At 71.0% G+C, this 115,343-nt stretch carries 99 protein-coding genes, 2 pseudogenes and 1 riboswitch (2 of these 102 cut by a window edge); of the genes and pseudogenes, 32 read left to right on the top strand and 69 right to left on the bottom strand.

Translation table 11 applies throughout. The annotated features are described in order from the left end of the window. From OG395_RS41445 to OG395_RS41405, 9 genes are all read right to left on the bottom strand, one after another. On the bottom strand, positions 1-3,125 hold the 5' portion of the coding sequence (locus OG395_RS41445; RefSeq protein ID WP_327247500.1) for a hypothetical protein. 1,768 nt of this gene lie to the left of the window's left edge; 3,125 of the gene's 4,893 nt are visible here — the first part of the coding sequence; the start codon lies at positions 3,123-3,125; its stop codon lies off the left edge, out of view. Positions 3,126-3,178: 53 nt separating this feature from the next. Continuing rightward, entirely contained in the window at positions 3,179-4,114 is a 936-nt protein-coding gene (locus OG395_RS41440) for a hypothetical protein (RefSeq protein ID WP_327247499.1), read from the bottom strand. A 160-nt stretch (positions 4,115-4,274) separates the two neighbouring features. Next, complete coding sequence (locus OG395_RS41435) at positions 4,275-5,801, bottom strand: hypothetical protein (protein WP_327247498.1); 1,527 nt, start codon at positions 5,799-5,801, stop codon at positions 4,275-4,277. An 18-nt stretch (positions 5,802-5,819) separates the two neighbouring features. Then, positions 5,820-9,473, bottom strand: coding sequence for a hydantoinase B/oxoprolinase family protein (locus OG395_RS41430; protein WP_327247497.1), 3,654 nt, complete (start codon positions 9,471-9,473; stop codon positions 5,820-5,822). After that, complete coding sequence (locus tag OG395_RS41425) at positions 9,470-10,510, bottom strand: SGNH/GDSL hydrolase family protein (RefSeq protein WP_327247496.1); 1,041 nt, start codon at positions 10,508-10,510, stop codon at positions 9,470-9,472. Before OG395_RS41425 ends, OG395_RS41430 begins: the two co-directional genes overlap by 4 nt. Further along, positions 10,507-11,670: a glycosyltransferase gene (locus OG395_RS41420; RefSeq protein ID WP_327247495.1), complete on the bottom strand. Its 1,164-nt coding sequence runs from the start codon at positions 11,668-11,670 to the stop codon at positions 10,507-10,509. The genes OG395_RS41425 and OG395_RS41420 overlap by 4 nt, the downstream gene beginning before the upstream one ends. Continuing rightward, positions 11,667-12,845: a glycosyltransferase family 4 protein gene (locus tag OG395_RS41415; RefSeq protein ID WP_327247494.1), complete on the bottom strand. Its 1,179-nt coding sequence runs from the start codon at positions 12,843-12,845 to the stop codon at positions 11,667-11,669. The genes OG395_RS41420 and OG395_RS41415 overlap by 4 nt, the downstream gene beginning before the upstream one ends. A 140-nt stretch (positions 12,846-12,985) precedes the next feature. Then, the gene (locus OG395_RS41410) at positions 12,986-14,404 is read right to left on the bottom strand and encodes a HEAT repeat domain-containing protein (protein ID WP_327247493.1); all 1,419 of its coding nucleotides are present in this window, start codon (positions 14,402-14,404) and stop codon (positions 12,986-12,988) included. A gap of 218 nt (positions 14,405-14,622) precedes the next feature. Next, positions 14,623-15,015 carry an ankyrin repeat domain-containing protein gene (locus tag OG395_RS41405; RefSeq protein ID WP_327247492.1) on the bottom strand — a complete coding sequence of 131 codons (393 nt, stop codon included), beginning with the start codon at positions 15,013-15,015 and terminating at the stop codon, positions 14,623-14,625. A 314-nt stretch (positions 15,016-15,329) separates the two neighbouring features. Between OG395_RS41405 and OG395_RS41400 the strand changes: the two genes are divergently transcribed. Continuing rightward, positions 15,330-15,524, top strand: coding sequence for a hypothetical protein (locus tag OG395_RS41400; protein ID WP_266988092.1), 195 nt, complete (start codon positions 15,330-15,332; stop codon positions 15,522-15,524). A gap of 38 nt (positions 15,525-15,562) precedes the next feature. Further along, entirely contained in the window at positions 15,563-17,188 is a 1,626-nt protein-coding gene (locus tag OG395_RS41395) for a hypothetical protein (protein WP_327247491.1), read from the top strand. Positions 17,189-17,253: 65 nt separating this feature from the next. Here OG395_RS41395 and OG395_RS41390 read toward each other — a convergent pair whose 3' ends face one another. Continuing rightward, positions 17,254-18,753 (bottom strand): SCO1417 family MocR-like transcription factor, encoded by a 1,500-nt coding sequence (locus tag OG395_RS41390; RefSeq protein WP_327247490.1) that lies wholly within the window; start codon positions 18,751-18,753, stop codon positions 17,254-17,256. Positions 18,754-18,855: 102 nt separating this feature from the next. Between OG395_RS41390 and yczE the strand changes: the two genes are divergently transcribed. The 4 genes from yczE to OG395_RS41370 all read left to right on the top strand — a co-directional run bounded on the left by yczE (position 18,856) and on the right by OG395_RS41370 (position 22,381). Beyond that, a complete protein-coding gene (gene yczE, locus OG395_RS41385) occupies positions 18,856-19,557 on the top strand; it encodes a membrane protein YczE (RefSeq protein ID WP_327247489.1) in 702 nt (233 codons plus the stop codon). Then, the gene (locus tag OG395_RS41380; protein WP_327247488.1) at positions 19,554-20,318 is read left to right on the top strand and encodes a glycerophosphodiester phosphodiesterase; all 765 of its coding nucleotides are present in this window, start codon (positions 19,554-19,556) and stop codon (positions 20,316-20,318) included. Before yczE ends, OG395_RS41380 begins: the two co-directional genes overlap by 4 nt. A gap of 80 nt (positions 20,319-20,398) precedes the next feature. Next, a complete protein-coding gene (locus OG395_RS41375; protein ID WP_327249623.1) occupies positions 20,399-21,742 on the top strand; it encodes an MFS transporter in 1,344 nt (447 codons plus the stop codon). A 264-nt stretch (positions 21,743-22,006) separates the two neighbouring features. Continuing rightward, a complete protein-coding gene (locus OG395_RS41370) occupies positions 22,007-22,381 on the top strand; it encodes an RNA polymerase-binding protein RbpA (protein ID WP_007262928.1) in 375 nt (124 codons plus the stop codon). Between the two features lie 274 nt (positions 22,382-22,655). On the opposite strand, the gene fxsA is transcribed toward OG395_RS41370, so the two are convergent. The 4 genes from fxsA to OG395_RS41350 form a co-directional block, all read right to left on the bottom strand. After that, on the bottom strand, positions 22,656-23,246 hold the full coding sequence (gene fxsA / locus OG395_RS41365; RefSeq protein WP_327247487.1) for an FxsA family membrane protein: 591 nt from the start codon (positions 23,244-23,246) through the stop codon (positions 22,656-22,658). A 47-nt stretch (positions 23,247-23,293) separates the two neighbouring features. Beyond that, positions 23,294-24,061, bottom strand: a complete 768-nt coding sequence (locus tag OG395_RS41360; protein WP_327247486.1) for a polyprenol monophosphomannose synthase — start codon at positions 24,059-24,061, stop codon at positions 23,294-23,296. Between the two features lie 527 nt (positions 24,062-24,588). After that, positions 24,589-26,235, bottom strand: a complete 1,647-nt coding sequence (locus tag OG395_RS41355; RefSeq protein ID WP_327247485.1) for an amidohydrolase — start codon at positions 26,233-26,235, stop codon at positions 24,589-24,591. A 46-nt stretch (positions 26,236-26,281) separates the two neighbouring features. Then, positions 26,282-26,722, bottom strand: a complete 441-nt coding sequence (locus tag OG395_RS41350) for an Lrp/AsnC family transcriptional regulator (RefSeq protein WP_024493538.1) — start codon at positions 26,720-26,722, stop codon at positions 26,282-26,284. A 204-nt stretch (positions 26,723-26,926) separates the two neighbouring features. Here OG395_RS41350 and OG395_RS41345 point away from each other — a divergent pair, with 204 nt between their 5' ends. Then, entirely contained in the window at positions 26,927-27,328 is a 402-nt protein-coding gene (locus tag OG395_RS41345; RefSeq protein ID WP_327247484.1) for a hypothetical protein, read from the top strand. A gap of 499 nt (positions 27,329-27,827) precedes the next feature. Here the strand turns inward: OG395_RS41345 and OG395_RS41340 are convergent, their stop codons facing one another. Beyond that, positions 27,828-29,000, bottom strand: a complete 1,173-nt coding sequence (locus OG395_RS41340; protein WP_327247483.1) for an acyl-CoA dehydrogenase family protein — start codon at positions 28,998-29,000, stop codon at positions 27,828-27,830. Between the two features lie 382 nt (positions 29,001-29,382). Between OG395_RS41340 and OG395_RS41335 the strand changes: the two genes are divergently transcribed. Then, a complete protein-coding gene (locus OG395_RS41335) occupies positions 29,383-29,580 on the top strand; it encodes a hypothetical protein (protein ID WP_327247482.1) in 198 nt (65 codons plus the stop codon). On the opposite strand, the gene OG395_RS41330 is transcribed toward OG395_RS41335, so the two are convergent. Both OG395_RS41330 and OG395_RS41325 read right to left on the bottom strand, forming a co-directional pair. Next, positions 29,573-29,725, bottom strand: coding sequence for an SCO1431 family membrane protein (locus OG395_RS41330; protein WP_327247481.1), 153 nt, complete (start codon positions 29,723-29,725; stop codon positions 29,573-29,575). The genes OG395_RS41335 and OG395_RS41330 overlap by 8 nt on opposite strands. Positions 29,726-29,842: 117 nt before the next feature. Further along, positions 29,843-31,201 carry a peptidase C39 family protein gene (locus OG395_RS41325; RefSeq protein WP_327247480.1) on the bottom strand — a complete coding sequence of 453 codons (1,359 nt, stop codon included), beginning with the start codon at positions 31,199-31,201 and terminating at the stop codon, positions 29,843-29,845. 175 nt (positions 31,202-31,376) lie between these two features. Between OG395_RS41325 and OG395_RS41320 the strand changes: the two genes are divergently transcribed. Both OG395_RS41320 and OG395_RS41315 read left to right on the top strand, forming a co-directional pair. Then, positions 31,377-32,006 carry a uridine kinase family protein gene (locus tag OG395_RS41320; RefSeq protein WP_327247479.1) on the top strand — a complete coding sequence of 210 codons (630 nt, stop codon included), beginning with the start codon at positions 31,377-31,379 and terminating at the stop codon, positions 32,004-32,006. 359 nt (positions 32,007-32,365) lie between these two features. Beyond that, the gene (locus OG395_RS41315; RefSeq protein WP_327247478.1) at positions 32,366-34,279 is read left to right on the top strand and encodes an AAA family ATPase; all 1,914 of its coding nucleotides are present in this window, start codon (positions 32,366-32,368) and stop codon (positions 34,277-34,279) included. A gap of 121 nt (positions 34,280-34,400) precedes the next feature. Here the strand turns inward: OG395_RS41315 and OG395_RS41310 are convergent, their stop codons facing one another. The 10 genes from OG395_RS41310 to ribD all read right to left on the bottom strand — a co-directional run bounded on the left by OG395_RS41310 (position 34,401) and on the right by ribD (position 42,989). After that, a complete protein-coding gene (locus OG395_RS41310; protein ID WP_327247477.1) occupies positions 34,401-35,546 on the bottom strand; it encodes a hemolysin family protein in 1,146 nt (381 codons plus the stop codon). After that, positions 35,543-36,913 carry a hemolysin family protein gene (locus OG395_RS41305; protein ID WP_327247476.1) on the bottom strand — a complete coding sequence of 457 codons (1,371 nt, stop codon included), beginning with the start codon at positions 36,911-36,913 and terminating at the stop codon, positions 35,543-35,545. Before OG395_RS41305 ends, OG395_RS41310 begins: the two co-directional genes overlap by 4 nt. A gap of 183 nt (positions 36,914-37,096) precedes the next feature. Beyond that, a complete protein-coding gene (locus tag OG395_RS41300) occupies positions 37,097-37,561 on the bottom strand; it encodes a PH domain-containing protein (protein ID WP_266988062.1) in 465 nt (154 codons plus the stop codon). 44 nt (positions 37,562-37,605) lie between these two features. After that, positions 37,606-38,454 (bottom strand): ATP phosphoribosyltransferase, encoded by an 849-nt coding sequence (hisG, locus tag OG395_RS41295; RefSeq protein ID WP_327247475.1) that lies wholly within the window; start codon positions 38,452-38,454, stop codon positions 37,606-37,608. Positions 38,455-38,520: 66 nt separating this feature from the next. Then, on the bottom strand, positions 38,521-38,793 hold the full coding sequence (locus tag OG395_RS41290; protein WP_018524273.1) for a phosphoribosyl-ATP diphosphatase: 273 nt from the start codon (positions 38,791-38,793) through the stop codon (positions 38,521-38,523). 35 nt (positions 38,794-38,828) lie between these two features. Then, positions 38,829-39,314 carry a 6,7-dimethyl-8-ribityllumazine synthase gene (gene ribH / locus OG395_RS41285; protein ID WP_266988058.1) on the bottom strand — a complete coding sequence of 162 codons (486 nt, stop codon included), beginning with the start codon at positions 39,312-39,314 and terminating at the stop codon, positions 38,829-38,831. 29 nt (positions 39,315-39,343) lie between these two features. Further along, positions 39,344-40,642, bottom strand: coding sequence for a bifunctional 3,4-dihydroxy-2-butanone-4-phosphate synthase/GTP cyclohydrolase II (locus tag OG395_RS41280; protein ID WP_327247474.1), 1,299 nt, complete (start codon positions 40,640-40,642; stop codon positions 39,344-39,346). Beyond that, the gene (locus tag OG395_RS41275; protein ID WP_327247473.1) at positions 40,639-41,283 is read right to left on the bottom strand and encodes a nicotinamide mononucleotide transporter family protein; all 645 of its coding nucleotides are present in this window, start codon (positions 41,281-41,283) and stop codon (positions 40,639-40,641) included. Before OG395_RS41275 ends, OG395_RS41280 begins: the two co-directional genes overlap by 4 nt. Further along, positions 41,280-41,888, bottom strand: coding sequence for a riboflavin synthase (locus OG395_RS41270; RefSeq protein WP_327247472.1), 609 nt, complete (start codon positions 41,886-41,888; stop codon positions 41,280-41,282). Before OG395_RS41270 ends, OG395_RS41275 begins: the two co-directional genes overlap by 4 nt. Beyond that, positions 41,889-42,989 carry a bifunctional diaminohydroxyphosphoribosylaminopyrimidine deaminase/5-amino-6-(5-phosphoribosylamino)uracil reductase RibD gene (gene ribD, locus OG395_RS41265; protein ID WP_327247471.1) on the bottom strand — a complete coding sequence of 367 codons (1,101 nt, stop codon included), beginning with the start codon at positions 42,987-42,989 and terminating at the stop codon, positions 41,889-41,891. A 159-nt stretch (positions 42,990-43,148) separates the two neighbouring features. Then, positions 43,149-43,279, bottom strand: a riboswitch (FMN riboswitch). A gap of 276 nt (positions 43,280-43,555) precedes the next feature. Here ribD and OG395_RS41260 point away from each other — a divergent pair. Continuing rightward, positions 43,556-43,870: pseudogene (locus tag OG395_RS41260) on the top strand (chitinase); the annotation flags it as partial. Between the two features lie 73 nt (positions 43,871-43,943). Here the strand turns inward: OG395_RS41260 and OG395_RS41255 are convergent. Then, positions 43,944-45,116: an RNA-guided endonuclease InsQ/TnpB family protein gene (locus tag OG395_RS41255; RefSeq protein WP_327247470.1), complete on the bottom strand. Its 1,173-nt coding sequence runs from the start codon at positions 45,114-45,116 to the stop codon at positions 43,944-43,946. A 220-nt stretch (positions 45,117-45,336) separates the two neighbouring features. On the opposite strand from OG395_RS41255, the pseudogene OG395_RS41250 reads away from it, so the two are divergent. After that, positions 45,337-45,767, top strand: a pseudogene (locus OG395_RS41250) (chitinase C-terminal domain-containing protein); the annotation flags it as partial. A gap of 90 nt (positions 45,768-45,857) precedes the next feature. Continuing rightward, positions 45,858-46,613: an SDR family oxidoreductase gene (locus OG395_RS41245; RefSeq protein WP_327247469.1), complete on the top strand. Its 756-nt coding sequence runs from the start codon at positions 45,858-45,860 to the stop codon at positions 46,611-46,613. A 125-nt stretch (positions 46,614-46,738) separates the two neighbouring features. On the opposite strand, the gene OG395_RS41240 is transcribed toward OG395_RS41245, so the two are convergent. Further along, the gene (locus OG395_RS41240) at positions 46,739-47,929 is read right to left on the bottom strand and encodes an ROK family transcriptional regulator (RefSeq protein ID WP_327247468.1); all 1,191 of its coding nucleotides are present in this window, start codon (positions 47,927-47,929) and stop codon (positions 46,739-46,741) included. A 148-nt stretch (positions 47,930-48,077) separates the two neighbouring features. On the opposite strand from OG395_RS41240, the gene OG395_RS41235 reads away from it, so the two are divergent. Then, the gene (locus OG395_RS41235) at positions 48,078-49,307 is read left to right on the top strand and encodes an MFS transporter (protein ID WP_266988042.1); all 1,230 of its coding nucleotides are present in this window, start codon (positions 48,078-48,080) and stop codon (positions 49,305-49,307) included. Positions 49,308-49,468: 161 nt separating this feature from the next. On the opposite strand, the gene OG395_RS41230 is transcribed toward OG395_RS41235, so the two are convergent. Beyond that, the gene (locus tag OG395_RS41230; protein WP_327247467.1) at positions 49,469-49,771 is read right to left on the bottom strand and encodes a hypothetical protein; all 303 of its coding nucleotides are present in this window, start codon (positions 49,769-49,771) and stop codon (positions 49,469-49,471) included. A gap of 234 nt (positions 49,772-50,005) precedes the next feature. Between OG395_RS41230 and OG395_RS41225 the strand changes: the two genes are divergently transcribed. The 3 genes from OG395_RS41225 (at position 50,006) to OG395_RS41215 (ending at position 53,488) form a co-directional block, all read left to right on the top strand. After that, positions 50,006-51,430 carry a uracil-xanthine permease family protein gene (locus OG395_RS41225; protein WP_327247466.1) on the top strand — a complete coding sequence of 475 codons (1,425 nt, stop codon included), beginning with the start codon at positions 50,006-50,008 and terminating at the stop codon, positions 51,428-51,430. Positions 51,431-51,718: 288 nt separating this feature from the next. Next, the gene (locus OG395_RS41220; protein WP_327247465.1) at positions 51,719-52,627 is read left to right on the top strand and encodes a UTP--glucose-1-phosphate uridylyltransferase; all 909 of its coding nucleotides are present in this window, start codon (positions 51,719-51,721) and stop codon (positions 52,625-52,627) included. Positions 52,628-52,786: 159 nt separating this feature from the next. Continuing rightward, entirely contained in the window at positions 52,787-53,488 is a 702-nt protein-coding gene (locus tag OG395_RS41215) for a DUF5995 family protein (protein WP_327249622.1), read from the top strand. An 18-nt stretch (positions 53,489-53,506) separates the two neighbouring features. On the opposite strand, the gene OG395_RS41210 is transcribed toward OG395_RS41215, so the two are convergent. The 6 genes from OG395_RS41210 to OG395_RS41185 form a co-directional block, all read right to left on the bottom strand. Continuing rightward, complete coding sequence (locus tag OG395_RS41210) at positions 53,507-54,448, bottom strand: GNAT family N-acetyltransferase (protein ID WP_327247464.1); 942 nt, start codon at positions 54,446-54,448, stop codon at positions 53,507-53,509. Continuing rightward, complete coding sequence (locus tag OG395_RS41205; RefSeq protein WP_327247463.1) at positions 54,445-56,580, bottom strand: peptidase C14; 2,136 nt, start codon at positions 56,578-56,580, stop codon at positions 54,445-54,447. Before OG395_RS41205 ends, OG395_RS41210 begins: the two co-directional genes overlap by 4 nt. 76 nt (positions 56,581-56,656) lie before the next feature. Further along, a complete protein-coding gene (locus tag OG395_RS41200; protein ID WP_327247462.1) occupies positions 56,657-57,496 on the bottom strand; it encodes an SDR family NAD(P)-dependent oxidoreductase in 840 nt (279 codons plus the stop codon). 190 nt (positions 57,497-57,686) lie between these two features. Next, positions 57,687-58,532 carry an amidohydrolase family protein gene (locus OG395_RS41195; protein WP_327247461.1) on the bottom strand — a complete coding sequence of 282 codons (846 nt, stop codon included), beginning with the start codon at positions 58,530-58,532 and terminating at the stop codon, positions 57,687-57,689. Then, positions 58,529-59,716 (bottom strand): mandelate racemase/muconate lactonizing enzyme family protein, encoded by a 1,188-nt coding sequence (locus OG395_RS41190; RefSeq protein ID WP_327247460.1) that lies wholly within the window; start codon positions 59,714-59,716, stop codon positions 58,529-58,531. The genes OG395_RS41195 and OG395_RS41190 overlap by 4 nt, the downstream gene beginning before the upstream one ends. After that, on the bottom strand, positions 59,716-61,083 hold the full coding sequence (locus tag OG395_RS41185; protein ID WP_327247459.1) for an aspartate aminotransferase family protein: 1,368 nt from the start codon (positions 61,081-61,083) through the stop codon (positions 59,716-59,718). Before OG395_RS41185 ends, OG395_RS41190 begins: the two co-directional genes overlap by 1 nt. A gap of 292 nt (positions 61,084-61,375) precedes the next feature. On the opposite strand from OG395_RS41185, the gene OG395_RS41180 reads away from it, so the two are divergent. The 10 genes from OG395_RS41180 to OG395_RS41135 all read left to right on the top strand — a co-directional run bounded on the left by OG395_RS41180 (position 61,376) and on the right by OG395_RS41135 (position 73,345). Beyond that, on the top strand, positions 61,376-62,224 hold the full coding sequence (locus OG395_RS41180) for an IclR family transcriptional regulator (RefSeq protein ID WP_327247458.1): 849 nt from the start codon (positions 61,376-61,378) through the stop codon (positions 62,222-62,224). Positions 62,225-62,432: 208 nt separating this feature from the next. Beyond that, complete coding sequence (locus OG395_RS41175; protein WP_327247457.1) at positions 62,433-64,583, top strand: peptidase C14; 2,151 nt, start codon at positions 62,433-62,435, stop codon at positions 64,581-64,583. Positions 64,584-64,624: 41 nt separating this feature from the next. Continuing rightward, positions 64,625-65,881 (top strand): Gfo/Idh/MocA family protein, encoded by a 1,257-nt coding sequence (locus OG395_RS41170; RefSeq protein WP_327247456.1) that lies wholly within the window; start codon positions 64,625-64,627, stop codon positions 65,879-65,881. A 47-nt stretch (positions 65,882-65,928) separates the two neighbouring features. After that, positions 65,929-67,185, top strand: coding sequence for an ABC transporter substrate-binding protein (locus OG395_RS41165; RefSeq protein WP_327247455.1), 1,257 nt, complete (start codon positions 65,929-65,931; stop codon positions 67,183-67,185). 308 nt (positions 67,186-67,493) lie between these two features. Then, entirely contained in the window at positions 67,494-68,399 is a 906-nt protein-coding gene (locus OG395_RS41160; protein WP_266988015.1) for a carbohydrate ABC transporter permease, read from the top strand. Between the two features lie 2 nt (positions 68,400-68,401). Next, positions 68,402-69,352, top strand: a complete 951-nt coding sequence (locus OG395_RS41155; RefSeq protein WP_442818645.1) for a carbohydrate ABC transporter permease — start codon at positions 68,402-68,404, stop codon at positions 69,350-69,352. A 6-nt stretch (positions 69,353-69,358) separates the two neighbouring features. Continuing rightward, entirely contained in the window at positions 69,359-70,387 is a 1,029-nt protein-coding gene (locus OG395_RS41150) for an NAD-dependent epimerase/dehydratase family protein (RefSeq protein WP_327247454.1), read from the top strand. Between the two features lie 8 nt (positions 70,388-70,395). Next, positions 70,396-71,457 (top strand): dihydrodipicolinate synthase family protein, encoded by a 1,062-nt coding sequence (locus OG395_RS41145; protein WP_327247453.1) that lies wholly within the window; start codon positions 70,396-70,398, stop codon positions 71,455-71,457. Further along, positions 71,441-72,454, top strand: coding sequence for a hydroxyacid dehydrogenase (locus OG395_RS41140; RefSeq protein WP_327247452.1), 1,014 nt, complete (start codon positions 71,441-71,443; stop codon positions 72,452-72,454). The genes OG395_RS41145 and OG395_RS41140 overlap by 17 nt, the downstream gene beginning before the upstream one ends. Positions 72,455-72,496: 42 nt before the next feature. Continuing rightward, positions 72,497-73,345, top strand: a complete 849-nt coding sequence (locus OG395_RS41135) for a fumarylacetoacetate hydrolase family protein (RefSeq protein WP_327247451.1) — start codon at positions 72,497-72,499, stop codon at positions 73,343-73,345. A gap of 6 nt (positions 73,346-73,351) precedes the next feature. On the opposite strand, the gene OG395_RS41130 is transcribed toward OG395_RS41135, so the two are convergent. Both OG395_RS41130 and OG395_RS41125 read right to left on the bottom strand, forming a co-directional pair. After that, on the bottom strand, positions 73,352-75,058 hold the full coding sequence (locus OG395_RS41130; RefSeq protein WP_327247450.1) for a flavin monoamine oxidase family protein: 1,707 nt from the start codon (positions 75,056-75,058) through the stop codon (positions 73,352-73,354). A 54-nt stretch (positions 75,059-75,112) separates the two neighbouring features. Next, positions 75,113-75,910, bottom strand: a complete 798-nt coding sequence (locus OG395_RS41125; RefSeq protein ID WP_327247449.1) for a carbon-nitrogen hydrolase family protein — start codon at positions 75,908-75,910, stop codon at positions 75,113-75,115. Between the two features lie 306 nt (positions 75,911-76,216). Between OG395_RS41125 and OG395_RS41120 the strand changes: the two genes are divergently transcribed. Continuing rightward, positions 76,217-76,423 carry a hypothetical protein gene (locus OG395_RS41120; RefSeq protein ID WP_327247448.1) on the top strand — a complete coding sequence of 69 codons (207 nt, stop codon included), beginning with the start codon at positions 76,217-76,219 and terminating at the stop codon, positions 76,421-76,423. Between the two features lie 15 nt (positions 76,424-76,438). On the opposite strand, the gene OG395_RS41115 is transcribed toward OG395_RS41120, so the two are convergent. Beyond that, positions 76,439-76,894, bottom strand: a complete 456-nt coding sequence (locus OG395_RS41115) for an Lrp/AsnC family transcriptional regulator (protein ID WP_266987999.1) — start codon at positions 76,892-76,894, stop codon at positions 76,439-76,441. A 155-nt stretch (positions 76,895-77,049) separates the two neighbouring features. Here OG395_RS41115 and OG395_RS41110 point away from each other — a divergent pair, with 155 nt between their 5' ends. Next, complete coding sequence (locus OG395_RS41110; protein ID WP_327247447.1) at positions 77,050-78,024, top strand: GDSL-type esterase/lipase family protein; 975 nt, start codon at positions 77,050-77,052, stop codon at positions 78,022-78,024. A 297-nt stretch (positions 78,025-78,321) separates the two neighbouring features. On the opposite strand, the gene OG395_RS41105 is transcribed toward OG395_RS41110, so the two are convergent. Further along, the gene (locus tag OG395_RS41105; RefSeq protein WP_327247446.1) at positions 78,322-79,788 is read right to left on the bottom strand and encodes a GuaB1 family IMP dehydrogenase-related protein; all 1,467 of its coding nucleotides are present in this window, start codon (positions 79,786-79,788) and stop codon (positions 78,322-78,324) included. 306 nt (positions 79,789-80,094) lie between these two features. Between OG395_RS41105 and OG395_RS41100 the strand changes: the two genes are divergently transcribed. Continuing rightward, entirely contained in the window at positions 80,095-81,150 is a 1,056-nt protein-coding gene (locus OG395_RS41100; protein ID WP_327247445.1) for a terpene synthase family protein, read from the top strand. 147 nt (positions 81,151-81,297) lie between these two features. Here OG395_RS41100 and OG395_RS41095 read toward each other — a convergent pair whose 3' ends face one another. From OG395_RS41095 to fmt, 4 genes are all read right to left on the bottom strand, one after another. Beyond that, entirely contained in the window at positions 81,298-82,314 is a 1,017-nt protein-coding gene (locus tag OG395_RS41095) for a sugar-binding transcriptional regulator (protein ID WP_037695464.1), read from the bottom strand. Between the two features lie 176 nt (positions 82,315-82,490). After that, positions 82,491-83,174: a ribulose-phosphate 3-epimerase gene (rpe, locus tag OG395_RS41090; protein ID WP_327247444.1), complete on the bottom strand. Its 684-nt coding sequence runs from the start codon at positions 83,172-83,174 to the stop codon at positions 82,491-82,493. A gap of 123 nt (positions 83,175-83,297) precedes the next feature. Continuing rightward, positions 83,298-84,731 carry an RsmB/NOP family class I SAM-dependent RNA methyltransferase gene (locus OG395_RS41085; RefSeq protein WP_327247443.1) on the bottom strand — a complete coding sequence of 478 codons (1,434 nt, stop codon included), beginning with the start codon at positions 84,729-84,731 and terminating at the stop codon, positions 83,298-83,300. Positions 84,732-84,951: 220 nt separating this feature from the next. Beyond that, the gene (gene fmt, locus OG395_RS41080) at positions 84,952-85,884 is read right to left on the bottom strand and encodes a methionyl-tRNA formyltransferase (RefSeq protein ID WP_327247442.1); all 933 of its coding nucleotides are present in this window, start codon (positions 85,882-85,884) and stop codon (positions 84,952-84,954) included. Between the two features lie 230 nt (positions 85,885-86,114). Here fmt and OG395_RS41075 point away from each other — a divergent pair, with 230 nt between their 5' ends. Then, positions 86,115-86,663, top strand: a complete 549-nt coding sequence (locus OG395_RS41075; protein WP_327247441.1) for a hypothetical protein — start codon at positions 86,115-86,117, stop codon at positions 86,661-86,663. A gap of 87 nt (positions 86,664-86,750) precedes the next feature. Here OG395_RS41075 and OG395_RS41070 read toward each other — a convergent pair whose 3' ends face one another. From OG395_RS41070 to pyrR, 14 genes are all read right to left on the bottom strand, one after another. Beyond that, complete coding sequence (locus tag OG395_RS41070) at positions 86,751-88,895, bottom strand: primosomal protein N' (protein WP_327247440.1); 2,145 nt, start codon at positions 88,893-88,895, stop codon at positions 86,751-86,753. Positions 88,896-89,018: 123 nt separating this feature from the next. Next, entirely contained in the window at positions 89,019-90,242 is a 1,224-nt protein-coding gene (gene metK, locus OG395_RS41065; RefSeq protein ID WP_266987981.1) for a methionine adenosyltransferase, read from the bottom strand. 231 nt (positions 90,243-90,473) lie between these two features. Next, positions 90,474-91,685: a bifunctional phosphopantothenoylcysteine decarboxylase/phosphopantothenate--cysteine ligase CoaBC gene (coaBC, locus tag OG395_RS41060; protein WP_327247439.1), complete on the bottom strand. Its 1,212-nt coding sequence runs from the start codon at positions 91,683-91,685 to the stop codon at positions 90,474-90,476. 147 nt (positions 91,686-91,832) lie between these two features. After that, positions 91,833-92,105, bottom strand: coding sequence for a DNA-directed RNA polymerase subunit omega (rpoZ, locus tag OG395_RS41055; protein WP_037695306.1), 273 nt, complete (start codon positions 92,103-92,105; stop codon positions 91,833-91,835). A gap of 83 nt (positions 92,106-92,188) precedes the next feature. Further along, positions 92,189-92,806, bottom strand: coding sequence for a guanylate kinase (gene gmk, locus OG395_RS41050; RefSeq protein WP_327247438.1), 618 nt, complete (start codon positions 92,804-92,806; stop codon positions 92,189-92,191). A gap of 38 nt (positions 92,807-92,844) precedes the next feature. Continuing rightward, complete coding sequence (locus tag OG395_RS41045) at positions 92,845-93,168, bottom strand: integration host factor (protein WP_014157387.1); 324 nt, start codon at positions 93,166-93,168, stop codon at positions 92,845-92,847. 244 nt (positions 93,169-93,412) lie between these two features. Continuing rightward, positions 93,413-94,252, bottom strand: a complete 840-nt coding sequence (pyrF, locus tag OG395_RS41040) for an orotidine-5'-phosphate decarboxylase (RefSeq protein ID WP_327247437.1) — start codon at positions 94,250-94,252, stop codon at positions 93,413-93,415. Next, positions 94,249-95,358 (bottom strand): quinone-dependent dihydroorotate dehydrogenase, encoded by a 1,110-nt coding sequence (locus tag OG395_RS41035; protein WP_327247436.1) that lies wholly within the window; start codon positions 95,356-95,358, stop codon positions 94,249-94,251. The genes pyrF and OG395_RS41035 overlap by 4 nt, the downstream gene beginning before the upstream one ends. Before the next feature lie 56 nt (positions 95,359-95,414). After that, complete coding sequence (carB, locus tag OG395_RS41030; RefSeq protein WP_327247435.1) at positions 95,415-98,723, bottom strand: carbamoyl-phosphate synthase large subunit; 3,309 nt, start codon at positions 98,721-98,723, stop codon at positions 95,415-95,417. Continuing rightward, positions 98,716-99,858, bottom strand: a complete 1,143-nt coding sequence (gene carA, locus OG395_RS41025) for a glutamine-hydrolyzing carbamoyl-phosphate synthase small subunit (protein WP_327247434.1) — start codon at positions 99,856-99,858, stop codon at positions 98,716-98,718. Before carA ends, carB begins: the two co-directional genes overlap by 8 nt. Further along, entirely contained in the window at positions 99,855-100,433 is a 579-nt protein-coding gene (locus OG395_RS41020) for a PH-like domain-containing protein (protein WP_266987967.1), read from the bottom strand. The genes carA and OG395_RS41020 overlap by 4 nt, the downstream gene beginning before the upstream one ends. Beyond that, complete coding sequence (locus tag OG395_RS41015; protein WP_327247433.1) at positions 100,430-101,716, bottom strand: dihydroorotase; 1,287 nt, start codon at positions 101,714-101,716, stop codon at positions 100,430-100,432. The genes OG395_RS41020 and OG395_RS41015 overlap by 4 nt, the downstream gene beginning before the upstream one ends. A gap of 2 nt (positions 101,717-101,718) precedes the next feature. Next, positions 101,719-102,726: an aspartate carbamoyltransferase catalytic subunit gene (locus tag OG395_RS41010; protein ID WP_327247432.1), complete on the bottom strand. Its 1,008-nt coding sequence runs from the start codon at positions 102,724-102,726 to the stop codon at positions 101,719-101,721. 82 nt (positions 102,727-102,808) lie between these two features. Then, on the bottom strand, positions 102,809-103,393 hold the full coding sequence (pyrR, locus tag OG395_RS41005; protein WP_327247430.1) for a bifunctional pyr operon transcriptional regulator/uracil phosphoribosyltransferase PyrR: 585 nt from the start codon (positions 103,391-103,393) through the stop codon (positions 102,809-102,811). 196 nt (positions 103,394-103,589) lie between these two features. Here pyrR and bldD point away from each other — a divergent pair, with 196 nt between their 5' ends. After that, positions 103,590-104,090 (top strand): transcriptional regulator BldD, encoded by a 501-nt coding sequence (bldD, locus tag OG395_RS41000; RefSeq protein WP_014044812.1) that lies wholly within the window; start codon positions 103,590-103,592, stop codon positions 104,088-104,090. Between the two features lie 734 nt (positions 104,091-104,824). Here the strand turns inward: bldD and nusB are convergent. From nusB to alaS, 11 genes are all read right to left on the bottom strand, one after another. Continuing rightward, positions 104,825-105,256, bottom strand: a complete 432-nt coding sequence (gene nusB, locus OG395_RS40995; RefSeq protein WP_327247428.1) for a transcription antitermination factor NusB — start codon at positions 105,254-105,256, stop codon at positions 104,825-104,827. Between the two features lie 2 nt (positions 105,257-105,258). After that, a complete protein-coding gene (efp, locus tag OG395_RS40990) occupies positions 105,259-105,825 on the bottom strand; it encodes an elongation factor P (protein WP_030918902.1) in 567 nt (188 codons plus the stop codon). 49 nt (positions 105,826-105,874) lie between these two features. After that, the gene (locus OG395_RS40985; RefSeq protein WP_327247427.1) at positions 105,875-106,984 is read right to left on the bottom strand and encodes an aminopeptidase P family protein; all 1,110 of its coding nucleotides are present in this window, start codon (positions 106,982-106,984) and stop codon (positions 105,875-105,877) included. Between the two features lie 68 nt (positions 106,985-107,052). Next, positions 107,053-107,880, bottom strand: coding sequence for a Pro-rich N-terminal domain-containing protein (locus tag OG395_RS40980; RefSeq protein WP_327247426.1), 828 nt, complete (start codon positions 107,878-107,880; stop codon positions 107,053-107,055). Between the two features lie 164 nt (positions 107,881-108,044). Beyond that, positions 108,045-108,485 carry a type II 3-dehydroquinate dehydratase gene (aroQ, locus tag OG395_RS40975; RefSeq protein ID WP_037695342.1) on the bottom strand — a complete coding sequence of 147 codons (441 nt, stop codon included), beginning with the start codon at positions 108,483-108,485 and terminating at the stop codon, positions 108,045-108,047. Continuing rightward, positions 108,482-110,128 carry a 3-dehydroquinate synthase gene (gene aroB, locus OG395_RS40970; protein ID WP_327247425.1) on the bottom strand — a complete coding sequence of 549 codons (1,647 nt, stop codon included), beginning with the start codon at positions 110,126-110,128 and terminating at the stop codon, positions 108,482-108,484. Before aroB ends, aroQ begins: the two co-directional genes overlap by 4 nt. Further along, a complete protein-coding gene (aroC, locus tag OG395_RS40965; RefSeq protein ID WP_037695345.1) occupies positions 110,125-111,309 on the bottom strand; it encodes a chorismate synthase in 1,185 nt (394 codons plus the stop codon). Before aroC ends, aroB begins: the two co-directional genes overlap by 4 nt. Before the next feature lie 147 nt (positions 111,310-111,456). After that, a complete protein-coding gene (locus OG395_RS40960) occupies positions 111,457-112,284 on the bottom strand; it encodes a shikimate dehydrogenase (RefSeq protein ID WP_327247424.1) in 828 nt (275 codons plus the stop codon). Further along, the gene (gene mltG, locus OG395_RS40955; protein WP_327247423.1) at positions 112,281-114,152 is read right to left on the bottom strand and encodes an endolytic transglycosylase MltG; all 1,872 of its coding nucleotides are present in this window, start codon (positions 114,150-114,152) and stop codon (positions 112,281-112,283) included. Before mltG ends, OG395_RS40960 begins: the two co-directional genes overlap by 4 nt. 95 nt (positions 114,153-114,247) lie before the next feature. After that, positions 114,248-114,733, bottom strand: a complete 486-nt coding sequence (gene ruvX, locus OG395_RS40950) for a Holliday junction resolvase RuvX (RefSeq protein WP_327247422.1) — start codon at positions 114,731-114,733, stop codon at positions 114,248-114,250. Next, positions 114,730-115,343: the end of an alanine--tRNA ligase gene (gene alaS / locus OG395_RS40945; RefSeq protein ID WP_327247421.1), read on the bottom strand. It continues 2,056 nt past the right edge of the window; only the last 614 of its 2,670 coding nucleotides appear in the window; its start codon lies beyond the right edge, outside the window; the stop codon is at positions 114,730-114,732. Before alaS ends, ruvX begins: the two co-directional genes overlap by 4 nt.

The raw sequence follows: 115,343 nt of genomic DNA, 5'->3' as shown, positions 1-115,343 counted from the left end.
GGGGCGCCTGCGATCTCCGCACGTTCGGCGCGCAGGGCTCGGGCGGTGCGGCGGGCGTCGTCGGCCGCGCGCTGGGCGGCCCTGCGGTCCTCGTCGGCGGCGCGGGCACGCTCCAGGCAGACGGTGGCGCGGGCCTCGGACTCGGCCGCCTCCTCGACCAGTTCACGCAGCCGTGCCTGCCAGCGCGATCGTTCGCGGAGCCGGTGGGCCAGGCCCGCAAGGACGTCGGCGACGCGGCGGGCACGCTGGGCGGCCTCCTGGCGCTCGTCGCGGACGCGGGCGGTGTCCGCGGCGGCTTCGTCGGCCTCGGCGCGCGCCGAACGGGCCTCGGCCAGCACGGCCCGGGCCGTCTCGGCAGCCGTGCGGGCGGTACGGGCGGCCTCGGCGAGCTCGGCGAGCATGCCGGGCGGGCAGTCGGCGCGCCAGGAGCCGATGCGGGCGGTCAGGGACCGGTCCCCGGAAAGGCGGGCAGCGAGCGTGCGGATGTCCTCGTCGCGGTCGGCGGCCCGGCTCCGCAGCGCCTGGCGTTCCTCGTCGGCGGCATGCTCGTCGTGCATCGCCGGGTTCGGCGGGACGAGGAACACCCCGTCGGTGTTCCGGGCGGAGCCGGTGCCGGGGGCGGGCACGGGGGCGAGCAGTGCGGCAGTCGTGCCGACGGCCACGGCGGAGCGCGGCAGCAGGGCGGCGCCGCCCAGGACTTCGCGGGCGCGGGCGTGCGAGTCGGCGTCGGTGATGATCACGCCGTCGACGAGCTCGGGGCGAGCGGCGAGCACCGCCGCGTGGTCGGCGGGGTCGACGGCCTGGGCGAGGTAGCGCCAGCCCGGCAGGGCCGGGATGCCGTGCTCACCGAGGTATTCGACGGTGGCGAGCACGTCGGGTCCCGGCGGCAGCAGTCCGCCGTCGCCGAGTGCGCCGAGGATGCGGGAGTCGTCGGCCGCGGCGGTGCGCAGTTCGAAGAGGCGGCGCTCGGCGGCGGCGATGCCCTCGTCGAGCAGCCCCCTCAGCTCGTCGGCGCTCCGGTCGAACTCCTCCGCGGTGAGTGGTCCTTCGGCAGTCAGGGAGTGCTCGGCCGCGGCGGTGCGTCCGGTGACAAGTGCCTGGCCGGCGACGCCCTGCCGGTCGGAACCGGCCGCGGCGGTGCCGGAGCCGGTGCCTGCTCCTGCCCCGTCCTCGCGCCCGTCCTGGGACGCCACGCCGTGCGGTGCCGCGGTACCCGGCGCGGTGCCCGGTTCGCCACCGGTGGCTCCGCGACGGGGCCGGGGCACGCCCGCACCGTGCACCGAGGGGAGGCCCAGCAGGTCGGCGAGGCGGTGGTCGGCGGCGATCGACTCGGCGGCCCTGAACTCGGCCTCGTACGACTGTTCCGCCGCCTGCGCACCGTCAGCGGCGCGCGCCGCGGCGAGTTCGGCGCGGCTCTCGGCGGCCGCCGCGTCCCTGGCCCGGTCGGCCGCGGCTCCGGCCGCTTCCCGTGCGGCGTTCCAGGCGGCGACGGTGGACTGCTCGGCGTCGCTCGCGGCGAGGGCGGCCCGCGCCGGGTCGGCGTCCGGTGCGGTGTTGTCGAGCCAGCCCGCCCGCACGGCCTCGGCGGTCTCCTGCTCGACCTCGGCGAGGCGCTGGCGCAGATGTCCGGCCTCGCTGCGGGCACGCTGGGCCTCGGTGGCGGCGGTGGTGGCGTCCCGGTGGGCGGTCTCGCCCGCGGCCTGGAGGGTGTCGGAGCGCTCCTCCTCCTCGTTGGCCAGCTGCTCTCCGGCTTCCGCGGCGGTGTGCAGAGCGCGTACGAGGTCGGCGGCGGCGGTGGCGCGGGCGGCGAGCGCGGGTGCGGCGTCGCGTTCGGCCTCGCGGATGGCGACGGCGACGCGCGCGGACCGGTCGGCGGCGGCGCGGTGGCGCAGCACGGCTTCGGCGGCCTGCCAGGCGGAGTGCAGGGTGCGGGCGTCGACCAGCTCGCGACGCTGGGCGGCCGCGCCCTTCTCCGCTCCGGCCAGGGCCAGGGAGGCGTGCCGGTAGGCCAGTTCGGCGGCGATGAGGGCGCTGCGGCTGCGGGCCTCCTCGGCAGCGGTGACCGTGTGGGCGGCGCCCGTCACCTGTTGGGCGAGGTCGGCGGTGCGGCCGCGCTCCTGGGCGGCCCGGGCGGAGAGCCTGCGGGCGAGGGTGCGGGTGCGGCGTTCGGCGCCCGCGTGGATGTCGCGGGTACGGGAGCGGGTGCCGGTGGCCTCGACGATCCGGCCGAGCAGGTCGACGGAGCCGGCGGTGAAGTCGCGTTCCGCGGTGAGTTCGGCCCGGCGGCCCAGCTTGTTACCGAAGCCGCTGACCAGGTCGGCGAGACCGTCCGTGTCGCGGGTGTCCGTGACGGCGCGGAGCAGCAGGTCGGTGAAGTCGGAGTCCTTCTTGACCGCGAAGAGCCCGGCCGCCTCACCCTCGTCGGCGTTCATCTCGCGCTGGTAGCGGAAGAGTTCCGGGTCGAGGCCCAGGTCGCCGAGGTGCTCGTTCCACCGGTCGTGGATCTCTTCCCAGTGCACATCGAGGTGCTGGTAGAACTTTCCCGCGTCCGTGAGGGCGTCCCGGAAGCCCTTCATGGTGCGGCGCCTGCCCTGGGCGCCGGACGCGCCTTCGACGGGCCGGCCGACAGCGGTGGCCTCGGCGACCGGCAGCGAGTCGAGGCTGAGACCGGGTCCGGGGCGGAAGGAGTACCAGGCCTCGGCGAACTTCCGCGGGTCGTTGGAGACCTGTCGTCCGCGCCACTCGCTGACCTTGCCGACGACGACGCACTCGCCCGTGAGGGTGTGCTGCCACTCCAGGGCGACATGACCGCAGTCGTCGGCGAGCAGGAACTTGCGCAGTACACCGGAGCTGGCGCCGCCGAGGGTGTTGCGGTGGCCGGGCAGCATCACGGAGAAGATCAGCTTCAGCAGGACGGACTTGCCGCCGCCGTTCTCCAGGAAGAGCACCCCGGCGGGTGCCGGGCGGCGCGGCGGGCCGACCGGCTCCTCCTCGAAGAACTCCGCCTGGGCCGGCGCGGGGTTGGGCACGGGTTCGCCCACTCCGCGCAGGTCAAGCACGGTGTCGGCGTAGCGCGCACCGGCAGGCCCGATGGAGTAGAGGCGGACCCGGGACAGCTCGTACATGGCGGCGGACTCTCGTCGTTCGGAAAGCAGGAGTGGGGCGGCGGTGGGGGTGCTCAGGCGTGGAAGGGCAGACCGGCGTCGGCCGCCAGCTCCAGGTCGTCGCCGTCGGGCGGCGGCAACAGTGTCGCCGTTCCGTCGGTGACGGGGACGACGCCGAGTTCGAGGAGTTCGGCCATGGCTGAGGTGCCCGCCATGTCGCGTACCTGCAGCTGGTAGCGGGCGGTGGTGCGGAAGGCTCCTCCAGCGTCGTCCCCGGTGCGCTGGAGGAAGCCGGAGTCCGTGAGGAAGGCGACGGCCTTGCCGACGATGCCGGTGGTGGATCCGGCCAGCCGCCGGGCGTCCTTCGTCGCGCCGGTGGAGCTGCGCCGGGCATAGATCCGCCAGGCCGCTTCCAGCCCAGGTGCGTCGGTGGCCGGGTCGGTGTTGTCGCCGCGTTCCTCGGCCCGCTCCTCCAGGCGGTGGCAGGCCTGGCGTACGAACGCGTCGATGCCGTTGACCGTGATACGGCCGATGTACGCGTCGTCGGCGAGGTCCTCGGGGCGCGGGAAGGCCATGGCGGCGACGGCGAGATGGGCCAGCCCGTGCAGGAAGCGATCGGCGGAGTCGGAGGAGGCGCGGCGGGCGTAGTCGCCCATGCGGACGGCGAAGACGGAGTCCTCGCCCGCCGTCACGGCCATGCCGGCGCGGGTGGAGACCTCCAGGACGACGAGACCGAGTCCGGTGGCCACCGCATCGGCGAGCCGGGCGAAGGGGGTCTCCTCCCGGTAGCGCCGGAGGAGCTCGGCGTATTCGGCGTCGCGGGCGGGCATCAGCTTGGGCTGCAGCCCGAAGGCGACGAGCCGGGCGGCGTCGGCCGCGTCGGCCGGGGTGACCGCGGTGGGTGCAGCAGTCTCGTGGGCGGCGACGCCCTCGGTCGCGGGCCGGGCGGTCGCGTACCCGGCGGTCGGCTCGCTCCACGCGTCGGTGTGCTCTGCGCGGTGGTCGCTCACGACGGTCGCTCCTCGGTGCGGGATCTCGGTGGTACGGGGTGGGCGGCGCCGGCTCTCACGGCGTCCGTACGGAAGGGTGCGGGCGAAACCGCGCATCCGGAGGTGGCGGCCCGGGGCCGGCGGTGATCAGGGCCCCGTCGGGTCCGGCGCCCCTGCCCGCTCATGAGGCCTCCGAGCGGTCCGCGGCCATGCCCGCCGCGTCCAGCAGGGCCATGCCCACGATCAGGTCCGCCCCGCCGAACTCCGGGTCGTCCAGCCGGGTCCCGTCGTCGACGGCGAACAGCAGGCGCCGCTCGCCCTGCCGGTACGCGGTGCCGACCGGCGGGGATGCGGCGTGCACCGCAAGCAGGGCGACCAGATAGGGCAGGTCCGGATCGCTCCGCCGGGCCTCGGCGAGGAGCCCGGAGAGCCGGCGCGGTGCGTCGTGCTCCAGATCGAGGAGGTTCATGGCGCTCGCCAGCTGCTCCTCGCTGAACCTGCTGTCGTCCGGGGTGGCGATCAGATCCGGCTCGGGCATCTCGGCCCCCAGATGCTCCCGCTCCAGGGGCGGGGTGAGCAGCATGTCGACCAGGTCACCCACCCGCACCGAGGTGGGCGTGCGCAGCCCCGTGCCGTGGGCGAAGAACGCGTCGGTGACGCGGATGGCCTGTTCGACCGGGAGCGGCAGCAGCGGGGCGACCAGCTGGCCGTACAGGTCGAGGCCGGTCCTGGCCGTGGGGGTGGCGAACGCCTGCCGGTCCTGCTCGGCACGGAACAGCGGTCCTGCCTCCAGCAGGCGGGACTGCAGCTGGGTGTGGCGGCGGATGCAGTCCTTGACTATGTCGACGAGCTCGGCGGCGCGGCGCTTGTGCTCGGGGTCCTCCGCCTCGTCCCGGGCCTTGCGGATGTTGGTGAGGATCGCGTTCTCGTGGCGGTAGCGGTCGGCCACGTGGTCCAGTGCCTCGGCGATCATGTCGGGCACGGCGTTGAGCCAGTCGACGGCTCTGACGTTGCGCCGCGTCGCCTCCAATGTCTTGCGGAGCGTCTCCGCGTACTGCACGGTGCGGTATCGGGCCTGTTCGGCGGCGAGCTGCGCATCGGCGAGGCGGCCCCGGCTGATCAGGACCTCCAGTTTCACCTCGGCGGCGATCTGGGCGCTGGTGACGTCCGTGTCGAGGGCGCCGACCAGGACGTTGACCGCTTCGTCGGTGGCCCTCAGATAGACGCTGCCGCCGTAACCGGGGACCTCTTCGATCAGCTTGAAGTCGTAGTCCCTGCGGACATACACCCCGTCGGGGCCGAACGTGCCGTACACCGCGCGGAAGCCGCGGTCCACGCTTCCGACGTTGATCAGATTCTCGAGCACCCAGCGGGCGACCCGCTCGTGCTCCGCGGCGGGGCGACGCGGGGCCTGGGCAGCGACGCGCGGGAGCAGCTTGGCCACTATCTGCTCGTGGTCGGCGCCCGTGTCGAAGTCCATGTGCAGTGTGACCTGGTCGATCGCGGCGAGCGCGACCTCCGCCATCGCGTAGACCGTGTACTCGCCGGCCAGATTCGCCTTGCGCACGTCGAGGTCGTGCAGCGGCGCCGTGCAGGCGAGCGCGCGCAGCCGCCGGGAGAGCCCCTCGTCGGCGGCCGGGCCCGGGGCGGGCCGCGGCCCCGCGCTGAGCTGGGGCGCAGCGTTGTCCGTGTAGGCAGGCGAAGTCACGCTGCACAGATTAGGTCCTCACACCGACAACGGTCGAAACGGCGCAGAAGCGACCGGTTGCCGCACTCCGTATCCTCCGCCGCCGGGTGTGCACAGCACCAGCATATCGCCGGGCGCCAGTTCGGCCGTGTCGCACCCCTCCAGCGAGGTGACCGTGTTCTTCCCGTCGGCTCGCTCGATGTGCTGACTGCCCAGCGCGCCCGGTTCGCCGCCCGCCATGCCGTACGGAGGGACGCGGCGATGTCCGGTGAGCAGCGCCACTGTGACGGGTTCGAGGAACCGGAGTCTGCGCTCGACCCCGCAGCCGCCGTGCCACCGGCCCGCTCCCCCGCTGCCGTCCCGTACCCGGAAGCTCTCGACCAGGACCGGGTAGCGCCATTCGAGCACTTCGGGGTCGGTGAGCCGGGAATTGGTCATATGGGTCTGCACGGCGTCGGTGCCGTCGAAGCCGTCGCCCGCGCCCGAGCCGCTGGCCACCGTCTCGTAGTACTGGACGCGGTCGTTGCCGAACGTCAGGTTGTTCATGGTGCCGGAGCCCTCGGCCTGGATGCCGAGCGCCCCGTACAGCGCGCCCGTGACGGCCTGGGAGGTCTCCACATTGCCCGCGACGGTGGCCGCGGGATGGACGGGCGCCAGCATCGAACCGGCCGGGACTCTGACCTCCAAAGGTTTGAGGCAGCCGCTGTTGAGCGGGATGTCGTCGGCGACCAGGGTCCGGAAGACGTACAGAACCGCGGCCATGACGACGGACTTCGGCGCGTTGAAGTTCCCGGGCTGCTGAGGTGAGGTCCCGGTGAAGTCGACGATCGCGCTGCGGGCGGTACGGTCCACGGTCAGCGCGACCTCGATCACGGCGCCGTTGTCGGTCTCGTAGCGGTACGAACCGTCGTGCAGCCGCCCGATGATCCGGCGTACGGACTCCTCGGCGTTGTCCTGCACGTGGCCCATGTACGCGTCGACGGCCTCCGCGCCGAACTGGTCCACCGTGCGGCGCAGTTCCGCGATGCCCTTCTCGTTGGCGGCGATCTGGGCCCGCAGATCGGCGAGATTGGTGTCGGGGTCGCGGGACGGGAACGCGGCGGTGGTGAGCAGCTCGCGGGTCTCGGCCTCGCGGAACCTGCCGTCCCTCACCAGCAGCCAATTGTCGAACAGCACCCCTTCCTCGTCGATGGTGCGGCTGAAGGCGGGCATGGAGCCCGGGGTGATGCCGCCGATCTCGGCATGGTGGCCACGTGACGCCACCAGGAATCTCAGCCCCGACCCGTTCTCGCCGCGTTCGTCGAACACCGGGGTCACCACCGTCACATCGGGCAGATGGGTGCCCCCGTGGTACGGGTCGTTGATGGCGTACACATCGCCGGGGCGCATCGTGGAGCCGTTGCGCCGCAGCACTTCCTTGATGGACTCCCCCATCGATCCGAGGTGCACCGGGATGTGCGGGGCGTTGGCGATCAGGTTGCCGTCCGCGTCGAAGAGCGCGCAGGAGAAGTCGAGCCGCTCCTTGATGTTGACGGAGTGGGCGGTGTTCTCCAGGCGCACGCCCATCTGCTCGGCGATCGACATGAAGAGATTGTTGAACACCTCCAGCATGACCGGGTCCACCCGCGTGCCGACGGCGGTCCGGTCGGGGCGCGGTCGGACCCGGGTGAGCAGCAGATGGCCGGTGTCGCCGAGGGTGACCTGCCAGCCGGGGTCGACGACGGTGGTGGCGTCGGCCTCGGCGATCACGGCTGGACCGGTCACGGTGTCCGACGGCTGCAGGGCCTCGCGCCGGTGGAGCGGGGTGTCCTGCCATCGGCCCTCGGCGAACATCCTTACCGTGTCGTGGGGTTGTGGTGTGCCCTCGCGGACCGTCCGGTCCACCGGCTGCGGCACGTGCCGGCCCGCCGCGCCGGTCGCCTCGACCGACACCGCCTCGACGAGCAGTGGTCTGTCCATGGTGAAGCCGTAGCGGGCGCGGTGCTCGTCCGTGAACGCCCGTGTCATCGCGGGCGCGGTGTCCAGGTCGACGGGCAGGCTCGCGTCCGTGCCTGCGTAGCGCAGGAGGACCCGGGCGTGGGTGCTGATGGCGCTGTCCTCGAGGCCGTCGGCGCGCAGTTCGGCGCGGGTGCGGGCGGCCAGTTCCGCGCAGAGCGCGTCGACCGTGGTCCCGGTGCCTTCGGCGTCCAGCTCCGCTTCGACGGACTGTTCGCGCATGGCGGTGGCGTCGGCGAGCCCGATGCCGTACGCGGACAGCACCCCGGCCAGCGGTGGCACGAGGACGGTGTCGACGCCGAGTGCGTCGGCGACGGCGCAGGCGTGCTGACCGCCGGCGCCGCCGAAGCAGGTGAGGGCGTAGCGGGTGATGTCGTGGCCGCGCTCCACAGAGATCTTCTTGACCGCGTTCGCCATGTTGAGCACGGCGATCTCCAGGAATCCGGCCGCGGCCTCGGCTGCGGTACGTCGCGTGCCGGTGACCTGTGCCACCTCGTCGGCGAGTGCCCCGAACCGCCGGCGCACGACGTCGGCGTCGAGCGGCAGGTTTCCCTCCGGCCCGAAGACTGCCGGGAAGTGCGCGGGCTGTACCCGGCCGAGCATCACATTGGCGTCGGTGACGGTGAGCGGCCCGCCCCTGCGGTAGCAGGCCGGGCCGGGGTCCGCGCCCGCGGAGTCGGGTCCGACCCGGTAGCGCCGGCCGTCGAAGTGCAGGACGGAGCCGCCACCGGCCGCAACGGTATGGATGTTCATCATCGGGGCGCGCATCCGGACCCCGGCCACCTGGGTTCCGAGCTCGCGCTCGAACTCGCCCGCGTAGTGCGAGACATCGGTGGAGGTGCCGCCCATGTCGAAGCCGATGACCCGGTCGAATCCGGCCTGTCCGGACGTACGGGCCATGCCGACGACCCCACCGGCGGGACCGGACAGCACCGCGTCCTTGCCACGAAAGTGCGCGGCTTCCCGCAGTCCGCCGTTGGACTGCATGAACATCAGCCGGACGGACTCCAGTTCGCCCGCGACCTCCTCGACGTACCGGCGCAGGATCGGCGAGAGGTACGCGTCGACGACGGTGGTGTCGCCGCGCGGTACCAGTTTGATCAGCGGGCTGACCTCGTGCGAGCAGCTGACCTGGGTGAAGCCTGCCTCACGGGCCGCGGCGGCGACGGCGGCCTCGTGGGCGGGGTGACGGTAGCCGTGCATCAGGACGACCGCCGCGCTGCGGAAGCCGGCCGCCCTCGCGGCTCTCAACTGCGCCGCCGTCGCAGGCAGATCGAGGGGGGTGAGGGTCCGGCCGTGCGCATCGATCCGTTCCGGGACCTCGATCACCCGGTCGTACACGGCCTCCGGCAGCAGGATGCGGCGGTCGAAGAGGCGCGGGCGGTTCTGGTACGCGATGCGCAGGGCGTCCCGGAACCCTTCGGTGGTGACCAGGACGGTCGGCTCCCCACGCCGCTCGAGCAGGGCGTTGGTGGCGACGGTCGTGCCCATCTTCACACTGCCGACCCGGTCGGCGGGGACCGGGTCGGTGGGACCGAGGCCGAGCATGAGGCGGATCCCGGCGACGGCGGCGTCGCGGTAGCGGTCCGGGTCGTCCGAGAGGAGCTTGCGGGTGACCAGGTGCCCGTCGGGATCGCGGCCCACCACGTCGGTGAACGTGCCGCCACGGTCGATCCAGAACTCCCAGCGTCCCGTCATCCCTCCATACTGACGCGCGGCGCGGACAACGCGGACGCGACGTGCCGCCCCTCGGGCGTGACGGCGGCAAGCGCGCCCTGCAACGCCTGGTCGGCCCGCCGGTCCAGCTGCCCGCTCGTGCCGCGCGCCCAGTGCCGTACCTCCGCTCCCGCCAGGCACAGCAGCTGAGGCAGCAGATCGGTGCTCCGCCTCACCAGCCACCCGGTGCCCGCCGTGGCCAGCCAGAACAACGAGTCGGCACGGCTGGGCGGCGGCTGCTCCGGCTCGCGTCCGGGCGGGGCGCCGAGGACAAGACCGCGGGCGGCGAGCAGGGCGTGGAATCCGGCCGCGACCGATCGATGGCCGCGCTCGGCCGGATGGAGCCGGTCGACGCTCCACTGCGAACGGTCGGAGACCCATGCCCCGTCCGAGACGTGCAGATGGACGGCGTCGTAGCGGGCGGACAGGGCATGCACCACGGCATTCACCGCACCCTGGCGCCGGGCCAACGGGCGCGCCAGGGGTGCGGGCAGCCCGAGGACGGAACCGGGATCGGGCAGACATGCCGTCAGGAGTACGGCTCCGCCGCCGGTCAGGAGCGCACAGACCTCGTCCAGCCGCCGGGCGATGAGCCGGATGTCGAAGGAGCGGCGGAGGGTGTCGTTGACGCCGACGACCACGGAGGCGAGGTCGGGCCGGAAGGCGGCGGCGGCCGGAGCCTGCCGGTCACGGACGTCGCCGGAGAGCGAACCGCTGACGGCGAAGTTACGGAACTCGACGCCCCGGTGGCAGTCGCCGATGCCCTCGGCAAGCAACGCGGCCCAGCCGCGCAGGCCACCGGGGACGGGATCACCGACTCCTTCGGTGAACGAGTCCCCGAGCGCGGCGAACCGGATCGGGGAGTGGGGTCTCCCGGGCGGGGCGGACCGTTCCGGCAGAGCCTCCGTCACCGGTGCCGGAACCGGCCCGCGGACCGGCGCGGCCACGGGCACCCCTGGCACGAGCGGCACCGCCACGGCGGCCTCTGCGCCGTCCGCCCGCGCCCGCACCCCCGTCATGTCCGCGCCTCCCGGATCCCGCCCCGCTCCGGCACCTCGTGCGCCGCCAGGAACGCGGCCACCGAGCGGTCCCAGCCGAAGAGTTCGGCACGTTGTCGCGCCGCCGTGCGCCGCTCCTTCTCCGGGCGCGCCAGCAGTTCCCGTACCGCCGCGGCGAATGCGTCGCCGGTGTTCGCCGCAGCCGCTCCCGCACCGCCGATCACCTCCGGCAGCGCTGAACTCGCGCTCGCCACCACCGGGGTGCCGCAGGCCAGTGCCTCCAGGGCCGAGAGGCCGAACGTCTCGGCGGGGCCCGGCGCCAGGCAGATGTCGGCCGCGGCCTGCAGATCCGCCATCCGCTCCCGGTCGTGCACATGGCCCAGGAACTCGACCGGCAGCCGCTCCGCCCGTACCCGGCTCTCCAGCCCCGCGCGCAACGGCCCGTCCCCCGCGACGAGCAGCGTCGCAGGTACGCCCAGGCCGTTCAGGACGGCGAGGGCGTCCAGGGCGCGGCCGGGACGTTTCTCCACCGAGAGGCGGGAGCAGAGCAGAAGCAGTACGGACCGGCCGTGCGCATGGCGGGCGCGCAGGACCGTGTTGCGGCGGCCGGGGCGGCAGCGCCGCAGGTCCACGCCGAGCGGGGCGCGGACCACGTTGCGGGCGCCGATCCGTATGAACTCGCGCTCCGCCCACTCCGTGGTGCAGACGATCCTCGCGTAGGCGTGAGCGCTGAGGATGTTGAGGCGGTCGGCGGCGCGTCCGGCCGCGGCCGGCGGTACGCCCCAGGTGCGCAGCACCCCGTCCGCCGTCTCGTGGGAGACCATCACGGCGGGCACCCTGGCGCGGCGCGCCCACTCGCCCGTCCAGCGCAGGGTGGTGCGGTCGGAGACCTCCAGACGGTCGGGACGCAGCGTTCCGAGGAGGTCGCGGAGCCTGCGGCGACCGGCCAGCACGCGGTAGCCGCCGCTGCCCGGCAGGACCGGACCGGGCAGGGTGATCACCCTGCCCTGCTCGGTGTACACATCGCCGGCGCTGTCGCCGGGGACGACGAGCACCGGTTCGTGCCCGGCAGCGAGGTAGCCGCGGCCGAGTTCGTCCAGGGCGGTGCGCAGTCCGCCGGAGGACGGGGTGACGAAGTTCGCCAGGCGGACGATGGTCGTTCCCCGCTCGCGCCCGGTCATGCGGCCACCGCCGGCCGGTCGCGCAGGACCTCGTCGTAGTGGCCGAGCAGCTGATCGCCGACGGCTTCCCAGGTGCGGCCCTCGACCATGGCCCGCCCGGTCCGCCCGTACGCCGCCGCGAGGGCCGGGTCCGCAACGAGTGCGCCGACGGCCGCCCGTACCGCATCGGTGTCGTGCGGCGGGACCAGCAGCCCGGTCCGCCCGTGGTCGACGAGGTCGAGCGGTCCGCCCGCCGCCGGGGCGACCACGGGCACACCGGAGGCCATCGCCTCCTGCACGGTCTGGCAGAACGTCTCGTACGGGCCGGTGTGCACGAACATGTCCAGCGACGCGACGATCCGGGCGAGGTCGTCCCCGGTCCTGCGGCCGAGGAAGACGGCGCCGGGCAGAGCCGCGCGCAGAGAGGGGCCGCTCGGGCCGTCACCGACGACCACGACCCGCACCCCGGGCAGTCCGCAGGCCCCGGCGAGAAGTTCCACGTGCTTCTCCGGGGCGAGCCGGCCGACGTATCCGACGAGCTTCTCCCCGCCGGGGGCGAGGCGCCGGCGCAGCGCCTCGTCGCGCAGCTCGGGCCGGAACCGTACGGTGTCGACGCCACGCGGCCACAGCCGCACCCGCTCCACCCCGTGGTCGGTGAGGTCGCGGACGGCGGCGGTCGACGGAGCGAGCGTGCGGTCGGCGGCGCTGTGCACGGCGCGCATCCGGCGCCAGGCGGTGTTCTCGCCGGCGCCGAGGTAGGTACGGGCGTAGCTGGCCAGGTCGGTCTGGTAGACGGCCACGGTCGGCAGCCCCAGCCGGGCGGCGGCCGCCATGCCGCGGACGCCGAGCACGAACGGTCCGGCGAGATGGACGAGTTCGGCCCGGTGGGCGATGAGGGCCGCGGTCAGCCGACGGCTGGGAAGCGCCACCCGCACCTGGGAGTAGCCGGGCAGCGGCAGGGACGGGACGCGCACCACGGGGCAGGGCGCGGCCGACGCGAAGAGGTCGGTGCCGCCCGGGGTGCCCGGGTACGGGGGTGAGGAGGAGCGGGACGTGGTCGTCGCGCCGGCGGTGGCCGGGGCGATGACGAGCGGTTCATGGCCGCGCGCGGCAAGATGCCGAGCGGTCTGCAGGGTGCAGTGGGCCACGCCGTTGACATCGGGCGGGAAGGATTCGGTGACGATGACGACACGCATACCCGTGTTGTCGTCGCACCGGACGTGACTGGGCCGACTTGGATCTTTCCCCCCGGGGAACGTCCCATGAGCGTTGGACGTCCGTGGGCGGGTACGCCGCGCTCCCCCGAAGCGCTGCGTCCTGCTGTGCGTGGAGCGGGTCAGACAGCGGGGGCGTCGGGCCCGATCCTGCTGCGTACCGCGGTCTGCACCTCGGCCTCCTCGGCCGGGTCGGCGGCCAGTCGGCGCAGCCGTTCGGCGACCCTGATGTCGCCGGTCTCCGCATGGAGTGCGGCGACCTCGCGGGTGGACTCCTCGCAGTCCCACAGGCATTCGACGGCGAAGCCGGTGGCGAAGGAGGGGTCGGTGGCGGCGAGCGCGCGGGCCGCGCGGCCGCGCAGGTGGGAGGAGGACGTCTCCCGGTAGACATGGCGCAGGACGGGTGCGGCGCAGGCGATGCCCAGCCGGCCTGTGCCGTCGACCAGGGTCCACAGGCGCGGTGCGTCCGGTCCTTCACCGCGTACGGCGTCGCGCAGGGCGGCGAGGACGAGGGAGGCGTCCTCGGCTCCACCCCGGCAGGCGAGCACACCGGCGGCGGAGGCGCCGAGCGCGTCGGGCCGTCGGGCCCAGTTCCTGGCCCGGTCCACCGCCGCGTCGCCGCACATCCGCTCGAAGGCGGCGACGGCCGCGTCGGCGACGGTGCTCGACGGGCTGACCGCCGCGGCCTCGATGAGGTCGAGGACAGCGGGGTCCCTGGCCTCGGAGAGGTAGTGCAGGGCAGCGCAGCGGGCGCCGTCCGGACCGCTGCGGGCGGTCTCGACGATCAACGGCCGGTCCTCGGGACCGGCGACGGCAGTCAGGCAGCGGGCGGCCGGTACGTGGAGGACGCTGCCGCGGTCCAGTCCTTGCTGGGCCCAGTCGAACACGGCCTGGACGCTCCAGCCTGGTCGTGGGCCTCCGGGCCGCATCTGCCGCTGCCAGCGGTCGAACGAGCCCTGTTCGGAGGCGGCCCTGACCCGGGCGCCGACCGCTTCACGCGGGTCTTCGGCCCACAGCCGCCAGGGCCGGGGTTCGAAGGCGTCCCGTACGGCGGCCGCGAGTTCGGCGGTGCCCTCCTCGGTGGCGGGGAACCGGCCGAGGACGGGCACGGCGAGGGAGCGGAGCCCGGCGTCGTCGTCACGCAGGGCCAGCTCGTCGAGGGCCCACGCCCAGTTGGCGCCCGTCGCCGCGTACCGCCGCAGCAGGGCCAGGGCGTCGCCGCGTCCGTACGAGGCGAGGTGGCCGAGGACCGCGAGGGCCAGGCCGGTCCGCGAGTCGTCGGTGTCGATGTGGTCGTCGGGATCGCAGAGGTGCCGCTCGATCTCTTCGATGCCGCCGTCGAGGTCGAGATACAGGCGTGCGTAGTAGAGGGAGCGGTTCTCGACCTGCCAGTCGTGACGCGGGTCGCTCAGGACACAGTGGTTGAGCGCCGCGAGGGCCTCGGGGCGCGGTGCGGCAAGCGCGTGGAGCGTGCCGTCGCCGCGGCCCCTCTGCAGCAGGCCGAGCAGGGTGCCGCTCGGCGCTATGAACGGATCGAACATGGGAGAAGCCTCACATCAAGCTGTCGACGCAACCGGGACTGTGCAGTTCCAAGTGCCGGGTGGGCACTACGCCGCGCAGCAACATGATCGGCCGACCGCCGTCTTCTGCTCGCTGTAGACCATCTTCCTCTGCCTCTCGTCGGTGGCCCGAATCGGGCCCGCGACGTCATGATGACCCACCCATTTCGCCACCGCGACCACATTTACGGCGAACCCGTTCAGCGGGAGCCGAAGAGTTCCAGCAGGTCGGCCTTGCCGAACATGCGTGCGGTGTCCGTTGCGGACGGTGTACCGGCGTCCGGGTCGGCGCCCGCGGCGAGGAGCGCCTCGATCACCGCAGCCTCGCCCTTGAAGACGGCTCCGGCGAGCGGCGTCTGCCCGCGGTCGTTGGCCCGGTCCGGGTCGGCTCCCCGGCTCACGAGGGCCGCGACCGCGGGGGCGTGCCCGTGGTACGCGGCGAGCATGAGCAGCGTGTCGCCCCGGTCGTTGGTGAGGTTTGCGGGCACACCGGCGTCCACGTACGCGGCGAGCGCCTCGGTCTCCCCGCGGCGCGCCAGGTCGAAGACCTTGGTCGCCAGCTCGACGACCTCGGGTTCGGGGGCTTCGCTCATCGGACGGACCGCCTTCCATCAACGGGTTTCGCTGGTGCCTGCCAGGGGGGTGGTACGCCGTGGGGGCCGTACGAGTGAATCGACAGGGTACTGCTCCGCAGCGCACATGCCGCGCCCCGGCCGCGGCAAAGCATCACGTCGCGTGAGGCCGGAACGGTGCGCGGCACCGGAAGTTCCGTCCGCACCGCGTTCTCCTGTCGGCCAGTCCAGTGAAAAAATCGGGTTTTCACCCAATTACAGCTTTTATCCTATAGATACTTTTTGTGAGCCTGGAAGGACTCATGGTGACTGTCCCCCAAACAGGAGAACCACTCATGAACCTTTCCATGTCTGGCGTCGTCATCCTCGGCATCATCGTCTTCCTGTTCTTCAGGAAGGACGGTCTGAAGGGCTCGCACGCCTTCGTCACCGCCCTGTTCGGCTTCTATCTGGCAGGCACCGCCATCGCACCGAGCATCACGGCGGGCGGCGCGAGCCTGGCCAGCCTCCTGGGCGGGATCAAGTTCTGACCCGCCGCGACCGCTCCCACCCCTTCAGGAGAACCGACGTGGCCCGGCGACCCCTTCCCCGCATTCTGAGCAGCGGCAGCGCTTCGATCACTCGCAGTCGCGAGTTCGCGCGCACGGCCGCCGCCAACGCCACCGACGTCCTCCATCCGCTGATCAGGGTCGTTCGTGGTCTGCGGCTGCTGGCCGGTGCAGGACGGCAGAAGTGGGCGGCGACGCCCAAGGAGCGGCGTAATCCCATTCTGTTCCTCGTCGCGGCCTGCGTACTCGTGGTGGTGCTCATCCCGTACGGGCCGCTGCTCGCCCTGGTCACGGTGATGGGCGCCGCCGCATGGAAAGGGCGGGAACGCACGCCCGCGAAGACCGGTCCCGGCAAGGCCGAGACGGCGCGGCTGCAGGCGCTGTACGAGGCGCTCGTGCCGCACTTCTCCGTCGCCGATGACCCCAGTCCGCTGTTCGCCCACGGTGGCGACTGGGCCAAGGCGTTCAGCGGCTACACGTTCGACGGCGACGGTCGCGTCACCCGCCTCCAGGTCTCGTACCCCGCATACTTCACCGACAGCGAGACCGCCTCCCGTACCCGGATCGAACAGCTGCTGCACGCCAAGTCGGGCCGTGGCCGCGAGTACCGCTTCGCCTGGAACGAGGAGGGCAACCAGCTCGTCATGAGCGTGCTCGACGCACTGCCCACCTCGATCGCCGCACAGCACTTCGTCACCGCGCCGGGCGAGACGGTGCTGGGGTTCACCGACGACGACGCGGTGCAGCGCACCGTGCCGGTGACCGACGGGGACACGACCCGGGACGCTCCCCCGGTCGTCTGGCGGACCGGCGCCCGCTCCACCGAGCCGCATCTGCTGATCGTCGGACAGCCCGGCGGCGGCACCACCACGCTGATGCGCTCCATCGCCATCCAGGCGCTCCAGCACGGCGACATCCTCATCATCGAAGGCAGCGGAACCGGTGAGTACGCCTGCCTGACCGGGCGCGCCGGTGTGCTGGCCGTCGAGTGCGGACTGGCCGGCGCACTGACCAGCCTGGAGTGGGCGGCCCATGAGACGGAGCGACGGCTGATCGCCGCCAACCGGGCCCGGCAGGCGGGGCACTCCGCGCCCGAGGACACCAGGCGCCCGCTCTGGATCCTGCTGGACCGGCCCAGCGTCCTCGGTCATCTGGCGGCCGCCGACGGCAGACCCGACCCGCAGGAGCTGCTGCAGGTGCCGCTGCGGCACGGCCGCGCGGCCAATGTCACCGTGGTACTGGCCGATCAGTTCGACAGCCTGGACACGCTCAGCGAGACGGTACGGACCCACACCAGGGCACGCGTCGTGCTCGGCCACAGCTCCCGCGACCAGATCGAGACGGTGCTCGGCCTGGAGCCGCACACCACACCGACCCCGGACGTCCCGCCCGGCCGAGGGTACGTGCGGCTCGGTACCGGTCCGGTGCTGCGGCTCCAGGTTCCGGCCACGCCTGATCCGTACGACGACGCGACGAGCGAGGTGCACCGCCAGGCGGTGCTCGATCTCCTGCCCACGGGGCAGACGCCGATCGAGGCGACCGTTCCGGATCCGGCGACTCCGGCGACTGCGACCCCCTTGACCCCGCAGAACGCACTGACCGCGGAGATCGCCCTGACCCCCGAGCAGATGTCGCTCAGCGAGTAGGAGCGCGGAAGGGGCGGGGAAGGATCGCACGATCCTTCCCCGCCCCTTCCGCTGCACCTCGGCCGTCAGGCGACGAACGTGCGAGGCGCCTCCGCTCCCGCGCTCGCCCCCGACCCCACAAGCTCCGCCGCCGCCGCGAGCCGTACCGCCGCCTCTGCCGCCACCGGACCGCCGACCGTGAACGGCAGCCGTACGTACCCCTCGAAGGCGCCGTCGACGCCGAATCGTGGACCGGACGGCACCCGCACCCCCACCCGCTCGCCCGCCACGGCCAGCCGTGACCCCGAGAGTCCGCCGGTGCGCACCCAGAGCGTCAGCCCCCCGCGCGGCACCTGGAACTCCCACTCCGGCAGCTCCCGCCGCACCGCCGCGACCAGCGCGTCCCGGTTCTCCCGCGCCTGACCGCGGCGGAGCTCCACGGCCTCTTCCCACCCCCCCGTCCGCATCAGCCAGTTGATGGCGAGCTGTTCCAGCACGGGTGTGCCCATGTCGGCGTAGGCGCGGGCGGACACCAGGCTGCGGATCACGTCCGGCGCGGCCCTCACCCAGCCGATCCGCATGCCTGCCCAGAACGCCTTGCTGGCCGAGCCGACGGTGAGCACGGTGCTGCCCGCCGGGTCGAAGGCACAGACCCGGCGCGGCATCTCGACGTCGGCGTCGAGGTACAGCTCGTTCATGGTCTCGTCGACGACCAGGACCGTCCCGGCGGAGCGGGCCGCGTCCACCAGGGCCCGCCGCTGGCTCTCGTCGGCGAGCGCGCCGGTGGGGTTGTGGAAGTCCGCCACGACGTACGCGAGCCGGGGCGCCGCGTCGCGCAGCACCTGCCGCCAGCGGTTCATGTCCCAGCCGCCGATCCCCTCCTCCATCGCCACCGGCACCAGCCGGGCGCCCGCCTCCCGCATCAGCTGAAGGATGTTGGCGTACGAGGGGGACTCCACCGCGATCCGCTCGCCGCGCCCGGCGAAGAGGTGGCAGATGGCGTCGATCGCGCCCATCGCACCGGTGGTGACCATGATCTGTTCGGGCATCGTCGGGATGCCGCGCTCGGTGTAGCGGTCGGCGATCATCTGCCGCAGCGCCGGCAGCCCGGCCGGATAGTCGCCGTGGGTGTGCGCGTACGGCGGCAGCTCCTCCAGGGCGCCCTGAACGGCGCGGGTCAGCCAGGGTTCGGGCGCGGGCAGCGAGGCACAGCCCAGGTCGATCATCGAACCGAGCGACTCCGGGGGCAGCGGTTCCAGGCCTCGCGCGGGCAGGGGGTTGCCTGCCGGGACCGCGGTCCAGCTGCCCGCGCCGCGCCGGGACTCCAGGAATCCCTCGGCCCGCAGCGCCTCGTAGGCGGCGGCGACGGTGGTGCGGCTGACGGACAGGGCGAGCGCCAGCTCGCGTTCGGCGGGGAGCCGGGCGGCGACCGGCACCCGGCCTTCGAGGACGAGCAGCCGGACTCCGTCGGCGAGCGCGCGATAGGCGGGGGGCCTGCGGGCGCCGGGGCCCATCGGCTTCTGCTGCTGGGCCTGGAGCTGCCGGGCGAGCTGCGCGGCACCGACGGCCGAAGTCCACTGCGCCATGTAAATCAGTCCACCTTCCTCGGATTGGCCATAGTTGGCAGCCAATCCCCTGCCACAGAGTGTCATGCGGCAGTCCACCACCACCACACGAGGGAGCACATCTTGTCCGTCACCGCCGTCCCCCGCCGGGCGCACCTCACACGGCGGCTGATGCAGCTGTACGTCGGTCTGGCGCTGTACGGGGCGAGCTCGGCGCTCATGGTCCGCGCCGGGCTCGGACTCGAACCCTGGGGGGTGCTGCACCAGGGCCTCGCGGAGCGCACCGGGCTGTCCATCGGTGTCGTCGCGATCATCGTCGGCGCGGCGGTCCTCCTCCTGTGGATACCGATGAGGCAGCGTCCCGGGCTCGGCACGGTCTCCAATGTCTTCGCCATCGGCCTCGCCATGGACGGCACGCTCGCCCTGGTCCCGGAGTTGCACGGCCTGGTGGCCCGGATCGTCATCATGGTTGCGGGGATCGCGCTCAACGGCGTCGCGACGGGGCTGTACATCGCGGCACGGTTCGGCCCCGGGCCGCGCGACGGCCTGATGACCGGACTGCACCGGCGCACCGGCCGCTCCGTCCGCCTGGTCCGTACGGCGATCGAGGTGGCCGTGGTGGCGACCGGCTTCCTGCTCGGCGGCTCCCTGGGCGTGGGCACGGTCCTGTACGCGCTGTCCATCGGCCCGCTCGCCCAGCTGTTCCTGCGCTTCTTCGCGGTCCCCGAGGCGAAGCCGGCCGACGAGATCGTCGCTCCCACGCCGGGGTCCGGCACCACCGCGGTCACCGTCCCGCCATCGGAGGAGGCCATACTGCCGCAGTGACCTCTGCACGCCACCCTTATCTGGACCATCCCGCGACGATCCCGTTCGCCCACCGAGGCGGAGCGGCGGACGGGATCGAGAACACCACGGCCGCGTTCCGCCGGGCCGCCGATGCCGGCTACCGCTACTTCGAGACCGATGTGCACACGACGTCGGACGGACGTCTGGTCGCCTTCCACGACGCCACCCTGGACCGGGTGACGGACGCCCGTGGCCGGATAGCCGACCTGCCGTGGAGCGAGGTGCGGCGGGCCCGGGTGGCAGGCCGTGAACCGCTGCCGCTGTTCGAGGAGTTGCTGGAGTCGTTTCCCGACGCCCGCTGGAACGTGGACATCAAGGCCGAGCCGGCCCTTGTCCCGCTGATCGACCTGATCCGCCGGACCGACGCCTGGGACCGGGTGTGCGTCGGCTCGTTCTCGGAGACACGGGTGGCCAGGGCGCACCGCCTCGCGGGCCCCCGGCTGGCCACCTCGTACGGCGTCCGCGGCGTCCTGGGTCTGCGGCTGCGCTCGTACGGCATACCGGCCGCACTGCGCGCCGGAGCGGTGTGCGCGCAGGTCCCGGAGAGCCAGAACGGAGTCCGGGTGGTCGACCGGCGCTTCGTCCGGGAGGCCCATGCGCGCGGGCTCCAGGTCCATGTCTGGACGGTGAACGAACCGGAGCGGATGGCAGCTCTCCTCGATCTCGGTGTGGATGGCATCATGACCGATCACATCGAGACGCTGCGCACGGTGCTGAGCGAGCGGGGGGCCTGGGCCTGATGCCGGCCCGGCAGCGTCCCCACGGGGAGATACGAGGGGGGTGCGGGTTGAGCGCCGAGACCGCCGACACCGCTGAACCGATGCCGGAACGCACCGACGACGGTGCCGACGCCGCGGACCGCAGACGCGAACAACGCGGCTGGTACTTCTACGACTTCGCGTGTTCGGTCTACTCGACCAGCGTTCTCACCGTGTTCCTCGGCCCCTATCTGACGTCGATCGCGAAGGCCGCCGCCGACGCCGACGGTTTCGTCCACCCGCTCGGCATCCCGGTGCGCGCGGGTTCACTCTTCGCCTACGCGGTCTCGATGTCCGTCGTGGTGGCGGTGGTGGTGATGCCGATCGCGGGCGCCGCCGCCGACCGCACGGGCCGCAAGAAGCCCCTGCTGGCGGCCGCCGCGTACGTGGGGGCGGCCGCGACGACCGGGATGTTCTTCCTGGACGGTCACCGCTACCTGCTGGGCGCGTTCCTGCTGATCGTGGCGAACGCGTCGATCTCGGTGTCGATGGTGCTCTACAACGCGTATCTCCCGCAGATCGCCGAGCCCGCAGAACGCGACGCCGTCTCGTCCCGGGGCTGGGCCTTCGGCTACACGTCGGGGGCGCTCGTCCTCGTCCTCAATCTGGTCCTCTACACGGGCCACGATTCATTCGGTCTCTCCGAGTCCGACGCGGTACGGATCTGCCTCGCGTCGGCGGGGGTCTGGTGGGGAGCCTTCACGGTCGTACCGCTGCGACGGCTGCGTGACCGGCGGGTGGCACCGGGCGGTGAGGGCGCGGTCGGCTCCGGCTGGCGGCAGCTGCTCGCGACCCTGCGCGACATGCGCCGCCATCCGCTCACGCTCTCGTTCCTGCTCGCCTATCTCGTCTACAACGACGGCATCCAGACGGTGATCTCTCAGGCGTCGGTGTACGGCTCCGAGGAGCTGGGCCTCGACCAGACGTCCTTGATCACGGCCGTGCTGCTGGTGCAGGTGCTGGCGGTGGCCGGGGCCCTGGGCATGGGCCGGCTGGCACGGGTGTACGGCGCGAAGCGCACGATCCTGGCCTCGCTCGTCGTCTGGACCCTGATCCTCGTCGCCGGATACTTCCTGCCCTCGGACGCCCCGGTCTTCTTCTATCTGCTGGCCTCGGCGATCGGCCTGGTCCTCGGCGGCAGCCAGGCACTGTCCCGCTCGCTGTTCTCGCATCTGGTGCCCCGCGGCAAGGAGGCGGAGTACTTCTCCGCGTACGAGATGAGCGACCGCGGACTGAGCTGGCTGGGGCCACTGGTGTTCGGTCTCGCGTATCAGCTGACCGGCAGCTACCGGGATGCGATCATCTCTTTGGTGATCTTCTTCGCGGTCGGTTCCGTACTGCTCGCGAGGGTGCCCGTACGGCAGGCCGTTGCGGCTGCGGGGAATCCCGTTCCTGAACGGATTTAGACGTTGAAGTGAAAGGCCGGTAGTGTACGCCTTTGGCCTGCCCGGAGGACCGTTACTGCGAGTGGAAGAAGCCAAACCGTTGGGTGACAACTTCTGCCGAATGTGACAAACCGGGCAATGTTGGGTACCCAACCCTGAAAAAGCAGCGGCACGACGGGCGACGCATGACCGGCAACGGGAATCTTTACCGCCGACCGGACGTTGACCGGATGACGACGACAGCGACACCTGTCCTGTGGGCGACAAGCCCGGGAGGCACGATTCATGAGTGAGCGAGCTCTCCGCGGCACGCGACTCGTGGTTACCAGCTACGAGACGGACCGCGGCATCGATCTGGCCCCGCGCCAGGCGGTGGAGTACGCATGCCAGAACGGACATCGATTTGAGATGCCGTTCTCGGTAGAGGCGGAAATTCCGCCGGAGTGGGAGTGCAAGGCGTGCGGCGCCATGGCACTCCTGGTGGACGGGGATGGCCCCGAGGAGAAGAAGGGCAAGCCTGCGCGTACGCACTGGGACATGCTCATGGAGCGGCGCACACGCGAGGAGCTTGAGGAGGTGCTGGCCGAAAGGCTGGCGGTTCTGCGCTCCGGAGCCATGAACATTGCCGTGCACCCGCGGGACAGCAGGAAGTCTGCCTGACCGCGCGACACCGCAGAGAGACAGAGCCGCGGGCCGTGACACACCAGTGTGTGTCACGGCCCGCGGCTCTGTCGCGTCCTGCTGGGTGCCGTGGGCGTCCTGCGGCCTGCTCTTCCCTCGCCGAGCGGCGTTCGGGTTTGATTTCTCCGTCCCGGGCGTGCATGCCGGACAGGGGCACTGGAGCCCGTCCGGCGACTGAGGACAGCCGTTCGGACGGGGACCGTTCAGGTGCGGTTTCGGACGAGGACCCGCTCAGAGGTCACCCGACAGGCTCTCAGGGGGTGAGCGGGGGGCGCGGGCCGCTGTCGGGGCGCGGGCCCGGCCGAGTCTCCGCGTCGCGGATGACCTCGCCCTGGACGACCTTTCCGTCCGGGCGGTGGATCCGGGCCTGCTGGAACGCATCGGAGAGACTGCCGGGGGTCGCGGTGCGCATACGGCGGTCCAGGGACCGCTCCGCGTACCGGCCGAGCGTCGCGCGGACCGGCGGCACCAGCAGCAGGAGTCCCGCCACGTCGGAGATCATCCCCGGGATGATGAGCAGCAGCCCGCCGAGCATCAGGAAGCCATTGCCCTTGCTGCCCGACGGGGCGGTGGACGGCGCCGCGGCCTCGCCGGGCCGGCCCGGCATCTGCTGGAGCGTCTCGGTGAGGTTGCGGAAGGCCCGGCGGCCGGCCGCCTTCATCACCACGGCCCCGAGCACGACGCCCCCGATCAGGAGCAGCAGCACGGTGAACCCGCCCGCCACGTCCGCCACCAGGGTCAGCAGCCAGATCTCCAGCACTGCCCAGGCGGCGATGGCGAGGGGGAGGAAGGTACGGGCGCGCGAGCGCCTCGGTGCGGTCGGGGGCGGGGTGCCGGTCGTCATGGTCCCCAGTGTGCCTGGACGGACGTCCGAGCGGTATAAGGGGTTGATCAGGAGGACTTGCGGCCCAGGACCCGGTTCGTACGGGCGGTGACGCCCCAGGCCGTGACCCGCCACAGCGCCTCGACGAGGATGTCGCGGCTCATCTTGGAGTCACCGATCTCGCGGTCCACGAAGGTGATCGGGACCTCGACGACGTGGTATCCCGCGTCGATGGTGCGACGGGCCAGGTCGACCTGGAAGCAGTACCCCTGGGAGGCGACCTCGTCGAGGCCGATCCCCTTCAGGGTCTCCGCCCGGAAGGCCCGGTAGCCGCCGGTGACGTCCCTGGTCTGCAATCCGAGGAGCAACCGGGAGTAGGTGCTGCCGCCGCGGGAGATCATCTCGCGGGACTTGGGCCAGTTGACCACGCGCCCGCCCGGCACCCAGCGGGAGCCGAGCACCAGGTCGGCACCCTTGAGGGCGGTGAGCAGCCGGGGCAGTTCCTCGGGCTGGTGGGAGCCGTCGGCGTCCATCTCCACGAGAACGCCGTAACCGTGGTCGATGCCCCAGCGGAAGCCGGCGAGGTAGGCGGCGCCGAGCCCTTCCTTGCCCTTGCGGTGCAGGACCTGGACGTGGCTGTCGGCGGCGGCGAGCTCGTCGGCGATCTTCCCTGTGCCGTCGGGGCTGTTGTCGTCGGCGACCAGGACGTCCGCGTCCGGTACCGCGGCACGCACCCGGGTGACGATCGGCTTGATGTTCTCGGCCTCGTTGTAGGTCGGGATGATCACCAAGGCTCTGCCGAGCGGGCCGTATCGCCTCTGACCGCCGTCGTTCACTTACTGCCCCTCACGTCCGTACACAGGTGCACACCATATCGATCGCATCAGGGCCGGAGGCCGACGCGGTAGGCACCTGTCGGGCGCCCGCCCGGACAGAAGGAGGAAAGTACGGACAGAATTACGGATCGGGGCCCGGCGCCCTTCGGGCCGACCTGGGGCCCGCTGGCTGCGGGTCGACCGAGAGCCGTTGTCTACTGAACGTCCGGGCCCCACCCGGGTCACACCCGCCGTCCGGTTCACACCTTCCCTCGCCCCCGAGGCGCGGGCGCTGAACCTGGCTGTCAGTGGTGGTGCGCCGGTGCGGCACACCACCCCATGACCCAGCGGCGTTCGACGACTGCGTGGAGGTTTAACCGGTCGGACGTCCTGTGGTGGACTCGGCCGAACCTACCGGCCTGTAGGCGCCTCCTGTCAATACCCGTCTGACCTGCGATGTTTACCGAAGTTGCCTGGTCAGTACCGGAGATACGCAGGTCGTGGGGAAGCGGGGGCACCTTCGATCGGCGGTACGAAATGTCGGGACGTCACTCGTTCGGCCGCACGTAGACAGTTTGTCCGAAGACCACGGTCCGCAGACAGACGGGGAGGTCGCCGCCCGGGGTGAGATCCGGCAGGCCGGGCGTCCCGGACCTCGGGTCGGTCGACCAGCGGGCGACCCGGTCGTCCGGGGCCTGGACCACGAGCTCCTCGGTGCGCCAGACCGCGTAGTCGGCGGGGGCGCCGGGAACGAGGGTGCCCGCGTCGTCGCGGCCGACGGCCCGCCAGCCGCCCCTGGTGTGCGCGGTGAAGCCGGCCCGTACGGAGATCCGGTGCTCCGGCGTCCGGTGGAACGCAGCGGCCCGTACGGTCCCCCACGGGTCCAGCGGGGTTACCGGGCTGTCCGAGCCGAAGGCAAGGGGTACACCGGCCCGCAGGAGGCCCGCGTACGGGTTCAGGGTGCGGGCCCGGTCGGCGCCGAGCCGCTGGGCGTACATGCCGTCCTCGCCGCCCCAGGCGGCGTCGAAGGCGGGCTGGACCGAGGCGGTCAGACCCAGCTCCGCGAAGCCGGCGATCGTCTCGGGGGTGAGCATCTCGGCGTGCTCGACGCGATGGCGTGCGGCCCGGATCCGGGGCAGCCCGAGCGCCTCGGATGCGGCCCGGACCCCTGCCACGACGGCGGAGACCGCCGCGTCGCCGATGGCGTGGAAACCGGCCTGCAGACCGGCCTCGGTGCAGGCGGTGACATGGGCGGCGATCTGCGCGGCGTCCAGGTGGGCAGCGCCCCTGCCGCCGGCCGGTCCGTCGGCGTAGGGCTCGTGCAGGCACGCGGTGTGCGAGCCGAGGGAACCGTCGACGAACAGGTCACCGGCCGCACCGATCGCGCCGAGTTCACGGATCCTGAGGGCATCCTTCTCGTCCGCGACCTGCTCGGCCCAGTAGCCGAAGACCCGCGGTCCCGGCCGCCCGGCGGCGAGCTTCAGCAGGGCGGTGAAGTCCTCCTCGTCGGAGATGTCGGGTCCGCCGCACTCGTGAAGGGTGCCGATGCCGAGCGAGACGGCGTGGTCCAGGGCGGCACGCTGCGCCTCGGCACGCTGCTGCGGCGAGACCGCGCCATGGGCGGCGGAGCGCACGGCGTGGTGGGCGGCGCCGGTCAGCGGGGCGTCGGGGCGGTAGCCGGCCAGTGCGGTGACACCGGGAACCAGATCGAGGAGGGCGGTCGTGACGACGGCGGAATGCACATCGATCCGGGGCAGATAGAGCGGCCGGCCGCCGGCCGCGGCGTCGAGCTCGGCGCGCGACGGAGGCCGCTGCTCCGGCCAGCGCGTGGCATCCCAGCCGTGTCCGAGGACGACCCGGTCCGTGGGGTGCGCGGCCGTGTACGCGCGTACGAGGTCGAGGGCCTCGGCGAGGGTGCGGGCGCCCGCGAGGTCCAGGCCGGTGAGGGCGAGGCCGGTCGAGGTGGTGTGGACGTGGGCGTCGGTGAACGCGGGAGTGACCAGGGCCCCTTCGAGGTCGATCACTTCGTCGACGCCGCTCGCGAAGGCGTCGGCGGCCCCTTCCGACCCCACCCAGGCGACATGGCCGCGTTCGACGACCATGGCGGTGGCGAAGGGATCGGCGGGGCTGTGGACGTCTCCACCGCGCAGCAGCACGGTGCGGTGTTCGCTCTGGGGGGCGGTGCTCTCGGTCATGGCACCAGTCTCGCCCTTGTGTGGAGCGGCGCCGTCCGCGCCCCCCTCAGATCTGCGGGGGGCGTGCCTCGTACGGGGTGGAGAGGACGACGGTGGTGCGGGTGGAGACCCCGGCCAGCGAGCGGATCCGGGTCAGTAGATGCTCCAGCTCGAGCGGGGTCGCGACGCGCACCTTGAGGATGTAGTTCTCGTCGCCCGCGACGCTGTGGCACGCCTCCAGTTCCGGTACACCGGCGAGCCGCTCGGCGATGTCGTCCGGCGCGCTCGGGTCGAACGGTTTCACCGAGATGAACGCGGTGAGGGGCAGCCCGACGGCCTCGGGGTCGACGACCGCGGCATAGCCCCGGATCACCCCGCGCTGCTCCAGCCGACGGACTCGCTGATGAACGGCCGAGGTGGACAGGCCCGTGGCCTTGCCCAGGTCGGTGTAGCTCATCCGCCCGTCCTTGACGAGCAACTCCACAATCTGACGGTCCAGCTCCTCCATACGGATCAACCTATGGCCCCAGGTCCCTCCAGGCACAGTCGCAGGGGCCCCGAACAGGGCACCCGTGGGGGGCATGTGACGAATGCCACAGGTTTACGGATGGGTAGCCGACGACCTCGCGGTTACGGCGGATGCGCGACGGGAAGTGCTTGCTGTGGTCGAGGCCGCGGCGCCTTGCCGGCCCACCCGAGGGGGAGAATCTCCATGCAGAGCCTGAAGCTCACCGGACGTACCGAACCGGAGCCTGTTGAACCCGTCGAGGACTCCGCTCCCGACGCGTACGACACTTTTGAGATGTACCGGGTGATCTGCCCGGACTGTGCGCAGCCGATCGCGCTGCTGGCCGACGAGGATGTGCTGCCGGAACACGCGCTGTGCCCGACGCCGTGGAACCCGTTCGTCCTCACGGTGTGCGCCGGAACCGGTAGCGACGCCGCGCAGGCGCGTCCGGCCGACGAGTCGCTGGAGCTGCAGGAACAGGAGATGGGACTGCTGCTGACGCTCCCGCAGGGGCTCGACTGGAGGATGCAGCCGTTCTCGCACGCCGGTGGCGCGGGTTCGCGCCCGCTGCGGGTGCCGCACCAGATCCGCCGCAACGCCGCCTGAGACGCCCTGACGCCGCCTGACGCGTATCGACGGCGGTGACGGGCGGCGACTCTCCGTCTGCCGGACTCCTCCGGCAGACGCCCGGCACACGCATGCTGCACCACGACGGCCGGGCCGGCGTGGTGCGCGCGATCGAGCCACGCCCACGCGGCAGGGGACCCTGACGAACGGGCGCTCGAATCCTCGCGGCAGTGACCCGGCCCCGCCCCACGGCGTTGGCCCGGCATGACCCTGCTGCAATCCACGGCCGGCCCCGGTCGTCGCCGTCTCGCCGCTCCGACCCCCGAAGAATCGGTTCCGCAGCCCGGTTCGCAGCCGGTGCCCCCCTCGGCGTCCACCCCGTCAGCGCCGCGCGCGGTGCCGCATACGACGGATCCGCCCATCTACCGGGCGATGCTGAGCCATTGGGAGTCCACCGGCAGGACCCTGCCGGGCCGTCATGACCAGGAGTGGAACCGGATCATGACGACGCCCGTGTGGTCGGACCGGTCGTTGCGCCTCAGCGGGTCTCGGGACCCGCGAGGTGGCGCGCGATGACCATGCGCTGAATCTGATTGGTCCCCTCGACGATCTGCAGCACCTTGGCCTCGCGCATCAGCCGCTCGACGGGGAAGTCGAGGGTGTAGCCGTAGCCGCCGAGCACCTGGACGGCGTCGACGGTGACTCGCATGGCCGTGTCCGTACAGAACAGCTTGGCCATGGCCGCCTGCCGGGAGAACGGCCTGCCCGCGTCGCGCAGCCTCGCCGCCTCCAGATAGAGCGCACGGCCCGCCTCGATCTGGGTGGCCATGTCGGCGAGCATGAACCGCAGCCCCTGGAAGTCGGCGATGGGGCGGCCGAACTGCTGCCGCCCGGTGGCATATCCGACGGCCTCGTCCAGGGCCGCCTGCGCGACGCCGATGGCGCAGGCTGCGATGCCGAGCCGCCCGGAGTCGAGTGCGGACAGGGCGATGGCGAAACCCTGCCCTTCCTCACCGATCCGGCGGGCGTCCGGCACCCGTACCCCGTCGAAGTGAAGCTGGGCGGTGGGCGAGCCCTTCATGCCCATCTTCTTCTCGGGGAGGGCCGCGTTCAGCCCCTCGGCGTCGCCGGGGACCAGGAAGGCGGTGATGCCGCGGGCACCCTCGACACCGGTCCTCGCCAGAACCGTGTAGAAGTCGGCGATACCGCCGTGGGTGATCCACGCCTTGGTGCCGGTGATGACCCAGTCGTCGCCGTCGCGTACCGCCTTCGTGCGGAGCGAGGCCGCATCGGAGCCCGAGGCCGGCTCGGAGAGGCAGTAGGCGCCCAGCAGGCCGCCTCCCAGCATCGCCGGCAGGTGTTCCGCCTGCTGCTCCTTGGTTCCGTATCCGGCGAGCGCGTGGCAGGCGAGCGAGTGGACGCTGACGCCCAGGCCGACGGTGAGCCGGGCGGCCGCGAGCTCCTCGAGCACCTGGAGGTAGACCTCGTAGGGCTGGTCTCCGCCGCCGTGGGCGGAGTCGTACGGCAGACCGAGCAGTCCGGATTCGGAGAGCAGCGTGAAGACCTCGCGCGGGAACCGGCCCGCGTCCTCCTCCTCCGCCGTGTTCGGCGCGATCTCCCGCTGGACGATGTCGCGGACGAGCGCGACGAGCTGCCTGGACTCCTCGGTGGGCAGACGACGCTCCACCAACTGCGGGGCACGGTCGGACATGACGGCGCTCTCCTCCCTGTCGGGCGTTGCGGCGGTGCGCGCGCGGGGTGTGAGCGGCTCCGCCGGGGGATCTCCGGACCGTGGCCCGGAAAAGCACTAGTACCCAAACCGCTGCTGCCCTCCCGGATTACGAGAGTTGCTGGCCAGCGGCCGTGGCGGGTCGAGTATGCCCGATCGGACGGTATCCGTCACGGGGTGACAGAGAGGGTGCCCGGACGACCCGGGCGGGGCCGTACGACCAAGGGAATGGTCCGACCCATCCCAATTGGTCTAGCCCATCCACGGTTCCGGGTGAATCGGTTTTCCACGTTCATGCCAAGTCTGCGCCAGGTCATTCGCCTGTCCCCCCACCCGAAAGCCCCCTCCCCCACGAGGAGCCACGATGTTCGGACTTCACCGACCCCGCGCCCGCCTCCGGGCGCTCGCCGCAACCGTCTGTAGTGCCGCCCTCGGCGCCGCACTCCTCGGTGCCGCGGGCGCGACGCCGGCCGGCGCGGCCCTCACAGCCGCAGCCGAGGCCGCCCTCGCAGCGGCCGGCCCCGCCCCTTCCGTGTGCGCCGGGCGCACCACGGTCACATGAGGCCGAGCTGGGTGACGAACATGGCGATGACGACGACGAGCGTCCGGCCCAGGAGGTTCTCCACCAGCCCGGACCGGTCCTCGGGACCTCCGGTCCGTGCACGGCGGCGGGCAGTGGTGGTGGTTGCGGCGGCGGTCGCGGTCATGGCATCCCACTCGGTCGGTCGGCAGTGAACGTCCCCCCGGTGACCCGACCACAGTGCCAGTGGAACGGGCCCCCGGGGTAGAGACATCGGTCACTGCCCCGAGGTGCGCCGGGCGTTTCAGGCGACCCCGACAGCGGCCAGAGCCCGCTTCTGGGCCGGGGTCGGGTGCGCCGGGAAGTACAGGTAGCAGACACCGCCTGTACCGCTTCTGACCTTGCCGTTCGCGTCGTAGCGCTTGGTGCGGAGCCAGATCGTCTCCCACTCGTGGCGCTTGTAGATCCGGCGGACGGCCTCGTTGCTCGGCGAGGCGGGGTCGTTGGCGATCACGTCGCCCTCCGCCGTGAACCCGATCACAGTCATGAGATGGCCGGAGGTCCCGTACCCGGCCCCGGTCAGCTCCGCCTTGAGGAACGACTGCGACGTTATGGCCGGGATGCCCGCCCGGATCAGCGTCTCCAGGTCCGTCAGCGAACTCAGCCGGGTCACCACCGCGCTCATGTCGTCGTACGTGGCGGCATAGGCTGCGTTGAACGGCCAGTTGCCGCAGCCTTCGTACTGGTAGTCGTACGTGAAGCGGGCCGCGTGGCAGACCTGTGGGTCCGCGAGGTCCGGCTTCACCCAGGCGAGATCCTCGGTGGTGGGCCTGCGCCCCCAGTACTCGATGATCATCTGCGAGGAGGTGGGGCTGCACCACGCCTCACCGCCGTTGTCGTACTCCGGGTACTGGCCGACGTGCACATTCTGCGAGTAGCGCGGCACCGGCAGTTCCCGGGCGAGGCCGGGTGTGCTGGGCTCCACGGTGAATCGGTCGGGGATGTCCGAGGCCATCGCGCCGAGCCGCCACACGGTGGGCGTGAGGCGACTGTCCGGGGTCCGGTAGAGGGTGAGCCGCAGCCGGTAGGAGACGAGCCGCAGCCCGCTCGCCGCGTCGTCCACCGAGAAGGTGTCCGTCCAGATCGAGCTCTTGCCGTCGGTCTGGTCGTCGACGGAGGTTCGGCGGATGTCGCCGTCGCCCGCCGCCCAGCGGCCCATCACGTACCAGGGAGTCTCGGTGTCGTCCGAGTAGCTGCCGCACAGCTCGATCTGGATCCAGGTGCCGGCCGGGGCGTCCGCGTTCCAGGACGCGATCACCTCGGTCGCCGGGACCGACGAGCAGTGGCGCGGCGAGGTCCAGGTCGCGTAATCCCAGGCCGCCGTCTTCCCGGTGTGCGGGTCGGTGTAGTCGGTACGCCCCTGCGGGGTGCCGATCACCAGTCCGGGCCGTCGGCCCGCGACGGCGCGCGTCCCGGCGCCGGAACCGCTGCGCCAGTCGGTGTACGTACTCCAGGAATGGTTGTCCACCAGGGATGCGGCAGCCGAGGGCGGGGCGAGCGAGGGCGCGGCGGCTGCGGAGCCTGCGGACGCCGCCGCGCCGGCGCCGGCGGCCACGGCGAGCGCGGCGGTCAGCACGGTTCTGCGTGAAGTCGGTCTGTTCATGGGCGAGACCCCCGGTCGTAAGCGGAATGGGGCTGCGGGTGCACGACAGTGCGCCAACTATTGCGGTTCGCAGCCGGATTGGGCCAGCGATTCGCCTCGCGTCGTGGAACAAATATTGGTCTGGTCCACTGGCGTGACCTGCGGTTGCGTCGCATCGCCTCGTACGCTGGTCCGCATGAACGACCTCGCCCGCCTCGCCTCAGGACTGATCGCCCTGCCGCCGTCCTGCGGACCCGTGCGGCTGATCGCCGTCGACGGTCATGCGGGATCGGGCAAGAGCACTCTCGCCTCCCGCCTCTCGGTGGCACTCGGGGAAGCGCCCGTGCTGCATCTGGACGACCTGGCCACCCACGAGGAGCTGTTCGGCTGGGCGGACCGGCTCCGGGACCAGGTGATCGGCCCGCTGTCGCGTGGGGAGACCGCACACTACGCGCCGTACGACTGGACAGCCCGGCGCCTCGGCTCACCGCAGACACTGGAACCGGCTCCGGTGGTACTGATCGAGGGAGTGGGCGCCGGCCGCCGGGCCCTGCGCCCGCATCTCGCACGGCTGTGGTGGATGGAGCTCGACCCCCTGGCGTCCTGGCAGCGGGGCCGACGACGGGACGGGCCGGCACTTTCGGCCTTCTGGGACGGGTGGACCGTGGCCGAGAAACAACATTTCGCCGCCGATCCGTCGCGCCCGTACGCGGATGCTCTGGTACGCCAGTTGCCTGTGGGGTACGAGTGGCTGGAGGGGCCTCGCACGACAGCAGGAGCGAACCATTCCGTCACCCACCGTGAGCCTCCGTGCGCGACGTACTGACCAGTCGGAAAACGGCCCGGAAGTGCCTCAACTCCGCTTGACCCGGGGGCGGTACAGGTCTTACGTTCTCAATGTGCGGCTTTTCGGAGCCCTCACAGACGCGAAGCCCCCGGTTGTTCCCCCGTGATCGGGGGCTTCGTTCTGTCCCCGCATCCCCTTGCGCATGGTTGTTCACCGGATTCCGCTTACCCTCGGTCACGGTCCTTGTTCTGCTTGCGGTGCTCTTAGTCGCGCACTACCTGCGCAGGTACGATGCCTCTCGGTGCGGTCAATTCCCGTCCACGGCAGTGCGGTTCAGCGCGCCTGGACGGCGGGTCGTGCGGCGGGACAACCTGGGGGCACGGCTTGTGGGGGACCTGATGGACATCGGCACGCAGGGCGCACAGGCCCCGGCCGACCTCGCCTGGCTGCGCGGCGTGGACGCCTACACGATGGGGGCCTATCCGCAGGCCGAGGAGGAGTTCAGAACGGCGGTGCGGCTGGATCCCGCCATGGCGGACGGCTGGCTCGGCCTCCACGCCCTGCGGATCGACACGACGACCGCGCTGCTGCGGATGTACCGCCACCGCGAGCGCTTCGGCGAACAGCGCACCCGTCATCGACGCACGCTCAACTCCTGGTACTGGCTGGGCTGGTGGGTACAGCCCGTACTGGAGAGCCCGCGTGATCTGCTGCTCGCGCACGCCTCGCACTGGCTGGACGGACGCCATGTCCCGGAGCTGGACCGGGCACTGGCCGGACTGCCACCCGTGGACGCGGACCCGCAGGTGCGGTTCCTGCACGCCTGCCGCTCGTATCTGGTCAAGGACTGGGAACAGCTCGTCCGCCACACCGAACAGCTCGTCGACGATCCGCTGCTCGGCATCGAGGCGGGGCTCTTCGGCGGCATGGCGCGGGTGCGGCTGGAGATGTACGGGCAGGCCGAGCCGCTGCTCTCCACCGCGCTGATGCGCTGCCGCAGCGAACAGCCGCAGCGCAAGGAGCTGCGCTACTGGCTGGCCCGCGCGCACGAGGGAACCGGTCGCAGCGCGGCCGCCCTGCCGCTCTACAGAGCAGTGCACCGGATCGATCCGGCGTTCATGGACACCTCGGCGCGGCTCGCCGCGATAGCGGACTACGACGGGCTCGAAGGCTCCGACGAGGCGGCCGGTCTCGCGTCCGTGTCGCTGACCGGATTCGGTGCCGACTCCACGTCCGCGGAGGCGCTGCCGGACGGCGATTCGCTGCTCGGCACCGATCTGGTGGGCGGGCGGGAACTACGGCCCGGCGGCGATCCGCAGAACCTGCCGGGCGTCGGGGTGCCTCCTCGCGCAGACGGAGCACGGGAGAAGACCGCCGTGCCCGGGCAGTCGTCGCAGGCATTCCCGGCGGGGCCCAGCGATCCGGTGCTGCTCGCCGCGGCACTGGCGGAGCTGGAGCGGATGGTCGGCCTCGAACCGGTCAAGCGCCAGGTCAAGGCGTTGTCCGCGCAGCTGAACATGGCGCGACTGCGGGCCGGCCAGGGACTTCCGGTCCAGCCACCGAAGCGCCACTTCGTCTTCTCCGGCCCCTCGGGCACCGGGAAGACCACAGTGGCCCGGATCCTGGGCCGGGTCTTCTACGCGCTGGGGCTGCTCGGCGGGGACCATCTCATCGAGGCCCAACGCTCCGATCTGGTCGGTGAGTTCCTCGGACAGACAGCGGTCAAGGCCAACGAGCTGATCGACTCGGCGCTGGGCGGTGTGCTGTTCGTCGACGAGGCGTACAGCCTCTCCAACTCCGGCTACAGCAAGGGCGACGCGTACGGGGACGAGGCGCTGCAGGTCCTCCTCAAGCGGGCCGAGGACAACCGGGACCATCTCGTCGTCATCCTCGCGGGCTACCCCGAAGGCATGGACCGGCTGCTGACCACCAACCCCGGGCTCTCCTCCCGGTTCACCACCCGGGTGGACTTCCCCAGCTACCGGCCGCTGGAACTCACCTCGATCGGCGAGGTACTGGCCGCCGACAACGACGACGTGTGGGACGAGGAGTCCCTGGAGGAACTGCGCTCGATCAGCGGCCATGTCGTCGACCAGGGCTGGATCGACGAGCTGGGCAACGGACGGTTCCTGCGCACGCTGTACGAGAAGAGCTGCGCCTACCGGGACTTGCGGCTCTCCGGGTACGCGACGGTGCCCACCCGCGACGATCTGGCGACGCTGCGACTGCCGGATCTGATGCAGGCGTACGGCGAAGTGCTGTCCGGCCGGGGGCCGGTTGACCGGGGGCAGCAGGAGCCTCCGCCGCTGTAGCCCTGCCGGCCGGATGGGCGGTGGCGTGGTGACAGGCGCCGCCCGGTGGGCGGTTTGTCCTCGATCGCCGGACGGGCTTCACTAAGCGCCCGTCCGGCGAGGAGACCTGGCACGACCGTCCTCAGTCGACGGACACGCTCGAGTGGGCCGACGGGCCCGATGCGGTTGCCAGTGGTTGCAGTTCGTCCGGGACCGGGGCTGTCGGCGCCACGTCCACCGTCCGGCGGGGTATCGAGATCCGGTGCGCGGGGTCGCGCACCTCGCCCACCAGCATTTCCAGGACGTCCTCCATCGCGACCAGGCCGAGGATCCGGCCCGACGCGTCGGCGACCTGGGCCAGATGGGTGGCGGCGCGGCGCATCACCGTCAGGGCATCGTCCAGGGGCAGCTCCGCGCGCAGTGTCGCCATCGGGCGCCAGATGTGCTGCGGGACCGCCCGTTCGCCGTCCTCCAGGTCGAGGACGTCCTTGACGTGCAGATAGCCCATGAACGGTCCGCCGCCCTCCGCGCAGACGGGGAAGCGTGAGTAGCCGGTCCGTACGGTCAGCTCCTCGATCCTGCGCGGGGTGACCGACGGGTCCACCGTCACCAGGGCTGACCTGGCGAGCAGCACATCGGTGACCGGTCTGCTGCCCAGCTCCAGGGCGTCCTCCAACCGCTCCTGCGCTTCCGGTTCCAGTAGTCCGGCCTGGCCGGAGTCCTCGACGAGCCGGTTGAGCTGCTCGCTGGTGAAGACGGCCTCGACCTCGTCCTTGGGTTCGACGCGGAAGAGCCGGAGCACCAGCCGGGCGCAGGCGCCCAGCGCCGTGGTGACGGGGCGGCACACCCGGGCGAAGCCGACCAGGGCCGGGCTGAGCCACAGTGAGGTCTTCTCCGGGGCTGCCATCGCCAGGTTCTTCGGGACCATTTCGCCGATGACGAGGTGGAGGAAGACCACGAGGACGAGCGCCAGCACGTAGCCGAGCGGGTGAATGAGTCCCTCGGGGATGTGAACCGCGTGGAAGACCGGCTCCAGCAGGTGGGCGACGGTCGGTTCGGCGACGGCTCCGAGGGTCAGGGAGCAGACGGTGATGCCGAACTGGGCGGCGGCCATCATCTGCGGCAGGTTCTCCAGCCCGTACAGCACTTGGCGGGCCCTGCCGGACCCGGCCGCCGCGAGAGGTTCGATCTGGCTGCGGCGTACGGAGACGAGTGCGAACTCGGCACCGACGAAGAAGCCGTTCGCCAGGACGAGGAGCCCGGCGAAGAGCAACTGGACGACGCTCATCGTGCGGCCTCCAGGACACCGCGGGCGGCCGAGGGCTCGTCGACCGGTTCGGCCACATCGGCGACGCGTACGAAGCGGACCTGCTCCGCGCGGTAGTGACCGACCTGGCGGACCGAGATCCGCCAGCCCGGCAGCTCGGCCCGGTCCCCGGGGGCGGGGATCCGCCCGAGCAGATCGGCGACCAGTCCGGCCACCGTCTCGTACGGTCCTTCCGGTACGTCGAGGCCTATCCGGCGCAGGGTGAGGACCCGGCAGCTGCCTTCGGCGTCCCAGGCGGGACGGCCGTCCTCGGGGGCGGCGGCGACCAGTTCGGGCCGGTCGGCGCCTTCCGCGTCGTGCTCGTCCCTGACCTCGCCGACCAGCTCCTCGATGATGTCCTCCAGGGTGACGACCCCGGCGGTGCCACCGTACTCGTCGACCACGACGGCGATCGGCTGCTCCTTGCGCAGGCGCTGGAGCAGCTGTTCGACCGGGAGTGTCTCGGGTACGAGGAGGGGCGGTACGGCGATCCGGCCCGCGGTGGTGCGCAGGCGTTCCTGGGCGGGCACGGCGAGCGCGTCCTTGAGGTGGATCATGCCGACGACCTCGTCGATCCGGTCCCGGTAGACCGGGAAACGGGAGAGGCCGGTGGCGCGGGTGAGGTTGAGGACGTCCGCCGCGGTGGCGGTCGACTGCAGGGCGCTGACCTTCACGCGCGGGGTCATGACGTGCTGCGCGGTGAGTCCGGCGAGCGACAGGGTCCGTACGAAGAGATCGGCGGTGTCCTGTTCGAGAGTGCCCGCCTCGGCGGAGTGCCGGGCCAGGGAGACCAGTTCACCGGGGGTGCGGGCGGAGGCCAGCTCATCGGTGGGTTCGACGCCCAGCAGACGGACCAGCCGGTTGGCGACGGTGTTCAGCAGCGTGATCACCGGCCGCAGAGCACCGGCGAAGCGGTGCTGGGGGCCGGCCACGAACCGGGCGACCTGGAGCGGCCTGGAGACCGCCCAGTTCTTCGGTACGAGCTCGCCGATCACCATCTGGACGGCGGAGGCGACGAGCATCCCGATCACCACGCTGACGCCGGGTACCGCCCCGTCGGGGAGGCCGGTCGCGGTGAGGGGTCCGGCGAGCAGCTGGGCGAGGGCCGGTTCGGCGAGCATGCCGACGACCAGTGAGGTGATGGTGATGCCCAGCTGGGTGCCGGAGAGCTGGAAGGAGAGCTCGCGCAGGGCATCGACGACGGTACGGGCCCGCCGGTCGCCCTCGGCGGCGGCGCGCTCGGCATCCGGTCGCTCCACCGTGACGAGCCCGAATTCGGCCGCCACGAAGAATCCGTTGGCGAGGATGAGAAGGAATGCCGCACTCAGAAGCAGCAGGGGGATGGTCATACCGCCGCCTCCTGGGAAGGGGCGGCGCAGGTACTACCGGACGATCCGTCCATTGCTGGAGGGAGTCACTCCTTGGGTCGCAGGAAAGCCCCGCCGGCCTTGGGGCCTCTGGTGCGGGGCGGGGCGCACAGGGCGCCACCGCCCTCCAGAGTAATCAAGAAGTGGCCGTGCGGGGCAGGGGGCTCAGCCGTTCTCCGTACAGGTGCCGTGGTTCTCGGCGAGTGCGCGGAGCGTACGGGCGTCGCGAATGGCCTGTTCCTTGGCGATTCCGGGCTGGATGCCGAGGGCGGGCATGCTGGTCCCGTCGCTGAGGTCGAGAAAGACCCACGGGTCGCCGACGCGCAGGTTGACGCGGAGGATCTCCGCCCAGGACAGCCGTCGGGTGCGGGTGAGATTGACCACGGTCACCCCGTGGTCGTCGGCGACGACCTTGGGGCGGCTGAGCAGAGCCAGGACGGCGAAGAAGAGCAGCGCGGTGAAGATGAAGCTGACCCGCTCCCCCGGGCTGAGCTGCTCCAGGCTCATCGCGATGACGGTGATGACGACGAACATCGCCGCTCCCACGGTCAGCAGGACCACCCGGGTACGGGTCGGCCGGAAGGTGACCGGGAGGGTGGGAAGTTCGGGCCGGGGCGCGGGGGCGGACATGGTGTTCTTCTGTCTTCCGGAGGTGATCGCTGGCGGTCCGGCCGTCAGAGGCGGCAGGCGTGGATGGCCGTGGTGAGGATGGCGCGGGCGCCGAGTTCGTACAGGTCGTCCATGATCCGCTGGGCCTCCTTGGCGGCCACCATGGAGCGCACGGCGACCCAGCCTTCGTGGTGCAGCGGGGAGATGGTCGGCGACTCCAGGCCCGGGGTGAGGGCGACGGCGCGCTCCAGGTGCTCGACGCGGCAGTCGTAGTCCATCATCACGTAGCTGCGGGCGACCAGGACGCCCTGGAGGCGGCGGAGGAACTGCTGCACCTTGGGGTCGTCCTCGGCGGCACCCGTCCGGCGGATGACGACGGCTTCCGACGTCATGATCGGCTCGCCGATCACTTCGAGTCCCGCGTTGCGCAGGCTGGTGCCGGTCTCCACCACATCGGCGATGACCTGGGCGACACCGAGCTCGATGGCGGTCTCGACCGCGCCGTCGAGGTGGACGACGGAGGCGGTGACGCCGACGTCGGCGAGGTGCTTGGCCACGATGCCCTCGTAGGAGGTGGCGATCGTCATGCCGTCGAAGTCCTGCGGCCCTGCGGCCGTGCCGGGCTTGGTGGCGTAGCGGAAGGTGGAGCGGGCGAAGCCGAGCTGCAGGATCTCCTCGGACTGCGCGCCGGAGTCCAGCAGCAGATCGCGGCCGGTGATGCCGATGTCGAGACGGCCGGAGCTGACGTAGATCGCGATGTCGCGCGGGCGCAGGTAGAAGAACTCGACCTCGTTCTCGGGGTCGACGAGGACGAGTTCCTTGGACTCCTTGCGCTGCTGGTAGCCGGCCTCATGGAGCATCGCCATCGCAGGCCCGGAGAGAGAACCCTTGTTGGGGACGGCGATGCGCAGCATGAGGTCAGGTTTCCTTTGTGCGAAGGGAATTTCTGCGGACGTGACGTGCGGAGTGCGGAAGTGTGCTCAGAGGTGGGCGTAGACGTCGTCGAGAGAGATTCCGCGGGCGACCATCATCACCTGGACGTGGTACAGCAGCTGGGAGATCTCCTCGGCGGCGGCGTCCTTGCTCTCGTGCTCGGCGGCCATCCAGACTTCGGCGGCCTCCTCGACGACCTTCTTGCCGATGGCATGGACGCCCTTGTCCACCAGCTCGGCGGTGCGGGAGGTGGACGGGTCGCCGTTGGCGGCCTTGAGCTGCAGCTCGGCGAAGAGCTCTTCGAAGGTTTTGTTCGCCATGATGGTCCTTAGCGTACGGGGTCCCGGCCCCCCGTTCAGCGCCAGGGCTCGCTGACGGTGCGAAGCGTGGCGGCGGTGGCGACGGCCGCAGTGACCGCTTCGTGCCCCTTGTCCTCGTTGGAACCTTCGAGTCCGGCCCGGTCGAGCGCCTGCTCCTCGGTGTCACAGGTCAGTACGCCGAAGCCGACCGGGACACCCGTGTCGACGGCGACCTGGGTGAGCCCGTTGGTGACGCCGTGGGACACGTACTCGAAGTGGGGGGTGCCGCCGCGGATGATCACGCCGAGGGCGACGATCGCGTCGTAGCCGCGGCCGGCGAGGACCTTGGCGACGACCGGAAGTTCGAAGCTGCCGGGGACCCGGAGCAGGGTCGGTTCGTCGATGCCGAGCTCGTGCAGGGCGCGCAGCGCGCCGTCGACGAGGCCGCCCATGACCTTCTCGTGCCACTGGGCGGCGATCACCGCCACCCGCAGGTCACCGCAGTTGCGTACGGACAGTTCGGGTGCGCCCTTGCCGCTCATGTCTCTCCTACCGCTCGTTTCCGTGCTCGTTACTGGTTGCCGCAGGTCGACACCGAGGCGGTGTCGAGCCAGGGCAGGTCGTGTCCCATGCGGTCCCGCTTGGTGCGCAGGTACCGCAGGTTGTGCTCGCCGGCCTGGACGGGCATCGGCTCGCGTCCGGTGATCGCCAGGCCGTGCCGCAGGAGCGCGGCGGTCTTGTCGGGGTTGTTCGTCATCAGCCGGACGCCGTGGACGCCGAGGTCCTTGAGGATCTGGGCGCCTGCCGCGTAGTCCCGGGCGTCGGCGGGCAGGCCGAGCTCCAGGTTGGCGTCGAGGGTGTCGACGCCGCGCTCCTGGAGTTCGTACGCGCGCAGCTTGGAGAGCAGGCCGATCCCCCGGCCCTCGTGGCCGCGCAGATAGACGACGACGCCGCGGCCCTCTTCGGTGATGCGCTGCATGGAGGCGTGCAACTGGGGGCCGCAGTCGCAGCGCTGGGACTGGAAGATGTCGCCGGTGAGGCACTCGGAGTGGACCCGGACGAGGATGTCGTCGCCGTCACCGAGGTCGCCGTGGACGAGCGCGACGTGCTCGACGCCGTCGACGGTGGAGCGGTAGCCGTACGCGGTGAAGTCGCCGAACGACGTCGGCAGCCGGACCTCGGCCTCGCGGCGGACGGTCGGCTCGGCGGAGCGGCGGTACGCGATCAGGTCCTCGATCGAGATGATCGTGAGGCCGTGTTTGCGGGCGAACGGGACCAGCTCCGGCAGCCGCAGCATGACGCCGTCCTCGCCCGCGATCTCGACGATCGCTCCGGCGGGGCGGAGCCCTGCGAGCCGGGCCAGGTCGACGGCGGCCTCGGTGTGGCCGTTGCGGACCAGGACACCGCCGGTCCTTGCCCGGAGCGGGAAGATGTGGCCGGGGCGCACGAAGTCGCCGGGGCCGGCCTGACCGCCCGCCAGCATCCGGAGCGTGGTGGCCCGGTCTGCGGCGGAGATGCCGGTGGTGACACCGTGCGCCGCGGAGGCGTCGACCGAGACGGTGAACGCCGTGCGCATCGACTCGGTGTTGTGGGTGACCATCTGCGGCAGGTCGAGCCGTTCCAGCTCGTCGTTCTCCATGGGTGCGCAGATCAGGCCCCGGCACTCGCTCATCATGAAGGCGACGATCTCGGGGGTGGCCTTCTCGGCGGCGATGACGAGGTCGCCCTCGTTCTCCCGGTCCTCGTCGTCGACGACGACGACGGGGCGGCCGGCGGCGATGTCGCGGATCGCCTGCTCGACGGGGTCGAGGGACAGGTCCTCGGCCATGCTGTGGTCTTCCCGGTGCAACCAGGTGGGCTGGGCAGTCATGCCGTGGCTCCTTCCAGAGCGGGTGTCCGCGTACGCAGCCACCAGTCGCGCATGCCCCACAGGACGAGGGCGCCGTAAATGACGTAGACGAAGCCGGAGAAGGCGAAGCCGTTGGCGAAGTTCAGTGGCACGCCGACCAGGTCGACCAGGAGCCAGGCGAACCAGAACTCGACCATGCCGCGCGCCTGGGCGTACATCGCGACGACCGTGCCGACGAAGATGTACGCGTCGGGCCACGGGTCCCACGACAGTGTCGGGAACGCGGTGAACAGGCCGCCGACGGCGAGCGTGCCGAGGGCCGCGCCGCCGACCAGGTAGGCACGCTCGCGCCAGGTGGCGAACCGTACGGCGATGGAGCCGTCCTGGGCCTGCTGCCTGCCGCGGTTCCACGACCACCAGCCCCACCCGGCCACGACGATGACCACCAGCTGCTTGCCCGCGCTGCCCGAAAGGTGTGCGGAGGCGAAGGCGACCAGGAGGATCACACCGGAGAGCAGCTGGGCGGGCCAGGTCCATATCGAACGCCGCCAGCCGAGCGCGAGGGCCACCAGACCGACCGTGTTGCCGATCATGTCGGACCACTTGATGTGCTGGCCGAACTGGGCGAAGGCCTCCGAGTTGAGCCAGTCGACCGCGCTCACTTCGTGTCCTCCCGGTCCCGGTCGCCGAGCAGCCGCTCGACGTACTTCGCGATGACGTCCACCTCGAGGTTGACCGGGTCCCCGGGCTCCTTGATGCCGAGCGTGGTCAGGGCGAGGGTGGTGGGGATGAGGCTGATGGTGAAGTAGTCGGGTCCGGCGTCGACGACGGTCAGGCTCACGCCGTCGACGGTGATCGATCCCTTCTCCACCACGTAGCGGGTCAGCTCCGCCGGGAGGGAGATCTTCACGATCTCCCAGTTCTCGGAGAGCTTGCGCTCCACGATGCGGCCCGTGCCGTCGACGTGTCCCTGGACGATGTGTCCGCCGAGCCTGCCGCCGAGCGCCATGGGGCGCTCCAGGTTGACCCGGGAGCCGGTGTCCAGAGCGCCGAGGCTGGACCGGTTCAAGGTCTCCGCCATCACATCGGCGGTGAATTCACCGTCGCCGAGGTCGACGACGGTGAGGCAGACGCCGTTGACGGCGATGGAGTCGCCGTGCTTCGCGCCTTCGGTGACGACGGGACCGCGCAGGCGGAATCGGGAGGCGTCGCCGAGCTTCTCGACGGCGGTGACCTCACCCAGTTCTTCGACAATTCCGGTGAACACTCAGTTTCCCTTCCGGGCAGGGCCGGGGACGGCGGTGATGCGCAGATCGGGGCCGATGCGTACGGTCTCGGTCACATCGAGGCGCAACGCCTGGGCGATGGTGGAGATTCCGGCGTCGGCGAGGGCTGCGGGGCCCGCGCCGAGGAGCACGGGGGCGAGGTAGCCGACGACCTTGTCGACCGTTCCCGCCGCGACGAAGGCCCCGGCCAGGGTCGGGCCGCCTTCGAGGAGTACGGAGCGGACGCCGCGCCCGTGCAGGGCGGCGAGCAGGGCGGGGATGTCCAGGCCGCGGCCGGTGGCGGCGCGCGGCAGCCGCAGGACGGTTCCCTCGGGAAGACGGCCGGTGTCGGCGTCGTCGGCGACCGCGATCAGGGTGGGAGCCGTGGTGTCGAGGACGCGGGCGCCGGGCCGTACCGCGGTGGCGTCGGTGTCGACGACGACCCGGAGCGGCTGCACGGCACCTTCGATGCCACGTACACCGAGCTGGGGGTCGTCCGTGCGGGCGGTGCCGGAGCCGACCACGACGGCGTCGGCCTCGGCGCGCAGCCGGTGGACGTCGGCGCGGGACTCCGCGGAGGTGATCCAGCGGCTGGTGGCGTCGGCGGCCGCGATCCGGCCGTCGAGGGTCGCCGCGTACTTCCACAGCACATACGGACGCCCGAGCCGCACCGAGGTCAGCCAGGCGGTGTTGCCTGCCTCGGCGAGTTCGCCAAGGAGTCCCTGCTCCACGGTGACCCCGGCGGCACGGAGGGTGTCCGCACCCCCGGTGGCCTGCGAATTCGGGTCGGCGACCGCGTACACGACACGGCTGACGCCGGCCTCGATCAGCGCTTGGGCGCAGGGGCCGGTACGGCCGGTGTGGTTACACGGTTCGAGGGTGACGTAGGCGGTGCCGCCACGGGCCTTCTCGCCTGCTTCGCGCAGGGCGTGGATCTCGGCGTGCGGCCCGCCGGCGCGCTGGTGGAAGCCTTCACCGGCCGGCTGTCCTTCGGCGTCGAGGATCACGCATCCGACGACCGGATTGGGGCTGGTGGAGCCGATTCCGCGGGCGGCGAGCGCGATCGCTCGGCGCATGGCGGTGGTGTCGGCTGCGATGTCCACCGGGTCCTCCTGCCTCTTCGGGCACGGACTCCGGGGCCTGTCGATGACGACAGATGAAGCGGAACGCAACAGGGGACGCCGAAACCGAAGACACGGACGCAGGTGTTCCGGGGATCCCGGAAACGCGTCCGCCGACGGCGGCGTACCTGTGACGGCCCGCCGCGCACTGCCTCCCATCCGGACTTTAACCGTCGGTCCAGGAATCCCACCTGGTCAACCGGCCGCTGGATGCGGACGGGTCGCGGACTATAACCGCCGGTTCGGAATTGCACCGACCCCGGAGTGCGCTGCTGCTGGTACACGATCAGTGTGCCACGCCTGCTCATGGGCCATGCGGGTGAGTGCCTGTGGAGTCGCTCACAGACGGTCCCGGGGAGCCCTCCGGGCGGGTTCGTATCAGGACGTCCCATGGGTAATGGTCCAGACCTATTGACTCAATGGTCTAGTCCTCTTAATCTCTGCGTCACCTCCGAGGAACGGCCCCGCGGTGTGCGCACGCCCGTGGCCCAACACGACCCACCCCCTTGCCAGTTGTGTTCTGCCGACCTCCCTAGGAGGAACGACACGTGCTGTCCCCCACTCGTGCGAGAGCCACCCTGCTCGCAGCCGGCGTAGCCGTCGCCGGACTGCTCATGGGCTCGCTCGCCGCCACCCCGTCGGCCGCCGCCGACCAGGAGTCCTGTCGCCCCGACGGGCTCTACGAAACCCCTGGCGTCCCGGTCCCCTACTGCTCTGTCTACGACAGCGACAGGCGCGAGAAGATGGGCGCCGACCACCAGCGGCGGGTCATCGGATACTTCACCAACTGGCGGACCGGGAAGGACGGCAAGCCCGCCTATCTCGCGTCCGGCATCCCCTGGGACAAAGTCACCCATGTCAACGGCACGGGACTGAGGTCCCGGGCTTGCTGCTCGGGTCATCGATGGCTTCGATGAGTCCGGCTGCGTCCAGCTCTCACGCGATCAGCGTAAGAGCAGGGGCCGTTGACTCGACCCCGCAGACCCACACGTACCACCCTCTGTGGGCGATGTTGTGGGACGAGTTGTGGTCCGCGTGCTCAACGAAGCCGCAGGACCGGCAGGCGAACACAGCCCGGGAGGGCCGGTTGCCGCGTTCGACGTGATGACAGTGCGAGCATTCCTGGCTGGTGTACGCCGGATCGACATACACCACCGCCACCCCGGCCTTCTTCGCCTTGTAGCCGATGAGGGCGCCGAGCTGGTGGAATGGCCAGGAGTGGAGCGTGGTGCGTTGGGGCTTCCTTAGCCGGGCCCGCTCGCGGATCCCTGTGAGTTCTTCCAGGGCGATCCCGCGACCGGTGCGTGCAGCCTCCGCCACGATCTGCTTACTGGTCTTGTGGTTGATGTCCTTGTTACGGCGGGCCTCGCGGCCCGCGTACTTCTTCGCACGCCGTTTCGCGGACTTCGTGCCCTTCTTCTGCAGCTTGGAGCGCAGAGCCCGGTCCTTGGCCCGTTTGCGGTTGATCCGGCGCCCGGAGTACTTGGCGCCGTCGCTCGTGGCGGCGATGTTCACGATCCCGAGATCCACGCCGATAAAGGCGGCCGGGTGCGCGTTCGGTTCGGCCTCGGGGATCTCGCAGGTCGCGATCAGATACCACTTCCCGTCCTGGCACAGCAAGTCGGACTCACCCTGCCGGTGCCGGGCCAGGACCTCCAACTGTTCTGCCTGTCCGGTGAAGGCCACGTTCTTCATGCGCCCGCCGGTGGTCCAGATCGAAACGGTGCGCCGCTCGTGCTGCCAGGACAGCATCCGGTCGTCGTACGGCTGGGCCGCCTGGGGCCGGAAGGCTAACGGCTTGCCCGAAGCCCGGGTGTGACGCTTCGAGCCGGGCTTGCCGTAACGGCCGTTACGGAGGTTCGCGGCCAGGGTGGTGTAGGCGTCGCAGGTCTTCTTGATCGCGTGCTGGGCGGCCTGTGCCCCGAGCCCCCACCTGGACTTGATCTCCCGGTAGGTCAGCGCGCGCAGGGGCAGGTTCTTGCGGACGCGCTTGTCGAAGGCGACCTGTGCGGCCCAGGTCGCACCCTCGTTGCAGGCGGTCAGGGTCGCCTCAAGCACCGACGCCTGCACGGGCGTCGGCAGCAGCTTGACCCGCACAACCAGCTTCACAACCACGGACCTTGATGCGCCAGTCGCACAAACCGCCCAGGTTCGTACATCTTCTGCCCGAACCGGCGATCTATCGCCCACGCGTTCGCCTGTCCGGCTCCGCCAGGCGGCTGTGCGGGCGCTCCGTGCCTGAAAGCGCGACGCTGCGGCGCTCCGCGCCACCCACCAAGGACGCGGTTCCTCCCGGGGTCGAAGCCCCGGGGTTCCTCCCGGGATTCCACTGAAGGGCGACTGCAACCGCGTCTCGCTGAAGCTGCCCGCCTGGCAGACGCTGGCGCCCGGCGTCTCGGTACAGGTGAACTTCGTCTACTACCTGCCGACCTCCACGCCGTCGAACTGGACGGTGACCTTCGGCGGGAAGTCGTACGCCCTGGCCGCCGATCTGGCGCGCGGCACCACGGTGGTCGAGCCGGGCACGGGGACCAGCCCGTCGCCCACCCGTCGACCAGCCCCGCCCCGTCGACGAGCCCGGGCCCGGATCCGACCGGTGGCAGCTGCTCGGCGGCCGCCTGGAGTGCGACCGCGGAGTACGGCGCGGGCGCGACCGTCGGCTACGGCTCGCACCGGGGGAAGGCCAAGTGGTGGACGAAGGGCGAGACGCCCGGCACCACCGGCGACTGGGGTGTCTGGCAGGACCTCGGCGCCTGCTGACCCGGCTCCCATGACCGCCCGGCGGTGATCGGTTCGCCCCCGATCACCGCCGGGCTCCGCCCATTCCCCGGTCTCTGGCAGGCTGGGACCATGACGACGATTCCGGTGACCGGCGGAACCGGAACACTCGGACGACAGCCGGCGGACCGGCTGCGCGCCGAGGGGAACGACGTCCGCGTGCCGAGCCGCCACTCACAGCCGTACGCCGTCGATCTGCGCGACGGTACGGGGCTCGACGCGGCGGTCGCCGGCGTGGACACGATCGTGCACTGCGCCTCCACGCCGCGCGGCGGCGACGACACGGCGGCCGGACACCTCATCGAGGCGGCGAAGCGCGCCGGTGTCCCCCGTCTGGCCTATATCTCGATCGTCGGTGTGGACCGGCTGCCGCTCGGCTACTACACGGTCGAACGGCGCGTGGAGCGGATGATCGAGGATTCGGGGCTCGGCTGGACGATCCTGCGGACCACCCAGTTCCACGACCTGGTGCTGCGCATCCCCGACGGAGCCGCCCGGCTGCCTGTGATGCCGCTGCCCGCCGGGGTGCGGATGCAGTCCATCGACACCGGCGAAGTCGCGGACCGGCCCGCCGAGTTGGCGGTGGCCGGTCCGGCAGGTCGGGTGCCGGAGCTCGGAGGGTCGGAGGTGCGGGAGCTGACGGAGTCGGCCCGGGCCTGTCTCCGGGCGACCGGGAGGAAGCGGCGGATCCTCCCCGTACGGCTGGCGGGCAAGGCGTACGCCGGATACCGGCGGGGCGAGCATCCGACACCCGAACGGGCCGTGGGGAAGGCGACGTTCGAGGACTTTCTGGCACAGCGTTTCGGCCGCCCGGAGCGATCCGAGTGAGCCCACGTCGCGACATGTGCGCGGGTCGCTCCGGCCGCCCGGGCTGAGGAGACCTCGGGGCACGCGTGCCGAGCGCCCCGGCCGCCCGGAGGGAGGCCCCGTCGCGTACGGCCTCGTGGCCCGCGTCAGCCGCCCGCGGTGAACAGCTCGTCCTGAGCTGCCTCGCGGGCGGCGAGCAGCGCGCCGCGCAGTACCGCGGAGCCGCCGAGCGCGCCTGCCCGGACCTCTGTGCGCAGCGGGGACATCGCGGCCAGCCGTTCCTCGACCCGGGACGCCAGCGCGTCGCCGCCCGCATGGCCGACCTCGCCCGCGAGGACCACACAGCCCGGGTCGATGACCGAGGCGACGGCGGCGGCACCCACCGCGAGACGGTCCGCGAGCGCGCCGAGGAACGCCTCGCTCTCCCCCTCCCCCGCCAGAGCTGCCCGTACGGCGGACGCGGCGGCGGGTTCCTGTTCCCCGGAGCCCGGCCGCGTATATGCGTCGATGCCGTGCCCCCGCGCCAGTTCACAGACCGGCGCGGAGCCGACCAGGGAGTGGAACCCTCCGTCGCAGTTGGCCGCGGAGGGCACTCCCGTCGCGCCCGGCACGGGCAGGAAGCCGATCTCGCCCGCGCCGCCGGAGGCCCCGCGGCGCAGCTTGCCGTCCAGCATGACGGCGGCGCCGATGCCGTGGCCGAGCCAGAGCAGGACGAAGGTGTCACGGTCGCGGGCCGCTCCGGCGCGATGCTCGGCGACGGCGGCGAGGTTGGTCTCGTTCTCGACGAGCACGGTCGCCGGCAGCCGCTGCTGCAGCACCCGGACCAGGCGGCGGTGCCAGGCGGGCAGGCCGGAGGTGTCGCGGAGCTCGCCGGTGACCGGGTCGATCAGGCCGGGGGCCCCGATGCCGACGCTGTGCAGCGGTGCGGCGCCCGCCTCGCGCGCGGTGCGTTCCAGCAGCGCCGCGGCCTGCTCGGCGGCGGCATGGGTTCCGGTGTCGCTGCCGATCGGCAGGGTGGCCTCGGCGAGCGTGACGCCGAGGAGATCGGCGACGACGACGGCGACGCTGTCGGTCCGTACGTCGAGAGCGGCGAGGTGGGCCCGGTCGGCGACGATTCCGTACAGCCGGGCATTGGGGCCGCGGCGTGCGGCGCCGCTCTCGCCGACGACCCTGACCAGCCCGGCGCCCTGCAGCCGCTCCACCAGATCGGCGACGGTGGGGCGGGAGAGTCCGGTCAGGGTCTTGAGCTGGGTGGCCGTCAGCGGGCCGTCCTGCTGGAGCAGTCGCAGGGCGAGCCGGTCGTTGATGGCCCGGGCGGTGCTCGGTGATGCGGGCATGCCGAGATCCTTCCAGATCACTGCCGCACGGGAACGAACGTCATGGCCTATTTATCAGGCAGGGTTCCTGATAGTTTACTGGCCGCACCGTGGAGAGGGGCGCCGGGGCCACCGGTGGCAGAGAATTCCCAGGGGAGGGAACGGCAGCATGACGACGGATTCCACAGAGACGGTCTTCGGGACGGAGCAGGTGCGGCGGGCCAGGTTCGCCGTCGCCGCGGTCTTCACCGTGCACGGCGCCGTGACCGGCAGCTTCGCCACCCGCGTGCCCTGGATCCAGGACCACGCCGGGGTCAGCGCGGGTCAGCTCGGTCTCGCCCTGGCGTTCCCGGCGGTCGGCGCCTCGCTCGCCATGCCGATGGCCGGTGCGATCAGTCATCGCTTCGGCGCCAGGACGGCGCTGCGCGGGCTGCTGGCACTGTGGACGCTGGCGCTGGTCCTGCCCGCACTGGCGCCGAACCTGCTGACGCTGTGCGCGGCGCTCTTCGTGTACGGGGCATCGGCCGGCATGTCGGACGTGGCGATGAACGCCCTCGGTGTCGAGGTGGAGAACCGTCTCGACAGGTCGATCATGTCCGGGCTGCACGGGATGTGGAGCGTGGGCGCCCTGATCGGTTCGGCGGCGGGCACAGTGGCCGCGCATCTGGGCGCCGACGCCCGGCTGCACCACAGCATCGCCGCCCTCGCGCTCACCGCGCTCGGCCTGATCGCCTGTCAGGGCGTGCTGGATCTGCGCAGCGAGCCGGACGAGGAGCCGCCGCCGCGGTTCACGCTGCCGCCCAGGTCGGCGCTGGTCATCGGCGCGGTGGGCTTCTGCGCGGTGTTCGCCGAGGGGGCCAGCCTCGACTGGTCGGCGGTCTACCTCCGGGACATCATGGACAGTTCCGCGGGACTCGCGGCCGCGTCGACGACGGCGTTCGCGCTCACGATGGCGGTGGCCCGGATCGCCGGGGACAAGGTCGTCGACCGGTTCGGCGCGGTCAGGACCGTGCGGGTCGGCGGCGTGCTGGCGACGGCCGGCGGGCTGCTCGTGGTCACGTCACCGAACTCGGCGCTCGCGATGTGCGGCTTCGGGCTGCTCGGCCTCGGTGTCGCCGTCGTCGTCCCGCTCGCCTTCGCGGCGGCCGGGCGCAGTGGACCGAACCCGAGTCAGGCGATCGCGGGCGTTGCCACCATCACGTACACCTCGGGGCTCATCGCCCCGTCGGCCATCGGTTCGCTGGCCGAGGCGACCTCGCTGATCGTCTCGTTCGGCCTGGTGACGGTGCTGGCATTCGGACTGGTGCTGGGCGCCGGCGTGTTGCGGGCGGGCGACCGCCGGGTCGCGGCGAAGGGGGTCGACGTGCCCGGCACGGCGGCGGCCGAACCCCGCGCCTGAACCGTTCGACCAGGCGGGACCAGGTCTACAGGACCGGGGGCCTGTCCACCTCGCGCGTTCAGCCGGCGATCGAGTCGAGCTGTTCCGCGGCCGGCCGCAGCGCCCGGAGGTCGCCGCCGGGCGGTGTCTCCAGCTGCGGGACAGCCGCCTTGGCCTGCGGGTCACCGGCGTCGGGCGGGCTTTGGCTTGTCGACGACCGTCCAGGGGCCATGACCGAGCCAGCTGTCGGCCTTCGCCGTCAGCGCCTTGACCGCCGTACGCAGGGCGGGGTCGCCGCGGTCGAGCCGGAGCTTCGCCTGCTGGATGCGGTGTCCGTCGATGACCACCGTCCTCGGCGCGCGCGGCGGCGGGCGGTGTCCGTGCGCGGTGGCGGCCGCCGAAGAGGCGGCCGGGACCAGAACGGCGGTCGGAGCGGCCGCGGCGGTGAGCAGGGCGCCGAGACGCCGACGGGGCCTTCCACTCATCGAGCACCTCCCTCACAAAATCAGACATGTGAATGATGTTCACGAGAAAGACCGTGTGAGCGTAGAGCTGCCTGTTCGGACCGACAATGCTTCGCGCACGATTCATGGATGGGACCCGACGTAGGAGTCGACGTAAGGGAACCCCGACACGAGTCAATGGGCGCTCCGGCATTACCATGGCGCTGATCTTTTCCGCGGACCGCGCCGGGCCGGACGAACGGCACCAGGCACCGCATGGACCCACACACGGACACACAGGGAGCGACCATGGGCGGCCTCGGCGTGCGCTGGACCTTGCACGGCGACGGAAAGACCCCCGCACCGGGGGCCGTGGTCCGTCCCGACGAGCGGCTCTCCTGGCCCCGTACGTTCGGGCTCGGCGCCCAGCACGTGGTGGCCATGTTCGGCGCGTCATTCGTCGCTCCCGTACTCATGGGCCTGGATCCGAACCTCGCGATCATGATGTCGGGTGTCGCGACGGCCATCTTCCTGCTGGCCACCCGCGGCCGGGTGCCCAGCTATCTGGGCTGCTCGCTCTCCTTCGTCGGCGTTGCCGCTACCATCCGGGCCAGTGGCGGGGACAGCGCCGTCGTCACCGGGGCGGTCTTCGTCGTCGGCGTGGCACTCTTCCTCGCGGGTCTCGCGGTGCAGCGGTTCGGCGCGCGGATCATCCATGCGGCGATGCCGCCCGTGGTCACCGGCGCCGTCGTCATGCTCATCGGTTTCAACCTGGCGCCGGTCACCGCGTCGACCTACTGGCCGCAGGACCAGTGGACCGCACTGATGGTGATGCTGTTCACCGGAATGGCCGTCGTGTGCCTGCGCGGATTCTTCTCGCGTATCGCGATCTTCCTCGGCCTGGTCTTCGGCTATGCGCTCTCCTGGGTCCTCGACCGGGTCTTCGGCAAGATCCATTCACCGGCGGGCGGCTCCGAGGCGATCGACCACTGGCGGCTCAACCTGTCGGGTGTCTCCAAGGCCGACTGGATCGGACTGCCGTCCTTCCATGCCCCGAGCTTCGAGTGGTCCGCGATCCTGGTCGCACTGCCGGTCGTGATCGCGCTGATCGCGGAGAACGCGGGGCATGTCAAGGCCGTCGGCGAGATGACCGGTGACTCGCTCGACGACAAGCTCGGCACCGCCATCGCGGCGGACGGCGCAGCCTCCATGCTCTCCACCGCCGTGGGCGGCCCGCCCAACACCACGTACTCCGAGAACATCGGCGTCATGGCCGCGACCCGTGTCTACTCCACCGCCGCGTACTGGGCCGCCGCCTGCTTCGCCCTGTTGTTCGGCCTCTGCCCCAAGTTCGGTGCGGTCGTCGCCGCGATCCCGGGCGGGGTACTGGGCGGCATCACCGTCATCCTGTACGGAATGATCGGCCTGCTGGGCGCCCAGATCTGGATGAGCGGCAACGTCGACCTCCGCAACCCGCTGAATCTGGTACCGGCCGCCGCGGGCATCATCATCGGCGTCGGCGGGGTCAGCCTGAAGATCACCGACAACTTCGAGCTGAGCGGAATCGCCCTCGGCACCATCGTCGTGATCACCGGCTACCACGTCCTTCGGGCCTTCGCCCCGGCCCATCTGAAGACCCAGGAGCCCCTGCTGGACGCCGGTACGTCGTCGTACGACGACACCAGGCCGCCCACGCAGTAGCCACCCCCGGCAGAGGTTCCGCGGGTCATCCGGATGAGCCGGCTGCTTAGAGCCTGTCGGGTCGGGCCGCGGTCGGCCCCCGATATGGCGCCGCCGGCCCGAACGGGGCGAACGGACCCCGAGTCGACGCTGCGCCACCGGGGCGGCCGCGCCGGGGCATGGACCGGCCGGCCATCGGGGAAACGCAGGTCCACGGCACATCGTGGACGCACAGGTCGCTCGGACCAGCTGATAGCGTCGTCGGCCGTGGCACCGAGGGGTGCCGCGCCGGGCTGCCGAAAGGAACTCATGTCCGCCACGATCCGGAGGGCAGTCATCCCCGCCGCGGGCCTCGGCTCACGCCTCCTCCCGCTCACCAAGGCGACGCCGAAGGAGATGCTCCCGGTCGGTGACAAGCCGGTGATCGAGCACACCGTGCGAGAACTCGTGGCCTCGGGCATCACGGACATCACCATCGTCATCTCGGGCGGCAAAGGGCTGATCCAGGACCATTTCCGACCCAACCCGGCTCTCGTCGCCCAGCTCCGCGCGGACGGCAAGACCGCATACGCGGATGCCGTGGAGGAAGTCGGTGAACTGTCCAGGCTCGGCCACATCACCTACCTCGACCAGCACGGCCCGTACGGCAACGGAACCCCTGTCCTCAACGCGGCGCGGAACTTCGGCGACGAGCCGATGCTGGTCCTGTGGCCCGATGACGTCTTCGTCGCCGGGACTCCGCGTGCGCAGCAGCTGATCAGGGCGTACGAGGCGACGAGTTGCCCCGTACTCGCCCTCATGCCGATGAGCCCCGCCGACTCGCACCGTTACGGCGTGCCCGTCGTCAAGGAGGACCTGAACGACGGGCTCCTGCGCATCACCGGCCTCGTCGAGAAGCCGAAGCCGCAGGACGCCCCGTCGGCGTACGCGGCCATCGGTGGATACGTGGTGACTCCCGGCATCATCGACGAGCTGCGGCGGCAGACGGAACGCTGGTACCAGCACCGCACGGGTGAGGTCTACCTGACCGACGCCATCAACGTCTACGCAGGCAGCCGCGCCGTGTACGGGCAGGTCATCGAGGGCCAGTGGTACGACACCGGCAATCCGCTGGCCTATCTCACCGCCCAGTTCGCCGCGGCGCTCGCCGACCCGGAGTACGGCCCCCATCTGCGCAGGCTCGCGCAGGGACTCGGCGACCCGGTGCCCTCCTCCTGACCACGAACCGCCGCGCCGACCCGTGCGGAGCATCGCCGGGCCGGCCTCCGGGTCACCGATGGCTCTGCCGTCGTTCCCCCGTTCCGATGAACCCGCGGCCGGTCGGCGCCCGGACGGGCCCGCGGCTGGGACGCTGCCCCCATGGCGCAGTTCAAGCAGATGGAGCAGTTCACGGACCGGGCCGGTCCCGTCGCCGCGCCGCCCGATGTCACCTCGGTGATCGGGCGGATGCGTGACTTTCAGTCCTCCTGGCCGCCGGTGGACGGGGTGGCGGTCTTCAACCGGGTCTATCTGACGGTCACCGAGACCGTCGACCGGCGGATCGCCGGTGGCGCGTTCGCGGACCGGGCGGCCGCCGCCGCCCTGGATGTGCGGTTCGCGGAGCGCTATCTGACGGCGGTCGACGCGGCGACGGCCGGGCGGCGGCCGCCCGACTGCTGGCGCCCGCTGTTCCAGTACCGGCGCCATCCCGGCGTACGGCCGCTGCAGTTCGCACTGGCGGGCATCAACGCACACATCGGCCACGACCTGGCACTCGCGGTCGTGGACACCTGCCAGGCGCTGCGCTGCGCTCCGCCGGAGCTGGAGGACGAGTTCGACCAGGTGGGCGATCTCCTCGTGATGCTGGAGGAGCAGATCCGGGAAGATCTGATGCCGGGGCCCGATCTGCTGGAGGTCGCGGATCCGCTCACCCATCTGCTGGGGTCGTGGAGCCTGGAGCGGGCCCGTGAGGCAGCGTGGTCTGCGGCCCGGGTGCTGTGGCGGCTGCGTGATCTCCCGCTCCTCGCCGAGGAGTTCCGGCAGCGGATGGACGCCGGGGCCGGTCTGGTGGGGCGCTGTCTGCTCACTCCTTGCCGCTGACCGCGCCCCACCGGGTCCTCAGAAACTGTCGCCGTACCAGTGGACGGCTCCGGGCGCGGTGACCGTCGCCCGTACCGCCGCCGGGTCTGCCAGCAACGGTCGGGCCATGCCCACGTGCTCCTCCCCGGCCACCGCGTCGGTGAGCAGTCGAGGCAGGGCTGCCCGTACCTCGGCGGTGTCGGGGAGCCGGACGCGCGCGCGGGTCGGTCCGGTGTCACGGCTGCGCGCGGCGGCCGCCGCCAGCAGGTCGCCCAGGGCCTGGGGTGCCCGCGGGTCGACCGCGCATTCCCGTACCTCCAGGACCTGTTCGCCGTGGTGGGTGACGAGCATGGAGACGATCCTGTGGGAGTCGGGGTCCTCGGCGACCAGGGTGCGGTCGAGCGGCCCGTACCAGGCGGGGATGCGTACGGCCCATTCCTCGTCGGTCCGCACCGAGCTGAGCGGGCGGTGCGCGTCGTATGCCGCCCGGAGTGCGGCCAGGGCCGGGCCGTCGGCGGGTGTGGCGGTGCGGATACGGAACCGGCCGCCGGCCGGGGGGCCGCCCCGGGCGATCGCGCCCTCGGTGACGGGGCTGGGGAACTCCTGCCAGCCCGAGCCGCGGTAGACACCGGGCGTTCCGGTGAAGAGGAGCGACCAGGCGCACAGCTCCGCTGTCATGGTCCGTTCCGCCTCGACGAGCAGCCGACGGATGAGCCCCTGGCCGCGCGCCTCGGGCCGGGTGGCGACGCTGCCGAGGCCGCCCACCCGCTGCGGTACGCCGTGCGCGTCGCGGAGCTGCCTCGGTACGTAGACGACGACGGCGTCGATCCGTCCGTCCTGCTCCGCCACGAAGGTGCGGTGGTGCCGGTCCGGGTCGAGGGCGTACAGAGCGGGGAGGTGCGGGGCGACGAAGCACTCGCCCCAGAGTGCGGCCAGGGCGGGCTCGTCGGCCGGGGTCGCGGTCCGCAGAGTGGCGCTCACAGCGTCAGATTCCCTTCCGTGCGGACGGAGTTGCTGTCCTCCGGCATGGCCGTGCGCTTCGTGCCCTGCTCGACGCATGATGTGTGGAGCACGGACTCCATTACGCCCGGGGCGAGATGGAGCGTTCCGCCGGTGAATCGGCTGCCGGTCGCCGCGTAGTGGTTGGTGCCGTCCGCGATCCGGATGTGGGCGGTGCCGGAGTCCGTGGTGACGCTGGTGAGGGAGGAGATGTCCCAGGTCAGGGTGGCGTTGCCGGCGGCGCGGCCGAGGAGGGCCTTCGCCTTGTTGCTGCCGGTGAGGCGGGTCCCGCCGGTGACGGTGATCCGCTGGTCGCGTACGGCGCTGAGCTCGACGCCCGTGTTGTCGTATGTGCCGCCGTCGATCCGGAGGTCCGCCGACCCGATGAAGAGCGGGGCCGCGTTCTCGGCGCCGATGACGGTGCAGTCGGTGAGGTGGACGGGGCCGGCGCCGCGCAGGATCGCCCCGTCGACGCCCTTGAACGTGCAGCGCACGAAGTGGACCTGCGCGGTGACCGGGGTCTGGACGAGGACGGCGCCCGCGGGCAGCTCGAACGAGCAGTCGCTGATGACGGTCGGCCGGGTGGAGCGGGCGGAGCGCTGGGCCACGGCGAAGGTCCTGGCGGTGCAGCCACGCACCTGGGCACCGTCGGCGTTGACCGTGAGAGTGCCCGCCTGGTCGAAGGTCGGACGGGCGATCACCGTGATGTCTTCGAGCGTCAGATCGGTGATCTTGGTATTGGCGGTGAACCAGGAGCAGACGTGTCTGCGCACGGTGATCCGCTTGGCGGAAATACCCCATTGAGCACCGGAGTTGGCGATGTCCATCAAACCGGAGTTGCCGTCGAAGAGCAGATCGTGTTCGTACTGCCCGTGGGTGGTGAAGGGGTTGCCGCCCGCGTCGTCGCCGTCACCGTGGCAGTTCACGACGGTGCAGTAGGCGGAGGCGGTCAGGTCGTTGAGATGCCGGACATTGCTGGTCGTGCAGTCGGCGACCCGGCCGTAGAGGCAGTAGATCTGCTGGGTGAGATAGCCCGCGCCACCGTAGTCGACGGTGGGCGGGTTCTTCAGGGAGCACTCCTCGGTACGGAACCGGGTGCACCACCGGCGCATGACGACCGGCCAGAAGCTGCCGGTGGCGTGAATGCCGGAGACGTCGCAGCCGACGGCGTACTCGAAACTGACCGGGTGCGAGCCGGTGTACTCGTCGGGCCCCGCGCCCTCGAAGACGAGATTGCGGATGTGCGTGTTCAGGACCGGCTCGATGCGGGTCCAGGTGAGCCTGCGCCCCTCGGCGAGTTCCCAGCCGTTGAGGTAGCCGATCCGGATGTGCCCCGCGTCGACGATCTCGGTGATCTCGACCAGCTTCTGCAGCTCGCGCTCGTCACCGCCGCCGCCCGCGACCGGGTCGACCTGCACGGACCACCACTGGCCGACCTCGAACGCCGTGGCGTCCGGGACCGGAAAGGTGTCCGTGAGCTCGATGACCTTGCCGGACAGTGCGTGCTTGACCGTGGTGTCGGTGACGGTGCCGCGGAAGGAGAGGACGGCGCCGAAGGGGTTGTCGTGGGTGTTCTTCTCGATGCCGTCGGTGACCATGCGGTGGCCGCCGAAGTCGAGTTCTATGTGGGACCGGTTCCAGAGGTGGCGCTTGGTGAAGTGCAGGTCGGTGTGGGCCTCGATGCGGTGGACCGAGGTGTCGGCGATCATCGCGTCGAGGGCGGCGTCGGCCGGTTTTTCGGTGTCGAAGTGTCCGAAGGTACGGAAGTCGACGGTCCCGTTGTGGAGTTGGATCCAGCGGCCGGGTTTTCCGCCGGCGGGTGCGATCACGGTGCCGCCGTTGTGGGCCGTGTCGGACTTCTTGTCCCAGCGCACGGCCATCGCGCCGCCGTCGCCCGGGGCGTGGTAGCCGGCGACCAGGACCTGGGCGCCGTTCTCGAACGGTGTCGTGTTCAGCGCGCGCAACTCGTCGACCGTGTCGACACGCTGCACATCGCCGGCGTGCGCCGGTGCGGCCTGCGCCGAGCCGGTGGCCACGGCCGAACCGGCCATGACCAGACCGGCAAGACCCGAAGCCCTCAGCAGCGTGCGGCGTGACGATGCATTGACGGACATGGCGGAGGTGCTCCTCGCGTTGTCGATGCGTGCGTGATGCGTGATCGGTTGGGTACGTGATACGTGCGCGACGGCATCAGATGGTGTTGCGGTACGGCGGCATGAACCGCATGCGCGGCATCTGGTCGGCCAGCACTCCCCCGTCGACGACCAGACGCGCACCGGTCAGGTAGGCCCCGGCGTCCGACGCGAGGAGCAGCAGCGCGCCCACGCACTCGTCGGGCTGCGCATAGCGGCCGAGCGGGATCCGCTCGCGGTACGCGGACTCGAATGCCTCCCGGTCGAACGGGAACTCCCCGTCGATGGGCGTCTCGACCATGCCGGGGGCCAGGGAGTTGGCGGTGATGCCGTGCGGGGCGAGCTCGACCGCCAGGGTCTCGGTGAGCAGTTGGGCGGCGGCCTTGGAGGCGTTGTAGTGAGCCAGGCCCGCCTCCGCCACCAGGGCGTTCTTCGACGTGATGGTGATGATGCGGCCCGCGACACCGTCAGCCGTCATGTGTTCGGCGATGCGCTGGCTGAGGAAGAAGACCGCGTCGACGTTGACCCGCATGATGTGCGACCAGCTCGCGGGGGTGATCTCGTTGAAGCGCTCCAGCGCCGCCGTGCCCGCGTTGTTGACCAGGATGTGCAGCGGTCCGGTCTCGGCACGTACGGCATCGACGAAGCCGGCCAGGGCCTCGATGTCGGCAAGGTCCTGCCCATAGGTCCAGGACCTCCGTCCGAGCGCTTCGACGGCCGCGGCCGTCTCCGCGACACCGTCGGCGCCGGGCAGGTCGACGAGGACCACATCGGCGCCGGCCTCGGCGAGCCCGACGGCGAAGGACCGGCCCAGGCCGCGGGCGGCTCCGGTGACGACCGCGGTGCGGCCGGTGAGGTCGAAGCGGTCGGTACCGCGGGGCGGGACGGCTGCGGTCATGGCGGGATTCCTTCTGGCGGGGTGGTACGGAGAGGTGGGCCGCCGCACCGCACCAGGGGGGTGAATTGTGCGGCGGCCCGGCTGCCGGACGACGGCCGGGGAATGGGGGAAGACCCCGGTGTCGTACCGGCAGGATCACGGGAACGGCGGGTGGTGCCGTTCGGTCCCGGTGGATCGGGGGGCTGCGGGATCAGCCGTTCAGTCCCAGCAGGTCCAGCGACGGCCGGTGGATGATCTCTTCCACCGCGTCCACGTCGAGCGGCGGCAGTCCGGGGATGCCGGGGATGCGGGCGATCTCCCGCAGCCCCTTCACCGAGTCGTCGACCGTCGTGAACGGGTAGTCGCTGCCGAACATCAGTTTGTCGAAGACCCCGTAGTCCTGGACCAGCCGGAGACTGTGCCAGAGCTGGAAGGGCCGGTAGTGCAGGGCGCTGATGTCCGCGTACACATGCGGGTGCTTGCGGATGACGGCGATGCACTCGCCCTCGAACGGGTGGCCCAGGTGGGCGAGGACCATCCGTAGTTCCGGGTGGCGGATGGCGACCGCGTCCAGGTGGCGGGGCATCGCCCATTCCAGCGGGGCGTTCGAGACGAACGTGGTGCCGGTGTGGACGAGGAGCGGCAGGCCGTGCCGTTCGGCGTACCCGTACAGCTCGTCGTACTCCTCTGCCGCGGGGTCGAAGCCCGCGTACATCGGCATCAGTTTGATGCCGCGCAGGCCGAGCTCCTGATGGCCGTAGCGGAGTTCGTCCTGCCAGCCGGGCTGGGTGGGGTCGAGCGAGAGGTAGCCGATCAGCCGGTCGGGGTGTGCTCCCGCGTACGAGGCCACGGCGGCGTCGTCGACCCAGAGTCCGCTGCGGCGGGCCTTGCCGCCGACGACGATCGTACGGGTGCCCTCCGGTGCGGTGGCGGCGTACTCCTCCCACTTCACCGTCAGGTCGACCTCCCCCGCGTGGGCGCGGGCCGAGTCGGACTTGAAAGGGTCGGTGAAGTCGTGGCTGTGCCGGAAGAGATGGGAGTGGACGTCGACGATCATGTCCGGTTCCGCTTCTCCCAGCCGTCCGCGAACATGTTCCAGAAGCGGTGGCTGGGTGGGTGTTCCTCGAAGACCTCGTCGACGAGTTCGACGCCGATCCCGGGGGCGGTCGGCAGGCCGATGCGGCCGTCGACGATCGGGAGTGTGCCCTTGAGGGCGTCGAAGACGTACGGCTCGAGGAGCCCGTCGAAGGTTTCGAGGATCTTGAGGTTGGGGATTCCGAGCGTCGCGTGCACCGAGACCGTGGTGCAGAGCGGCGAGTTGGAGTTGTGCGGGGCGACGAGCATGCCGTGGGTATCGGCGATCGCGGCGAGCTTCCGTACCTCGGTGAAGCCGCCGGCCATGGAGAGGTCGGGCTGAATGATGTCGACGGCGTTCGTCGCGAAGAGCTGCTTGTACTCGTAGCGGTTGTGGAAGTGCTCGCCGCCGGAGATCGGGAAGGCGGCGCGCTGCCGCAGTTCCGCGTACCGCTCGATGTGGGTCCAGGGCATCGGCTCCTCGAACCAGCCGATGTCGAACGGCTCCAGCTCGCGGACCAGCCGGGCGGCGGTCGGCATGGCGAACCGGGCATGGCCCTCGATGAACAGGTCGACATCCCGTCCGACGGCCTCGCGGACCGCGGCGACGAGGTCGATGGAGCGGCGCAGCTCGGCACGCTCCAGCTCGTGGAGTCCGGGGCCGAACGGATCGAACTTCAGGGCGGTGAAGCCCTTCGCCACGGTCTCCTTCGCCTTGGCCGCGAAGGTCTCGGGCTCGCGCTCGCCGGTGTACCAGCCGTTGGCGTAGACGCGTACCGTGTCGCGGCAGGCGCCTCCGGTCAGGCGGTACGCGGGCACGCCGAGCGCCTTGCCCATCAGGTCGTACATCGCCTGGTCGAGGCCGGACAGGGCGATGCCGCCCATGTCGCCGCCGCGCAGGAAGTCGCCCTGGTAGACGCGGAGCCAGAGCTCCTCGATGTCGAACGGGTCGGCGCCGATGAGATGGCGCCGGGCGAGGGCCTCGGTGAGGGCGCAGACCTCACCGACCCGGTAGGGGTGGGTGATCTCGCCGATGCCGGAGAGGCCCTCGTCGGTGTGGACCCGGACGTAGCCGAAGTCGCGCCAGGAGGTGCCCAGCATCAGGGTCTCGACCCGGGTGATCCGTCCGGCGGGGCCGGCGGGGCGGGTGCGGTTCACGGTAAGCATCAGCGGGCTCCGCCCATGGTGGAGGTGTTCTCGAGGTCGCGGGCGCCGCCCTCGGCGAGGACGGCCTTGACGGCGGCCTCGGTGCCCTCGATGAGGCGGTCGACGTCGGCGTCGGTGTGGGCGTAGCTGATGTGGCTGCGCTTGAGGTTGAGCGGCAGCTCGAACAGGCCGTGGTCGAGGAGCCTCCGGCGGTAGCCGACGAACAGCGAGGCGTCGTTGTCGAGCAGGTCGGCGTAGGTACGGGGGGTCTCGCCCGGCATGAAGTAGCTGACGAAGACGGATCCGTAGCCGGTGACGACGGCCGGGACCCCGAGGCGCTCGTACAGTCCGGTCAGCTCGGTGCGGACGCGGTCACCGAGCCGGAAGACGTGCTCGTGGACCGGCTCCTCGCGGAGCTTGCGCAGGGTGGCGAGGGCGGCTGCGACGACGGACGGGTGTCCGTTGTACGTGCCGGCGAAGAAGGCGGGGGCGCCGGGGCGCGTGGAGAAGAGGTCCATCAGGTCGGCGCGGCCGCCGATCGCGCCGACGGGGGCGCCGTTGGCGATGGCCTTGCCGAGGGTGGTGAGGTCCGGGGTGACGCCGGAGATCTTCTGCCAGCCGCCGATGTCGTGGCGGAAGCCGGTGATGACCTCGTCGAAGATCAGGACGCTGCCGGCCTTCGTGGTCTCCTCGCGCAGGGTGGTGAGGAACTCCTGGAACGGCAGGAGCGCGCCGACGTTGTGCGGGACAGGCTCGACGATGACGGCGGCGATGTCGGAGCCGTGCTCGGCGAAGGTGCGGCGGACGGCGTCGCTGTCGTTGAACGGCAGGACGAGGGTGGCCTCGAGGACCTCGGGAAGGATGCCGGTGGAGATCGGGTCGTGGCCGCCGACCATCGAAGGGGCGGAGATGACGTTGAGGCTGACCGAGTCGTGCCAGCCGTGGTAGCAGCCCTGGAACTTGACGACGAGACGGCGGCCGGTGGCGGCGCGGGAGACGCGCAGCGCGTGGAACGTTGCCTCGCTGCCGGTGCTGGTGAGGAGGACCTTCTCGATCGACGGGATCAGCTCGGTGAGCTGTTCGGCGAGGAGAATCTCGCCTTCGGTGACGCCGACGCCCATGTGGCCGAGCGTGGCGCCGGCCTCTGCGGCGGCGCGGGCCACGTCGGGGTCGTTGTGGCCGAGCAGCGGCGGGCCGAACGCCGAGTGGAAGTCGGTGTATTCGCGTCCGTCGGCGGTACGGAACCGTGCGCCGTCGGTCCCGGTGACGACCAGGTCGGTCAGTCCGGGAACGCTGCGCTGACCGCTGTTCACGCCGCCGGGTACGACCTGGCGGGCGCGCTCGGCGAGTCGGGCTCCGGATTCGTTGCCTACCGGGCCTGAACTCATATCGCTTGCTCCTTGCGTCGAGAGTCGTCGGTTTTCGCAGGCCCTGCCCGGCCTGTGAGTCCCTGGCGCCATCCGCCCGGCAGTCGCCGCAGGAAGTGGTGGTCCGTGGTGCGTGTTTCTCCGGTGTTTCGATTTTTCCGAACGCTGTTCTGTAGAGCAGAACAGTGCCTGGATATTACGTCCGACCCCGGTACCGGTCAACCCCTTTCCGGCTCCGAAAGGCCCATCCCAGGCGGGTTCACCCCGCAGAAGGGGTCCACTCGGTCCGGGTGAGGGACTAGGCTGTTCTGCTATGACGAACAGTGCTGCCCCAGAAGAACCGAAGTACTGGGTCAAGAGCGTGGCCAGGGCAGCGGACATCCTCGAAGCGCTGGCCGCCCCCGCACAGGGGAACGGCCTGAGCGTCACGGAGGTCGGCCAGGCCTGCTCCATCTCCAAGAGCGCCGCCTTCGGCATGCTCCAGACCCTGCGTGCGTACGGCCTCGTCTCGGACGACGGCGAAGGCATGAACCGCCGCTACCGGCTCGGCATGAGCCTGGCCAGGCTCGGCGACCGCGCACGGTCCCAGGTGTCCCTGCGCGGGGTCGCCCACCCCGTACTCACGGAACTGACCAGGACGACCGGCATGGCCTCCCGGCTCGCCGTGCCCGAGGACGGACACGCGGTCGTCGTGGACCAGGTCGAGCTCGATCAGCGCGTCCGGCTCGATCTGCGGATGGGGCAGCGCGAGCTGCCGCACTGCACGGGCCTGGGCAAGGCACTGCTCTCGGCGGTGCCGCAGGGCGAGGCCGCCGCGGTGATCGAGCGGTTCGGACTGCCCCGGCGCACCTCCCGCACCATCACCGACCCGGCCACCTTCCTGTCACATCTGCGCGACATCGCCCGGGTCGGCTACGCCCTGGACGACGAGGAGGACGCCGAGGGCATCATCTGCATCGGCGCGCCGGTCTTCGACGACCGTTCGGTCTGCGCGGGGGCCATCAGCATCACCGGGCTCAAGCTCGGCCTGCCGGCCTGGCGCTACCAGGAACTGGGCGGTCAGGTCCGGGACGCGGCGCGGCGGATCAGCGTCTCGCTGGGCTGGGTCGCCGAGGCGGACAGCTCGACGGACGCCGAGCATTCCGACGGAATCAGGTCTTGACCAATCGGCTCCATCGGCCGTAGGTTCCCTGCCAACCCCGATGACATTCAGACGACATCGGCGTTTTACCCCTTCCGGTCCGCTTCCGACGCCTGCCCATCGCGTCGTGAACAGTTGATGGCCGGACCTTTTTCAGCCATCCGCCTCATGGCAGTCCACCGCAGGAACGCTCCCTCATTTTCGGCACTTCTCGGAAGGCGAAGTCCGCATGAGCGTTCCGCACCACCACACCCCTGCCCAGTCCCGCCGCACGCTGCTGAGGGCTTCGGGTCTTGCCGGTCTGGTCATGGCCGGTTCGGCCGTGGCCACCGGTTCGGCGCAGGCCGCACCGGCGCACGCCGGCGATGTGCAGCGTGTCGACACGGTCGACGAGTTGCGCGCGCTGAACACGACACCGTTCGAGAACGGCGCCCAGGTCCTGGTCGCCGGCTACCACGCCCCGGGCGACGGCGGCGCGATGGCCGTGCGCTGGGACAAGAAGTCCGACACGGCCCACAACGGCGGCACCGTGATCGCACCCGCCGGCGGAAAACCCGGCCGCTGGATCCAACTCCACAACGGGACCGTCGACTTCCGTACCTTCGGGCACTTCGACACCGAAAAACCGGCCGACGCCGCCCTCGACGCGATGATCGCCGACACCTCGGTCCACCGCATCGAGGCCCACACCGACCTGCACTTCACCAAGCGCCACCTCTGGAACCGGTCCCACATAGAACTCGACTTCGGCGGCCACCGCATGGTCACCGACGGCATCGAGAAGAACACCCACGACAACCCCTTCGGCGCCGTCCTCTCCTTCCGCGGCACCGTCACCGACACCGTGCACACCCACACCCTGGGTGCGGCGATGCCGGACCTCTCCGATCTCTTCGAAGTCGGCGACTCCGGGAAGTTCGCCGTCGGCCAGTGGTGGGCCGTGGAGATCAACGCCCTGTCGGGGAAGTACGAGAAGGAGATCCAGCGGCTCGTCCAGGTCACCGATGTCGTCGACGCGGCGCACATCCGGGTCAACTACCAGATCGGCTGGGACCTCGCAGCCGGCCGGACGCTCACCTGGACCCGGATCGAGCCCGTCGACCGCGCCCATGTCCGCAACCTCGTCTTCGAGGGCTGGGGCGAGGACGAGATGACCGGCTCGCACCCGGTCGCCTACGAGTACGCGGTGCGGTGCGACGTCTCCGGAATCGAGGCCGTCGGCACGTTCTGGCCGCTGGTGATGCGCCGCTGGTGCACGTACTACCGCACCGAGCAGTGCTCGCTGACCAACCCGAAGTCCGTCACCTACGGCGGCGCGGGCTATCTGACCCAGCAGATCTACTGCCTGTACGGGCATGTCGAGGACTGTCACACCTCCAACGCCCGCCATCTCAACGACTTCACGGCCTCCGCCTACTGCTATGTCACCAACTGCCACGGCGACGGCGACGACGAGGGACCGTTCGTGACGCACGGTCAGTTCGAGCACGACCTCGTCTACACGGGTAATTCCGGTCTGATGACGTTCGCCAACTCGGGCGCCGCCTGGGGCGGCCGGGCCAAGCGGATCACCGTACGCCGCCATGCCTGTTCCTGGTTCGTCGCCCGGGTGAAGATCACCGATCTGACGCTCGAAGACGTTCTGGTCATCGGCAAGAAGTCGCTCTCCGGCTCCGGAATGCTCTGGGTCAACGCCGACGGCGTGCAGCTGCGCGGGTGCACGGCGAGCGGGCCCCTGATCATCTCCCAGGCGTCCACGCTCTCCGCCCGGCCCAATGTGATCGCCGACTCGGCGTTCACGTTCGCGGCGGGCGCCGAGGTCACCCAGGCCAATGTGGCCGCCCCGGTCACCCTCGCACGGACGACGCTGAACGGTGTCGACGGCGCGGTGTTCAACGGCGCGGGGCCGCTCGTCCTCGACCAGTGCACCCTCACCGGCTCCAAGGACACCGCGCCCGTCTCGCTCGCGCACACCGACATCACCGTGACCGGCGGCGAACTCCGCAACACCGGGCTGAAGTTGACCTCGGCCAAGGATCAGCGGCTGCGGATCGACGGCGCCCGGATCAACGGCACCAACAAGGACGGCGCGCTGCTGTCCCGTACCGGCAGCGGCCGCACCGTCGACTGGCAGCTGTCCGGTCTCGACTCGACCGCACCCAAGGGCACCGCCCATGTGCTGGTCACCGAGGGCCCCAACCGCTACCGGGCGACCGGCTCCACCTTCACGGGCGGCCGGCTCGAACTGCGGCCCGCGGCCTTCACCGGCTCCGGAAGCCATCTGCTGCACACCGGCTGCATCGAGGACGGCACCGAGCGCACCGCGCTGCCGGACGAGGGCGGCCGCGTCACCCACACCGCGGCCACGCTGCGGTTCTGACCGCACCACCGAACCCACCCACTGAGTCCCAGGGAACCCCCGTGTCCACGCATCCCCCGATCACCGGCCGGCCCGTCCGGGTCGCGCTCGTCGGCGCCGGCAACCGCGGTCTGACGTACGCCGAGTGGATCAAGGCGCACCCCGACCGCGCCGAACTCGTCGCCGTCGCCGACCCGCGCCCCACGGCGCGTGCCGCGGCGGGCGCGCCCGTGGAGTTCGACGACTGGCGGCCGCTCGTCGAGAACCGCATCGCGGACGCCGTCATCGTCGCCACCCAGGACCGCTTCCATGCGGAGCCGGTGCTGGCCCTCGCCGAGGCCGGCTACGCGATCCTCGCCGAGAAGCCGCTCGCCCCGACCGAGGACGAGACCCGGAAGATCGTCGAGGGCGTCGAGCGGGCCGGGGTGCTCTTCGCGGTCTGCCACGTCATGCGCTACACGCCCTACACCGACCTGGTGAAGGAGGTCGTGGACTCCGGCGTGCTCGGGCAGCTGGTCTCCCTCGACCATCTGGAACCGGTCGGCTGGTGGCACTACGCCCACAGTTACGTACGCGGTCCCTGGCGCAGCGAGAAGGACTCGTCGCCGATGCTGCTCGCCAAGTCGTGCCACGACCTGGACTGGATCACGTACATCATGGGCGGCCGGATCGAGCAGGTCACCGGCTTCGGCGGGCTGAAGCACTTCCGGCCGGAGAACGCCCCGGCCGGGTCCGCCGACCGCTGTCTCGACTGCGCGGTGGAGTCCGACTGCCCGTACAGCGCGCTGAAGCTGTACATGCCGACGCTGCGCGAGAAGGGCGCGGTCTGGCCGGTCACCCATGTCACCGAGGCGACCGACGAGGCCGGGCTGGTGCAGGCGCTGCGCGAGGGTCCGTACGGCGTCTGCGCGTACCGCAGCGACAACGACGTGGTCGACCACCAGGTGCTCGCCATGCAGCTGTCGGGCGGAGTGACCGCCACCTTCCAGATGGTGGCGTTCACCGAGCAGACCCATCGGCAGACCCGCATCTTCGGCTCGCACGGCTGGCTGCGCGGTGACGGCGAACGCGTCACCGTGCAGGACTTCCGTACCGGCGAAACGACTGTCCACGAACTCGGCGTATCCGGTTCGAACGCCGCCGATGGGCACGGGGGTGGAGACGCCGCGCTGGTCGAGGCGTTCGTCACCGCCGTGGCCACCGGTGATGCCGGGGCCGTCCGCTCCGGTCCCGCCACGTCGCTCGGCAGCCATCTCGCGGCGTTCGCCGCCGAGCGCGCCCGGCACACCGGCACCGTCCAGTCGGTGCCGGCCAAGTGACACCCCCTCACCCCCGCCCCACCCTCACGTCCTCGGAGGACCACCTCATGTCCCGTCTCCTCACCCGCCGTTCCAGAGTCCGTGCCGTGGCCGCCCCCGTCCTGGCCACCGCGCTCGCCGCCGGTGTGCTGGCCGGCTGTTCCGGCAGCGGCAGCGACGACAACACCGTCACCATGTGGACCTACCCGGTCATCTTCGACGAGGCCAAGAACAAGGCGTACTGGGACGGCCTGGTCAAGGCGTTCGAGAAGAAGCACTCCGGCGTCACGGTGAAGGTGGAGACCTTCCCGTGGGCCAACCGCGACACCGCGCTGGCCACGGCGATCGCCTCCGGCAAGGGCCCGGACGCCGTCTACCTGATCCCGGACCAGCTGCCGAAGTACGCCAAGAGCATCGTCCCGGCCGACGACTACATGCCGGCCGACGCCAAGTCGGACTACACGGACTTCGCGCTGAAGTCCGTCACGGTCGACGGCAAGGCGCTCGCCAGCCCGATCCTGACCAGCGCCAACCCGCTGATCTGCGACAAGCGGGTGTTCGCCGCGATCGGCGAGAAGACCTACCCGACGAGCTGGGCGGAGCTGGAGGCGCTGGCGCCGAAGCTCAAGAAGAAGGGCTACTACGCCACCAGCTACAGCGGCGACACCCAGCAGACGCTGAACATGACGTTCTACCCGCTGCTGTGGCAGGCGGGCGGCGACGTCTTCTCCGAGGACGGCAGGACGGTCACCTTCAACGACGCGGCCGGGGTCAAGGCCCTGACGTACCTGAAGAAGCTCGTCGACGGCGGCTACACCGACAAGGACCTGGTCACGACCACGCCGAAGCTGGAGCAGACACCGGTCGCCAAGGGCAAGGTGGCGTGCACCTGGCAGAACACCCCGGCGGACGTCGAGCCCTTCTGGGGCAAGGAGAACATCGTCGTCCAGCCGCCGTTGAAGGAGGCCGAGTCGATCGGTTACGGCACCGTGGGCGCACTGTCCATGCTGAAGGGCGCCGACAAGAAGAACACCGGCGACTGGCTGAACTTCGTCGCCGAGTCGCAGAACGCGGCCGGTCTGCAGAAGGCCGCGGGCTACTTCCCGGCCCGTAAGTCCGGCGGCGACCTGTACCCGGACGACGCGCTCCAGACGGCGGTCGGCACGACTCTGCCGAGCATGACCGTGGGTCCGCTGCACGACAAGGCCCGCGAGGTCCAGGGCGTGCTCGCGCCGGAGATCCAGGCGGCGCTGCTGGGCAAGAAGAGCCCGCAGGAGGCGCTGAACGCGGCGCAGAAGGCGGCGCAGGGAATGCTCGGCCGCTGAGCCGTGACGGGCGGGGGCCGGCCGGCGCCCGCCCGTCACCACGGGGCGCGGCGCTCCGCACCGAAGCCCCGCCGGGAGTCCGGAGCCACGAACCCGGACCCCCGGCGGACACCCCCACTCCACCGGCGCGGGCCCGCAGAGCTCGCCCGGCACCCCGTACAACACTCAGCCGGACCCCCCGCCCGGGGCCCGGGCGTACACCCCGCATCACCGGTACGGTTCCGCGCCACCGCGCGCGGAACACCCGCGCAGCCCCCCGCAGGGGCCTCGCACCCACCGCAATTCCCTCGTCCCGCAAGGAGATCCCCGTGGCAGTCGTCGCGGAACCCACCCGCCGGGGCCGTCGCAGCGGGCCGCAGGCGCGCCGCGAGGCCCGGATCGGCCTGCTCTTCGTCCTTCCGTGTTTCCTGCTGTTCCTCGCCTTCCGGTTCGGTCCCGGCGTGGCCGGTGTGCTGATGAGCTTCACCGACTACTCCCTGACCGGCGGCGGCAGCTTCATCGGGCTCGACAACTTCACCCGTCTCTGGGACGACCCGCTGTTCTGGCAGGCGCTGAAGGTCACCGTCCTCTACACCGTCCTCGCCGTGCCCGGCACGCTCATCGCGTCCGTGTCCCTGGCGCTGATCACCCGCCGTGCGTTCCGCGGCGCCAGGTTCTTCCGTTCGGTGTTCTTCCTTCCGGTCGTCACCTCGCTGGTGCTGGCCGCGACCGTCTTCGTCTGGATCTTCTCGACCGGCGGCCCGTGGTCGACCCTGATGGGCTGGTTCGGGATGTCCGAGGGCTCCTGGCTCTCCGACGACGTCCTCGTCCTGCCCGCGCTCGCGATCGTCGGCGTCTGGTCCCGCTTCGGTTACGGGATGCTGATCCTCCTCGCCCGGATGCAGGACATCCCCCGGGAACTGGAGGAAGCCGCGCTCACCGACGGCGCGGGCCCCTGGCAGCGCTTCCGGTACATCGTGCTGCCGCAGCTCAAACCCGCTCTGTTCTTCCTCGCCGTGATCGAGACGACGGCCTCGTTCCAGGTCTTCGACGCCGTCTACACCATGACGGGCGGCGGGCCCGCCAACGCCAGCTACACGCTCGTCTTCCAGCTCTACGACGCGGGCTTCAAGTACTTCGACCTGGGTTACGCCTCCGCCATCGGCGTCGCACTGTTCGTGCTGACGGTGGTGGTCGCCGTGATCCAGCGGCTCGTGATCGGGAAGGACCAGTGACCATGACCGCAACACCCGTGGAGACCGAGAAGAAGGCGCCCGCACCCCAGGCGCCCGCCGGACCCGACCGGGCCGCCCGCCGCGCCGAACGCAAGCTGCGCAAACTGTCCGAGCAGGACACCGTCCCGCACGGCATGCGCGCCACCCCGGCCGGCCGGATCGCCCGCGGCTTGCTGCTGACGGCGGCCGCGATCGTGACGATCTTCCCCTTCTACGCGATGGTCGTGCTCTCCCTGAAGCCGTCCGCGGCGGTCGAGTTCCCCGGCAGCCTGCTGCCCTGGCCGCTGACCGGTGAGGCGTACGACACCGTCATGAACGCCCAGGACGTGCCGCGCTGGCTGGTCAACACCCTGGTCTACTCCGTCGTCTCGGTCGTCGGTGTGCTGCTGCTCGCCTCGCTCGCCGGGTACGCCTTCGCCAAGAAGCGCTTCCCCGGCCGGGAGACCATGTTCTGGTCGTTCCTGTCGATGGTGATGGTCCCCTACCACGTCACGATGATCCCGACCTTCGCGATGATCGCGAAGCTCGGCGGAGTCGACACGTACTGGGGCCTGATCGTGCCGACCCTGGCCAACGCCCAGGCTGTTTTCCTCATGCGGCAGTTCATCCAGGGACTGCCCGACGAACTCTTCGAAGCGGCACGCCTCGACGGCTGCAACGAGTGGCAGATCTTCCACAGGATCGTGCTGCCGCTGCTGAAGCCGATCCTCGCCACGCTCGGCGTGTTCGTCTTCCTGTGGCACTGGAACGACTTCCTCTGGCCGCTCGTCATCGGCCAGTCCACCGACATGCGCACCCTCACCGTCGGCATCGCCTCGCTCCAGCAGCAGAACGTGCCGCTCAATGTGGTGCTCTCCGGCTCCGTCATCGCGTTCGTGCCCATCTTCGCCGCGTACATGGTGGGCCAGCGCTACTTCACCGAGGGCGTCACCGCGTCCGGAATCAAGGGATAGCCACGCATGTTCACCGATGAGGCCGCTCTCGAAGAGCGGCTCGCCACCCCCTCCCCCGCGCTCGTCGCCGACCTCGGCCGCCTCGAAGGCGATCTGCTGGTCCTCGGCGCGGGCGGCAAGATGGGCCCCAGTCTGTGCCGGCTGGCCCGGCGTGCGCTGGACGCCGCCGGCCGTACGGACACCACGGTGTACGCCGTGTCCCGCTGGTCGGACACGTCCGCCGCCGAGGAACTCGAGGGAGCAGGGGTCCGTACCGTCGCCTTCGATCTGATGGACCCGGCCGCCGATCTGGCGGAGCTGCCCGACGCCGGGAACGTCGTCTTCATGGTCGGCGCCAAGTTCGGCTCGGCCGGGGCGCCTTCGCACGCCTGGGCGGTGAACGCCGCCATGCCGGACCGGGTGGCACGCCGCTGGTCCGACTCGCGGATCGCGGCGTTCTCCACCGGCAATGTGTACCCGCTGGTGCCCGTCTCCTCCGGCGGCTGCACCGAGACCGACCCGGTCGGGCCGGTCGGCGAGTACGCCATGTCCTGCCTGGGCCGTGAGCGGATCTTCGACCACTCCGCGCTGACCCGCGGCACGTCGGTCGCCACCATCCGCCTCAACTACGCGGTGGACCTGCGCTACGGCGTTCTCGCCGACATCGCCTACCGCGTGCAGGCGGGCGAGCCCGTGGATGTGACGACCGGTCATGCGAACGTGGTGTGGCAGGGGTACGCCAACGAGGTCGCGCTGCGCTCGCTGCTGCATGCCACCGACGGCCAGGCGTTCACGCTCAACCTCACCGGCCCCGAGACCGCTTCGGTACGCCGGATCGCCGAGTGGTTCGGCACCGAGTTCGGCCGGGAGCCGGTGTTCGAGGGCGAGGAAGCATCGACGGCGCTGCTCTCCGACGCCAGCCGCTGTCATGCTCTCTTCGGCTACCCGGACGTCACCCTGCGCACGCTCGTCGAGTGGCAGGCCGACTGGCTGCGCCGCGGGCTGCCGCTGTCCGGCAAGCCCACCAAGTTCCAGGTCCGTGACGGAAGGTTCTGATCCACTCCATGTCCACTCCCTCCACCGCGGCCGCGGCCACGCCCTCCCTCGACGCGCTCGCCCGGGGGGCGGTGATCCCCGCCCACCCGCTCGCACTGCACGCCGACGGTACGTTCGACGAGCGGCGTCAGCGTGCGCTGACCCGCTACTACCTGGCGTCCGGTGCCGGTGGTGTCGCCGTCGCCGTGCACACCACCCAGTTCGAGATCCGGGAGCCCGAGGTCGGTCTCCTGAGGCCGGTACTCGAACTCGCCGCCGAGACCATCGACGCCGAGGCGGGCCGCCCCTTCATCAAGGTCGCCGGCGCCTGCGGCTACACCGCGCAGGCCGTCGCCGAGGCCGAGACCGCCGCCGCGCTCGGCTATGACGCCGTGCTGCTCAGCCCGGCCGTGCCGGGCGCCGACGAGAAGGGTCTGCTGGAGCGGGCCCGCGCGGTCGGCGAGGTGCTGCCCGTGATCGGCTTCTACCTCCAGGAGGCCGTCGGCGGGCGCTATCTCTCCCCGGCCTTCTGGTCGGCCTTCACCGATCTGCCGTCCACGGTCGCCGTGAAGGTCGCTCCGTTCGACCGGTACCGCACCGCGGATGTCGTGCGGGCGGTGGCCGCCGCCGACCGCGCCGACGAGGTGGCGCTCTACACCGGCAACGACGACGACATCATCGGTGACCTGCTCACCCCGTACGAGACGGCGAACGGCACGCGGCGCTGGTTCGCGGGCGGGCTCCTCGGCCAGTGGGCCGTATGGACCAGCTCCGCCGCCACCCTCCTCGACGACGTCCGCGCGGCCCGCGCCGGCGACCACGCGGCAACGGTGCGCTGCCTGGCCCGCCGCTCCGAGCTGACGGACGCCAACAGCGCGGTCTTCGATGTCCGCGGCGCGTTCCGCGGCTGCATCGCAGGCGTGCACGAAGTGCTGCGCCGACAGGGCCTGTTGGCGAACATCCGATGCCTGGACCCGGCCGAGACGCTCTCGCCGGGGCAGGCGGACGAGATCACCCGGGTGGCCACGGCCTACCCCTGGCTGACCGATGACGCCTTCGTTGCGGAGCACCTCGATGCCTGGCTCTCCTGACCGCCCCCGGGTCGTCGTCGCCGTACCGCCCCAGCTGCGCGCCCAGTTCTTCACCGGCGCGGTCTGGCAGGAGCTGGCACGGGCGGCGGAACTGACCGTCCTCGACGAGCACTCCGACCGGGCGGCGGTGGCAGCGGCGCTGCCCGGCGCCCGGGCGCTGATCCTCTCCTGGCGCGCCCCGAAGGTCGACGCCGAACTCCTGGCGGCGGCCGACCGGTTGGAGCTGGTGGCACACACCGGCTCGGCCGTCACCCCGTACGTCACCGAAGAGGTGTTCCGGCGCGGGATCCGTGTCACCCAGGCCGGGGACGAGATGGCCCGGCCGGTCGCCGAGGTCGCGCTCGCCTTCACCCTGTCGCTGCTCCACCGCATCCAGCGCTTCGACCACGCGCTGCGGGGCGGCGCCGAGTGGGCGGCGGCGAGCGAGGCCCCGCCGCGCCACGAGATCCACGGCAGCGACATCGGGGTGATCGGCGCGTCACGTACCGGGCGGGCGTACATCGCGATGGTGCAGGCGATGGGCGCGCGGGTCTCCGTCACCGACCCGTTCCTGTCCGAGGCGGACGCCAGGACGCTCGGCGTGCAGTCCGTCCCCCTGGACACACTGCTGTCGCGCAGCCGGATCGTGGCCGTGCACGCGCCGGTGACGGAGGAGACCCATCGGATGATCGGCGCCGTACAGCTGGCGCTGATGCCGGACGGGGCGGGCCTGGTGAACACGGCCAGGTCGTGGCTGGTCGACGAGGACGCGCTGCTCGCCGAGTTGCAGTCGGGCCGGCTCGATGCGGCGATCGATGTGTTCGACGCCGAGCCGCTGCCGTCGGACCACCCGTTCCGCGCCCTGCCGAATGTGCTGCTGACCCCGCATCAGGCAGCGGGCAGTGTCGAGTGCCGGCAGCGGCTCGGCGCCAGTGCGGTCGGCGAGGTGCTGCGGCTGCTCGCGGGGCAGCCCCCGGCCCATGCGGTCACCGTCGACGCCCTGACCCGCCTGCACTGATCCACCGCGTCGTTCCCCTTACCCCTCAGGAGAGTTCACCCCATGCGACTGATGCGCATCGGCGAGCCGGGCCATGAGCGTCCGGTCCTCGTCCGCCCCGAAGGCCGCCACTACGACCTGTCGGGCGTCACCGACGACATCGACGGCGTGTTCCTCGCCGCGCTCACCGAGAAGCCGAACCTGATCCCCGCCGAGTCGAAGCTCCCGGAGACCGACATCACCGGGCAGCGGGTCGGCGCGCCCGTCGCCCGTCCGCACGCGCTGCTCTGCATCGGCCAGAACTACGCGGCCCATGCCGCGGAGTCCGGGTCCGAGCCGCCCGAGCAGCCGATCCTCTTCTACAAGTCGCCGAACACGATCGTCGGCCCGTACGACGAGGTCCTCATCCCGCGCGGTTCGAAGAAGACCGACTGGGAGGTGGAGCTGGCCGTCGTCATCGGCCGCCGCGCCGCCTACCTCGACTCGCCGGCCGACGCCGCCTCGTACATCGCCGGTTACGCCGTCAGCAACGACGTCTCGGAGCGCGCCTTCCAGCTGGAGGAGTCGGGTGGCCAGTGGTCCAAGGGCAAGAGCTGTGCCACGTTCAACCCGCTGGGGCCGGTGCTGGTGACGGCCGACGAGGTCGGCGACCCGCAGCAGCTAAGGCTGCGCAGTTACGTCAACGGGGAGCCGCGACAGGACTCCGGCACCGCGGACATGATCTTCAGCGTGGCGCATCTGGTGCACCACCTGTCGCAGTATCTGGTGCTGGAGCCCGGGGACATCATCAACACCGGTACGCCGCAGGGCGTGGCGCTGTCCGGCCGCTTCCCGTACCTGGGACCGGACGATGTGATGGAGGTCGAGATCTCCGGCCTGGGCCGGCAGCGCAGCGTCTGCCGGCCCGCGTAACGCCGCTCAGTCCTCCGGGAGTTCGACCGGGGCGATGTCGTCGAAGACATCGCCGGGGCCGGGGTTCGTCGCGTCCGTGGCACCGCCGAAGTGGTTCATCACACCCCATACGGCGTTGAGCGCGGTCTGCACGGCGCCCTCGGCCCACCCGGCCGTCCAGGAGATGTCGTCGCCCGCGAGGAAGAGTCCCCGCTTGTCGGCGGGCAGCCGGTCCTGCATGAAGTGGGTGAACAGCCGCCGCTGGTAGCGGTAGTGGCCCGGCAGGTTGGCCTTGAACGCGCCCATGAAGTAGGGCTCGTTCTCCCAGGAGACGGTCACCGGGTTGCCGATGATGTGCTTCCTGATGTCGACGTTCGGGTAGATCTCGCCGAGCGACTTCAGCATCACTTCCATGCGCTCGTTCGGGGAGAGCGGCAGCCACTTCAGGCTGTCGTCGCACCAGGTGTACGAGAGACAGATGACGGCCGGTTTGTCCGGCCCGTCGTCGAGAAGGTACGTGCCCCGCGTCATCCGGTCGGTGAGCGTCATCGACATGGTGTCGCGCCCGGTGGGAACCCCCCTGCCGTCGACGGCCTTGTCCAGCCAGAACGGCCGGTCGACGGGCACGAACAGCTTCGACGACTCCATGTAGTGGGTCCGCTCCATCGCCGTCCAGTGGTCGATGGGGAACAGCTCGTCGTCGCAGGCGATCTTGGAGAGCAGCAGCCAGGACTGCCCCGTGAAGATCGCCGCCCGGAAGGTGCGGATGTCGCCGGTCGCGTCGGTGACGGTGATCCGGTTCCCGGCGGTGCGGTGCAGCCGGGTCACGGCGGGACGGGGCTCCCCCTCGTGCAGCGAGGACAGCGAGGTACCGAGCGGCCAGTGCACGATCTTCTGCGGCTCGCGGTCCCAGAGCCGCAGCGGGAGCTGCTGGCTGCCGCCGACGATGCCGCGGTGGTGGTCGTCGGCCTCGGTGTAGACGACCCGCAGGATCTCCAGGATGGAGTTGGGGAAGTCGGTGTCCCAGCCGCCGGTGCCGAACCCGACCTGGCCGAAGATCTCGCGGTGCCGGAACGACTTGAAGGCGTCGGAGGCGCAGAGGAAGCCGTAGAAGGTCTGGTTGTCGAGCTTCTCGACGAGCTTCGCCCAGATCTCGCGGATCCGCGGGACGTCGCGCTCGCGCATCGCCCGGTTCATGTCGGAGAAGTCGGCGCCCTCCTCCAGGCAGGCGTTCCAGGCGTCCATCACGTCACGGTAGACCTGCGGCAGGTCGTCGATCGTCTCCGCGTAGTGCGACTCGCCCTTGAGGTCGACGACGGTCGACGGGGTGGTCGGCGCGAGCGGGTTGGGGAACGGGCTGGTCTCCAGGCCCACCAGGTCGATGTAGTGCTGCAGCGCGGTGGACGACGGCGGGAAGCGCATCGCCCCCATCTCGGCGGTCAGCGAGGGGTCGCACCCGTCGAAGCCGACCGTACGCAGCCGGCCACCTATCCGGTCCGCCTCGTAGACGACGGGCTTGAGGCCCATCTTCATCAGTTCGTACGCCGCCACGATGCCGGAGAGCCCGCCACCGATGACCGCCACCTCGGCGCCATGCTCGGTCGCCGGTATCTGCCCCAGCCCCGCGGGGTGCGCCAGGAAGTCGTCGTACGCGTAGGGGAAGTCCGGACCGAACATGGTGATCGGTGGCTGCGCGTCGGTGTGCTGGACGGCGTTGGGCACCGTGGACGTCATGGGGTGGGGACTCCTTGCGAGGGCAGTGGAAGAGACGAGAGGGGCGCGGTGGGCTCAGACGAGGGAGCCGTACAGACCGGGGCGGCGGTCGCGCAGATACGGGTTGGCGGCGCGGGACGCGCTCAGGAACTCCGGGTCGACCTCGCCGATCACGAGCTCCTCGCCACGTCCGGCGCGGGTGCGGACCGTGCCGTCGGGGCCGGCCAGACAGCTCAGCCCGACGAACTCGAACTCGCCTTCCGGACCGGTCCTGTTGACGTACGCGACATACATCTGGTTCTCGAAGGCGCGGACCGGCACGACGGACTCGGGGACGAACTGGAAGGGGTGCATCTGCGCGGTCGGCACCAGCAGCAGATCGGTGGCGGCGAGGGCGTGCGCCCGTACGTTCTCGGGGAACTCGACGTCGTAACAGATCATGATCCCGATGCGTACGCCGTCCAGTTCGGTCTGGACGACGGTCTGCTCGCCGGGGGTGAACCACTGCTGCTCGAAGCAGCCGAAGAGATGGGTCTTGCGGTAGTTGGCGAGCCGGGTGCCGTCGGGGCCGATCAATTGCGCGGAGTTGAAGATCAGCTCGTCCGCGCGCTCCGGGTACCCGTAGAGGACCGCGAGCCCGTGCCGTACGGCGATGGAGGCGACGGTCTGCGAGGAGGCGCCGTCGGCGGGCTCGGCCAGCAGGGGTACGTCGTCGCCGATGGCGTACCCGGTCAGGAACAGCTCGGGGCAGACGAGCAGTCGCGCCCCGGCGGCTGCCGCACGCTCTGCCGCCTCGTCGAGGGTCTTGATGTTCTCGGCCACCGAGCCCGGACGTCCGGAGCTCTGGAGCAGGGCGGTGCGCAACGGCGGCATGGCTGACCTCGGGCAGTGCGGGCGGGGCGGGGACGTATAGACGGTACGGGCCGGTAATCCGGCCGGACAAGGCGCGAGTGTTGCGCGCCGACCGTCGATCCATTGCGCAATTCGCCGGTCCGGCGGTGATTCGTTGCGTGGAACGTCTCCGCAGGTCACAGGGGTGATATCGGTCTCGGGTCGGAGTGGGTTCCCGCCGCGCGACGGAGAGCGGACGGGGACCTGGGTGCGATGTGCGGCGGCGCTCCCGCCAAAAGAGTGGGAGCCGTCCGGGCGACTCCCGCTCCGCCTTGCGGAAGGCCTGTCATGATCCGCATCGCGCACATCCGCACCCGGCTCGCCGCGATCGCAGCGGCGCTGCTGATCACAGCGGGCGCCTCCGGCTCGGCAGCGGCGCTCGGCGACTGGGCCCCCGGAACTGCGAGGGCAACGGGAAGCGGCAGCCCTGACCGGTACGGCGAAGCTGTACCGCCCGGCCGGGGCTGGCACCCGCAGTACGAGCAGAAGAGCTGACGCCCGCCCGGCGGATCAGCCTGGCGTCCCCGAGGAGTACCGCCGCAGCAGCGGCGACAGCACCAACACGGACTTGGTTCGCTCCACATAGGGCTCGCCCGCGATCCGCTCCAGCACCTGCTCGAAGTGGCGCATGTCGGCGGCGAAGACCTGGACGATCGCGTCGGCCTCCCCGGTGACCGTGGAGGCCGAAGCGATCTCGGGGTAGCGCGCCAGACCGCTCTTGATCGCTTCCGGGGAGGTGTTGCGGCTGCAGTAGATCTCGATGAAACCCTCGGTCTCCCAGCCGAGCGCCGCCGGGTCCACCCGCACGGTGAATCCGGTGATGGCCCCCTCCGCACGCAACCGGTCGACCCGGCGTTTCACCGCGGGCGCGGACAGGCCGATGATCGCGCCGATGTCGGCGTAGGAGCGGCGGGCGTCCTCGGCGAGGGCGTGGACGATGCGTTCGTCGAGATCGTTCAGTCGCACTTCAGGTGGATCACTTCTCTGCGATGGCCGGTCGGGGCGTCGGCAGCACGGTGCCGCAACCGAAGTAGAACACGTGGTGGTGGGCGGGGCCGTACGGACGTCGGCGCGGTGCAACGGGGTAGGGGTGGAGTGCGTACCCGGCGAATGGAGCTCCGATGACCTGGCTCGACCCCGACCCCTTCCTGCGAGGTGTCGCCTGGCGGGACGGCGTGTGCCCGGTCCGGGCCGACCCGGCCGATCTGGCGCGGCTGCCGTGGGACACCGCGGAGCGGGCGCTGCTGCCGACCGGGGTCCGGCTGGAGTTCCTGGCTCCGGGAGCGCGTGCGGTGGAGATCCGTTACCGCGCCGCGGCCCGGGGCGCGGCGGACGGCCGGGCCGGGCTCTTCGCGCTGTGGCAGGGCGGGCAGTGTGTGGCGGAGGTCCTCGCCGGGCCCGCCGAGGAGGCCGTCACCGTGATCGGACTCCCGCCGGGGAAAGGCCCGTTCACCGTCCATCCGCCGGAGACTCTGGCCCCGGCGATCCTGGGGCTGCGGGCGGTGGGCGGGGCCCTGCTGCCCGCCCCGGCGCGGCCGCGGTGGGTGGTCCACGGGGACTCGATCACCGAGGGCTGGTGGTCGACGCGCCCCGCCCACGCCTGGCCCGCGGTGGCGGGCCGCGCGCTGGGCCTCGACCCGGTCAACCTGGGGTACGCGGGTTCGGCACGCGGGGAGTTGTGCGTCGCCGAGCAGATCGCCGGGCTCCCGGCCGATCTGCTGACGCTGGCCTTCGGTACGAACTGCTGGTCGTCGGTACCCTTCTCGGCGCCGCTGCTGTACGAGACGGTGCGCGCCTTCGTCACCCTGATGCGCGCGGGCCACCCGGGGACGCCGATCCTGCTGGTCTCCCCGCTCCTGCGCCCGGACGCGGAGGACACCCCGAACGCCCTCGGAGCCACGCTGTCCGAGCTGCGGACGGCGCTGGAGCGGGCCGGCGCGAGCCTCGTCCGGGCGGGGGACGCCCGGCTGTCGGTGCTGCCGGGGCGGGATGTCCTGGGCCCGGAACACCTGGTGGACGGCCTCCACCCGGACGACAGCGGCCACGCCCTGCTGGCGGCGGCGGTCGCAGATGCCCTCACCCCGTACGTCCCCTGACAACGGAGAAAGCCCGGGCCGCTGTTGCGGCCCGGGCGCAGCCCTCGTGAACGACCCTGCGGGTGAGCGCACCCAGGGCCCTCGTGTCGATCATGCTGGCCCCGCGGGGTCCGGCGCGCACATCTGCGGCGTTGTCGTCGGTCGCCGACCCCCATGGCCCTCAAGCCCTCAAGCCCTCAAGTCATGGGGGACACCCTTCGCGTGGGCTCCCGCCTTCGCCTCGCGACTGCACGCACCCATTGCGCCGCCGGCCGCTCCGCGGTCCGGTCCGGTCCGGTCCGGTCCGAACGGAAGACCCTAGCTCCAGCTGGCGTGCAGCGGCTTGCCCTCGGCGTAACCGGCGGCGCTCTGCACACCGACGACCGCCTTCTCGGCAAACTCCTCCAGGGACGCCGCACCGGCGTATGTGCAGGAGGAGCGGACGCCCGCGATGATCGAGTCGATCAGGTCCTCGACGCCGGGACGGACCGGGTCCAGGAACATCCGCGAGGTGGATATGCCCTCCTCGAAGAGCGCCTTGCGGGCCCGGTCGTACGCGGACTCGTCGGACGTACGGTTCTTCACGGCGCGCGCGGACGCCATGCCGAAGGACTCCTTGTAGTACCGGCCGTCGGCGGACTGCTGGAGGTCGCCGGGCGACTCGTACGTACCGGCGAACCAGGAGCCGATCATCACATTGGACGCGCCCGCGGCAAGCGCCATGGCGACATCGCGCGGGTGGCGGACGCCGCCGTCGGCCCAGACGTGCTTGCCGTGCTTCTTCGCCTCGGCGGCGCACTCCAGCACCGCGGAGAACTGCGGCCGTCCGACACCGGTCATCATCCGCGTGGTGCACATGGCACCGGGGCCGACCCCGACCTTGATGATGTCCGCGCCGGCCTCGATGAGGTCGCGCACGCCCTCGGCGGCGACGACGTTGCCCGCGACGATCGGCACCTGTGGGTCGAGCGCCCGGACCGCCCGGACCGCGCTGATCATGGACTCCTGGTGGCCGTGCGCGGTGTCGACGACGAGCGTGTCGACGCCCGCGTCGAGGAGCTGCTTGGCCTTGCCCGCGACATCGCCGTTGATCCCGACGGCGGCGGCTATCCGCAGCCTGCCGTCGGCGTCGGTGGCCGGGGTGTAGAGCGTGGCGCGGAGCGCAGCCTTGCGGGTGAGGATGCCGACGAGCCGGCCGTCCGCGTCGACCGCCGGGGCGAGCTTGCGGTTGGCGCCGTCGAGCTTGTTGAACGCGTCGCGCGGGTGGATGTCCGCGTCGAGCAGCACGAGGTCCTTGGACATGACCACGGAGAGCTGGGTGAAGCGGTCGACACCGGTCAGGTCGTGGTCGGTGACGACGCCGACGGGCCGCTGCTCCTCGTCGACGACGACGCCCGCGCCGTGGGCACGCTTCGGAAGCAGGGACAGGGCGTCGGCGACCGTCTGGCCCGGGGCGAGCACGATCGGTGTGTCGAGCACGAGGTGGCGCGTCTTCACCCAGGAGATGACGTCGGTGACGACATCGATCGGGATGTCCTGCGGAATGACGACCAGACCGCCGCGGCGGGCGATCGTTTCGGCCATCCGGCGGCCCGCGATCGCCGTCATGTTGGCGACGACGAGCGGGATGGTCGTGCCGGATCCGTCCGGCGAGGAGAGGTCGACCCCCTGGCGGGAACCGACCGCTGAGCGGCCCGGAACCATGAAGACATCGTCGTACGTGAGGTCGTACGGGACCGCGGGGGACTGTGTGTAACGACCGGTGCCGGGTTCAAGAAAACGCATAACACTCATATTTTCACGCGAAACGGCGCAGGTCGCTGCCACAAAGACACAGCAAATGACCCCCGCGTTCGTACGTTCCTCCAGGGAGCGAGTGCGGGAGCCCCGGGCAAGTGAAACCTGCCTTGCCCGGGGACCCTACCCGAATGACATGCGAACCATTCACGATCATCTTCCCTAGACCTGGTGACAAGGGGTCAGGTAGCTTCAAACGCGCAGGTCTCGCGGGTCACGACTACGTCCCGAGGAACAGGCGGAACGGCCCCAACTTCCGTCATACGTACGACCGGAGAGGATCCAGACCCGCCCGTGGAGAACGAACTGCCGGACATTTACTGCCCGTTCCCCCAGCGGACGAATCCGCACGTCGCGCACACCCGTGAACACCTCGACTACTGGACGCGCAACACCGGCCTGGTGCACCGCGATTCAGCCAGGGAGCGCTTCGAGCAAGCCGACTTCGGTGCCTTCGTCGGCATGGTGTACCCGACCGCAAATGAGCCCAATCTCGACCTCGTCGCCGACTGGTTCGTGTGGCTGTTTCTCGTCGACGACCAGCTCGACGACGGCCATCTCGGCCGCAGCCCGGAGCGGGTGCGGGACGTGGTCACCCTGATGCGCAGCGTGGTCGAGGGCACCGGAACCGGCCCGCTGCCGGACGAGGACCTCCCGGCCGCCGTGGTCGCCCTGGCCGACCTGTGGGAACGTACGACGTCGAACGCGCCGGCGCACTGGCTCCGGCGCTTCGCCTGGCACCTGGTCACCTACCTCACCACGGCCACCACCTGGGAGGCGGGGAACCGGGCGGACGGTGTCGTGCCGTCCGAGGAGACCTACATCGCCAAGCGGCGGCACACCGGCGCGATACATGTCTGCATGGACCTGATCGAGATCGTGTCCGGCATCGAGGCGCCCGAGTCGATCCACAACGATCCCCGGTTCATCGTCGCCGTGGAAACCTCGTGCAACGTCGTGTGCTGGGCCAACGACGTGTACTCGTACGAGAAGGAACAGGTGCTCGGCGAAATCCACAACCTCGTCCATCTGGTCCGGCACCACCGCGGTTACGGAAAGCAGCAGGCACTCGAACACGTCTGCGCGGAGATCGCCACCGAGACCGAGCGCTTCCTGGCGGCCGAGGCCGAACTGCTCATGGCCTACCCCCAGCTGTCCGGGATGCTCCTCCCGTACCTGGACGGGATGCGGAGCTGGATGCGCGGCAATCTGGACTGGTCGCGGCAGACCCCGCGCTACAACCCGGCCGACGTCAGCCAGTACAAGGCGCCGGAGCAGTACCTGGAGGCGACGGTCCTGGGCATCGGACCGGAACCCGCCGACTGCGGGGCCGAGGGACGCGTCGACTGAGGATCACGCAGAAAAGAGACAGGACGGTACGGAGAAAGCCGGGTGCGCGTGCCGCACCCGGCTTTCCTCCTGGTCCTTCGTCCTCACGACGACGCCGCAGAGGTGCGTGCCGGACCCCGCGAGCCGGCCCGATCCGAACGCGAGGCCCTAATCGCCGTCCGGGTCGGCGCGCTCCAGCGCGGGCCGCTGCGGCGCCGCCGACTCCGTCAGCAGATAGTCGGCAGCGGCCGTGTCCGTCACCAGGCTGGTGACCAGACCGGACCGCAGGACCGCCCCGATCGCCGCCGCCTTGCGCTGGCCGCCCGCGATCGCCACCACCTCGGGGATCCGGCGCAGCCGGTCCGCCTCGACCGTGATGCACCGCTCCCCCAGGTCTCGGCCGACCCGGCGCCCCTCCGTGTCGAAGAGGTGGGCGGACATCTCGGCGGCGACGCCCAGCGACGCGTAGTGCGCCCGCTCCTCGTCCGTGAGCATGTCGTGGACGGTGGAGATACCCGGCTCCCACGAGCCGATGGAGACCGCGGCGACCGTCACCTTGTCGAAGTATTCGAAGGCACGGGCGATGCCGGTCTGGTGACGCAGCGCGGCGGCCGTGGCCGGGTCGGGCAGCAGCATCGGCGCATAGATCGGGTGGGCCTCGCCGCCGGACACCTGGGCGGCCCTGCGGACCGCCTCGACCGAGCCGCGCTCGGCCGTTCCCGCGTCGTACACCCCGGTCAACTGGACGACCGTGCACGGCGGCAGCCGGTCGAGGGCCGCCGCCATGTGAATGGTGGACCGGCCCCAGGCCAGGCCGAGCACATCGCCTTCGTTCACCAGTTCGCCCAGGAGGTCGGCCGCGACCTCGCCCAGGTTCTCCGGGTCCGGGGCGTCGTCCTCCTCCTCTGCCGGGGATTCGACGACGACCGCGTGCCGCAGCCCGTAGCGGGCCCGCAGCGCGTCGGAGCGCTCCGCGTCCAGTTCTGCGGGGACCCGGATCTCGATCCGTACGAGGTCACGCTCAAGGGCTGTCTCCAGGACCCGGGCCACCTTGAAGCGGCTCACGCCGAACTCCTCGGCGATCTGGATCTTCGACTTCCCCTCAAGGTAGAAGCGACGGGCCATGGCCGCCGCCTGCACCAGCTCCGCGGGCCCCATCCGCAGGGCGGACCTGCCCGCCGACATTGCAGACACCGCGATCTCCTCACTGCTGTTCACACGCTCGATACGCCGCTCATCCTGTCAGATACGGCAATCCTTGATCGGTCCCGTCGGACCGCGTTCATCTGCACGTGGCCGGGCCGACCGGCAATCGGGGGCCGAAGTCGGTCCCGCCGTCACTGCCGACGCCCCCGCCGGCTTCAGTGGTTGCACGCCCAGGCCGCCGAAGCGATGGTCCCGTCCGCCTTGGTACGCAGAGCGCGTACCGCCTCGGCCGGGTCATTGGCCCCGTACACCGCCGAGCCGGCGACGAAGACGTCCGCACCGGCCTCGGCGCACCGCTCGATGGTGGACTCCGAGACGCCACCGTCGACCTGCAGCCACAGCTCCAGACCGTGCTTGGAGATCAGCTCACGGGTGCGGCGGATCTTCGGCAGCATGATGTCGAGGAAGGCCTGGCCGCCGAAGCCCGGCTCCACCGTCATGATCAGCAGCATGTCGAGTTCGGGCAGCAGGTCCTCGTACGGCTCGATGGGCGTCGCCGGCTTGAGCGCCATCGAGGCGCGGGCGCCCTTGGCCCGGATCTCCCGCGCCAGCCGTACGGGCGCTGCCGCGGCCTCCACGTGGAAGGTGACGGAACCGGCACCCGCCTCGACGTACTGCGGCGCCCAGCGGTCCGGGTCCTCGATCATCAGATGGCAGTCCAGCGGCGTGTCCGTGGCCCGGCTCAGCGATTCCACGATCGGCACGCCGAGGGTCAGGTTGGGCACGAAGTGGTTGTCCATCACGTCGACGTGGAGCCAGTCGGCGCCTTCGACGGCCGTCGCCTCCTCGGCGAGACGGGCGAAGTCGGCGGACAGGATGCTCGGGTTGATCTGGGCCATGTGCCAAGCCTGCCACGTTCCGCGGCACTTCCCTGCCTCGGTGCGCCCCAAAGCCTCACGGGATCATTACAGTTCGCGCAATCCCGGCGAATCGGCCCGCACCGAGGCCCCGCAAGGGTGCCGTCAGGCCGTACGACGCAGCAGCGCGAGGTACATCGCGTCCGTGCCGTGCAGATGCGGCCACAGCTGGACGTCGGGTCCGTCGCCCAGCGCGGGCACACCCGGCATCAGCGGACGCGCGTCCACCCACTCCGCCTCGACCGGCTCACCGCCCCGTCCCTTGAGTACGTCGTCGACCACCACCCGGGTCTCCGCGAGATGCGGCGAGCAGGTCGCGTATCCGACGATGCCGCCGATCCGCACGGCCTTCAACGCCTCCCGCAGCAGACCGCGTTGCAGCGGCGCGAAGTTCTCCAGGTCCTCGGCGCGGCGGCGCCAGCGGGACTCCGGGCGGCGGCGCAGCGCGCCGAGGCCGGAGCACGGTACGTCCATCAGGACCCGGTCGAAGACGCCGGGCTGCCACGGCGGGCGGGTGCCGTCGGCGGTGATCACCTGGTACGGGCCGGGATTGCCGGAAAGCGCCCGCTCCACGAGACGGGCCCGGTGCGGCTGCTTCTCGGCGGCCAGCAGGGCTGCTCCGCGTTCGGCGGCGAGGGCAGCGAGCAGGGCGGCCTTGCCCCCGGGTCCGGCGCACCCGTCGAGCCAGCGGCTGTCGCTGCCCTCCAGCGGCGCATTGGCGAGGGCGGCGGCCACCAGCTGGCTGCCCTCGTCCTGGACCCCGGCGCGGCCCTCCTGCACGGCGCCCAGGGCACCGGGCTCGCCGCCCTCCGCCATCCGTACGGCATAGGGGGACCATCGGCCGGGGAGACCGTTCTCGTCGCCGAGGGCCGTGAGCAGTTCCTCGGTGGTGGAGCGGCCCGGGCGGGCGACGAGGGTGACCTCGGGCCGCTCGTTGTCGGCTTCGAGGAGGTCCTCGATCCCGGCGCGGCCGCCACCCAGCGCATCCCAGAGCGCGGAGACGATCCAGCGCGGATGCGAGTGCACGACCGCCAGGTGGTCCTCGGCGTCCTCGTCGTACGACGGGGCGACGCGCGCCACCCAGCCGTCGAGGTCGTCCGCGGCAACCTTCCGCAACACGGCGTTGACGAACTTGGCGCGCCCTTCACCGAGCACGACCCGGGCCAGCTCCACGCTGGCGGAGACCGCGGCGTGGGTGGGGATACGGGTGCCGAGCAGCTGGTGCACGCCCATGTCGAGCACGTCGAGGACCGGCGGGTCGACCTCGCGCAGCGGCCGGTCGATGCAGGCCGCGACGATCGCGTCGTACGTGCCCTGGCGGCGCAGCGTCCCATAGACCAGTTCGGTCGCCAGCGCCGCGTCCCTGGCGTCGAAGTCGCCCTTGGCCCGTGCTTTCTTCAACAGCGGGGGCAGGACGAGGTTGGCGTACGCGTCGCGTTCGTCGACGGCCCTGAGCGCCTCGAAGGCGAGGAACCGGACCGGGTCCTTCTGGGGCCGGCGATGCGGCTTGGCGGGACGGCGACGCTGCTGGTCGTTCACGTGAAAGGTGCTCCGCTGATGGTGAGGGGCGAATCCTCCCAGGGTAATCCCTCCGTACCGGGACAGTGGCTGGGTGAGCTGCCGGGACGCCTTGCTCCGGGCGGCGGCATACCCCCTTCGCGGGTCTCCTTCCGCCGCCTTGCGGCTGCACGCACCACGACGACATCAACCGCTCCGCGGCGGGCCGTTCCCCGATCCGGCCCGATCCGAACGAAAGCCCCTAGATCCCCACCAGCTCCCCCAGGACGATCCGCACCCCGCGCGCCCAGTCCGCGGCCCGCATCGGCTTCTTGCCCTGCGGCTGGACCCAGAGCAGCTCGACCGCGTGCGACCCGGTGCCGACGTACACATGGTTCTTGGACGCGGACAGCTCACCGGGCGCCAGGTCGGCGCGGTCCAGGACCGGCACGGCCTGGATCAGCTTGAGGCGTTCCCCACGGAAGAGCGTCCATGCCCCGGGGGCGGGTGTGCAGCCACGCACCACCCGGTCGACCCTCAGCGCCGGTGCGGACCACTGCACCTCGGCGTCCTCGACGGTGATCTTCGGTGCGAGGGTGACGCCGTCCACGGGCTGCGGCACGGCGTGCAGCGTGCCGTCCTCGATGCCGTCCATGGTCGCGGCGAGCAGCCCGGCACCGGCGAAGGCGAGCCGGGTCAGCAGGTCACCGCTGGTGTCCGTGGGCCGCACCTCCTCGGTGAGGACGCCGTACACCGGGCCCGAGTCGAGCCCCTCCTCGATCAGGAAGGTCGAGGCGCCGGTGACCTCGTCGCCGGCCATCACCGCGTGCTGGACGGGTGCCGCGCCGCGCCAGGCGGGCAGCAGCGAGAAGTGGAGGTTGACCCAGCCGCGGGCGGGTACGTCGAGGGCGATCTTGGGCAGCAGCGCCCCGTACGCGACGACCGGACAGCAGTCCGGGGCGATCTCCCGCAGCCGCGCGAGGAAGTCCTCGTCACGCGGGCGGGCGGGCTTGAGCACCTCGATCCCGGCCTCCTCGGCGCGCTCGGCGACGGGGCTGGCGACCAGCCGGCGGCCGCGCCCCGCGGGGGCGTCGGGCCGGGTGACGACGGCGGCCACCTCATGCCGGTCGGAAGCGATCAGGGCGTCCAGGGCGGGGACGGCAACCTCGGGGGTGCCTGCGAAGACGAGCTTCATGGGTGGCTGACTGCCTCTCGGGCCGAGACGTACGGTGACGAGCAACGCAAGAGTCTATGGGCCATCCGCCAAGGGGGCGTACTCACGGCCGTGCGCCCCGCGCATCTACGCATACGCCCCTGGAGCGTGACCACATCGCCGGGTGACGCGTTGGTCAAGAGAGATTGACCGAAGCGGGTCGCCACGGAGCGGCCCGGCCCCCCTTCAACGCCGGCTCGAGAGGCTTCTTCATGGCCGACCACGCAACCCACGACGCCCAAGCGCGGGCCAGCCTGCATCTGCTGGTGCGGGACATCGAGCGGGTCCGGCGGCAGGTGGACGCACTGCGCACGCTCACGGCCCAACTGGGCAACGTCTACCGTCCGCGCCGCTCCGGCCCCTCCACGGGCTTCGTCGTCTACGGCAGGGCCCCGGCCCCCACCGTCAGGCTGGCCCAGGAACTGCGCGACAGCGTCGAGACCCTGGTGACGGCGGCAGTGGACTTCGACCGCTCACTGGGCTTCTCCTGGGACGCGGTGGGCTCCGCGCTCGGAGTCACCAAGCAGGCGGTCCACCGGCGCTACGGCGCCCGCCGGAACACCCCGCAGCAGGGAACCACCGAGGAGGCGGCCGAGACCGCCGTGCCGCGTCCGCTGCCCGTGACGCCCGGGTCCGGTACGGCTCCGGTGCTGCCCGCCGTACCCGCCGCCCGCTCCATGCCCCCGCAGCCCTCCTCGGACCGGCCGCCCCTGCGCGAGGAGCTGCGCCCCGGCGTCTTCCCCGGCCCGCGCAACGGCTGACCGAGTCCCCTCTGCCCCACCGTGCCTGACGCACGGCGGGGCAGTCGCATGTACGCCGTCCACCGGGCCGGTGGGCGGCGGGCCGGGTCAGCCGATGTCCGGGGGATCGATCCTGATCCGGACCGGATCACCGCTGCCCCGGGCCGTCCGCGCGGCCTGTGCCGTCTTCAGCGCGGCGGCCAGCGCGGCGCCGCTGCCCGGCGGAACCCTGAGCAGCGCCCGCTCCCAGCTCTCCCCCAGCGGCGCGTCCCACGGTCTTCTGGGTCTGCCGGGTTCGGTACCCGGAACCGGGACCGGGCCGAGCACCTCCGCCTCCGGCGGCAGTTCGGCGGCGGCAAGGAACGCCACGAGCGCCTCCGGCAGGCCGGTCACCGATGCCATCCGGGACACCGGCGGGAAACCCAGCTCGGCGCGTTCGGCCAGCTCGCGGCGGGCGTGGCCGACCGGGTCCCAGCGCACCAGCGCCTGGACCGGCCGCAGGGTCGGTTCGGCGACGATCACCACCGTGCCGCCGTCCGGCTGTCCCCGTACCAGCGAGGCCGCGGCAGTCCAGCGACGCAGCGCCTCCTCGCCGGCCCGCAGATCGGGGCGGCCGACCATCGCCCAGCCGTCCAGCAGCAGCGCGGCCGCATAACCGCCCTCGGCGACGGGTTCGGCGCCCGGGGTACTCACGACCAGCGCGGGCGCGTCCGGCACCGAGTCCAGGATGTGGTCTCGGCCGGACGTCCGCACCGGCACGGCGGGGAAGGCCCGGCCGAGCTCCTCGGCCGTCCGGCGGGCGCCGACGATCTGGGCCCGCAGCCGCTGGGAGCCGCAGGCCGCGCAGTGCCAGGCGGTCTCGGCCCGCCCGCACCACGCACAGTTGAGATCCCGCTGGTCCGGCGCCTCCAGCGGCCCGGCGCAGTGGCGGCACCGGGCGGGTTCACGGCAGCGCTCACAGGCCAGCCGCGGCGCGTATCCGCGACGCGGCACCTGGACCAGCACCGGTCCGCGGCGCAGCCCGTCCCGTACGGTCTGCCAGGCGAGACTGGGCAGCCGCGCGGCCCTGGCCGCCCCGTCCCGGGCCAACTCGCCGTCGCCGACGGTACGCACCAGCGGCGCCGCGATCCGCAGCTGCTCCCGGTCCGCTCGCAGCGGCAGCGCCCAGCCGGTCTCCACCAGCTGAGCGGCCTCCACGGTGCAGCTCGTGCCGCCGAGCAGGAACGCGCACCGGCCGTGCGCGGCCCGCAGCTCCAGGACCTCCCGGACATGCGGGAAGGGGGCGTTGTCGTCGCTGTGGCTCGCATCCCCGTCGTCCCAGACGGCGACCAGGCCCAGGTCCGCGACCGGAGCGAACATCGCGGCCCGCGTCCCGACCACCGCACGCACCGATCCGCGCCGCACGGCAAGCCACTCCCGGTACCGCTTCTCGGGCCCGGAGTCGGCGGTCAGCAGGGCATGGCGGCCCACCCCGAGCAGTTCGGTGAGCGCGGAGTCCACGCGCCCCGCCGTGCGCCCGTCCGGTACGACGACCAGCGCGCCCCGCCCCGAGGCGAGGGTGGCGGCCACGACCCTGGCGATCTCCTGGGGCCAGTGCGGCCCGGGCAGCGCGGTCCATACCGCCCGGGGGGCACCGCCCTCGGCCAGTGACCGCAGGAACGCGGGACCCTGCTCGTACCGCTCCCAGCTCCCGGGCGACGGCGCCGGGGGCGGTGGCAGCGGCTCCGGCGAGGGCCTGGACTCGGCCCGTCCGTTCCTGGGCGGCACGGCGAGCTGCAGTACATCGGCGAGGCTGCCGGCATACCGGTCGGCCACCGCGCGCGACAGGGCGAGCAGCTCGGGTCCGAGCACCGGCTCGGGCGACACGACGTAGGCCAGCGCGGCGAGCGCCCCCGGGTAGTCCGACTCGGCACGCCGCTCGATGAGGAACCCGTCGATGAGACCGCCGCCCTCTCGGCGCCCACCGCGGACATTGCGCCCCCCGGCCCCGAACCGCACCCGCACCCGCACCCCGGGCTGTGCCTCGGCGTCGAGCTCCTCCGGCACGGCATAGTCGAAGTACTGGTCGAGGTGGAGCACGCCCTTGTTGACCAGCACCCGGGCGACGGGCAGCTCCTTCGCGAGCGCGGCGCCCCGCCAGGTCCGCGGTTTGGCCCGCGGCACCTTCGCCTGCCGCACGGTCTCCCGAATGAGCGCAAGCTGCTCCGGCGCCCCGCCGTCGGGCTCCGCGGACTGCTCGTTGTTGCTGCTCACAGCCAAATTCCTACCAGACGCCACTGACAGCGGCCCCGGGCGGAACGCCCCGGCCGCACGCGCCGGGGCCCGGACACCGCGTGCGGTGTCCGGGCCCCGGCGTACAGAGTGAGTGCGGCAGGCCTACAGCCCGGCCGCCTTGCGCAGTGCTTCCACGCGGTCCGTGCGCTCCCAGGTGAAGTCGGGGAGCTCACGGCCGAAGTGGCCGTACGCCGCGGTCTGGGCGTAGATCGGACGCAGCAGGTCGAGGTCGCGGATGATCGCGGCCGGGCGGAGGTCGAAGACCTCGCCGATGGCGTGCTCGATCTTCTCGGTCTCGACCGCGGCGGTGCCGAACGTCTCGACGAACAGGCCGACCGGCTCGGCCTTGCCGATCGCGTACGCGACCTGCACCTCGCAACGGGCCGCGAGGCCCGCCGCGACGACGTTCTTGGCGACCCAGCGCATCGCGTACGCCGCCGAGCGGTCAACCTTCGACGGGTCCTTGCCCGAGAAGGCGCCGCCGCCGTGGCGGGCCATGCCGCCGTACGTGTCGATGATGATCTTGCGGCCGGTCAGTCCGGCGTCGCCCATCGGGCCGCCGATCTCGAAGCGGCCGGTCGGGTTGACCAGCAGCCGGTAGCCGTCGGTGTCCAGCTTGATGCCGTCCTCGATCAGCTGCGAGAGGACGTGCTCGACGACGAACTCGCGGATGTCGGGGGCGAGCAGCGAGTCCAGGTCGATGTCGCTGGCGTGCTGCGAGGAGACGACGACGGTGTCGAGGCGGACAGCCTTGTCGCCGTCGTACTCGATGGTGACCTGGGTCTTGCCGTCGGGGCGCAGGTACGGGATGGTCCCGTTCTTGCGGACCTCGGACAGCCGGCGGGAGAGCCGGTGCGCGATGTAGATCGGGAGCGGCATGAGCTCGGGCGTCTCGTCGCAGGCGTAGCCGAACATCAGGCCCTGGTCGCCCGCGCCCTGCTTGTCGAGCTCGTCCTCCTCATCCCTGCGGGAGGCACCCTCGACCCGCTTCTCGTAGGCGGTGTCGACGCCCTGAGCGATGTCGGGCGACTGCGCGCCGATGGACACCGAGACACCGCAGGAGGCGCCGTCGAAGCCCTTCTTCGAGGAGTCGTAGCCGATCTCCAGGATCTTGTTGCGCACCAGAGTCGGGATGTCGGCGTAGGCCTTGGTCGTGACCTCACCCGCGACGTGCACCAGACCGGTGGTGATCAAGGTCTCGACGGCGACGCGCGAAGTCGGGTCCTCGCGCAGGAGGGCGTCGAGAATGGTGTCGCTGATCTGGTCAGCGATCTTGTCGGGGTGACCCTCGGTAACGGATTCCGAGGTGAAGAGACGGCGGGACACATCGCTCCCTGGGGTTGCAGCGGCTGCTGGCTGATCATTGGCGGACGGCCGGGAGCTGCGCCCGGCACGGTCCGGCATCAGTTTATCGGTCGCTGTCGGCTGCCGGACACGTGTCTCGCCCTTTGGGAGTTCTGTGACCTGCGGCACTGATGTCCGCGGTACGAGAATCACCCTCCGGAGAAGCCACTCACGCCCGGATATGGAAGGTTTTTCACCGGTGTGAGAGCTTAATCACGTCTGGGGTGAGAAGCGTGCCGACACGAGATCCCAGACCGTGTCGGCGAGCCCCTCCTTGGGACCGTACGGCACCGGGGTCTCGCCGCCGTCGGCCGCCAGGACCACCGCCTCGTTCTCCTCGGAGCCGAAGGTCTTGCGCTCCCCCACCTCATTGACGACGAGCAGGTCACAGCCCTTGCGCAGGAGCTTCTCGCGGCCGTTGGCGAGCACGTTGTCGGTCTCGGCGGCGAACCCGACGACGATCTGGTCCGGCGTCGCCCGCTCGGCGGAGACCTCGGCGAGGATGTCCGGATTGCGGACGAGCACGATCGGCGCGGGCTCTTGGCCGTCCTTCTTCTTGATCTTCCCCTCGGCGTACTCGGCCGGGCGGAAATCGGCGACCGCGGCCGCCATCACCACGACATCGGCGTCGGACGCGGCCTTCAGTACCGCTTCTCGCAGCTGCACCGCCGTGCCGACCCGCACGACGTCGGCGCCCGACGGATCGGGCAGTCCGGTGTTCGCCTCGATGAGCGTGACCCTGGCCCCGCGGGCGACCGCGGTACGGGCCAGCGCGTACCCCTGCTTCCCGGAGGAGCGGTTGCCGAGATAGCGGACCGGGTCGAGCGGCTCCCGCGTACCGCCGGCGCTGATCACCACATGGCGGCCCACCAGGTCCGGCGCGACGGGCCCGCGGGCCAGCACTCGGCGGCAGACCTCGAAGATCTCGCCGGGATCGGGCAGCCGGCCCTTGCCGGTGTCGACGCCGGTGAGCCGGCCGACGGCGGGCTCGACGACGACGGCGCCACGCCGGCGCAGCGTGGCGACGTTCTCCTGGGTGGCGGGGTGCTCCCACATCTCGGTGTGCATGGCGGGCGCGAAGACCACCGGACAGCGAGCGGTGAGAAGCGTGTTGGTGAGCAGGTCGTCGGCGAGACCGTGGGCGGCCTTGGCGAGCATGTCGGCGGTGGCGGGGGCGACCACGACGAGGTCGGCGCCCTGCCCGATGCGGACGTGCGGCACCTCGTGGACGTCGTTCCACACCTCGGTCGACACCGGGTGCCCGGAGAGCGCCGACCAGGTGGCGGCGCCCACGAACTGGAGCGCGGACCCGGTCGGGACGACCCGTACGTCGTGACCGGACTCGGTCAGCCGTCGCAGCAGCTCGCACGCCTTGTAGGCGGCGATACCCCCGCTGACCCCCAGAACGACCTTCGGCTTCTCCACTGCGTCTCCCCGCACTCGGGTACGTACTCGGACACGTACAACCCCCATGCTGCCTCACGGCACCGGAGGCGCCCCCACGACCCCGGACACACCACAGGCCCGGCGGTGGTGGCCGCCGGGCCTGTGGTGAAGATGCTTTGTTCCTGCTTACTGAGCGGGGCCCTCGATGGCCTCGGAGGTCAGCAGGCCCGCGTTGATCTCGCGGAGCGAGATCGAGAGCGGCTTCTCGTGCACATGGGTGTCGACGAGCGGACCGACGTACTCGAGGAGGCCCTCGCCGAGCTGCGAGTAGTACGCGTTGATCTGACGCGCGCGCTTGGCGGCGTAGATCACAAGGCTGTACTTCGAGTCGGTGGCCTCAAGGAGCTCATCAATCGGCGGGTTGATGATGCCCTCGGGCGTGGTGATGGAAGAGGACACTCTCTGCCTTCCGAAGGGGGTAAAGATCAAAGAAATCTTTGATTCTGCGGATTCCGCCGGGGTGGTGCTCCGGTTCGGCTGGTTCAGGCGCTGCTGTCACGGCGGGCGGAAGCCTGAAGCATCAAGGCTAGCAGCTCACGTGATACGTCCTCGACGGAGGTGTTGACCAGCGTCGTATCGAACTCGGATTCGGCGGCGAGCTCGACCTTGGCGGCGGAGAGCCGACGCTCGATCACCTCGGGCGCCTCGGTCCCGCGGCCGGTGAGCCGGCGCACCAGCTCGTCCCAGCTCGGCGGGGCGAGGAAGACCAGCTGTGCGTCGGACATCGACTGGCGCACCAGCCGGGCCCCCTGGAGATCGATCTCCAGAAGGACCGGCTCGCCCGCGTCGAGACGTTCGAGCACGGCGCGGCGCGGTGTGCCGTACCGGTTGCCGGCGAATTCGGCCCACTCCAGCAGTTCGCCGTTGGCGATCAGCTTGTCGAACTCGTCGTTGTCCACGAAGAAGTAGTGGACACCGTTGCGCTCTCCGGGGCGCGGCTTGCGGGTCGTCGCCGACACCGAGAGCCAGACCTCGGGGTGCACCTTGCGCATGTGAGCGACGACCGTGCTCTTGCCGACTCCGGAGGGGCCGGAGAGCACGGTCAGCCGCGGACGTACGTCCGGGGGTACGGGGGACGTCCCCCGGGATGTTGCAGCCATGGAGCGATTATCCCCGTTCTCAGGGGTGCCTGAGCACGTCAGGCGGCGGAGCCGCCGAACTCTCGCTCCAAGGAAGCGATCTGGTTGGAGCCGAGACCCCGCACACGGCGGCTCTCGGAGATCCCGAGCCGCTCCATGATCTGCTTGGCGCGGACCTTGCCCACGCCGGGCAGGGACTCCAGCAGGGCGGAGACCTTCATCTTGCCGATGACGTCGTTCTCCTGGCCCTGCTTGATGACCTCGTGGAGCGAGGCGCCGGAGTGCTTGAGTCGATTCTTGACCTCGGCCCGCTCCCGGCGAGCCGCGGCGGCCTTTTCGAGCGCGGCTGCGCGCTGTTCAGGGGTAAGGGGCGGAAGAGCCACGCCTACGTCACCTCGGATGTCGATCTGTCGGATACGGACCAGTGAGGAACCTAGTCGCCCCACACCTGGTGAGCAACGAACAACCTGTGCACGTTGGCTCTCGACGGAGACTAGCGGCCAAGGCCGCCGGAGTCAGCGAGAACAGACGAAAAGTCCTGGTCAGCCTGAGCCGACCAGGACATTTCAGACATAACAACCGCGTTTTCAGGTCATGATTCCGTCAACACGCTGTTACATGGCATGGTCAGCTTTCCTGAACGGCTGCACGGACCTCATCCGTGAGCCGTTCGGCGGCTTCGCGCAGCCCCGACGCGTCCGGTCCGTGGCGCAGCACGCCCCGGCTCACGCTCGGCAGCACGTTGCCCACCGCGGCACCGAAGACACCCGGCAGATCGGCGGGGGTGGCACCCTGGGCGCCGATCCCGGGGGCCAGCAGCGGTCCGTTGACCGCCAGATCCACGCCCGCGTCGCCGAGCGTGGCGCCGATCACGACGCCGACCGAGCCGAGCGGCTCGGCGTCCTCGTTCTCGGCGGCCACGTGGTCGAGCATCACCTGGGCCAGCGACCGGCCGTCCGCGGCGGTGGCGCGCTGCACCTCGGCGCCCTCGGGGTTGGAGGTGAGTCCGAGGACGAAGACGCCCGCGCCGGAGAGGACGGCCGCGTCGAGCGCCGGACGGAGCGAGCCGAAGCCGAGGTACGGCGAAACGGTGAGCGCGTCGGAGAACAGCGGCGAGTCCTTGTCCAGATAGGTCGCCGCGTAGGCGCCCATGGTGGAGCCGATGTCACCGCGCTTGGCGTCCATCAGGACGAGCGCGCCGGCCGCCCGCGCCTCCTCGACGCCCTTCTCCAGGACGGCGATGCCGCGCGACCCGAACCGCTCGAAGAACGCGGACTGCGGCTTGAGGACGGCCACCCGGTCGGCCAGCGCCTCGACGACGGTGCGCGTGAAGCGCTCCAGGCCCGCGATGTCGTCGTTCAGACCCCAGGAAGTGAGCAGCGAGGCGTGCGGGTCGATGCCGACGCAGAGCGGCCCGCGGATGTCCATGGCACGGCGCAGTCGTGCGCCGAAGGGTTCACAAGTCACTTCGTGGCCTTCCGGGTCTCGGCGCCGACGGCCTCGGCGAGGATGGCGTACGGGGAGGCGGCGAGGCGTGCGGCCAGGCCCTTGTGGATCGCGCGGGCGTAGAACGGGCCCTCGTAGATGAAGGCGCTGTAGCCCTGGACGAGGGTGGCGCCGGCGAGGATGCGCTGCCAGGCGTCCTCGGCGGTCTCGATGCCGCCGACGCCCACCAGGGTGATCTCGTCGCCGACCCGCGTGTAGAGGCGCCGCAGGACCTCCAGGGAGCGCGCCTTGAGGGGCGCGCCGGAGAGTCCGCCGGTCTCCCCGACGAGCGACGGCGAGGACTTCAGCCCGAGGCCGTCGCGGGCGATGGTGGTGTTGGTGGCGATGATGCCGTCCAGGCCGAGCTCGACCGCGAGGTCGGCGACCGCGTCGACGTCCTCGTCGGCGAGGTCGGGGGCGATCTTGACGAGGAGCGGCACCCGGCGGTCGGTGACGGTCCGGTCGGCCGCCTCGCGCACGGCGGTGAGCAGCGGGCGCAGCGCCTCGGTGGCCTGGAGGTTGCGCAGACCGGGCGTGTTGGGCGAGGAGACGTTGACGACGAGGTAGTCGGCGTGGCGGGCGAGCCGCTCGGTGGACTTCACGTAGTCGCCGACGGCTTCGGCCTCCGGCACGACCTTGGTCTTGCCGATGTTGACGCCGACCGTCGTCCGGAAGACGGGGTTACGGGTGGCCAGGCGCTCGGCCACGGCCGCGGAGCCCTCGTTGTTGAACCCCATGCGGTTGATCAGCGCCCGGTCCGCCACAAGGCGGAAGAGGCGCTTCTTGGGGTTGCCGGGCTGCGGCTCGCCGGTGACCGTACCGATCTCGATGTGGTCGAAACCGAGCATCGACATGCCGTCGATCGCGACGGCGTTCTTGTCGAAGCCCGCGGCGAGGCCGAACGGGCCGTGCATGCGCAGGCCGAGGGCCTCGGTGCGCAGCTCCTTGTAGCGGGGGGCGAGCGTCGCGGCGACGAAGGTGCGCAGGACGGGGATGCGGGCCGCGAGGCGGATCCACCGGAAGGCCAGGTAGTGGGCCTGCTCCGGGTCCATCCGCTTGAAGACCAGCCGGAAGAAGAACTTGTACATGGGAGTGTCCTCACAGAGAGGGGGACACCGTTTCCGGTGTCCCCCTGCTGGGCTGCCTAGTCGCGGGCCGCGGTCAGATGTTCCGCGTGTTCCTGGAGGGAACGTACGCCGACGTCTCCGTGGGTGAGCGCGTCGATGCCCTGGACAGCGGCGGCGAGCGCCTGGACCGTGGTCAGGCACGGCACCGCGCGGGCCACGGCCGCGGTACGGATCTCGTAGCCGTCGAGGCGGCCGCCCGTCCCGTACGGCGTGTTGACGATCAGGTCGACCTCACCGTCGTGGATGAGCTGGACGATGGTCTTCTCGCCGTTCGGGCCCTCGCCCTCGGACTGCTTGCGCACGACGGTGGCGTTGATGCCGTTGCGCTTGAGGACCTCGGCGGTGCCGGAGGTGGCCATCAGCTCGAAGCCGTGGGCGACCAGCTCGCGGGCCGGGAAGATCATCGAGCGCTTGTCGCGGTTCGCGACGGAGATGAAGGCACGGCCCTTGGTGGGCAGCGGGCCGTAGGCACCGGCCTGCGACTTGGCGTACGCCGTGCCGAAGACCGAGTCGATGCCCATGACCTCACCCGTGGAGCGCATCTCCGGGCCCAGGACCGTGTCGACACCGCGGCCGTGGATGTCGCGGAACCGCGACCACGGCATGACGGCCTCCTTGACGGAGATCGGTGCGTCGAGCGGCAGGGTGCCGCCGTCGCCGTTCTTCGGCAGCAGGCCCTCCTCGCGGAGCTCGGCGACGGTCGCGCCCAGCGAGATGCGGGCGGCGGCCTTGGCGAGCGGCACCGCGGTCGCCTTCGACGTGAAGGGGACGGTGCGGGAGGCGCGCGGGTTGGCCTCCAGGACGTACAGGATGTCGCCGGAGAGCGCGAACTGAATGTTGATCAGCCCACGGACGCCGACGCCCTTGGCGATGCCCTCGGTGGAGGCGCGCAGCCGCTTGATGTCGTAGCCGCCGAGGGTGATCGGGGGCAGCGCGCAGGCGGAGTCGCCGGAGTGGATACCGGCCTCCTCGATGTGCTCCATGACACCGCCGAGGTAGAGCTCGGTGCCGTCGTAGAGGGCGTCGACATCGATCTCGATGGCGTCGTCGAGGAAGCGGTCGACCAGGACCGGCCGGGTGGGGCTGATCTCGGTGGACTCGGCGATGTACGAGGAGAGCCGCGTCTCGTCGTACACGATTTCCATGCCGCGGCCGCCGAGCACGTACGACGGGCGTACGAGGACGGGGTAACCGATCTCGTCGGCGATGGCCTTGGCCTCGGCGAAGGTGGTGGCGGTGCCGTGCTTCGGGGCCGGGAGTCCGGCCTCGGCCAGGACGCGGCCGAACGCGCCGCGGTCCTCGGCGGCGTGGATCGCCTCCGGGGAGGTGCCGACGACCGGCACCCCGTTGTCCTTGAGCGCCTGCGACAGGCCCAGCGGGGTCTGTCCGCCGAGCTGGACGATGACACCGGCGATCGGGCCCGCGAGGGACTCGGCGTGCACGATCTCCAGCACGTCCTCGAGCGTCAGCGGCTCGAAGTACAGGCGGTCGGAGGTGTCGTAGTCGGTGGAGACGGTCTCCGGGTTGCAGTTGACCATCACGGTCTCGTAGCCCGCGTCGCTCAGCGCGAAGGAGGCGTGGACGCAGGAGTAGTCGAACTCGATGCCCTGACCGATGCGGTTGGGGCCCGAGCCGAGGATGATCACCGCGGGCTTGGTGCGGGTCGCGACCTCGTTCTCCTCGTCGTACGAGGAGTAGAAGTACGGCGTCTTCGCGGCGAACTCGGCGGCGCAGGTGTCGACCGTCTTGTAGACCGGGCGGATGCCGAGCGCGTGCCGCACCTCACGGACGACGTCCTCGCGCAGACCGCGGATCTCGGCGATCTGGACATCGGAGAATCCGTGCCGCTTGGCCTCGGCAAGCAGCTCGGGACCCAGCTTGTCGGCGGCGGCCAGCTCGTCGGCGATCTCCTTGATCAGGAAGAGCTGGTCGACGAACCAGGGGTCGATCCTCGTGGCGTCGAAGACTTCTTCCTGGGTGGCGCCGGCCCGGATCGCCTGCATCACCGTGTTGATCCGGCCGTCGGTCGGGCGCACCGCCTCGGCCAGCAGCTCGGCCTTGTCGCCGGGCTCACCGGTGAAGGCGAACTGCGAGCCCTTCTTCTCCAGGGAGCGCAGCGCCTTCTGGAGCGCCTCGGTGAAGTTGCGGCCGATCGCCATGGCCTCGCCCACCGACTTCATGGTGGTGGTGAGGGTCGAGTCGGCGGACGGGAACTTCTCGAAGGCGAAGCGCGGGGCCTTGACGACGACATAGTCGAGCGTCGGCTCGAAGGAGGCCGGGGTCTTCTCGGTGATGTCGTTGGGGATCTCGTCGAGCGTGTAGCCGACGGCCAGCTTGGCGGCGATCTTGGCGATCGGGAAGCCGGTGGCCTTCGACGCCAGTGCCGAGGAGCGGGAGACGCGCGGGTTCATCTCGATCACGATGACCCGGCCGTCGGTCGGGTCGATGGCGAACTGGATGTTGCAGCCGCCGGTGTCGACGCCGACCTCGCGGATGATCGCGATGCCGATGTCGCGCAGCCGCTGGTACTCGCGGTCGGTGAGCGTCATCGCCGGGGCGACGGTGATCGAGTCACCCGTGTGGACGCCCATCGGGTCGAAGTTCTCGATGGAGCAGACGACCACGACGTTGTCGTGCTTGTCGCGCATCAGCTCCAGCTCGTACTCCTTCCAGCCGAGGATGGACTCCTCCAGGAGCACCTCGGTGGTCGGGGAGAGCGTGAGGCCCTGACCCGCGATCCGGCGCAGCTCCTCCTCGTCGTGCGCGAAGCCGGAACCGGCGCCGCCCATCGTGAAGGAGGGCCGGACGACGACGGGATAGCCGCCGAGCGTGTCGACGCCCTGGATCACGTCGTCCATCGTGTGGCAGATGACCGAGCGGGCGGACTCGCCGTGGCCGATCTTCGCGTTGACGGCCTCGACGACGCCCTTGAAGAGGTCGCGGTCCTCGCCCTTGTTGATGGCTTCGACATTGGCGCCGATGAGCTCGACGCCGTACTTCTCCAGGACACCGTTCTCGTGCATGGAGATCGCGGTGTTGAGCGCGGTCTGGCCGCCCAGCGTCGGGAGCAGCGCGTCGGGGCGCTCCTTGGCGATGATCTTCTCGACGAACTCGGGGGTGATCGGCTCGACGTACGTGGCGTCGGCGATCTCCGGGTCGGTCATGATCGTCGCCGGGTTGGAGTTCACCAGGATGACGCGCAGGCCCTCGGCCTTGAGGACGCGGCAGGCCTGGGTGCCGGAGTAGTCGAACTCGGCGGCCTGACCGATGACGATCGGGCCGGAGCCGATGACCAGGACGGACTGGATATCGGAGCGCTTAGGCACGCTGGCCCTCCATCAGGGATACGAAACGGTCGAAGAGGTACGCGGCGTCGTGCGGGCCCGCGGCTGCTTCGGGGTGGTACTGGACGCTGAAGGCCGGCTGGTCGAGGAGTTGCAGCCCCTCGACGACCTGGTCGTTCAGGCAGACGTGGGAGACCTCGGCGCGGCCGAACGTCGTGTCCGACACCTTGTCCAGCGGGGCGTCGACGGCGAAGCCGTGGTTGTGCGCGGTGACCTCGACCTTGCCGGTCGTGCGGTCCTGCACCGGCTGGTTGATGCCGCGGTGGCCGTACTTCAGCTTGTACGTGCCGAAGCCGAGGGCGCGGCCCAGGATCTGGTTGCCGAAGCAGATGCCGAAGAGCGGCGTCTTCCGCTCCAGGACGCCCTGCATGACGGAGACCGGGTGGTCGGCGGTGGCCGGGTCGCCGGGGCCGTTGGAGAAGAAGACTCCGTCGGGCCGGACCGCGTACACCTCTTCGAGGGTGGCCGTGGCGGGCAGGACGTGCACCTCGATGCCGCGCTCGGCCATCCGGTGCGGGGTCATGCCCTTGATGCCGAGGTCGATCGCGGCGACGGTGAACTTCTTGGTGCCGATCGCGGGGACGACGTACGTCTCCTTGGTCGCGACCTCGGCGGAGAGGTCGGCGCCCACCATCTCGGGGGCTTCCAGCACCCGGGCCAGCAGCGTGGCCTCGTCGGCGACCGCGTCGCCGGAGAAGATGCCGACGCGCATGGCGCCGCGCTCGCGCAGGTGGCGGGTGAGGGCGCGGGTGTCGATGCCGCTGATGCCGACGACGCCCTGGCGCTCCAGCTCCTCGTCGAGCGAACGCTGCGAGCGCCAGTTGGACGGCACCCGGGCGGGGTCGCGCACCACGTAGCCGGAGACCCAGATCCGCTGGGACTCGGGGTCCTCGTCGTTCACCCCGGTGTTGCCGACGTGCGGGGCCGTCATCACGACGACCTGGCGGTGGTACGAGGGGTCAGTCAGGGTCTCCTGGTAGCCGGTCATGCCGGTGGAGAACACCGCCTCGCCGAAGGTCTCCCCCACGGCCCCGTAGGCGCGGCCGCGGAAGGCGCGGCCGTCCTCCAGGACGAGTACGGCGGGAGCTTTGGCGGCTCCCCGGGTGGAGATGGTCATCGTGCGGTGCCTTCCGTAGTGCTGGTGAGGTGGTGAATGGCGTCGACCCAGGCCGGGTGTTCGGCCGAGCGGTCGGAGCGGAAGCCGGAGTCGATCAGCTTGTCGCCGAGCGCCCAGGTGATGATCAGCAGGCCGCCCTCGGGGAGGACCTTGCCCGCGATGCCCTTGTCGAGCCGGGCGTCACGCAGCTGCGCGGCGGGGACGAAGAAGTCGGCTGCTCCGGGGCGTACGACGTCGAGTCCCTGCTCGGTCAGCGTGAGCTCCACGCGGCTGCGGGTACCGAGGCCGTGGGCGACGATCCGGTCGAGCCACTGCCCGGCGGTCGTCGAGGCGTGGTAGCGGCCGGTCATCGTCAGCAGCGGCTCGCCGTCGGCGTACCCCTCCGGCGTGGCGGGCAGCTCCGGCAGATCGGACTGCAGGCTCCCCCGCCACTTCCACCCCTGGCGCATCAGCCAGTAGATGAAGGCGATGAAGACGATCAGTCCGATCACCCAGCTGATGCGGGCGGACCAGTCGGTCACGTCCGCCGACTTCTGCTCGGCGGCCAGCTGGTACAGGGGGGTCAGTGATGTCACGCGAGCTTCCCGTCGACGACCGTGGCACGGCCCCGCAGGAACGTATGGGTGACGCGACCCGGCAGCTCGCGCCCCTCGTACGGGGTGTTGCGGCTGCGGGAGGCGAAGCCCGCGGGGTCCACGACTCCACGGTATGCCGGATCGACCAGCGTGAGGTTGGCGGGCTCACCGGCCGAGACGGGACGGCCGTGTCCGTCGAGCCGGCCGATGGCGGCCGGGCGGAACGACATCCGGTCGGCGACGCCCGCCCAGTCGAGGAGCCCCGTCTCGACCATCGTCTGCTGGACGACGGAGAGCGCGGTCTCCAGGCCCACCATGCCCATGGCGGCCGCGGCCCACTCGCAGTCCTTGTCCTCGTGCGGGTGCGGGGCGTGGTCGGTGGCGACACAGTCGATCGTGCCGTCGGCGAGCGCCTCGCGCAGGGCCAGCACGTCGGCCTCGGTGCGCAGCGGCGGGTTCACCTTGTAGACCGGGTCGTACGACCGTACGAGCTCGTCGGTGAGGAGCAGGTGGTGCGGGGTGACCTCGGCGGTCACGTTCCAGCCCTTGGACTTGGCCCAGCGGACGATCTCCACCGAGCCGGCGGTGGACAGGTGGCAGATGTGCACCCGGGAGCCGACGTGGGCGGCGAGGAGAACATCGCGGGCGATGATCGACTCCTCGGCGACGGCCGGCCATCCGCCGAGACCGAGCTCGGCCGAGACGATGCCCTCGTTCATCTGGGCGCCCTCGGTCAGGCGGGGCTCCTGGGCGTGCTGGGCGACGACACCGTCGAACGCCTTCACGTACTCCAGCGCGCGCCGCATGATCACCGCGTCGTCGACACACTTGCCGTCGTCGGAGAAGACTTTCACTCCAGCGGCCGAATCGTGCATGGCGCCGAGCTCGGCGAGCTGCTTGCCCTCCAGCCCGACGGTGACGGCGCCGATCGGCTGCACGTCGCAGTAGCCGGACTCCTTGCCGAGCCGCCAGACCTGCTCCACGACACCGGCGGTGTCGGCGACCGGGAAGGTGTTGGCCATGGCGTGCACGGCGGTGAAGCCACCGACCGCCGCCGCCTTGGTGCCGGTGAGAACGGTCTCGGAGTCCTCGCGCCCGGGCTCACGCAGATGGGTGTGCAGGTCGACCAGACCGGGCAGCAGAACCTGCCCCTCGGCTTCGACGACGGTCGCGTCGCCGGCATCGATACCGGCACCGACCTCTGCAATGGTCTCGCCGTCGATCAGGACGTCCTGGGGCTCGCCACCGAGGACCTTCGCGCCGCGGATAAGGATCTTGCTCATGATTACTTGTTCTCCTCGGAATCAGCGGGGCGCGCAGCGCTTCGATCAAGGGTGGTGGCGGGCTCGGACCCACCCAGCAGCAGATAGAGCACCGCCATCCGGATGGAGACACCGTTGGCGACCTGCTCGACGGCCGTGCAGCGGTCGGAGTCGGCGACCTCGGCGGTGATCTCCATGCCACGGACCATCGGGCCGGGGTGCATGACGATGGCGTGCTCCGGCATCCTGGCCATGCGCTCGCCGCCCAGGCCGTAGCGGCGGGAGTACTCGCGCTCGGTCGGGAAGTACGCGGCGTTCATCCGTTCGCGCTGCACACGCAGCATCATCACCGCGTCGGACTTCGGCAGCACCTCGTCGAGGCTGTAGCTGACCTCGCAGGGCCATTGCTCCACGCCCACCGGCACGAGAGTCGGCGGGGCCACCAGGGTGACATGGGCGCCGAGCGTGTGCAGCAGGTGGACATTGGAGCGGGCGACCCGGCTGTGCAGGATGTCGCCGACGATGGTGATCCGCCGTCCGTCCAGGTCCCGGCCCAGGCCGGCGTCGGCGCCGGCGCCGACCAGCCGGCGACGCATGGTGAACGCGTCGAGCAACGCCTGGGTGGGGTGCTCATGGGTGCCGTCACCGGCGTTGACGACGGCTCCGTCGATCCAGCCGGACGTCGCGAGGCGGTACGGGGCGCCGGAGGCACCGTGCCGGATGACGACGGCGTCGGCGCCCATCGCCTCCAGGGTCAGCGCGGTGTCCTTGAGCGACTCGCCCTTGGAGACCGACGAGCCCTTCGCGGAGAAGTTGATGACATCGGCGGAGAGGCGCTTGGCAGCGGCCTCGAAGGAGATGCGGGTGCGCGTCGAGTCCTCGAAGAAGAGGTTGACGACGGTACGGCCGCGCAGGGTCGGGAGTTTCTTGATCGGCCGGTCCGCTACCCGGGCCATCTCCTCGGCGGTGTCGAGGATCAGGACGGCGTCGTCGCGGGTGAGGTCGGCGGCCGAGATGAGGTGACGCTTCATCTGGGTGTTCTCCTGGAGAGTTCAGGCATGCGGGCGCGCGGAAGCTGTCGTACGACCAGTGCGTCGTACGGAAGGTATGCAGCTACTGCTCGCCTGCCGGGGCGGTCTGCTGGACACCGAGCAGTACGGCGTCACGGCCGTCCTCCTCTGCGAGCTGGACCTTGACCGTCTCCCGCAGCGACGTGGGGAGGTTCTTGCCGACGTAGTCGGCACGGATCGGGAGCTCGCGGTGGCCTCGGTCGACGAGGACCGCAAGCTGCACCGCGCGGGGCCGGCCGATGTCGCCGAGCGCGTCGAGCGCGGCGCGAATCGTGCGGCCGGAGAAGAGAACATCGTCCACCAGGACGACCAGGCGGCCCTCGATACCCTCGCCGGGGATCTCGGTACGGGCCAGGGCGCGCGCCGGGCGCAGCCGCAGGTCGTCGCGGTACATGGTGATGTCGAGGGAGCCGACCGGCATCTTCCGGCCGGTGATCTCCTGGAGCTTGTCGGCGAGCCGACGGGCGAGAAAGACACCTCGGGTCGGGATGCCGAGCAGGACCACGTCGTCGGCGCCCTTGGCGCGTTCGACGATTTCGTGGGCGATGCGGGTCAGTACTCGGGCGATGTCGGGAGCCTCCAGAACGGGGCGTGCCGCATTGCCGGTGGCTTCGTGCTGTGCGTCCATAAGAAACGGACCTCCTTCTCCGCCTCACTGGACGGACCTTAAAGGACGTCGAAATTGCGTCATCAACGTTACCAGGGCTTGTACCAGCCCTTGGTCGCACCCCCGGGAGGTGCCGGTCCGGACCATTCGGCTTGACGCATCCAAGTAACGCTGCGTAACCTCACAGTGAGTTACCAGACTTCGTCCGGGGAGCCTTATGTCCAGCGAATACGCAAAACAGCTCGGGGCCAAGCTCCGTGCCATCCGCACCCAGCAGGGCCTCTCCCTCCATGGCGTGGAGGAGAAGTCCCAGGGCCGCTGGAAGGCCGTCGTGGTCGGCTCGTACGAGCGCGGCGACCGCGCCGTCACCGTACAGCGCCTCGCCGAGCTGGCGGACTTCTACGGGGTCCCGGTGCAGGAGCTTCTGCCCGGTACGACGCCGGGCGGGGCCGCAGAGCCGCCGCCGAAGCTCGTCCTGGACCTCGAGCGGCTTGCTCACGTCCCGCCGGAGAAGGCCGGACCGCTGCAGCGCTATGCCGCGACGATCCAGAGCCAGCGCGGTGACTACAACGGCAAGGTGCTCTCGATCCGCCAGGACGACCTGCGCACGCTGGCCGTGATCTACGACCAGTCGCCGTCCGTGCTCACGGAACAGCTGATCAGCTGGGGCGTGCTGGACGCGGACGCGCGTCGCGCGGTTGCCCACGAGGAAGGCTGACGTCCGGGGCTGAAGCCTCGGCCAGCAGAAACGTACCGCCGGGTTGCCGGGCGCCTTTTCGGGCCCGGCAACCCGGCGTTTTTTCTGCCCCGGTCCGGGGTGCGGGGCCGCCGCGGGGGGCGGTGCGGTTCTCGCACCCGGGTCCGGGGGGCGGGGTTCCGTCCTCAATCGCCGGACGGGCTCCAATTTTCGGCGCCGTGCCCCGGGGGCGCCGCCGCACCGTGCGGTGGGTGGTGGGCGGGGCCCCTCCGGGGCGTCTCCTCAGGACTGGCGCGGAAGCCGGCAACGCGGACGAACCCGGCACGCACGCCAGCCCCTGCGGGGACTCCCCTGCACGGCCCCACCCAGGCATCGCCCGCGCCCCCGACCCGGCGGTCGTGACAGGAGCGCACACCGGGCCGCTGACGCGCGACGGCCGGTCCGGGGCCGTGCAGGGGAGTCCCCGCAGGACGACGAACGGATACCCGGGCTCCCCCGCGTACCCGCCGAACGTTCGTCGCCCGAGGAGACACCCCGGAGGGGCCCCGGACCATCACCCACCGGGACAGGCGACCGTGCCACCAAGGGCCAGGCCGACACCTCAAGCCCGTCCGGCGATTGAGGACGGAACCGGTCACCCCGGACCCGGGCACCGCACCACACAGCAGACCCGCCCCGCCCAGGGGCCCCGCACACGCCGAAGGGCCCACGGTCACCCGACCGTGGGCCCTTCGTGGGCTGAACGCCGCCGCAGCCTACGCCTCGCGGCGAAGGTTCGGCTTGAGGTCCTTGAACCGGGCGAGCAGCCCGTTCACAAAGGCTGGGGAGTCATCCGTGGAGAACTCCTTGGCAAGCTGCACCGCCTCGTCGATGACCACCGCGTCCGGCGTCCCGTCCACCCAGATCAGCTCGTACGCTCCGAGCCGCAGGATGTTCCGGTCGACGGCCGGCATGCGGTCGATCTCCCAGTCCACGGCGTAGGTGACGATGAGGTCGTCGATCCGGTCGGCGTACTGCGCGTACCCCTCGACGAGCTCCATCGTGTACTCGGTGACCGGCGGCTGACGGGTGTCGGACCGCGAGTGCCGGACCCAGTCCGCGAGGACCGTCTGCACGGACTCACCGCGCTGGTCGGCCTCGAAGAGAATCTGGAAGGCGCGCTTGCGGGCCGTGTTCCGGGCAGCCACGGTTAGCTGTTCACCCGGCCGAGGTAGTCGCCCGTGCGGGTGTCGACCTTGATCTTCTCACCGGTGGTGATGAAGAGCGGGACGCCGATCTCGTAACCGGTCTCCAGCGTGGCGGGCTTGGTGCCACCGGTGGAGCGGTCACCCTGCACGCCCGGGTCGGTGTGCTGGATGGTCAGCTCGACGGCGGCCGGCAGCTCGACGTAGAGCACCTCGCCCTCGTGCTGGGCCACGGAGGCCGTGAAGCCCTCGATGAGGAAGTTGGCGGCGTCGCCGACAGCCTTGCGGTCGACCATCAGCTGGTCGTACGTGTCCATGTCCATGAAGACGAAGTACTCGCCGTCCATGTACGAGAACTGCATGTCGCGGCGGTCAATGGTGGCCGTCTCGACCTTCACGCCGGCGTTGAACGTCTTGTCGACGACCTTGCCGGAGAGCACGTTCTTGAGCTTGGTGCGCACGAAAGCCGGGCCCTTGCCGGGCTTGACGTGCTGGAACTCGACGACGGACCAGAGCTGGCCTCCGTCGAGCTTGAGCACCAGGCCGTTCTTGAGGTCGTTCGTGGAAGCCACGGTTGCGGAATCTCCTGGACTGAAGCTGGTGGACGGCCAAGGATGCGCGCTAGAGCGCGAGCAGCTCCTTGGTCGTAATGGTGAGTAGCTCGGGTCCGCCGTCCGCCTCGGGGCGCACGACGAGCGTGTCATCGATCCGGACCCCGCCCCGACCCGGGAGGTGGACCCCCGGTTCGACGGTGACCGGCACACAAGCGTCCAGTTTACCCATGGCTGCCGGTGCCAGCTGCGGGTCCTCGTCGATTTCGAGTCCCACACCGTGCCCGGTCCAGGGCGCGAGGCACTCTCCGTGGCCTGCGGAGTCCAGGAGATGCCGGGCCGCACGGTCCACATCGCGGTATGCCGCGCCCGGCACGAGAGCCTCGCGTCCGGCCCGCTGAGCGGCAAAAACCAGGTCGTACAGATCGATCTGCCAGGCGGCCGGCGCGGTCCCGATGACAAACGTACGGCCGATCTCGCACCGGTAGCCGCGATAGTTCGCGCCGAGACAGACGGAGAGGAAATCTCCCTCCTCCACGCGCCGGTCCGAGGGCCGGTGACGGCCCTGACCCGAGTTGGGTCCGGTGGCCACCGAGGTGGCGAAGGCGGGGCCGTCGGCGCCGTGGTCCACCAGCCGCCGTTCCAGTTCCAGGGCGAGGTGCCGTTCGGTGCGGCCGACCAGAATCGATTCGAGGAGTTCACCGAGAGCCTGGTCGGTGATCTCGGCGGCGATCCGCAGACAGGCGATCTCCTCCTCGTCCTTGACGATGCGCAGCTGCTCGACCGTGGCGCCGAGATCGGTCAGCCGGAGCCGCGGGGCGACCGAGGCCATGGCCCGGTGACGGGAGACCGTCAGATCGTGTTCCTCGACGGCAAGCGATTCCGCGCCGGAGGTGGTGGCCAGGTCGGCTGCGGCGACCGCCGGGTCTTCGCCGCCGGAGGGGGGCAACGGGGCCAGCCGCAGCTGGTCGTCGGTGTGCCCATGGTCGGGTTCGCCGGTCGGCTCGCGGGGGCAGAGCAGAACGTCCTCGTCGGGGCCGAGCAGCAGCACGGCACCCGGGGGCGCTCCGCCCGCGAGATAGCGGACGTTGGCGGGGCGGGAGACCAGGGCGGCCGCGGATCCGACGGCGGCGCACCGGTCGCGGAGCAGCCCGCGGCGGACGGCGTACACCTCTGACATGCCACGAGCCTACGAGCGGGGGCGCCGGGCCGCCCGGTCAGCGCATCCGACCGGGGGCCGACCTGCCGTCACCAGGCCGGCGGGCTGGCTATCGAGCGGGCGAGTACGTCGTCGAGGACGCGGGCCGTGGTCTCCACGTCGTACGTCGAGTTGTCGATGATCGGCAGCCCCGAGCCGTACCAGCCAGCCATCCGTCCGTGGATCCGGGCGACCTCCTCGTCCGAGAGGCGGCGGTTGCCACTGCGGGCGGCGTTGCGCTCCAGAACGATCTCCAGGCCGGGCAGGAGCACCACGGGCAGAAGCCCCGGGCCCACATGACGCTTCCAGCCGCCCAGGCCCACGACGGGGCGGTCCGGGAAGACCGCGTCGTCGAGGATGCAGGAGATCCCGTTGGCCAGGAAATTACGGGCGGCGAAGCCGCAGGTGCGACGGGCCAGGCGGTACTGGGCCTCCGAGTGGTCGTTCCACCCGGTCTGCGGGTCGGCGAAGCCGGAGCGGACCCATTCGCGGACGTCGTCGAGGCTGACGTGGGCGGTGGGAACGCGGCGGCGGCCGGCCCACAGTTTGGCCACGGTCGTCTTGCCCGCGCCCGCGGGGCCGATCAGGAGGACGGCGAGCGTCGCCGTGCCCGTGCCGGGCTCGGGGGGTGGTGCGGGCAGCGGCACGGGGCCGCCGGGCGGCAGCTGGATGTGCCCGGTGGTCTCCCGGGACACGGGCGCCGGGGCGTGGTGCGGGGCGGGGCCCGTCCAGCCGGGGCCCTGGGGCGCGGGAGGCGGAGGTGGCGGCGGCCCCGGCGGACCGGGGTGGCCGGGGTGCTGGGCCTGGTGCGTCCAGCCGGCAGGTCCGTTTCCGGGTCCTTGGGGCGGCGGCAGCGGGGCCCCCACTGCATGCTGCATCCGGTGCCACTCCGTCTCGTACAGGCAACTGGCGTGGTGGAACGGCAACCGTACCTCCCCCGGCTACCGCTGGGAGGTGCCCCCTCCCGGCCGTCGCACAGGGAACGGTCGGGGACGGTCCGGAGTGCCCCGGCGGCCGGTGTTCCGGCCGACGGGGCTCCGTGTCAGTCCGTGAGTTCGTCGGCGAGGGCGCGCAGGGCGAGCCGGTAGGAGCCGATGCCGAATCCGGCCACGGTCCCCGTGGCGACCGGCGCGACGACGGAGGTGTGGCGGAATTCCTCCCGTGCGTACGGGTTCGAGATGTGCACCTCGATGAGCGGGGCGGTGCGCTGAGCGGCCGCGTCCCGCATTCCGTACGAGTAATGCGTGAAGGCTCCTGGGTTGAGAACGACCGGAATTGCCCCGTCCGCGGCCTCGTGCAGCCAGCGGATCAGTTCGCCCTCGTCGTTGGTCTCCCGGACGTCGACGTCGAAGCCGAGCTCCTTGCCGAGCGTCCTGCAGGTCTCGACGAGTCCGGTGTACGACGTCGCGCCGTACACATCGGGCTCACGGGATCCGAGTCGGCCGAGGTTCGGCCCGTTGAGCACGAAGACCCGGCGGGTCACGCCGACACCTCCCCGTACGCGGCGAGCAGCACCGCCGGGTCGGGTCCCTCCAGGACGGTGGGCTTGCCCAGGCCGTCGAGGACGATGAAGCGCAGCAGGTCGCCGCGGGACTTCTTGTCGATCTTCATGTTCTCCAGCAGCTTGGGCCACTGGTCGCCGCGGTACGTGAGCGGCAGTCCGACGGACTCCAGGACGGTGCGGTGCCGGTCGGCGGTGGCGTCGTCCAGGCGCCCGGCCAGCCGGCCCAGCTCGGCGGCGAAGACCATGCCGACGGAGACGGCCGCGCCGTGGCGCCACTTGTAGCGCTCGTTCTTCTCGATGGCGTGGGCGAGGGTGTGCCCGTAGTTGAGGATCTCGCGCAGCCCGGACTCCTTGAGGTCGCTGGAGACGACCTCGGCCTTGACCCGGATGGAGCGCTCGATCAGCTCGGCGGTGTGCGGTCCGGCGGGCGTACGGGCGCCTTCCGGGTCCGACTCGATCAGGTCGAGGATCGCGGGGTCGGCGATGAAACCGGCCTTGATGATCTCGGCCATGCCGCTGACGTAGTCGTGCACGGGAAGCGAGTCGAGGGCGGCGAGGTCGCAGAGCACCCCGGCCGGCGGGTGGAAGGAGCCGACGAGGTTCTTGCCCTCGGCGGTGTTGATGCCCGTCTTGCCGCCGACGGCCGCGTCGACCATGGCGAGCACGGTCGTCGGCACGGCGATCCAGCGCACCCCGCGCAGCCACGTCGCCGCGACGAACCCGGCCACATCGGTGGTGGCGCCGCCGCCGACGCCGACGATGACGTCGGTGCGGGTGAATCCGGTCTGGCCGAGCGCCTTCCAGCAGTACGCCGCGACCTCGACGGTCTTGGCCTCCTCGGCGTTCGGCAGCTGAATGGCGATGGCCTCGTACCCCTGGTCGGCGAGGTCCTGCCGGACCGCCTCACCGGTCTCGGCGAGCGCCTCGGGGTGCAGGACCGCGACCCGCCGTGCGCGGTCGCCGATCAGCGAGGGCAGCTCACCGAGCAGCTGTCGGCCGACCAGCACCTCGTACGGGTCGGTGCCCGCGCTCCCGGCGATCTGGATGCGTGTGGGTCCCTGGTCCGTCATGCGTGTGTTCTCCCGGCCGGGCGCCGCGGGGTCGCCCGCGCTCTCCGGCAGTTCCAGTGCGTCGAGGACCGCCTGGGCGACCTCTTCGGGTGTGCGCTCGTCGGTGGCGACGGTCGCCCTGGCCACCTCGGTGTAGAGATGGCGGCGGGCGTCCATCAGCTCGCGCCACTGCCGGCGCGGGTTGACGGCGAGCAGCGGGCGCGCGGTGTTCAGCCCGACCCGCTTGACGGCCTCTTCGACGTCCATCGAGAGGTAGACGACCGCGTGGTCGGCGAGCAGGGTGCGGGTCGTCTCGTCGAGCACGGCTCCGCCGCCGAGTGAGAGGACGCCGGTGTGCTCGGCGACGGCGGTGCGTACCGCCTGCCGTTCCAACTCGCGGAAGTGCTCCTCGCCCTCGTCGTAGAAGATCTCCGAGATCGGCTTGCCCGCCGTGGCCACGACATCCGCGTCGGTGTCCCGGTAGGTGGTGCCGAGCCGGCCGGCGAGCAGCTCACCGACCGTGGACTTGCCGACGCCCATCGGGCCGACGAGGACGATCAGCGGGCCGCTCATCGGATCTGGAGGTGGTCGAGGTACGACTGCACGTTGCGGTGGGTCTCGGGGACGCTGTCCCCGCCGAACTTCTCCGCCACGGCGTCGGCCAGAACCAGCGCGACCATCGCCTCGGCGACGATGCCGGCGGCCGGCACCGCGCAGACATCGGAGCGCTGGTGGTGCGCCTTGGCCGGCTCACCGGTGACGACGTCGACGGTGGCGAGCGCGCGGGGCACGGTCGCGATGGGCTTCATCGCGGCGCGGACCCGCAGCAGCTCGCCGGTGGTCAGACCGCCCTCGGTACCACCGGAGCGGCCGGAGGCGCGCTTGATGCCGTCCTCGGTGACCAGGATCTCGTCGTGCGCCTTCGAGCCGGGAACCCGGGCCAGGTCGAAGCCGTCTCCGACCTCGACACCCTTGATCGCCTGAATGCCCATCAGCGCTGCGGCGAGGCGCGCGTCGAGACGGCGGTCCCAGTGCACGTGCGAGCCGAGGCCGACCGGCACTCCGTACGCGAGCACCTCGACGACACCGCCCAGGGTGTCGCCGTCCTTGTGGGCCTGGTCGATCTCGGCGACCATTTCCTTGCTCGCGGCGGCGTCGAGGCAGCGCACCGGGTCGGCGTCGAGCTTCTCGACGTCGGCGGGCGTGGGGTAGACACCGTACGGCGCCTTGGCCGCGGCCAGCTCGACGACGTGGCTGACGATCTCGATGCCCGCGGTCTCCTTGAGGTACGACCGCGCGACGGCGCCGAGCGCCACCCGGGCCGCGGTCTCCCGGGCGCTGGCGCGCTCCAGGATCGGCCGGGCCTCGTCGAAGCCGTACTTCTGCATGCCCGCGAGGTCGGCGTGGCCCGGCCGGGGACGGGTCAGCGGGGCATTACGGGCCAGGGTGGCGAGCTCGTCGGGATCGACCGGGTCGGCCGACATGACCTGCTCCCACTTGGGCCATTCGGTGTTGCCCACCATCACGGCGACCGGGGACCCCATGGTCAGACCATGGCGTACTCCGCCCAGGAAGGTGACCTCGTCCTTCTCGAACTTCATCCGTGCGCCGCGGCCATAGCCGAGCCGCCGCCGGGCGAGTGCGTCCGCCACCATCTCCGTGGTGATCGGGACGCCGGCGGGAAGACCCTCCAGCGTCGCCACGAGTGCGGGGCCGTGCGACTCCCCCGCGGTCAGCCAGCGCAACCTGCTCAACGGTGCTCCTCATGCTCGCGCCTGGAACTGCAACGGCGCGACCGGGTGCGCGGCCCTGGCCCGCCGCCCTCGATCCTCCCACGCCCGGGCCCCCGAACCGGCCGCCGGTCCAGCAGACGGACGGACCGGGGCGCGTGACCGGTGTGGTCAGCGGGCGGCGAGTGCCTCTTCGCCGGCCTTCCGCATGGTTGCGAGCGGGGCGGTCGAGCGGCCCGTCATCTGCTCGACCTGGAGGACGGCCTGGTGCACCAGAAGGTCGAGACCTCCGACGACTGCGCCGCTCCGGGACGACCAGGCGACTGCGAGTCCGGTCGGCCAGGGCTCGTACAGCACATCGAAGAGCGTGCCTGGAGCGTCCGGTACCGCACCGGCCAGCGCGTCCGTGGTTCCGGCGGGCGTGGTCGCGATCACCAGGGGTGCGCGCAGCGCCTGCCCCGCGTCCGCCCAGTCGGCGATCCGGACGTCGACGCCGAGGCGTTCGCCCCAGCCGCGCATCTCGTCGCCGCGCTCCCGGCTGCGTACGTAGGCAGTGACCGGCCCCGTGCACATCGCCCCGAGGGCGGCAACGGCCGAGGAGGCGGTGGCTCCGGCGCCCAGGACGGCGGCGGACTCCACCTTTTCCACGCCTCGCTCGCGTAGAGCCGCGATCATGCCGGGGATGTCGGTGTTGTCGCCGACACGACGGCCGTCTTCGGTGAACACGACCGTGTTCACAGCTTCGACCGAGGAGGCCGTCTCGCTGATGGAGTCCAGCAGCGGGATGATCGCCCGCTTCAGCGGCATGGTCAGCGAGAGTCCGGCCCACGAGGAGTCCAGGCCCTCGATGAAACCGGGCAGCGCCTGCTCGTCGATCTCGAACCGGTCGTAGGTCCAGTCGGTGAGACCGAGCTCGGCGTACGCGGCCCGGTGCAGGACCGGGGAGAGCGAGTGGGCGATAGGTGAGCCGAGAACGGCTGCCCTGTGCGCGTGGGTCACTGGCCCGACTTCTTCCGTTCTTCCTCGTATTTGGCCACGTTCTTGTTGTGCTCGGCATTGGTCACGGAGAACAGGGTTTTGTCCTGCGTCACCGAGACGAAATAGAACCATGGTCCGGGCGTCGGGTTCATGGCGGAGTGCAGAGCGGCACTACCGGGGTTGTTGATCGGCCCAGGTGGCAGGCCGTGGATGTAATACGTGTTGTACGGCTCCTTCCACTGGCGCAGATTCTTCACCAATCCGATGTCCAGGGTGCTCTGGCTCTTCGCATAGTTCACGGTCGAGTCGAAGTCCAGCAGACCATTCGTCTCGACGTTGCCCGGCTTCAGGCGGTTGTAGACGACCCGTGCGACCTTGTCGAAGTCATGCTTGTACTTGCCCTCGGCCTGAACGAGGCTGGCGACCGTCATCAGCTGCCAGGGGTCCTTGAGGCCCAGCTTCTTGGCGCTCGCCTCGAGGTCGACCTTGCCGTACTCCTCGTTGGCGCGGGAGACCATCTGCTTGAGGACGGCCTCCGGCTTCATCCCCTTGGCAGCCGGATAGCTCGCGGGGTAGAGGAAGCCCTCCAGCGGGTCCTTGAGTTCCGGGTGGTTCTTGGCCCATTGCGGGAGCCCGAGGCTGCCCGCTTGCTTCTTGGCGACATCGCCGGTGGTACCTGCCTTGAGACCGAGCTTCTTGTCGATCAGCGTGTAGACGGCGGCGTTGCGCCAGCCCTCCGGGACTGTCAGCAGGTTCTGGCTCTTCGGGTCGAGCATCATCTTCACGGCCTCGGCCGCGGACATCTCCTTGTTCAGGAGATAGACGCCCGCCTGGATCGACTTCCCCTTGGGGTTCTCGGCCTGCGCGGCGATGAACGCGTCGACGCTCTTGACGACGCCCTTCGCCTTCAGGATGCTGCCGATCTCGTTGCCGAGGGCGTTTTTTGGGATCTCCACCTCGACGCTGCCGGAGCCCTGGCCCGAGTAGTCAGGTGCCGCGCCGAATTTGTTCTGCCAGTACGTGTAGCCGACGTAGCCCACCCCGCCGACACCTCCGGCGAGGACCACGGCGACGACGAGGCAGGCGCAGCCGCTGCGGTTCTTCTTCTTACCCTTGCCGCGACGTTCGCTTCCGCCGCGGCCACCACCCCTGCGCGGATCGTCGTCGTACTCGTCATCGTCGTCCCGGGGGTCCCGGCCGTCACGGTCGTCGTCGGCGCCCGTGAAGAAGGGGTGTGTCTCCTCCTCGGGTACGTCCGGGTCCCAGTCGGGGTCCTGCGGCGGGGCCTGTTGTGGCGCGGCCTCGCGTCGGCCGGGCGGCTGCGGCGGGGGGTACGCCTCGGGGGTGCCGTAGTAGTCGTGCGATTCGCCGTAACCGTTCGTCCCGTTCCCGTACGGATCATTCGGAGGGGCGCCGTACGGCATCGCGGCCTGCTGGCCGGTGTCCCACCCTCCGTTGTACTGCGGCTGCTGGGGGGGCTGCTGGGCGTACGGGTCCTGCTGCGGCTGCTGGGGGGGCTGCTGGGCGTACGGGTCCTGCTGCGGCTGCTGGGGGGGCTGCTGGGCGTACGGGTCCTGCTGCGGCTGCTGGGCGTACGGGTCGTGCTGCGGCTGCTGGGCGTACGGGTCGTGCTGCTGCGGCTGCTGGGCGTACGGGTCGTGCTGCTGCGCGTACGGGTCCTGCTGCTGCGCGTACGGGTCCTGCGGAGCGCCGTACTGCTGGTGCTGCGGGTAAGCCTGCTGGGGCGGCTGCTGAGCGTAGGGTTCCTGCGGACCGCCGTACTGGCTCTGGCCGTGGGCAGCCTGCTGGCCTCTCCATCCCTGGTCCCCGGACAAAGGGTCCTCGGGATGCCACGGTTCGGAGCCGGGGCCCCGGCCATACTCAGTCATCGATCCCCTAGAGCCGCGAGACGACGTTCCGCCTCTTTGCTGTGCGGTGTTTGTTCGAACACCGCCGCATCGCGCGGAACGTTACCGTATCGCGATCAGACAACCACTTCGACGCCCTCGCCCGGAGCTTTACCTGACGCCCGTTCCGACTCCAGAGCGTTCTGGAGGATCACCACAGCGGCAGCCTGGTCGATGACAGACCGGCCCTTCTTGGACTTCACGCCCGAGGCGCGCAGTCCCTGACTCGCCGTCACTGTGGTCATCCTCTCGTCCACCAACCGCACCGGAATGGGTGCGACCGAGCGGGCGACCTCCTGGGCGAAGAGCCGGACCTTGACCGCTGCGGGCCCTTCACCGCCGCCCAGAGACCTCGGCAGGCCGATGATGATCTCGATCGGCTCGTACTCCTCGACGATCTGCCCCAGCCGCCGGTGGGCGGCCGGGACGTCACGTCCCGGCACGGTCTCCACCGGCGTGGCAAGGATCCCGTCGGGGTCGCACGAGGCGACCCCGATCCGGGCGTCCCCGACGTCGATCGCGAGACGACGTCCGCGGCGCATCTGCGTCACTCCCGCCGTCACGCCGTCTCGGCGACGAGGCGTTCGACCGCGGCAATGGCGTCGCCGATGGCGGCCGGGTTCTGGCCGCCGCCCTGGGCGACGTCCGGCTTGCCACCGCCTCCGCCGCCGAGGGTCTTGGCGGCCGTGCGGACCAGGTCGCCGGCCTTGAGTCCGCGCTCGCGGGCGGCCTCGTTGGTGGCGATGACGGTCAGCGGGCGGCCATTGGCCGTGGTGAACAGGGCCACGACAGCAGCGCGGCCGCCCTGGATGCGCCCGCGGACGTCGAGGACCAGCTTGCGCAGGTCGTCGGCCGAGGTGCCGTCCGGCACCTGGCCGGTGACGACGGCGGCACCGCGGACGTCCTTGGCGGACTCGACGAGCCCGGCGGCGGCCTGCAGGACCTTCTCCGCGCGGAACTTCTCGATCTCCTTCTCGGCGTCCTTCAGCTTGCCGAGCATGGCGGAGACCTTCTCCGGGAGCTCCTCGGGGCGGCCCTTGACCAGCTCCTGGAGCTGGGCGACGACCGTGTGCTCCTTGGCGAGGAAGTTGTACGCGTCGACACCCACGAGGGCCTCGATACGGCGCACACCGGAACCGATGGACGATTCACCGAGCAGCTTCACCAGACCCA

Origin of the sequence: Streptomyces sp. NBC_01320 (assembly GCF_035974375.1) — a bacterium.
Lineage (GTDB): Bacteria > Actinomycetota > Actinomycetes > Streptomycetales > Streptomycetaceae > Streptomyces > Streptomyces yanii.
This window is presented reverse-complemented; position numbering and strand designations above follow the sequence as displayed.

Excerpts from the sequence above, each read along its gene's own strand:
- OG395_RS41105 (WP_327247446.1), bottom strand. The coding sequence starts at position 79,788 with ATGCGTTTTCTTGAACCCGGCACCGGTCGTTACACACAGTCCCCCGCG.
- carA (WP_327247434.1), bottom strand. The coding sequence starts at position 99,858 with ATGACCATCTCCACCCGGGGAGCCGCCAAAGCTCCCGCCGTACTCGTC.
- OG395_RS41165 (WP_327247455.1), top strand. The coding sequence starts at position 65,929 with ATGTCCCGTCTCCTCACCCGCCGTTCCAGAGTCCGTGCCGTGGCCGCC.
- OG395_RS41290 (WP_018524273.1), bottom strand. The coding sequence starts at position 38,793 with ATGGCGAACAAAACCTTCGAAGAGCTCTTCGCCGAGCTGCAGCTCAAG.
- aroB (WP_327247425.1), bottom strand. The coding sequence starts at position 110,128 with ATGAGCGGCCCGCTGATCGTCCTCGTCGGCCCGATGGGCGTCGGCAAG.
- OG395_RS41420 (WP_327247495.1), bottom strand. The coding sequence starts at position 11,670 with ATGACCGGGCGCGAGCGGGGAACGACCATCGTCCGCCTGGCGAACTTC.
- OG395_RS41430 (WP_327247497.1), bottom strand. The coding sequence starts at position 9,473 with ATGACGGGACGCTGGGAGTTCTGGATCGACCGTGGCGGCACGTTCACC.
- OG395_RS41355 (WP_327247485.1), bottom strand. The coding sequence starts at position 26,235 with ATGACCGAGAGCACCGCCCCCCAGAGCGAACACCGCACCGTGCTGCTG.
- OG395_RS41075 (WP_327247441.1), top strand. The coding sequence starts at position 86,115 with ATGGCCGACCACGCAACCCACGACGCCCAAGCGCGGGCCAGCCTGCAT.
- OG395_RS41010 (WP_327247432.1), bottom strand. The coding sequence starts at position 102,726 with ATGAAGCGTCACCTCATCTCGGCCGCCGACCTCACCCGCGACGACGCC.
- OG395_RS41370 (WP_007262928.1), top strand. The coding sequence starts at position 22,007 with ATGAGTGAGCGAGCTCTCCGCGGCACGCGACTCGTGGTTACCAGCTAC.
- OG395_RS41305 (WP_327247476.1), bottom strand. The coding sequence starts at position 36,913 with ATGACCATCCCCCTGCTGCTTCTGAGTGCGGCATTCCTTCTCATCCTC.
- OG395_RS41425 (WP_327247496.1), bottom strand. The coding sequence starts at position 10,510 with ATGACGGGGGTGCGGGCGCGGGCGGACGGCGCAGAGGCCGCCGTGGCG.
- OG395_RS41245 (WP_327247469.1), top strand. The coding sequence starts at position 45,858 with ATGACGACGATTCCGGTGACCGGCGGAACCGGAACACTCGGACGACAG.
- OG395_RS41095 (WP_037695464.1), bottom strand. The coding sequence starts at position 82,314 with ATGTCGGCGGGCAGGTCCGCCCTGCGGATGGGGCCCGCGGAGCTGGTG.
- OG395_RS41310 (WP_327247477.1), bottom strand. The coding sequence starts at position 35,546 with ATGAGCGTCGTCCAGTTGCTCTTCGCCGGGCTCCTCGTCCTGGCGAAC.
- OG395_RS41185 (WP_327247459.1), bottom strand. The coding sequence starts at position 61,083 with ATGAGTTCAGGCCCGGTAGGCAACGAATCCGGAGCCCGACTCGCCGAG.
- OG395_RS41175 (WP_327247457.1), top strand. The coding sequence starts at position 62,433 with ATGAGCGTTCCGCACCACCACACCCCTGCCCAGTCCCGCCGCACGCTG.
- OG395_RS41345 (WP_327247484.1), top strand. The coding sequence starts at position 26,927 with ATGCAGAGCCTGAAGCTCACCGGACGTACCGAACCGGAGCCTGTTGAA.
- hisG (WP_327247475.1), bottom strand. The coding sequence starts at position 38,454 with ATGCTGCGCATCGCCGTCCCCAACAAGGGTTCTCTCTCCGGGCCTGCG.
- OG395_RS40980 (WP_327247426.1), bottom strand. The coding sequence starts at position 107,880 with ATGCAGCATGCAGTGGGGGCCCCGCTGCCGCCGCCCCAAGGACCCGGA.
- OG395_RS41150 (WP_327247454.1), top strand. The coding sequence starts at position 69,359 with ATGTTCACCGATGAGGCCGCTCTCGAAGAGCGGCTCGCCACCCCCTCC.
- OG395_RS41015 (WP_327247433.1), bottom strand. The coding sequence starts at position 101,716 with ATGAGCAAGATCCTTATCCGCGGCGCGAAGGTCCTCGGTGGCGAGCCC.
- OG395_RS41330 (WP_327247481.1), bottom strand. The coding sequence starts at position 29,725 with ATGACCGCGACCGCCGCCGCAACCACCACCACTGCCCGCCGCCGTGCA.
- OG395_RS41205 (WP_327247463.1), bottom strand. The coding sequence starts at position 56,580 with ATGTCCGTCAATGCATCGTCACGCCGCACGCTGCTGAGGGCTTCGGGT.
- OG395_RS41130 (WP_327247450.1), bottom strand. The coding sequence starts at position 75,058 with ATGACGTCCACGGTGCCCAACGCCGTCCAGCACACCGACGCGCAGCCA.
- OG395_RS41035 (WP_327247436.1), bottom strand. The coding sequence starts at position 95,358 with ATGTACAAGTTCTTCTTCCGGCTGGTCTTCAAGCGGATGGACCCGGAG.
- OG395_RS41200 (WP_327247462.1), bottom strand. The coding sequence starts at position 57,496 with ATGACCGCAGCCGTCCCGCCCCGCGGTACCGACCGCTTCGACCTCACC.
- fxsA (WP_327247487.1), bottom strand. The coding sequence starts at position 23,246 with ATGACGACCGGCACCCCGCCCCCGACCGCACCGAGGCGCTCGCGCGCC.
- OG395_RS41340 (WP_327247483.1), bottom strand. The coding sequence starts at position 29,000 with ATGTCCGACCGTGCCCCGCAGTTGGTGGAGCGTCGTCTGCCCACCGAG.
- OG395_RS41375 (WP_327249623.1), top strand. The coding sequence starts at position 20,399 with ATGCCGGAACGCACCGACGACGGTGCCGACGCCGCGGACCGCAGACGC.
- pyrR (WP_327247430.1), bottom strand. The coding sequence starts at position 103,393 with ATGGACGCACAGCACGAAGCCACCGGCAATGCGGCACGCCCCGTTCTG.
- OG395_RS41240 (WP_327247468.1), bottom strand. The coding sequence starts at position 47,929 with ATGCCCGCATCACCGAGCACCGCCCGGGCCATCAACGACCGGCTCGCC.
- OG395_RS41320 (WP_327247479.1), top strand. The coding sequence starts at position 31,377 with ATGAACGACCTCGCCCGCCTCGCCTCAGGACTGATCGCCCTGCCGCCG.
- OG395_RS41145 (WP_327247453.1), top strand. The coding sequence starts at position 70,396 with ATGTCCACTCCCTCCACCGCGGCCGCGGCCACGCCCTCCCTCGACGCG.
- OG395_RS41135 (WP_327247451.1), top strand. The coding sequence starts at position 72,497 with ATGCGACTGATGCGCATCGGCGAGCCGGGCCATGAGCGTCCGGTCCTC.
- OG395_RS41215 (WP_327249622.1), top strand. The coding sequence starts at position 52,787 with ATGGAGCAGTTCACGGACCGGGCCGGTCCCGTCGCCGCGCCGCCCGAT.
- OG395_RS41190 (WP_327247460.1), bottom strand. The coding sequence starts at position 59,716 with ATGCTTACCGTGAACCGCACCCGCCCCGCCGGCCCCGCCGGACGGATC.
- OG395_RS41400 (WP_266988092.1), top strand. The coding sequence starts at position 15,330 with ATGAACCTTTCCATGTCTGGCGTCGTCATCCTCGGCATCATCGTCTTC.
- OG395_RS41280 (WP_327247474.1), bottom strand. The coding sequence starts at position 40,642 with ATGACTGCCCAGCCCACCTGGTTGCACCGGGAAGACCACAGCATGGCC.
- OG395_RS41415 (WP_327247494.1), bottom strand. The coding sequence starts at position 12,845 with ATGCGTGTCGTCATCGTCACCGAATCCTTCCCGCCCGATGTCAACGGC.
- bldD (WP_014044812.1), top strand. The coding sequence starts at position 103,590 with ATGTCCAGCGAATACGCAAAACAGCTCGGGGCCAAGCTCCGTGCCATC.
- fmt (WP_327247442.1), bottom strand. The coding sequence starts at position 85,884 with ATGAAGCTCGTCTTCGCAGGCACCCCCGAGGTTGCCGTCCCCGCCCTG.
- OG395_RS41230 (WP_327247467.1), bottom strand. The coding sequence starts at position 49,771 with ATGAGTGGAAGGCCCCGTCGGCGTCTCGGCGCCCTGCTCACCGCCGCG.
- OG395_RS41350 (WP_024493538.1), bottom strand. The coding sequence starts at position 26,722 with ATGGAGGAGCTGGACCGTCAGATTGTGGAGTTGCTCGTCAAGGACGGG.
- OG395_RS41195 (WP_327247461.1), bottom strand. The coding sequence starts at position 58,532 with ATGATCGTCGACGTCCACTCCCATCTCTTCCGGCACAGCCACGACTTC.
- OG395_RS41220 (WP_327247465.1), top strand. The coding sequence starts at position 51,719 with ATGTCCGCCACGATCCGGAGGGCAGTCATCCCCGCCGCGGGCCTCGGC.
- OG395_RS41110 (WP_327247447.1), top strand. The coding sequence starts at position 77,050 with ATGACCTGGCTCGACCCCGACCCCTTCCTGCGAGGTGTCGCCTGGCGG.
- OG395_RS40985 (WP_327247427.1), bottom strand. The coding sequence starts at position 106,984 with ATGTCAGAGGTGTACGCCGTCCGCCGCGGGCTGCTCCGCGACCGGTGC.
- OG395_RS41140 (WP_327247452.1), top strand. The coding sequence starts at position 71,441 with ATGCCTGGCTCTCCTGACCGCCCCCGGGTCGTCGTCGCCGTACCGCCC.
- ribH (WP_266988058.1), bottom strand. The coding sequence starts at position 39,314 with ATGAGCGGCAAGGGCGCACCCGAACTGTCCGTACGCAACTGCGGTGAC.
- OG395_RS41300 (WP_266988062.1), bottom strand. The coding sequence starts at position 37,561 with ATGTCCGCCCCCGCGCCCCGGCCCGAACTTCCCACCCTCCCGGTCACC.
- OG395_RS41410 (WP_327247493.1), bottom strand. The coding sequence starts at position 14,404 with ATGTTCGATCCGTTCATAGCGCCGAGCGGCACCCTGCTCGGCCTGCTG.
- OG395_RS41335 (WP_327247482.1), top strand. The coding sequence starts at position 29,383 with ATGTTCGGACTTCACCGACCCCGCGCCCGCCTCCGGGCGCTCGCCGCA.
- OG395_RS41155 (WP_442818645.1), top strand. The coding sequence starts at position 68,402 with ATGACCGCAACACCCGTGGAGACCGAGAAGAAGGCGCCCGCACCCCAG.
- OG395_RS41315 (WP_327247478.1), top strand. The coding sequence starts at position 32,366 with ATGGACATCGGCACGCAGGGCGCACAGGCCCCGGCCGACCTCGCCTGG.
- OG395_RS41225 (WP_327247466.1), top strand. The coding sequence starts at position 50,006 with ATGGACCCACACACGGACACACAGGGAGCGACCATGGGCGGCCTCGGC.
- OG395_RS41390 (WP_327247490.1), bottom strand. The coding sequence starts at position 18,753 with ATGGCGCAGTGGACTTCGGCCGTCGGTGCCGCGCAGCTCGCCCGGCAG.
- OG395_RS41180 (WP_327247458.1), top strand. The coding sequence starts at position 61,376 with ATGACGAACAGTGCTGCCCCAGAAGAACCGAAGTACTGGGTCAAGAGC.
- OG395_RS41120 (WP_327247448.1), top strand. The coding sequence starts at position 76,217 with ATGATCCGCATCGCGCACATCCGCACCCGGCTCGCCGCGATCGCAGCG.
- OG395_RS41405 (WP_327247492.1), bottom strand. The coding sequence starts at position 15,015 with ATGAGCGAAGCCCCCGAACCCGAGGTCGTCGAGCTGGCGACCAAGGTC.
- mltG (WP_327247423.1), bottom strand. The coding sequence starts at position 114,152 with ATGACTGAGTATGGCCGGGGCCCCGGCTCCGAACCGTGGCATCCCGAG.
- OG395_RS41235 (WP_266988042.1), top strand. The coding sequence starts at position 48,078 with ATGACGACGGATTCCACAGAGACGGTCTTCGGGACGGAGCAGGTGCGG.
- OG395_RS41125 (WP_327247449.1), bottom strand. The coding sequence starts at position 75,910 with ATGCCGCCGTTGCGCACCGCCCTGCTCCAGAGCTCCGGACGTCCGGGC.
- gmk (WP_327247438.1), bottom strand. The coding sequence starts at position 92,806 with ATGGCTGCAACATCCCGGGGGACGTCCCCCGTACCCCCGGACGTACGT.
- rpe (WP_327247444.1), bottom strand. The coding sequence starts at position 83,174 with ATGGCCCAGATCAACCCGAGCATCCTGTCCGCCGACTTCGCCCGTCTC.
- OG395_RS41325 (WP_327247480.1), bottom strand. The coding sequence starts at position 31,201 with ATGAACAGACCGACTTCACGCAGAACCGTGCTGACCGCCGCGCTCGCC.